Origin of the sequence: Amycolatopsis sp. GM8 (assembly GCF_021653975.1) — a bacterium.
GTDB lineage: Bacteria > Actinomycetota > Actinomycetes > Mycobacteriales > Pseudonocardiaceae > Amycolatopsis_E.
On sequence record NZ_JAJKFK010000006.1, the window covers coordinates 410,839 to 526,181 of the forward strand.

84 protein-coding genes (2 of these 84 only partly in view) are annotated in these 115,343 nt (G+C 69.1%); 48 read left to right on the forward strand and 36 right to left on the reverse strand.

Translation table 11 applies throughout. The annotated features are described in order from the left end of the window. Nucleotides 1–550, forward strand: the final stretch of a protein-coding gene (locus LOZ83_RS28285) for an MFS transporter (protein ID WP_236794744.1). The gene continues 905 nt to the left of window position 1, outside the view; the window shows 550 of its 1,455 coding nt (coding positions 906–1,455); the start codon falls outside the window, past its left edge; it ends in the stop codon at nt 548–550. A gap of 2 nt (nt 551–552) precedes the next feature. On the opposite strand, the gene LOZ83_RS28290 is transcribed toward LOZ83_RS28285, so the two are convergent. After that, nucleotides 553–3,159 carry a CaiB/BaiF CoA-transferase family protein gene (locus LOZ83_RS28290; RefSeq protein WP_236794745.1) on the reverse strand — a complete coding sequence of 869 codons (2,607 nt, stop codon included), beginning with the start codon at nt 3,157–3,159 and terminating at the stop codon, nt 553–555. Between the two features lie 158 nt (nt 3,160–3,317). On the opposite strand from LOZ83_RS28290, the gene LOZ83_RS28295 reads away from it, so the two are divergent. The 4 genes from LOZ83_RS28295 to LOZ83_RS28310 all read left to right on the forward strand — a co-directional run bounded on the left by LOZ83_RS28295 (nt 3,318) and on the right by LOZ83_RS28310 (nt 6,975). Continuing rightward, a complete protein-coding gene (locus tag LOZ83_RS28295) occupies nt 3,318–4,082 on the forward strand; it encodes a GntR family transcriptional regulator (protein WP_236794746.1) in 765 nt (254 codons plus the stop codon). 39 nt (nt 4,083–4,121) lie between these two features. Beyond that, nucleotides 4,122–4,553 (forward strand): Zn-ribbon domain-containing OB-fold protein, encoded by a 432-nt coding sequence (locus LOZ83_RS28300; protein ID WP_236794747.1) that lies wholly within the window; start codon nt 4,122–4,124, stop codon nt 4,551–4,553. Then, nucleotides 4,550–5,677: a thiolase family protein gene (locus LOZ83_RS28305; protein WP_236794748.1), complete on the forward strand. Its 1,128-nt coding sequence runs from the start codon at nt 4,550–4,552 to the stop codon at nt 5,675–5,677. The genes LOZ83_RS28300 and LOZ83_RS28305 overlap by 4 nt, the downstream gene beginning before the upstream one ends. Before the next feature lie 71 nt (nt 5,678–5,748). Continuing rightward, nucleotides 5,749–6,975, forward strand: a complete 1,227-nt coding sequence (locus tag LOZ83_RS28310; protein ID WP_236794749.1) for an amidohydrolase family protein — start codon at nt 5,749–5,751, stop codon at nt 6,973–6,975. 53 nt (nt 6,976–7,028) lie between these two features. On the opposite strand, the gene LOZ83_RS28315 is transcribed toward LOZ83_RS28310, so the two are convergent. The 3 genes from LOZ83_RS28315 to LOZ83_RS28325 are packed head-to-tail and all read right to left on the reverse strand — an operon-like array spanning nt 7,029 to nt 12,036. Then, nucleotides 7,029–8,330 carry an aspartate aminotransferase family protein gene (locus LOZ83_RS28315; RefSeq protein ID WP_236794750.1) on the reverse strand — a complete coding sequence of 434 codons (1,302 nt, stop codon included), beginning with the start codon at nt 8,328–8,330 and terminating at the stop codon, nt 7,029–7,031. Nucleotides 8,331–8,353: 23 nt separating this feature from the next. Next, the gene (locus LOZ83_RS28320) at nt 8,354–10,393 is read right to left on the reverse strand and encodes a hydantoinase/oxoprolinase family protein (protein WP_236794751.1); all 2,040 of its coding nucleotides are present in this window, start codon (nt 10,391–10,393) and stop codon (nt 8,354–8,356) included. Beyond that, a complete protein-coding gene (locus LOZ83_RS28325; RefSeq protein ID WP_236794752.1) occupies nt 10,390–12,036 on the reverse strand; it encodes a hydantoinase B/oxoprolinase family protein in 1,647 nt (548 codons plus the stop codon). Before LOZ83_RS28325 ends, LOZ83_RS28320 begins: the two co-directional genes overlap by 4 nt. Nucleotides 12,037–12,224: 188 nt before the next feature. Here LOZ83_RS28325 and LOZ83_RS28330 point away from each other — a divergent pair, with 188 nt between their 5' ends. The 4 genes from LOZ83_RS28330 (at nt 12,225) to LOZ83_RS28345 (ending at nt 18,379) form a co-directional block, all read left to right on the forward strand. Then, nucleotides 12,225–13,034 (forward strand): 3-keto-5-aminohexanoate cleavage protein, encoded by an 810-nt coding sequence (locus LOZ83_RS28330; RefSeq protein WP_236794753.1) that lies wholly within the window; start codon nt 12,225–12,227, stop codon nt 13,032–13,034. Between the two features lie 526 nt (nt 13,035–13,560). Continuing rightward, nucleotides 13,561–14,736, forward strand: coding sequence for an LLM class flavin-dependent oxidoreductase (locus tag LOZ83_RS28335; protein WP_236794754.1), 1,176 nt, complete (start codon nt 13,561–13,563; stop codon nt 14,734–14,736). Nucleotides 14,737–14,772: 36 nt separating this feature from the next. Further along, nucleotides 14,773–16,980 (forward strand): acyl-CoA dehydrogenase family protein, encoded by a 2,208-nt coding sequence (locus tag LOZ83_RS28340; protein WP_236794755.1) that lies wholly within the window; start codon nt 14,773–14,775, stop codon nt 16,978–16,980. A 16-nt stretch (nt 16,981–16,996) separates the two neighbouring features. Next, nucleotides 16,997–18,379, forward strand: a complete 1,383-nt coding sequence (locus LOZ83_RS28345) for an NAD-dependent succinate-semialdehyde dehydrogenase (protein WP_236794756.1) — start codon at nt 16,997–16,999, stop codon at nt 18,377–18,379. Between the two features lie 115 nt (nt 18,380–18,494). Here LOZ83_RS28345 and LOZ83_RS28350 read toward each other — a convergent pair whose 3' ends face one another. From LOZ83_RS28350 to LOZ83_RS28375, 6 genes are read right to left on the reverse strand one after another with little or no spacing between them, the layout of a single operon-like run. Beyond that, nucleotides 18,495–19,292 carry an SDR family NAD(P)-dependent oxidoreductase gene (locus LOZ83_RS28350; RefSeq protein WP_236794757.1) on the reverse strand — a complete coding sequence of 266 codons (798 nt, stop codon included), beginning with the start codon at nt 19,290–19,292 and terminating at the stop codon, nt 18,495–18,497. 24 nt (nt 19,293–19,316) lie between these two features. Further along, a complete protein-coding gene (locus LOZ83_RS28355; RefSeq protein WP_236794758.1) occupies nt 19,317–20,315 on the reverse strand; it encodes an NADPH:quinone reductase in 999 nt (332 codons plus the stop codon). A 5-nt stretch (nt 20,316–20,320) separates the two neighbouring features. Further along, nucleotides 20,321–21,247, reverse strand: coding sequence for an LLM class F420-dependent oxidoreductase (locus LOZ83_RS28360; RefSeq protein WP_236794759.1), 927 nt, complete (start codon nt 21,245–21,247; stop codon nt 20,321–20,323). Beyond that, nucleotides 21,244–22,194, reverse strand: a complete 951-nt coding sequence (locus LOZ83_RS28365) for an SMP-30/gluconolactonase/LRE family protein (protein WP_236794760.1) — start codon at nt 22,192–22,194, stop codon at nt 21,244–21,246. The genes LOZ83_RS28360 and LOZ83_RS28365 overlap by 4 nt, the downstream gene beginning before the upstream one ends. Beyond that, entirely contained in the window at nt 22,191–23,519 is a 1,329-nt protein-coding gene (locus LOZ83_RS28370; protein WP_236794761.1) for a hypothetical protein, read from the reverse strand. The genes LOZ83_RS28365 and LOZ83_RS28370 overlap by 4 nt, the downstream gene beginning before the upstream one ends. Further along, the gene (locus LOZ83_RS28375) at nt 23,516–24,292 is read right to left on the reverse strand and encodes a hypothetical protein (RefSeq protein WP_236794762.1); all 777 of its coding nucleotides are present in this window, start codon (nt 24,290–24,292) and stop codon (nt 23,516–23,518) included. The genes LOZ83_RS28370 and LOZ83_RS28375 overlap by 4 nt, the downstream gene beginning before the upstream one ends. Nucleotides 24,293–24,476: 184 nt before the next feature. On the opposite strand from LOZ83_RS28375, the gene LOZ83_RS28380 reads away from it, so the two are divergent. Further along, nucleotides 24,477–25,175 (forward strand): GntR family transcriptional regulator, encoded by a 699-nt coding sequence (locus tag LOZ83_RS28380; RefSeq protein ID WP_236794763.1) that lies wholly within the window; start codon nt 24,477–24,479, stop codon nt 25,173–25,175. A 9-nt stretch (nt 25,176–25,184) separates the two neighbouring features. On the opposite strand, the gene LOZ83_RS28385 is transcribed toward LOZ83_RS28380, so the two are convergent. Continuing rightward, entirely contained in the window at nt 25,185–27,503 is a 2,319-nt protein-coding gene (locus tag LOZ83_RS28385) for a CaiB/BaiF CoA-transferase family protein (protein ID WP_236794764.1), read from the reverse strand. 150 nt (nt 27,504–27,653) lie between these two features. Between LOZ83_RS28385 and LOZ83_RS28390 the strand changes: the two genes are divergently transcribed. Continuing rightward, nucleotides 27,654–28,454 carry an SDR family NAD(P)-dependent oxidoreductase gene (locus LOZ83_RS28390; protein ID WP_236794765.1) on the forward strand — a complete coding sequence of 267 codons (801 nt, stop codon included), beginning with the start codon at nt 27,654–27,656 and terminating at the stop codon, nt 28,452–28,454. Here LOZ83_RS28390 and LOZ83_RS28395 read toward each other — a convergent pair whose 3' ends face one another. The 6 genes from LOZ83_RS28395 to LOZ83_RS28420 form a co-directional block, all read right to left on the reverse strand. After that, nucleotides 28,455–29,516 carry an MFS transporter gene (locus LOZ83_RS28395; protein WP_236794766.1) on the reverse strand — a complete coding sequence of 354 codons (1,062 nt, stop codon included), beginning with the start codon at nt 29,514–29,516 and terminating at the stop codon, nt 28,455–28,457. Nucleotides 29,517–29,527: 11 nt separating this feature from the next. Continuing rightward, nucleotides 29,528–31,171, reverse strand: coding sequence for a CdaR family transcriptional regulator (locus LOZ83_RS28400; protein WP_236794767.1), 1,644 nt, complete (start codon nt 31,169–31,171; stop codon nt 29,528–29,530). A gap of 77 nt (nt 31,172–31,248) precedes the next feature. Next, nucleotides 31,249–32,355 carry an o-succinylbenzoate synthase gene (menC, locus tag LOZ83_RS28405; RefSeq protein ID WP_236794768.1) on the reverse strand — a complete coding sequence of 369 codons (1,107 nt, stop codon included), beginning with the start codon at nt 32,353–32,355 and terminating at the stop codon, nt 31,249–31,251. After that, nucleotides 32,352–33,215 carry a GNAT family N-acetyltransferase gene (locus tag LOZ83_RS28410; RefSeq protein ID WP_236794769.1) on the reverse strand — a complete coding sequence of 288 codons (864 nt, stop codon included), beginning with the start codon at nt 33,213–33,215 and terminating at the stop codon, nt 32,352–32,354. The genes menC and LOZ83_RS28410 overlap by 4 nt, the downstream gene beginning before the upstream one ends. Continuing rightward, on the reverse strand, nt 33,212–34,324 hold the full coding sequence (locus LOZ83_RS28415; RefSeq protein WP_374202731.1) for a M20 family metallopeptidase: 1,113 nt from the start codon (nt 34,322–34,324) through the stop codon (nt 33,212–33,214). Before LOZ83_RS28415 ends, LOZ83_RS28410 begins: the two co-directional genes overlap by 4 nt. Nucleotides 34,325–34,335: 11 nt before the next feature. Beyond that, nucleotides 34,336–35,811 carry an amidohydrolase family protein gene (locus LOZ83_RS28420; protein WP_236794771.1) on the reverse strand — a complete coding sequence of 492 codons (1,476 nt, stop codon included), beginning with the start codon at nt 35,809–35,811 and terminating at the stop codon, nt 34,336–34,338. 184 nt (nt 35,812–35,995) lie between these two features. On the opposite strand from LOZ83_RS28420, the gene LOZ83_RS28425 reads away from it, so the two are divergent. Beyond that, the gene (locus LOZ83_RS28425; protein WP_236794772.1) at nt 35,996–37,450 is read left to right on the forward strand and encodes an APC family permease; all 1,455 of its coding nucleotides are present in this window, start codon (nt 35,996–35,998) and stop codon (nt 37,448–37,450) included. A gap of 6 nt (nt 37,451–37,456) precedes the next feature. Here the strand turns inward: LOZ83_RS28425 and LOZ83_RS28430 are convergent, their stop codons facing one another. The 4 genes from LOZ83_RS28430 to LOZ83_RS28445 form a co-directional block, all read right to left on the reverse strand. Beyond that, a complete protein-coding gene (locus LOZ83_RS28430) occupies nt 37,457–38,605 on the reverse strand; it encodes a M20 family metallopeptidase (protein WP_236794773.1) in 1,149 nt (382 codons plus the stop codon). Further along, on the reverse strand, nt 38,602–39,744 hold the full coding sequence (locus LOZ83_RS28435; protein ID WP_236794774.1) for an amidohydrolase family protein: 1,143 nt from the start codon (nt 39,742–39,744) through the stop codon (nt 38,602–38,604). The genes LOZ83_RS28430 and LOZ83_RS28435 overlap by 4 nt, the downstream gene beginning before the upstream one ends. After that, nucleotides 39,734–41,041 (reverse strand): glutamine synthetase family protein, encoded by a 1,308-nt coding sequence (locus LOZ83_RS28440; RefSeq protein ID WP_236794775.1) that lies wholly within the window; start codon nt 41,039–41,041, stop codon nt 39,734–39,736. Before LOZ83_RS28440 ends, LOZ83_RS28435 begins: the two co-directional genes overlap by 11 nt. A gap of 135 nt (nt 41,042–41,176) precedes the next feature. Then, entirely contained in the window at nt 41,177–42,082 is a 906-nt protein-coding gene (locus tag LOZ83_RS28445) for a MurR/RpiR family transcriptional regulator (RefSeq protein ID WP_236794776.1), read from the reverse strand. 249 nt (nt 42,083–42,331) lie between these two features. Here LOZ83_RS28445 and LOZ83_RS28450 point away from each other — a divergent pair, with 249 nt between their 5' ends. From LOZ83_RS28450 to LOZ83_RS28465, 4 genes are read left to right on the forward strand one after another with little or no spacing between them, the layout of a single operon-like run. Next, nucleotides 42,332–43,834 carry a sugar ABC transporter ATP-binding protein gene (locus LOZ83_RS28450; protein ID WP_236794777.1) on the forward strand — a complete coding sequence of 501 codons (1,503 nt, stop codon included), beginning with the start codon at nt 42,332–42,334 and terminating at the stop codon, nt 43,832–43,834. Then, a complete protein-coding gene (locus LOZ83_RS28455; RefSeq protein WP_236794778.1) occupies nt 43,831–44,868 on the forward strand; it encodes an ABC transporter permease in 1,038 nt (345 codons plus the stop codon). The genes LOZ83_RS28450 and LOZ83_RS28455 overlap by 4 nt, the downstream gene beginning before the upstream one ends. After that, nucleotides 44,865–45,986: a substrate-binding domain-containing protein gene (locus tag LOZ83_RS28460; protein ID WP_236794779.1), complete on the forward strand. Its 1,122-nt coding sequence runs from the start codon at nt 44,865–44,867 to the stop codon at nt 45,984–45,986. The genes LOZ83_RS28455 and LOZ83_RS28460 overlap by 4 nt, the downstream gene beginning before the upstream one ends. Nucleotides 45,987–45,997: 11 nt before the next feature. After that, the gene (locus LOZ83_RS28465; RefSeq protein WP_236794780.1) at nt 45,998–47,608 is read left to right on the forward strand and encodes an amidohydrolase family protein; all 1,611 of its coding nucleotides are present in this window, start codon (nt 45,998–46,000) and stop codon (nt 47,606–47,608) included. Here LOZ83_RS28465 and LOZ83_RS28470 read toward each other — a convergent pair. Further along, entirely contained in the window at nt 47,593–48,513 is a 921-nt protein-coding gene (locus LOZ83_RS28470; protein WP_236794781.1) for a LysR family transcriptional regulator, read from the reverse strand. The genes LOZ83_RS28465 and LOZ83_RS28470 overlap by 16 nt on opposite strands. A 66-nt stretch (nt 48,514–48,579) precedes the next feature. Between LOZ83_RS28470 and LOZ83_RS28475 the strand changes: the two genes are divergently transcribed. After that, nucleotides 48,580–49,662, forward strand: coding sequence for a saccharopine dehydrogenase family protein (locus tag LOZ83_RS28475; protein ID WP_236794782.1), 1,083 nt, complete (start codon nt 48,580–48,582; stop codon nt 49,660–49,662). A gap of 1 nt (nt 49,663) precedes the next feature. Beyond that, nucleotides 49,664–51,169 (forward strand): aldehyde dehydrogenase family protein, encoded by a 1,506-nt coding sequence (locus tag LOZ83_RS28480; protein ID WP_236794783.1) that lies wholly within the window; start codon nt 49,664–49,666, stop codon nt 51,167–51,169. Here LOZ83_RS28480 and LOZ83_RS28485 read toward each other — a convergent pair. Together LOZ83_RS28485 and LOZ83_RS28490 are read right to left on the reverse strand one after the other, a co-directional pair. Beyond that, complete coding sequence (locus LOZ83_RS28485) at nt 51,124–51,867, reverse strand: aspartate/glutamate racemase family protein (protein ID WP_236794784.1); 744 nt, start codon at nt 51,865–51,867, stop codon at nt 51,124–51,126. The two genes, LOZ83_RS28480 and LOZ83_RS28485, sit on opposite strands and share 46 nt — an antisense overlap. A 10-nt stretch (nt 51,868–51,877) precedes the next feature. Further along, nucleotides 51,878–52,999, reverse strand: a complete 1,122-nt coding sequence (locus LOZ83_RS28490) for a Glu/Leu/Phe/Val dehydrogenase (RefSeq protein WP_236794785.1) — start codon at nt 52,997–52,999, stop codon at nt 51,878–51,880. Nucleotides 53,000–53,196: 197 nt separating this feature from the next. Here LOZ83_RS28490 and LOZ83_RS28495 point away from each other — a divergent pair, with 197 nt between their 5' ends. From LOZ83_RS28495 to lat, 4 genes are all read left to right on the forward strand, one after another. After that, complete coding sequence (locus LOZ83_RS28495) at nt 53,197–55,383, forward strand: thiamine pyrophosphate-dependent enzyme (protein WP_236794786.1); 2,187 nt, start codon at nt 53,197–53,199, stop codon at nt 55,381–55,383. Next, nucleotides 55,380–56,567 carry an acyl-CoA dehydrogenase family protein gene (locus LOZ83_RS28500; protein ID WP_236794787.1) on the forward strand — a complete coding sequence of 396 codons (1,188 nt, stop codon included), beginning with the start codon at nt 55,380–55,382 and terminating at the stop codon, nt 56,565–56,567. The genes LOZ83_RS28495 and LOZ83_RS28500 overlap by 4 nt, the downstream gene beginning before the upstream one ends. 94 nt (nt 56,568–56,661) lie before the next feature. Beyond that, nucleotides 56,662–57,555, forward strand: coding sequence for a MurR/RpiR family transcriptional regulator (locus tag LOZ83_RS28505; RefSeq protein WP_236794788.1), 894 nt, complete (start codon nt 56,662–56,664; stop codon nt 57,553–57,555). A gap of 40 nt (nt 57,556–57,595) precedes the next feature. Then, nucleotides 57,596–58,978, forward strand: a complete 1,383-nt coding sequence (gene lat, locus LOZ83_RS28510; RefSeq protein WP_236794789.1) for an L-lysine 6-transaminase — start codon at nt 57,596–57,598, stop codon at nt 58,976–58,978. Between the two features lie 178 nt (nt 58,979–59,156). On the opposite strand, the gene LOZ83_RS28515 is transcribed toward lat, so the two are convergent. Beyond that, nucleotides 59,157–60,461, reverse strand: coding sequence for an aspartate aminotransferase family protein (locus LOZ83_RS28515; RefSeq protein WP_236794790.1), 1,305 nt, complete (start codon nt 60,459–60,461; stop codon nt 59,157–59,159). Between the two features lie 32 nt (nt 60,462–60,493). After that, a complete protein-coding gene (locus tag LOZ83_RS28520; protein ID WP_236794791.1) occupies nt 60,494–60,886 on the reverse strand; it encodes a RidA family protein in 393 nt (130 codons plus the stop codon). Between the two features lie 33 nt (nt 60,887–60,919). Between LOZ83_RS28520 and LOZ83_RS28525 the strand changes: the two genes are divergently transcribed. Further along, a complete protein-coding gene (locus tag LOZ83_RS28525; protein WP_236794792.1) occupies nt 60,920–62,311 on the forward strand; it encodes an aspartate aminotransferase family protein in 1,392 nt (463 codons plus the stop codon). Nucleotides 62,312–62,344: 33 nt separating this feature from the next. On the opposite strand, the gene LOZ83_RS28530 is transcribed toward LOZ83_RS28525, so the two are convergent. Together LOZ83_RS28530 and LOZ83_RS28535 are read right to left on the reverse strand one after the other, a co-directional pair. Continuing rightward, nucleotides 62,345–63,268, reverse strand: a complete 924-nt coding sequence (locus LOZ83_RS28530) for a LysR family transcriptional regulator (protein WP_236794793.1) — start codon at nt 63,266–63,268, stop codon at nt 62,345–62,347. Between the two features lie 8 nt (nt 63,269–63,276). Next, entirely contained in the window at nt 63,277–64,323 is a 1,047-nt protein-coding gene (locus LOZ83_RS28535) for an Lrp/AsnC family transcriptional regulator (protein WP_236794794.1), read from the reverse strand. A gap of 83 nt (nt 64,324–64,406) precedes the next feature. Between LOZ83_RS28535 and LOZ83_RS28540 the strand changes: the two genes are divergently transcribed. From LOZ83_RS28540 to LOZ83_RS28575, 8 genes are all read left to right on the forward strand, one after another. Further along, nucleotides 64,407–65,762, forward strand: coding sequence for a CapA family protein (locus tag LOZ83_RS28540; protein ID WP_236794795.1), 1,356 nt, complete (start codon nt 64,407–64,409; stop codon nt 65,760–65,762). 37 nt (nt 65,763–65,799) lie between these two features. Beyond that, complete coding sequence (locus LOZ83_RS28545) at nt 65,800–67,359, forward strand: ABC transporter substrate-binding protein (RefSeq protein WP_236794796.1); 1,560 nt, start codon at nt 65,800–65,802, stop codon at nt 67,357–67,359. Next, nucleotides 67,359–68,312 (forward strand): ABC transporter permease, encoded by a 954-nt coding sequence (locus tag LOZ83_RS28550; protein WP_236794797.1) that lies wholly within the window; start codon nt 67,359–67,361, stop codon nt 68,310–68,312. The genes LOZ83_RS28545 and LOZ83_RS28550 overlap by 1 nt, the downstream gene beginning before the upstream one ends. A 101-nt stretch (nt 68,313–68,413) precedes the next feature. Beyond that, nucleotides 68,414–69,379 (forward strand): ABC transporter permease, encoded by a 966-nt coding sequence (locus tag LOZ83_RS28555; RefSeq protein ID WP_236794798.1) that lies wholly within the window; start codon nt 68,414–68,416, stop codon nt 69,377–69,379. Further along, nucleotides 69,376–70,380, forward strand: coding sequence for an ABC transporter ATP-binding protein (locus LOZ83_RS28560; protein ID WP_236794799.1), 1,005 nt, complete (start codon nt 69,376–69,378; stop codon nt 70,378–70,380). Before LOZ83_RS28555 ends, LOZ83_RS28560 begins: the two co-directional genes overlap by 4 nt. Then, complete coding sequence (locus LOZ83_RS28565) at nt 70,377–71,375, forward strand: ABC transporter ATP-binding protein (protein ID WP_236794800.1); 999 nt, start codon at nt 70,377–70,379, stop codon at nt 71,373–71,375. The genes LOZ83_RS28560 and LOZ83_RS28565 overlap by 4 nt, the downstream gene beginning before the upstream one ends. Nucleotides 71,376–71,405: 30 nt before the next feature. Beyond that, nucleotides 71,406–72,818, forward strand: a complete 1,413-nt coding sequence (locus tag LOZ83_RS28570; protein WP_236794801.1) for a serine hydrolase — start codon at nt 71,406–71,408, stop codon at nt 72,816–72,818. A 27-nt stretch (nt 72,819–72,845) separates the two neighbouring features. Continuing rightward, a complete protein-coding gene (locus LOZ83_RS28575) occupies nt 72,846–74,168 on the forward strand; it encodes an amidohydrolase (RefSeq protein ID WP_236794802.1) in 1,323 nt (440 codons plus the stop codon). 8 nt (nt 74,169–74,176) lie between these two features. Here LOZ83_RS28575 and LOZ83_RS40570 read toward each other — a convergent pair whose 3' ends face one another. Continuing rightward, the gene (locus LOZ83_RS40570; RefSeq protein ID WP_236794803.1) at nt 74,177–75,460 is read right to left on the reverse strand and encodes a phosphodiester glycosidase family protein; all 1,284 of its coding nucleotides are present in this window, start codon (nt 75,458–75,460) and stop codon (nt 74,177–74,179) included. 103 nt (nt 75,461–75,563) lie between these two features. Next, nucleotides 75,564–76,577 (reverse strand): sugar-binding transcriptional regulator, encoded by a 1,014-nt coding sequence (locus tag LOZ83_RS28585; protein WP_236794804.1) that lies wholly within the window; start codon nt 76,575–76,577, stop codon nt 75,564–75,566. Between the two features lie 181 nt (nt 76,578–76,758). Between LOZ83_RS28585 and LOZ83_RS28590 the strand changes: the two genes are divergently transcribed. After that, a complete protein-coding gene (locus LOZ83_RS28590; RefSeq protein ID WP_236794805.1) occupies nt 76,759–77,859 on the forward strand; it encodes an SEFIR domain-containing protein in 1,101 nt (366 codons plus the stop codon). Between the two features lie 14 nt (nt 77,860–77,873). Here the strand turns inward: LOZ83_RS28590 and LOZ83_RS28595 are convergent, their stop codons facing one another. Continuing rightward, nucleotides 77,874–78,419 carry an LmbU family transcriptional regulator gene (locus LOZ83_RS28595; protein WP_236794806.1) on the reverse strand — a complete coding sequence of 182 codons (546 nt, stop codon included), beginning with the start codon at nt 78,417–78,419 and terminating at the stop codon, nt 77,874–77,876. An 836-nt stretch (nt 78,420–79,255) separates the two neighbouring features. Between LOZ83_RS28595 and LOZ83_RS28600 the strand changes: the two genes are divergently transcribed. The 14 genes from LOZ83_RS28600 to LOZ83_RS28665 are packed head-to-tail and all read left to right on the forward strand — an operon-like array spanning nt 79,256 to nt 106,630. Further along, nucleotides 79,256–84,136, forward strand: a complete 4,881-nt coding sequence (locus tag LOZ83_RS28600) for a type I polyketide synthase (RefSeq protein WP_236794807.1) — start codon at nt 79,256–79,258, stop codon at nt 84,134–84,136. Then, nucleotides 84,133–93,192: a type I polyketide synthase gene (locus tag LOZ83_RS28605; RefSeq protein WP_236794808.1), complete on the forward strand. Its 9,060-nt coding sequence runs from the start codon at nt 84,133–84,135 to the stop codon at nt 93,190–93,192. The genes LOZ83_RS28600 and LOZ83_RS28605 overlap by 4 nt, the downstream gene beginning before the upstream one ends. 15 nt (nt 93,193–93,207) lie before the next feature. Continuing rightward, nucleotides 93,208–94,104, forward strand: coding sequence for a 3-hydroxyacyl-CoA dehydrogenase family protein (locus LOZ83_RS28610; protein ID WP_236794809.1), 897 nt, complete (start codon nt 93,208–93,210; stop codon nt 94,102–94,104). Nucleotides 94,105–94,141: 37 nt separating this feature from the next. Continuing rightward, nucleotides 94,142–94,393: an acyl carrier protein gene (locus LOZ83_RS28615; RefSeq protein ID WP_236794810.1), complete on the forward strand. Its 252-nt coding sequence runs from the start codon at nt 94,142–94,144 to the stop codon at nt 94,391–94,393. Beyond that, on the forward strand, nt 94,390–95,532 hold the full coding sequence (locus tag LOZ83_RS40575) for an acyl-CoA dehydrogenase family protein (protein WP_236794811.1): 1,143 nt from the start codon (nt 94,390–94,392) through the stop codon (nt 95,530–95,532). Before LOZ83_RS28615 ends, LOZ83_RS40575 begins: the two co-directional genes overlap by 4 nt. Further along, nucleotides 95,529–96,617 carry an HAD family hydrolase gene (locus tag LOZ83_RS28625; protein ID WP_236794812.1) on the forward strand — a complete coding sequence of 363 codons (1,089 nt, stop codon included), beginning with the start codon at nt 95,529–95,531 and terminating at the stop codon, nt 96,615–96,617. The genes LOZ83_RS40575 and LOZ83_RS28625 overlap by 4 nt, the downstream gene beginning before the upstream one ends. A gap of 2 nt (nt 96,618–96,619) precedes the next feature. Beyond that, on the forward strand, nt 96,620–97,669 hold the full coding sequence (locus tag LOZ83_RS28630) for a thioesterase domain-containing protein (protein WP_236794813.1): 1,050 nt from the start codon (nt 96,620–96,622) through the stop codon (nt 97,667–97,669). Between the two features lie 32 nt (nt 97,670–97,701). Continuing rightward, nucleotides 97,702–99,441, forward strand: a complete 1,740-nt coding sequence (locus LOZ83_RS28635) for a fatty acyl-AMP ligase (protein ID WP_236794814.1) — start codon at nt 97,702–97,704, stop codon at nt 99,439–99,441. A gap of 33 nt (nt 99,442–99,474) precedes the next feature. Further along, nucleotides 99,475–100,302 carry an ABC transporter ATP-binding protein gene (locus LOZ83_RS28640; RefSeq protein WP_236794815.1) on the forward strand — a complete coding sequence of 276 codons (828 nt, stop codon included), beginning with the start codon at nt 99,475–99,477 and terminating at the stop codon, nt 100,300–100,302. Continuing rightward, nucleotides 100,292–101,044: an ABC transporter permease gene (locus LOZ83_RS28645; RefSeq protein ID WP_236794816.1), complete on the forward strand. Its 753-nt coding sequence runs from the start codon at nt 100,292–100,294 to the stop codon at nt 101,042–101,044. The genes LOZ83_RS28640 and LOZ83_RS28645 overlap by 11 nt, the downstream gene beginning before the upstream one ends. Nucleotides 101,045–101,074: 30 nt before the next feature. Then, nucleotides 101,075–103,024 (forward strand): condensation domain-containing protein, encoded by a 1,950-nt coding sequence (locus LOZ83_RS28650; RefSeq protein WP_236794817.1) that lies wholly within the window; start codon nt 101,075–101,077, stop codon nt 103,022–103,024. Then, the gene (sbnA, locus tag LOZ83_RS28655) at nt 102,967–103,932 is read left to right on the forward strand and encodes a 2,3-diaminopropionate biosynthesis protein SbnA (protein ID WP_236794818.1); all 966 of its coding nucleotides are present in this window, start codon (nt 102,967–102,969) and stop codon (nt 103,930–103,932) included. The genes LOZ83_RS28650 and sbnA overlap by 58 nt, the downstream gene beginning before the upstream one ends. A gap of 14 nt (nt 103,933–103,946) precedes the next feature. Continuing rightward, nucleotides 103,947–104,996: a 2,3-diaminopropionate biosynthesis protein SbnB gene (gene sbnB / locus LOZ83_RS28660; protein WP_236794819.1), complete on the forward strand. Its 1,050-nt coding sequence runs from the start codon at nt 103,947–103,949 to the stop codon at nt 104,994–104,996. 2 nt (nt 104,997–104,998) lie between these two features. Further along, nucleotides 104,999–106,630 (forward strand): amino acid adenylation domain-containing protein, encoded by a 1,632-nt coding sequence (locus LOZ83_RS28665; protein WP_236794820.1) that lies wholly within the window; start codon nt 104,999–105,001, stop codon nt 106,628–106,630. Between the two features lie 92 nt (nt 106,631–106,722). Here the strand turns inward: LOZ83_RS28665 and LOZ83_RS28670 are convergent, their stop codons facing one another. Next, nucleotides 106,723–107,961 (reverse strand): ATP-grasp domain-containing protein, encoded by a 1,239-nt coding sequence (locus LOZ83_RS28670; RefSeq protein WP_236794821.1) that lies wholly within the window; start codon nt 107,959–107,961, stop codon nt 106,723–106,725. Between the two features lie 160 nt (nt 107,962–108,121). Here LOZ83_RS28670 and LOZ83_RS28675 point away from each other — a divergent pair, with 160 nt between their 5' ends. Further along, nucleotides 108,122–108,946 carry an alpha/beta fold hydrolase gene (locus LOZ83_RS28675; RefSeq protein ID WP_236794822.1) on the forward strand — a complete coding sequence of 275 codons (825 nt, stop codon included), beginning with the start codon at nt 108,122–108,124 and terminating at the stop codon, nt 108,944–108,946. A 281-nt stretch (nt 108,947–109,227) separates the two neighbouring features. On the opposite strand, the gene LOZ83_RS28680 is transcribed toward LOZ83_RS28675, so the two are convergent. Both LOZ83_RS28680 and LOZ83_RS28685 read right to left on the reverse strand, forming a co-directional pair. Further along, nucleotides 109,228–110,373, reverse strand: coding sequence for an FAD-binding oxidoreductase (locus LOZ83_RS28680; protein ID WP_236794823.1), 1,146 nt, complete (start codon nt 110,371–110,373; stop codon nt 109,228–109,230). A gap of 91 nt (nt 110,374–110,464) precedes the next feature. Continuing rightward, nucleotides 110,465–111,619, reverse strand: coding sequence for a CdaR family transcriptional regulator (locus LOZ83_RS28685; RefSeq protein WP_236794824.1), 1,155 nt, complete (start codon nt 111,617–111,619; stop codon nt 110,465–110,467). A 346-nt stretch (nt 111,620–111,965) separates the two neighbouring features. Here LOZ83_RS28685 and LOZ83_RS28690 point away from each other — a divergent pair, with 346 nt between their 5' ends. Next, a complete protein-coding gene (locus tag LOZ83_RS28690; protein ID WP_236794825.1) occupies nt 111,966–113,252 on the forward strand; it encodes a Glu/Leu/Phe/Val dehydrogenase in 1,287 nt (428 codons plus the stop codon). Nucleotides 113,253–113,274: 22 nt separating this feature from the next. On the opposite strand, the gene LOZ83_RS28695 is transcribed toward LOZ83_RS28690, so the two are convergent. Together LOZ83_RS28695 and LOZ83_RS28700 are read right to left on the reverse strand one after the other, a co-directional pair. Further along, nucleotides 113,275–114,747: a M20/M25/M40 family metallo-hydrolase gene (locus tag LOZ83_RS28695; protein ID WP_236794826.1), complete on the reverse strand. Its 1,473-nt coding sequence runs from the start codon at nt 114,745–114,747 to the stop codon at nt 113,275–113,277. After that, nucleotides 114,744–115,343 carry the 3' end of a dihydroorotase family protein gene (locus LOZ83_RS28700; protein WP_236794827.1) on the reverse strand. The gene runs 786 nt beyond the window's last position, so the window shows 600 of its 1,386 coding nt (coding positions 787–1,386); its start codon lies off the right edge, out of view — the gene reads right to left on this strand; it ends in the stop codon at nt 114,744–114,746. Before LOZ83_RS28700 ends, LOZ83_RS28695 begins: the two co-directional genes overlap by 4 nt.

Below are 115,343 nucleotides of genomic sequence, written 5' to 3' on the forward strand. Positions count from 1 at the left end.
GCAGATGTCCGCACGGTCCGGCTACGGGTTCGGCTACGACGCGCTCGACACCGGGCTGGTTCTCCTGCCCTATTCGATTCTCGGCGCGGTGGGCGGAGTCGCGGGCGGGCTGCTGATAGCTCGTACCCGCCCGCTGCTCATCGCCGGTTTTGGCGCGATCTGCCACGCCACGGCCGCGGCCGTGTTCATCACGACCATTTCCGGTGCGGGCTCCGTCGTCGTCGCGGCCTCGATCTACGGCGTCGGCGGCGGCCTGGTCGGGGTCGGTCTCTTCGGCGCGATCCAGAAATCGGTGCCACGAGAACTGGCCGGCATGGGCACGAGCATGATCGGCATCATCCTCACCATCTCCGGCGCGCTGGGCCCCGCCGTGTATTCCAGCATCCTTCAGGCGAAAAGCGTCGCGGGCCTGCCCGGCGTCCCGGCGCAAAGCCAGTTCTTCATCTGCTTCGCCGTCGCCGGGATCTGCGATCTCGTGGTCGCCGCCGTCTGCCTGACCGCGCGCCCTCGCCCGGTCCTCGCCGCCGTCGACCAGCGGTCGTCCCGCTGAGGTCACAACGCGCCGTCGGCGCGCAGGGCCTCGATCTCGTTCCCGCTCAGGCCGAGGATCTTCCCCAGCACGTATTCGGTGTCCTCGCCGTAGCTCGGTCCGGAACGGTCGAAGCGGCCGCCGATATAGGTTGGTGTGTCGGAGAAACGCACCGGGTGCTCCTTGACCGGCCAGCGGCCGATCTCGCTCTGGTCCAGTTCGACGAGCCAGCCGGCATGCGCCAATTGGGGGTCGGTCTCGTAGCGGTCCTGGGCGGTCTGGCAGACCCCCGCCGGCACACCCCGGGCCTGCAGCGCGCCCATCAGTTCGAACCCGTCGCGGTCCTGGGTGGCGGCCCCGAGCAATTCGTCGAGCGCGTCCTGATGCTCCACCCGGCCCGCGAGAGTGGCGAAGCGCTCCTCGGCGCTCCACTCGGGACGGCCGAGGACCTCGGCCAGCCCCGCCCACTGCTCGTCGGTGAACGCGGCGATCGCGATCCATCGGTCGGTTCCGGCGGTGCGATAGGCGCCGTGCGGCGCGGCCTGCTTGTACGGGGAACGGTTGCCGTAGCGCGACCACCGGCGGCCGTTGACGACGTAGTCGAGGATCGACGTTCCGGTCAGGTACAGACCAGTCTCGCCCTGCGAGGCGTCGATGTGACAGCCCTCGCCGGTGACGTCGCGACGGTAAAGCGCGGCCAGCATGGCCGTCGCCATGTTGTACGCGCCGAACCAGTCGAGATAGGAATACCCGATCCCGGCGGGCGGGAAGGGTTCGGCCAGCCCGGACATGTCGCTCAGCCCGGAGATGGCCTGCGCGCTCGGGCCGTACGTGCGGGCGCGGCCATAGGTGCCGGCCTCGCCGAGACCGCTCTGCTGGACGTAGATGATGCTCGGATTGAGTTCCTTGAGCCGCTCGTACCCCAGGCCCATCCGCTTCATCGTGCCCGGCGAGAAACCCTCGACGATCATGTCGGCGTCGCGGATCAAGTCTTCCAGCAGTGCTTTGCTCCGCGGATGCTTGAGGTTGAGCGACATGCTCAGCTTGCTCGCGTTGATCTCCATGAACGAGCCGCTGCGGTCCGGATTGTCCTCCAGGCCCTCGAACCGCGGCGTCGGCAGTGGACCGGTCGCGGCCTCACGTTCCGTCCGCCCGCCGGGCGGACAGGCACCGAGCGGGCTGAACCGCATCCGGTCGGGGCGGCTGATGTGCTCGACCTTGATCACTTCGGCGCCCATCGCACCGAGGAACCGTCCGGCGCCGGCGCTGGCGAGCATCCAGCTCAGGTCGACGACCCGGATTTCCGGCAGTGCGAACGGTTTCCCGCGCGGGCTCAGCAGCGGCTCGGCATCGGTCCGCGGCGAGGCGAACACGCGTCCGCGGGTGGCCTTGGCGCCACTCCATTCCGCGAGCACCTCGCCGGTGTGTTCTCCGACGAGCGGCGGCCGCGGTCCGCGCCGCCACGGCATCCCTTCGGTGACCCACTTTCCGCCGACGTAGAGGAACGTCTCGTCGAGTTCGGGGTGGTACACCTCGAAGAACGCGCCGCGCTGCAGCCAGTGCGGGTCGCCGGTGTTGTCCTCCGGCCGCCGGATCGGCGTCCACGGCAGGTTGCGATCCTGGGCGGCTCGCCACACGTCGCGATCGAACAGGTAGCTGCCCACCAGCCGGTCCACCTGCCGCGCCAGCTGGTCGCGCGCCTCGGCGGTGTTGCGGTGGTCCGTGGCGTATTTGGGATCCTCGAGATCGCCCTCGCACCCGAATTCCTTCAGCAGCCCCACGGTGCTGTCCCACTCGTCGCCCTGCGAGCGCACATAGGTGCGGTAGGGGAGCAGGTACCGGCCGTCCTTGGTGATCGAGATGGACGGGCTGCGCGCGGACGTGGTCGAGTGCCGGCAGGTCAGCCGGCGGTGGGTCTGGGCGAGGAACACCCAGTCCGGCAGGTCGGTTTCGGTGTTCTGGCTGACGGCCTCGTGCACGCTGGTCGACAGCGCCTGCCCGCGCCCGCTGCCGAGCCGGTGCACGAGCGCGGTCACGATCGACATCGCGGCCATCTCACCGGCGATGTAGTACGACTGCCACATCTGCGGCGCGATCGGTGGTGTCTCGTAGAAACCGGTGGGGTCGGGGTCGTAGCCGCAGTTCATCATGACCCCGCCGAGCGCGAGGTGCACGAGATCGCTGCCCGCGTAGCCCGCCCACGGCCCGGTGTCGCCGAACGGGCTGATGCGCGCGTGGATCAGCCCCGCATTGGTGGCGCGCAAGGTCTCGAAGCCGAGGCCGCGCTCGTCGAGGTAACCGAGCGGCCGGCTGTCGAGCAGCACGTCCGCGGTCGCGGCGAGCGCGGCGAACCGGTCCCGGTCCGCCGCGTCGTCGAGATCGAGGGTGATCGAGCGCTTGCCCAGGTTGTGGTGCCAGAAATAGAGGCTGCGGTCCGGGTGCGGCTCGTCGTGGTAGAAGGGCCCGTACGTGCGGGTGACCTCACCGCCCCGCGGTTCGACGCGGACGACGTCGGCGCCCAATCCCGCGAGCACCTTGCCGCAGTACTCGCCGAGTTCGTCGCCGATCTCGATGACCCGGATGCCGTCGAGGAACCCCTCGAACCCTGGCTCGGCACGCTCGTCGCTCATCCGACCTCTTTCGTCACCACATCACGCTAGTGCAAGATACGGTACCTCATATATCGTATCGGTGGGAGCGGTTCGTGCCGCGGATCTGTAAGGGAGAGATACAATGTGGAGAATTGTCCCAGCTCTCCGATTCTGCACCGGAAAGGTCGCCAGCAACGATGCCGCCTGCCACCTCGTCCGATCCGGCGGCTCCGCTCAGCCCGGCCGCCCGGCCCGACAACCTGACCTCGGTCGTCTTCGCGGCGATTCGCGACAAGATCGTCGACGCGTCGCTCCCGCCCGGCAGCTCGGTCAGCGAAGCGGGTCTCGCGGCACAGTTGCAGGTCAGCAAGACGCCGGTGCGGGAGGCGCTGCTGCAGCTGCGCTACATCGGGCTCGTCGAGCCGACCACCCGCGGGCTGCGCGTGGCACAGCCGTCTGCGGTGGCGATCCGCGACGCGTTCGAGTACCGGGCCGGGATCGAGGCCATCGCGGGCAGTTACGCGGCCATGCGGTCGAAGGCCGCGCAGCACGAACGGATCCTCGAGTTCGCGAACGCGTCGCTGCGGTCGGCGAAGGACGGGCGCTCGGCCGAATTCCTCGCCAGCGACCGGAAATTCCATCTCGCCGTCGCCTCGGCGACGGGCAACCAGGTGCTCTCGCAGGCGGTCGAGAACGCGTGCGTCCTCACGCAGGCGTTGCGGCAGCGGGACATTCATGTTGACCGCGACTTCGTGCCCGACGCGCGTGAACACGTCGGCATCGCGAAAGCCATCAAGGCCGGCGACGCCGACCTGGCGAGCGAGCGCTCGGCGGGCCACATCCAGCGCATCATGGTCCAGCTGCTCGACGCGTTCCCGGACGCCGCGGGAGCCACATCCGGCGACGGCGTCGCGTCCCCGGCACGCAAGAGCACTGGGCGCGGCCGCAAGCGCACGGCCTAGCGGCCCGCGGGCTCTCCGCGTCGATGCGGGGTGTCGCCGATGAGCGCCCCCGCCGATTTCACCCGTCCCTTGCCGCGCCCGACGGCGTTGTCCGAGCCGTTCTGGGCGGGGTGCCGGGAAGGCAAGCTGCTGGTGCAGCAGTGCGCCAATTGTCGTGCGCACGTTTTCATCCCGCGTGAGTTCTGCCCGTTCTGTCATGGCGAAACCCTTGAATGGGTGGTCGGTTCCGGGTGCGGCACCGTCGTGACCTACACCGCTGTGTGGCGTGCGCAGACCCCGGCGTTCGAAGTTCCCTATGTGGTCGCGGTCGTCAGGCTCGCGGAAGGGTACGAAATGCTCACGAACATCGTCGGCGTCCCGCCCGAAGAGGTCCGGATCGGGGCCGCCGTGCGAGTCCATTTCGTGCCGGTGACCACGGAGATCACGCTGCCGTGCTTCCGGTTGGATCCGGACGCGGAGGACGCACAGTGACGGGCCGGGAAGCCGTCATCGCCGGCGCGTTCAACACCCGCCAGGCCCGGCGGCTGGAAGGGGAGACGTCGGCGACCGTGACGCTGGCGGCGATCCGCGGTGCGCTGGCGGACGCCGGGCTGGCCGTGGCCGATATCGACGGCGTGAACATCCTGCCCGGGCTGGATTACGAGCGCGGAGCCCGGTCGTTCGGGTACGCGCTCGGCATCCAGTACTTCTGGGTCGGTCGCGGCGCCCCTGGTCCGGCCGCCGTGTACGAGGCCGCGCTGGCGATCGAGAGCGGCATGGCCGACGTGGTCGTCATCGCCGCGGGGGAGGCCGGGCTGCACACCGACCGGGCCACCGTCGCACCGTGGACCCGGCCGTCCAACGAGTTCATCGAGTGCTGGGGTCTGATGACCCCGGCCGAGTTCGCGTTGTCGGCCAAGGAATACATGGTGCGGTTCAACGTCGACCCGCTCGACGTCGCGCATGTGGCCGCGGTGATCCGGAACAACGGCGCGCGCAACCCGGAAGCGATCTACCACGGCCGTGGACCCTTTACGGCACAGGACATCCTGGACTCCCGGATGGTCGCCGACCCGTACCACCTGCTCGACTGCGCGACCACCGCGGAGGGCGGCTCGGCGCTCGTGCTGACCACGGCCGAGCGGGCGCGCGACCTGCCGGGCACGGCGATCCGCGTCCTCGGCGGGGGATCCGAGAGCTGGGGCCCCGCCTACACCCATCCGCCGACCTACGACCGGGTCGGCATGCTGGGCCGCGCGTCCGGTGACCGGGCGTTCGCGCGTGCCGGGCTCGAACGGTCCGATGTGGACGTGTTCGAGCTGTACGACAATTTTTCCTGGGAGATCATCCGGTACTTCGAGGCGTTGCGGTACTGCCCGGTCGGCGAAGGGGCCGCCTTCGTCGCCGGCGACGCCATCGAGGTCGGCGGCCGGTACCCGATCGTCACCGACGGCGGCACGATGTCGCATTCGCACACCGGGGAGTCGCAGCGCAACCAGCGGGTGGTGCAGGCGGTCCGGCAGTTGCGCGGGTCCAGTGCGGCCAACCAGGTGGCCGGCGCCGAGGTCGCGCTCGTGATGGCGCTCGGAGACATCGTCTTACTCGCCCGAAGTTGATACGCTGTACATGAGATATCGGATATGAGTCCGGCGTTTTCAGTCGGCGTGGTGAAAGGAAGGGACGAACAATGACCGCTACCGAGACCGCTACCGGCCTCCCGATGATCATCAGCGTGGATGACCACATCATCGAGCCGCCCACGCTGTTCCAGCGCTGGTTGCCCGCCAAGTACGCCGACCGTGCCCCGCGCGTCGAGCGCAAGAAGATCAGCCCCGAGTCGAAGCTGTTCACCGGGCTCGTCGAGGACCCGGACGGCATTCCCGGTGACGTGTGGCTGTTCGGCAAGTCGGCCTATGTGCTGCGGCGGCCGATCCTGGTGCTCGACGGTGTCGAGACCACCGCCGACATGCGCGGCAACGAACCCGCGACCTACGACGAGATGCACCCGGCGTGCTACGACCCGAAGGCGCGGGTCGAGGTGATGGCCTCCCAGCACGTCGAGGCATCACTGTCGTTCCCCACCTTCCCGCGGTTCTGCGGCCAGGCGCTGAGCGAGCAGACCACCGACGACCGCGAGTTCGGGCTGGCCTGCGTCGAGGCCTACAACAACTTCATGATCGACGAATGGTGTGGCGACTCGGGCGGCCGGCTCATCCCGCTTCCCGTGGTGCCGTTGTGGGACCCGAAACTGGCCGCGGCGGAGGTCCGGCGCAACGCGGCGCGCGGCGCTCGCGCGGTGGCGTTCAGCGAGATCATCGGGCACCTCGGCTACCCCTCGATCCACCACGGCAACTGGGACCCGTTCTTCCAGGCGTGTGAGGAGACCGGCACGGTCATCTGCATGCACATCGGCTCGTCGTCGAAGATGATGCCGATGCCGCCGGAAGCGCCGGACATCGTCGCGCCGACGCTGCAGTTCACCAACTCCTACGCGTCGATGGCCGACTTCATCTTCTCCGGTGTGCTGGACCGTTTCCCGCGGCTCAAGCTCGCCTATTCGGAGGGCCAGGCCGGCTGGATGCCGTACGCGATCGAGCGGATGGACCACGCGTACCTGCACCACACGTGGGGTCACGGCGAGGAGCCGATGGCCGAGCTGCCCTCGACCTACATTCGCCGCAACATGTTCGGCTGCATCTTCGCCGACCGGCACGCCATCGAGCAGTCCGCCAAGATCGGGGCGGACAACCTGATGTTCGAGGTCGACTTCCCGCACGCGGACGGGCCGTACCCGCACACGCTCGAGCACCTCGCCGGGCAGTTCGAGGGTGTCGACGCCGACACCACGTACCGGATCGTGCGCGGTAACGCGATCCGCCTGTTCGAACTGGATCTGGACCGCGCCAAAGCCTAGGGCAGGCACAGAAAAGCGGCTCGCCTCCACCGGGGGCGAGCCGCTTTTTTCTTTCAGCGCAGGACGTTCGAGAATTCCTCGACGACATCGGTCATGGCGCCGACGAAATCGTCCAAGTCCTTCTGTTCCAAGGGAAGTGGCAGGGCGAGGTAACCGCGGCGGGCGAAGTAGAACCCGCGGGCCATCATCTCCAGGTGCAGCAGCGCCCGCTTGGCGTTGGCGGGCACCACGTCGCGGGCCCTGGCGATCGGCGTGGTCTGGAAATGCAGGCCGATGATCGACCCGATCCCGGTGGCCTGCATCGTGACGTTCCGCTCGGCGAACATCGCGTTGAGCCGTTCGCGCAGCAGGTCCCCGCGCGCGTTGTGGGCGACCGCGACCTCCGGGGTGAACACGTCCCGCAACCCGGCGGCGCCGGCCGCCATGCTGAGAGTGTTGTTGTTGAACGTTCCCGGGTGCCCGAGCGAGCCGGCCGCCGTGGGGTCGAAACGCGCCATGAGCTCACGGCGGCCGCCGAACGCGCCGAAGCTGAACCCACCGCCCACGTACTTGCCGAACGTGGTCAGATCGGGCCGGAGTTCGTACGGGCCCTGCAGCCCGCTGGGCCCGAGCCGGGACGTCATGACCTCGTCGAGGATGAACAGCGCGCCGTACTCGGCCGCGCCTTCCTGCAGTGCCGCCAGGAACTCCCGGGTCGCCGGGATGGCGCCGCCACCGCCGAGCATGGGTTCGACGAGCACGGCGGCGATATCGTCGCCGTGCTCCTCGAACAGCCGGCGCGCCTCGTCCACGTCGTTGTACTCACAGACCACGAACGGATACGGCGCGTTGATCGGTGACGCGCCGCGGAAACTGAGCACGCTGCCGTGATACCCGTTCTCGAACACCATGATCGCCGGCCGCCCCGTGACGACCCGCGCCGTGGCGATGGCCATCAGGTTGGCCTCGGTGCCGGAATTGGTGAAGCGCACCAGCTTGAGCGACGGGAACCGCTCGACGAGTAGCGCGGCCAGTTCGGCGTCGTAGGTGTTCGGGCCGCCGAGCGCGATGCCGTGATCGAGTGCCTCCCGGGCCGCGGCCATGATCACCGGGTGGGAGTGGCCGTACAGCCCGGCCGAGTACTCGCCGAGGAAATCGGTGTAGACGTGCCCGTCGAGGTCCGTCAGGTGCTTCCCCTGTCCCGACGCGAACGCGACCGGGAACGGGCTGTAGTACAGCGAAGTGCGGGTGTTGCCGCCGGGCAGCGTCTCGGCCGCTTCGTGGAAACGCGTTTCGCTGATGGGGTTTCGGGTCGTGTAGCGCTGCTGGCTGTCTTCCAGCGCCGCCGCGAGCGCGTCGTCACGGGTGTCGAGCATGCCGGTTTCTCCTTTGCGGACGCTCAGTCGAGCTCGATGTCGAGCCACCCGTGTGCGGTGACCGTGGCTCGTTCGTTGTCGCGGATGAGCACCGACGTCGTCGGCGAGTCGAAGATCGCGGCGCCCTCGATCTGGGTCCCGGGCGCGAGCGCGTCGAGCCGGTGCACCGGAACCTCCCGCCACTCGCCGAGGTACACCCGGCGCGACGAGACGGCCGCGCTCTCGCCACCGCGGCCGGCCAGCGGCTCGGCGCGCAGTTCGGGGAGCTTGCCCACGACCGTGGTGCGGGCGTTGACGATCACCACTTCCTGGCCGGGCGCGTGGTACGCGTACAGCTCGTCGTGGCGGCGGTGGAAACGCGCGACCATCTGCTCCATCAGATCGGGCGCGGCGAGGTCGACGTCGTCCACGGCCACGGTGATCTCGTAGATCTGCTCGCCGTAACGCATGTCGAGCGCGTGCCGCACCTCGATTTCGCCGGTAAACCCGGTCAGCCGCGCGAGCCCCTCCTCGGCCATCCGCCCGAGCAGCTCGCGCAATCCGTCGGCCGTGGTCGACGACGCTTCGCCGACGTGTGAGCGCACCAGCTCGTAGCGCAGGTCGGTGGCGAGCATGCCCCACGCCGACAGCACCGAGGCGACGTTGGGCACGACCACACGCTTGATTTCGAGCAGCCGCGCGACTTCGGTGACGTGCAGGCCCGCCGCGCCGCCGAAGGACACGAGGGTGAAGCGGCGCGGGTCGAGCCCGCGGCGGACCGAGACGATGCGAATGCCCTCGGCCATCGTGGTGTTCACGACCTTCGAGATGCCTTCCGCCGCCTCGATCGTGCTGGTGCCGAGCTGGTCGCCGATCGCGGCCACGGCGGCCTCCGCGGCGGCGGTGTCGAGCGCCATCCGCCCGCCGAGGAAGTTGCTCGCGTCGAGGAAGCCGAGGACGACGTTCGCGTCGGTGACCGTGGCCTGGGTGCCGCCGCGCCCGTAGCAGGCCGGGCCCGGGGTCGCCCCGGCGCTTTCCGGCCCGACGTGCAGGATGCTGCCCGCGACCCGGGCCAGCGAACCGCCGCCGGCGCCGAGGGTGTGGATGTCGAGCGTGGGCAGGGACACCTTCGCGATGCCGACCTGTTTCTCGCCGGTGAGCTGCGCGGCGCCGCCTTGCAGCAGGGCGATGTCGGTGCTGGTGCCGCCCATGTCGAAGGTGATCAGGTCGGGCTCGCCGAGGAGTTTCGCGGCGTGGGTGGCCGCGGCGATCCCGCCCGCCGGGCCGGAAAGCACCGCGCCGGCCGCGAGCCGGCTGGAGTCGGCGATGGTCGCGACGCCGCCGTGTGAGTGCATGATCATCACTTCGCCCTGGTAGCCGGCGTCGAGCAGTTTCCCGCTCAACCGGGACAGGTACGACGAGAGCACGGGCCCGACATAGGCGTTCACGACCGTGGTCCAGACCCGTTCGTATTCCTTGATCTGGGGCAGGACGTCCGACGACAGCGAGACATAGGTGTCGGGCAGTGCCGCGGCGAGCGCCCGGCCCGTTTCGGCTTCGTGCGCGGCATTGCGATAGGAGTGCAGGTAGCAGACCGCGATGGCCTCGACGCCGAGCGCCGCGGCCGCCTCCACCGCTTCGGTGATCGACTCGGCGGTCAGGGGAGTGGCGACCGTTCCGTCGTAGCGCATGCGTTCCCGCACCGCGATGCGCCGGGAGCGCGGCACGAGCGGCGTGGGTGGCGCCATCCGCACGTTGTACCGGTCGTCCTTCATGCCCTCGCGCATCTCGATGACATCGCGGTGCCCGTCGGTGGTCAGCAGCGCGACGCTGGCGCCTTTGCCTTCCAGCAACGCGTTGGTGGCGACCGTGGTGCCGTGCACGATGCGTTCGGTCTGTGCCAGCAGTTCGGCCCGCTCCACGCCGAGTTCGGCGGCGAGCGCGGTCAGCCCGTGCAGCAGGCCTTCCGACGGGTCGGCCGGGGTGGAGGAGGACTTGGCGATGATCACCCGTCCCGTCTCGTCGACCGCGGCGAGGTCGGTGAAGGTACCGCCGATGTCGATGCCGATGCGATACACGGTCATCCCTCCTGTCCGGTCACGAAGCCGTTCGCACGGTCGGCCGCGCGGGTCTGCGGATCACGGTCGGCCGGTGGTCCGTACCCGCCGCCGCCGGCGGATTCGATGAGGAACACGTCGCCGGGACCGACCGGGATGTCCACCTCTTTGGTCTTCAGCACCCGCTCGGTGTCGCCCGAGAGCAGCCGGTACCGATGTGGTTTCCCGTCCTGGCCGCCGAGCGTGCCGAACGAGGGGTGCCGGATCCCGTCGCCGGCGGTGTTCGCGACCGCGGGCGCGGTCGTTTCCATGCGCAGCCGCAGGACCGAGCCGGCACCGCCGCGATAACGACCGTCGCCGAACGAGTCGGGCCGGAACTCATGGTGTTCGAAGAACAGCGGGAACCGTGCCTCGGCGACCTCGACCGAACCGAACTTCGACGATCCCATCGCCTGTCCCTCACCCGCGGTCTCCCAGCCGTCGCCGGCGGGGGAGGCCCCGCCGCCCGGGCGCGCGTGGAACAGGTGCCAGATGAACGACCGCCCGTTGCGCGGATCGGTGCCCTTGATGGCGATCCGGAACCGGCGGCCCCAGCCCGCGATGACCCGGTCGGGACAGGCCGTGGCGAGCGCCTTGATGACGGACTCGGCGATCTCCTGCGCACAGTGGTTGGTCGCCAGCGTGACCGGCGCGGGCGGCTCGGCCCAGACGACCGTGCCGGGTTTCGCGATGACCTCGACGGCGCGGAACGTGCCCGAGTTCTTCGGCGTGCGTGGCTCGATCAGGAAGGCCAGCGCCATGTACACCGCCGACATCATGTTCGGGTACGAGGAGTTGATGAAGCCGGTGACCTGCGGGTGCGAATCGCTGAGGTCGACGGTCATCGAATCGCCGTGAATGGTGACCTCGGCCCGGATGTACACGTCCTCGGTGCCGTGGCCGTCGTCGTCCAGAACGGCCTCGCCGTGGTATGTACCGTCCTGCCAGCCGGCGATGCAGGCGCGGGTTTCCCGCTCGGCGCTGTCGAGAATCGCGTCGATCGAGTCGAGCACGGTTTCCGCGCCGTACTCGTCGAGCAGCTGGTGCACGCGCCGCTCACCGACCCGCGACGACCCGATCATCGCCCGCAGGTCGCCGAGGAAGTCGTCGGCGTGCCGGACGTTGGTGGCGATCATCCGCATGACGTCCTCGCGCACCTGCCCGGCGTCGTACAGCTTGAGCGGCGTGATCCGCAGGCCCTCCTGCCAGATCTCGGTGGCGCCCGGGTTGTAGGCGCCGTGGGTGGAACCACCGATATCGCTCTGATGCGACCGGTTGATCGACCAGAAGAGCAGCCGGTCACCGGAGAACACCGGGACGAACACGGTGAGGTCCGGCAGGTGGTTGCCGCCGTGGTAGGGGTCGTTGAGCAGGTAGACGTCGCCGGGACGTACCTGCCCCTCGAAGAACTCCGCGACCGCCGTGACCGCCCACGAGATGGAGCCCACATGGATCGGCACGTGCTCGGCCTGGGCGATCAGCCGCGCTTCGCCGTCGGTGATCGCCGTCGAGAAATCGCGGCTGGAGTTGAGGATCTGTGAATAGGCGGTCCGCAGCATCGCCTCGCCCATTTCCTGGACGATCGCCTCGAGGCGGTGGGTGACGACAGAGACCGTGACTGGATCGACCACGTTGAACTTCCTGCTCGGCTCGGACCGTGGGGGGCGCCTCGGCCGGCCTCTGATGAGGCCGCGGAGCCCGGTCATTGACGATGACGGGCGCTTGGCAAGATACGGTACCTCATATATCGTCGAACTCCCAAGCATCGCCGCGACGCGGATGTGTCACAGCGACCCGACTCTCACCGGAAGGCGTGACGATGAGCGTGATCATCACGGTGGCTCCGACCGGCCCCATCGCCTCGAAGGCCGACAACCCGGCACTGCCGACCCAGCCCGCCGAAATCGCGGACCAGGTGGCGGCCGCGTACGAGGCCGGCGCGTCGGTCGCGCACATTCACCTGCGCGACCGCGACGACCTGCCGACCGCGGACCTCGACATCGCCCGCCGGACGGTGGAGCTCATCGGGGAGCGGTGCCCGATCCTGGTCCAGCTGTCCACCGGCGTCGGCCTCACCGTCCCCTTCGAGGAGCGGGAGAAACTGGTCGAGCTGCGGCCGGCCATGGCGACCCTCAACCCGTGCACGATGTCGTTCGGGGCCGGGGAGTTCCGCAACCCGCCCGACGGGGTGCGGCGGCTCGCGGCGCGCATGCGCGAGCTCGGGGTCAAGCCGGAACTGGAGATCTACGACACCGGCCACCTCGAAGCGTGCCTGCGGCTTCAGGCCGAAGGACTGCTGGCGGACCCGCTGCAGTTCAGCATCGTGCTGGGTGTGCGCGGCGGGATGGCGGCGACGGCCGACAACCTGCTGATGATGGTCAACCGGCTGCCCCAGGGCGCGATCTGGCAGGTGATCGCCATCGGCAAGGCGAACCTGGAGCTCACCGCGATGGGACTCGCCCTCGGTGGCAACTGCCGCGCGGGTCTGGAGGACACCCTGTACCTGCGCAAGGGCGAACTGGCCGACGGCAACGTCCCGCTCGTCAGCCGTGCCCGCACGCTGGCACTGGACCTGGACCTCATGGTGGCCGACGTCGCGCAAGCCCGCGCACAGCTGCAGCTGAACTGACCCGCCCGCGCGGCGCGCCAACGCGCCCGCGCAACGGGCCAACACGCGCGCACGAGGCGCCAACACGCCCGCGTGCCGCGCCAACACACCGGCGCCGCGCGCCAACACGCCCGCGCAACGGGCCAACACGCCCGCGCAACGGGCCAACACGCCCGCGCAACGGGCCAACACGCCCGCGCAACGGGCCAACACGCCCGCAAGCCCCGGCCTGCCGGGCGTGTTTGCCTGCTGCGGCGGCGTGTTGGCTTGCTGCGTCGGCGTGTTTGCCTGCTGCGCCCAGGTCGCAGACGTCTGTCCCGAAAAAACTATAGATTCTCTTGCGTGTGCCGCGGCACGGCGGTTAAGCTCCGTTGTGCAGGCGGCACTTTTTCTTGCGGCGACGCGATCCGTCGTCGTACTCGTTGACCTGCGCCCGTAATCCGTCAGGTCGTGATCGGTCTGCCCGCGCGTCGCACGTACCGCGAGGCAGCGATCCGCCGTGCGCCGAAATCCTGATTGTCGTGCGCCTACCTGGAAGAGGAACGCCGTGAAGGTTGGCTGCTATTTCAATTTCCAGAACTACATGGACTGGGATCGTTATCTCGCGCAGAAACCGGGGCCGCCGGAGATTACGGACGCCCAGATCTACGATGAGGACCTGTATCTCGCCGACCTCGTCGAACCGCTCGGTTTCGACTCGTACTGGGCGATCGATCATTACACCTCCCCCTATGCCATGACCGGCGGCGCCCTCAATCATCTGACCTATTTCGCCGGGCGGAGTTCGACACTGGATCTGGGCACCATGGTCACGGTGCTGCCCTGGCACGAGCCCATTCACGTCGCGCACCAGATCAGCATGATCGACAACATCCTCAAGGACCGCCGGCTGACGCTGGGATTCGGCCGGGGAGCCGCGATCCGTGAGTTCGACGCCTTCGGGATCCCGATGGGGGAGTCCCGGATCCGGTACAACGAGGGCCTGGAGGTGATCAAGCGGTCCTTACAGGACGAATGGTTCTCGTTCGACGGCGAGATCTTCAAGGTCCCCAAGACCACCGTGCGCCCGATGTACCGCAACCCGGAGCGGATCCTGGAGCGCATGCGAGTGGCCTGGACCAGTCCGGAGTCCTTGCCGCCCGCGGCACACGGCGGTCTGGGCATGTTGATGACCGGTCAGAAGAGTTTCGTCGAGTACGGCGCCGATGTGCGTAACTTCAACGCGATCCGCGCCGAGCACGGCTGGAAACCCAGCCAGCCCACGGTCATCGTGCGGGTCGCGTGCTTCGAGGACGAGCAGGAGGCGTGGGAGATCATGCGCCGGTACACCCTCGAAGGCCAGCGCAGCAGCCGCGTGCACTACGAGTTCGCCGATATCGAGCGCTTCCGCAACACCAAGGGCTACGAGCAGTACGCCAAGTTGCGCGAGCACGTGCGGACCGAGGAAGAAGCCCTGGAGAGCGCGGCAAAGCCGCAGGCATGGGGCACGCCGGATCAGGTTTTCGACCGTCTACTCGAGATTCAGCGCCTGACCAGCGCCGAGGAGTTCGTGCTGAGTTTCCGGATGACCTCGATGCCGGTGGCCGACGCGGAACGGTCCATGCGGCTCTTCGCCGATCAGGTCCTGCCGCGGCTGCACGCGGCGAACGCCGCCTACAACCCGGAGGTCGGGTTGTCCGGTACCAATCCGCAGGCGATCGGTTCGGGCGTCACCCCCGCCTGATTCCTTCATCACTCCACAAAGGATTCAAGCGAAACCATGACAGCACAAGAGGACGAGAGGACCCTGCGCGCCGAGGTCCGGGCGTTTCTCGCCGAGGAACTCCCGCGGCCGCAGCGGTACGGAACCGGGCTCGTCGGCGGTCCCGGGTACATGGACTTCGCCCCGGAGTTCAGCCGGAAGCTGGCGGCCAAGGGCTGGGTCGGGATGGCGATCCCGCCGGAGTACGGCGGACAGGGACGGGGCAATCTCGACCGGTTCGTCGTCATCGAGGAGTTGCTGGCGGCAGGAGCCCCGCTGCTCGCGCATTGGGTGGCCGACCGCCAGACCGCGCCGATGCTGCTGGCGTTCGGCACCGAGGACCAGCGCCGGCGTTTCCTGCCGGTGATCGCCGCGGGCGAATGCTATATGGCGCTGGGTTTTTCGGAGTCCGAGGCGGGCTCCGACCTCGCGGCCGTCCGATGCCGGGCGACCAAAGTGGACGGTGGCTGGCAGTTGTCGGGCACCAAGATGTGGACCAGCGGCGCGCACACCAACGACTGGATCGCGGTGCTGTGCCGGACCGCCGAGTTGGACGGGGACCGGCATCAGGGCCTGTCCCTGCTGATCGCGGACCTCCACGCGCCGGGGGTCACGATCCGGCCGATCTACTTCCCGGACGGCGGGCACCGCATCAACGAGGTCTTCCTCGACGACGTGTTCGTGCCGGACGATCTCGTGCTCGGCGAACCGGGTTCGGGCTGGGACCTGATGAATTCCGAGCTCTCCCACGAGCGGGCCGGACCCGAGCGGTTCCTTGCGGTGTGGCCGTTGTTCGAGGCCTACCTCTCGCAGAGCCGCAAGAACCTCGCCGGGAACGAATCGCGGATCGGCGGAATCGGCTCCCGGTTCTGGGCGCTGCGGCAGCTGGCCCTCGCGGTCGCTCGCGGAATCGAGCAGGAGCAAGTGAGCCCGTTGAGTGTGTCGATCCTGAAGGACCTCGGCACCACCTTCCAGCAGGAAACCGTCGCGGAACTCCAGGTGATCGTCGAGCAGGACCCGGATCCTGCTTCCGGCGACGTGTTCGACGCCCTCTTGGCGCGCGCCCTGGTGATGGGACCGTCCTGGACGATCACGGGCGGGACCACCGAAGTGCTCCGCTCCGTCGCGGCCCGCGGTTTGCGCTCGGGCAGCGGCCGGGTGGCGCCTGGCCACGGCTCGTTCGAGGAAACGGTCGAACGCCTTTTCAGCGAACTCAGCGGCCCGGAGAATCGGGAGCAGGCCGAACAATCCGGCTGGGCGCCCGAGGCCTGGGATGCGGTTTCCGCCGCCGGGTTCCAATGGGTGGGGGTCTCCGAATCCGCCGGCGGTTCGGGGGGCGAGCTCGCGGACGCCGCTTCGCTCGTCCGCCTCGCGGGCCGGCACGCGGTCGGGCTTCCGTTGGCGGAGACCACGATGCTGGGCGGCTGGCTGCTCGACAAGGCGGGGCTGCGGGTTCCGGCGGGGCCGGTGACCCTCGCGCCGACGAGTTCGACCGACGATCTGGGGATCGGCCCGGGAAACACGGTGACCGGGCGACTCGAACGGGTGCCGTGGGCCGCCCGTGCGGAGCTGGTGATCGGAACGGTGTCCACATCGGACGGTCCCGCCGTGGTCGTGCTGGATCCGCGGACCGCCACGATCCGCCCCGGCGGCAACGTCGCGGGCGAGCCCAGGGAAACGCTGGTGTTCGAGCAAGTCGCGCTGTCTGGTGACCAGATAGTGCTGGTCGATCCGGATGTGCTGGCGGAGCTCGAACTGCGCGGCGGCCTCTCCAGAGCGCTGCTGATCGCGGGTGCGCTGGAGGCGGTCTGCGACCTCACTGTCGCCTATGTGAACCAGCGCGAGCAGTTCGGTCGTGAACTCATCCGGTTCCAGGCCGTGTCACAGCGGCTGGTGCAACTGGCAGCGGAGGCGGAACTGACGTCGCTCGCCGCGGTCGCTGCCGCGAGACGGCTCGGGGAGGTGGGGACGGCCGCGGCCTTCGAGGTCGCCGCGGCCAAGACGACCGCCGCCCGCGCGGCATCGGTGGTCGCCGCGCACGCGCACCAGATTCACGCCGCGATGGGGATGACCCGGGAGTACCCGCTGCACCATTTCACGCGCCGATTGTGGTCCTGGCGGCAGGAATGGGGGACCGGGGAGCACTGGGCACGGCGGGCCGGCGAGATCATGACCGCGACCCCGGTCGATCGGCTCTACCCGTTGATCACCACGGGATCGATATGACGAGAGAGCGTGCTTCGTGAGCGAAATTCGATATCGGGTCCTGAATCCCGCGACGAACGAGCTGGTGCGTGAGTATCCGACGGCCACCGACGCCGAGATCGAGGACGTGCTGGCCAATGCCCAGGCCGCATTTCTGCGTTGGCGCAAGGGAAAGCTGGCCGATCGCTCGGCGTTGCTGGGACGGGTCGCCGAATCGTATCGGGAGCGGATCGACGCGCTCGCCGAGATCATCACCCGGGAGATGGGCAAGCCCACCCGGGAGGCGCGGGGCGAGATCAAGCTTGTCGCCTCGATCTTTCGTTATTACGCCGAGAATGCCGCCGACTTGCTGGCGGACACCCACCTGAGCCCTCGGATGGGCGGATCCGCAGTGGTGCGCAAGGAGCCGATAGGCGCACTTTTGGGGATCATGCCGTGGAACTACCCGTATTATCAGGTCGCTCGTTTCGTCGCGCCGAACCTGATGGCCGGCAACCCGGTGATCATCAAGCACGCGCCCCAATGCCCGGAGTCCGCGTTGGCGATGGCGGACATTCTCCGCGACGCCCGCGCGCCCGAAGGCTTGTACGGCACCGTTTTCGCCACCAACGACCAGGTTGCCGCGATGATCGCCGACCCGCGCGTCGCGGGTGTGTCGGTGACCGGCAGCGAGCGGGCGGGCGCCGCGATCGCGGAGATCGCGGGCCGGAACCTGAAGAAATGCGTGCTCGAACTCGGCGGGTCGGATCCCTTCATCGTGCTCGACGGGGTGGATCTGGATGCCACCGTCAAAGCCGCGGTCGCGGCACGGATGGGTAACGCCGGGCAGGCGTGCAATGCGGCGAAGCGGATTATCGTCGTCGGTGATCAGTACGAGCCGTTCGTCGACCGGTTCACCACCTCGATGAGTTCGCTTCGGCCAGGCGACCCCACCGATCCGGCCGCCGGATTCGGTCCGCTCGCGTCGGAAGCGGCTGCGGAGAGCCTGCTGGACCAGGTGCGGGATGCCGTCGCCAAGGGCGCGAAGGTCCGCACCGGCGGTGACCGGGTGGACCGGCCGGGTTCGTTCGTCGAGGCGACCGTGCTCACCGGCGTCACACCGGAGATGCGTGCCTATACCGAGGAACTGTTCGGGCCGGTCGCGGTGGTCTACCGGGCCGGCGACGTGGATGCCGCGGTCGAGCTGGCGAACAGCTCGCCGTTCGGGCTCGGCGGCGTCGTCTTCGGCGACGAGGCGGAGGCCGAGGAGGTCGCGGACCGGCTCGACACCGGGATGGTGTGGATCAACAGTCCACAAGGGTCGGCCGCGGACCTCCCGTTCGGCGGGACCAAACGTTCCGGCATCGGCCGCGAACTCGGCGCGCTGGGGATCGACGAGTTCGTCAACAAGAAGCTGATCTACAGCCCGAAACCACGCTAGTTCCGGGAGCGCCGCGCCGCGTGAAGGTGATTTGAAAGGGGCGGAGCCGCTTGCGGTGGGCCGTCAGCTCATACCGCTACCCGCACCGCCACGCAAGCGACCTTCAAAACATTTTCTAGCGGGCGGCGCTCGCGACCGCGCCTGGGTAGGTGGCGAGCGCCCCGCCGTCCAACGGCACCAGGGCCGCCGTCATGTACCGGCTCGCGGGCGACGCGAGGAAGGCGACCAGGTCGGCGACATCGGTCACGGTCGCGGGGTCGGCGATCATCCGGTTGTTCCGCCGTGCTGCGTTCTTCACCGGGTCGTTGAAGGTCGCCGCCGTCTCCTCGCTGAAGATCGACCCGAGGACGATGACGTTCGACCGCACCCCGGACTCCGCGTAGTCCATCGCGATCTGGCGGCTGAGGCCTTCCAGCGCCGCTTTGGACGTGGCATAGGCGGGCGAGGACCGGTAGACCCGGTGCGCGCTGATGCTCGACACGCTGACGATCGCACCGCCGCCCGCCGCGACGAGGTGCGGGATGCCGTACTTGGCAAGGTAGAACGGCCCGTAGACATTGACCTTCATGATCCGGTCGAACACTTCGGCGGGTTCCTCGGCCACTGGGCGCTCCCCGGTGCCCCGCAGGATGTCGCTCGCCGCCGCGTTGTTCACGATGATGTCGAGCCGGCCGTACTCCGCGATGGTCGCCTCGACGGCACGGCGCACGGCCTCCTCCGAGGTCAGGTCGGTCGGCACGAACATCGCGCGGCCCCCGTTGCGGCGGGCCTCGCGGGCGATGGACTCACCGGACTCACTGCGGCCCAGCCCGACGACCGCCGCACCGTCCGCGGTGAGGCGCCGGACGAGTTCCGCGCCCATGCTCTTCGTCGCCCCGCTGACGATGGCGACCTTTCCGTCGAACGTCCCCAACGTTTGATCCTTCCGTATGGTCGTTCACGCCACGTCTACGAGGACCTTGCCGATAGCGCCCTGCTCGACGGCTTCGTGCGCGTCGTTGGTGCGGTGCAAAGGAAAGTGGTGCAGGGGAAGGCCGGCCTCAACGCCGACCGGGAGTATTCCGCCGGCCACCGCGGCGGTCACCGCTTCGACGGCCGACGATTTCGCCTTGTCGTTGATGGTGAAGACCGACACGAACTGCCATCGCGCGTTGGCCGCCATCGCGGGCCCGATCTCCACCGGGACGGGCCCCGACACCCGGCCCGAGTACACGGCGACCGTCCCGCCCGGGGCGAGCACCTCCTGGTCGAGCGCGGCATTGGCGTGCGGCGCGACCTCGACGATGATGTCGACACCGTGCGGCGCGACGTCCCGGATCAGGTTGCCGGCGTCTTCCGTCGTGTAGTTGACGACAGTGTGTGCGCCGGCCGCCGACGCCAGCGCCGCCTTGTCGGGCGTGCTGACCGTCGTGATCACGGTCGCACCACTCCAGCGGCCCAGTTGGATCGCCGCGTGGCCGACGGCTCCCGCCCCGCCCGCGACCAGGATCGTCCGGCCCGCGAGCGCGCCGGGACTCAACAGCGCCGGTCCGTTTTCCGCGCAGGTCAGGCAGCGGTGTGCGGTGATCGCCGGGACGCCGAGGCAGGCACCGGCGGCCAAGGAGACGCCGTCCGGGATTTCGACGGCGTTCGCTTCCGGCACCGCCACGAATTCCTGGGCGGTGCCACCGCATCGCTGGCGCGCGGTCTCCCACAACCAGACGCGCTGCCCGATCCGGCCGGGATCAACGCCTTCTCCCACCGCGTCGATCACCCCGCCACCGTCCTGATGCGGCACGACGGCTGCGGTTCCCGAGTACCTCTGCCGGTTCTTCCAGTCCGCGGGATTGACGCCGGAGACACCGACTCGCACCCGGACTTCGCCCGCCCGCGGCTCGGGCGCCGGGAGATCGACCTCGGTGAGGACACCGTCGCGCGTATAGACGATCGCTCGCATGCGCCTCAGATCTTCGCCAATGCGCGGACCTCGTCGAGGACTCGCAGCGTCTCGTCGGCTGTGGGAGGCGGCGCGGCATGGCTCGCCGCGGCCACGCGAAGGTAGTCCTCGGCGGAATCGTCGATATGGATCGGCGTACCCGAGTGGTTGTAGAGGGCGACCACCAGCCGCGACGCGCCCGCGGCTTCGTACGCGTCCTGAATGCGCGGCGTGGCGCCCCGGACGATGGCCGAGATCTCGATTTCCGAGGGATCCCGCCCGATCTTCTCGCACTCCACGGCGATCTGGTCCCGGGTCGTCCCGACCTCCGCGGCGGAGATGTTGGACGCGATCCAGCCGTCGCCCCACTTGGCGACCCGGCGGGCGAGGGCTTCGCCGGGCCTGCCACCGAGGACGACCGGCGGATGTGGCTGCTGCACGGGCCGCGGGTCACATCGCACGCTGGGAAAGCTCACCAGCTCACCCTCGTAGCTCGCGACTCCGTCCCGCCAAAGGCTTTTCATCGCCTCGACGGCTTCCCGCGTGTACCGGAACCGGGTGTCGAAGTCGGTGCCGAAGAGCTCGATCTCCTCTCGTGCCCATCCGGTGCCGACGCCGAAGATGACCCGACCGTGCGAGAAGTTGTCCAGCGTGCTCACGGATTTGGCCAGCAGGAGCGGATGGTGCTCGGGCACGATGCAGACGCCGAGGCCCAGCTTGATCCGGCTCGTCGCCGCGCCGATGTAGCTCAGCAGCACGAAAGGGTCCGCCATCTGGCCGTAGACGTCCGGGACGGCGCCACCGGTCATCCGGTAGGGCGTCCGGAAATCGGTGGGGAGGATGGCGTGCTCGGGGACCCAGAACGAGTCGAAGCCGCTGTCCTCCACAGCTTTCGCGATGGTCACCGGGTCGATCGTGTATCCCGTGACGTAGAACAGGACGCCAATCTTCATACCTCGCCACCTGATCCCGTTGTTGATGTGTCCGCGTGGCAGCCGGGAACCCGCACGCGGACCTTGTCGATTCTCGAATTGCCCGCCATCAGCCGCGCCAGGTCCCGTACCGGTGGGCCCGGCGCCGGGCGCGACCCGTCGTCGTGGAATTTGCGCCGTGCCCACTGCTGGGCGATCTCGCTGGTGCCGTTGCTGAGCAGGAACAGTGTCCGCCCGTCGGCACCGCCGAGGCAGCAGGCCACGGCGCGCCGCCCGGGAATCTTGATGACGTCGGTGACCGCGCCGCCGTCCTCAATGCGCCGGAAAACCCCGTCGCCTGTAGACGATGTCCACACCGCACCCTCGGCGTCCGCGGAAATTCCGTCCGCCGTGAACGGGCTCAGCTCGGCGAAGACCCGGCGGTTGTGCAGCGACCCGTCCGGTCCCCGGTCGAACTTGGTGAGTCTGCGTGCCGGGAGTTCGGCGACGACGTAGCACCCGTCGGGCGTGAGGCACGGGCCGTTCGGGGCGACCATGTCGTCGGCCACCATGCGCGCGGATCCGTCCGGCTCGACCAGGATGACGGCGCCGGTACCGGGTACCGCCGACGCCGTGCGATCGCGCAGCCCGACGGCGCCCACATACGCCCGCCCCCGCGGGTCCACGACCATGTCGTTGACGACGCCGCGCGCGAAGCGGGACAGGTCGGCGTGGACCACCACCTGCCCGGGCGCGTCGAGCCGGAGCACATTGGGGTAGTCCAGGTTCGAGATCAGGAGCCGGCCATCGGGCAGGAAACCGAGCCCCACCGGCAGTTCCGTTCCCGGGAAACGCACGATCTCCTCGGCCGCGCCGTCCTCGGTGACGGCCAGCACCCGCTGGCCGAAGACATCCGAGACCCACAGCCTCCCTTCGTGCCAGCGTGGACCTTCGGCGAAACAGAGTCCATCCAAGACCAGTCGCGTCACGCCGTGCCCACTTTCCCGCCCCGGGCCAGTGGCCGGAACAGGGAGAAGGCGCGTGGATGGATGTTCGCCCCGATCTCGGGCGCGCCCCGCCAGTAGTAGGTGCACGGGGTCCGCAGCTCCTGGACGTAGGTCAGGTCCTCTTTCGCTTCCAGGTACGGAAGCTGGTAGCCGATCGCGTCGAAGAAGCGGCCGCCACGGCTGATCTCCGGGTGTGCGGCGGCCATCGCGACCAGCTCGACGACGTTCCCGCCGATCTCACCGTCGCCCAGTCCGGCCCGGGCGTCCGCCGGGGAGACCGGCTCGGGAAACCGCCGGCCCCACACCGTGTACCAGGCGGAGTAAAGAATTTCGGGCATCCGGCTCCGGTCGTCGACCGGGGCGTAATCCGAGGTACGCGCGACGAATCGGACCCCGGCAAGCGCGGCCTGGCGCGCCCACGGGATGCGGGTCTCGATGACGAGCGGGATGTCGAACCGGCCGCGGTAGGCGGCGGGCTGGGGGAGAAGGCGCGGCAGCGAACGGAGATACTCCTCGGCGGACAACCCGAGTTCGGTGTGGTACCCGAACGTCACGTACAGCGCGGTCAGGCGCTGCCACTCACGATCGAGGTCCAGACCATCGGGCAGGCCGGCGTGCTCCGGCGTCGGACCGAGGGCGGTGCGTGGCGGCGGCGGATCGCTCAGCACGCGCCGGCCTCGCGCCGCCGTCGTCCGGGCGCCGTGGGTCGGTCCGTGGTCGTCCGCGCCGAGGTCGTAGCCGACCAGGAGGCTGCCTTCGACCGGATCGCGGTAGGCGGGGCCGCCGGGCGCCTCGGCGGACCCGTCGAACCGGGCGGAGGCGATCCGCCCGTCCACGCGCGAGTGGGACCGGATCCAGTAGCCGCGCTCGTCGAGCACGTGGCCGGTGCGGACGCGGCTGTCCTGGCTGGCGACGATGTACTGATTGAGGGTGAGCAACACCCGGCCCTCGGCGGCGATCCGTGCCATCAGCTCGGCTTCGGTGGTGTCGCAGTACGGGCAGTCCAGGCCGGCTTCGTAGTCGAACCAGCCGTAGGGATCGTCGACATTGGTCACGACGTTGTCCGCGCCCAGCGCGTAGCTGTGCATGCCGGGAAAGATCTCCGCCAGGTGGTGCCGCGCACGTTGTGTGGCGAGTTCCGCGGGCAGGTAGCCGACGCGGAATCCGTTGTCGCGCAACGATTCGAGCTCGGCCGCCGAGTACGGGCACGGCGAGACCTCGTAGCGCGCACCGATCCGGGCGCCCCGCTCGTCCCAGCTGGCCTGGTGCGCCTCGGTGAGCAGATCCGGGGTCAGGGGTTCGCTCATTGCTCGCCCTGCCGGGTCGTGTTCCACCGGTGCAGGCCGGGGAGCCTGGCCGCGAGGATCCGGGTTTCCCGGTGGGCGCGCAGGATGTGCCCCTGTCCGTGCTGGTCCTGGACGAGGCAGACGTCTCCGGGACCGAAGCGGCGGACGGCGGAGTCACCGCCGACCTCCAGTTCCAGCGCGCCTGAGGTCACGCACACGAGGTTGATGTTCGTGTCGGTGTGCCAGGTACCGGCGTGACCTGGCGAGAACACGAGGAAGGACAGGCCGTTGAGCGCCTGCGTCGCGGGCGCGTCGGCGAACAGGCGGTCGAACCGGCGGAAGTGAGCGATGCCGTCCCGGACGAACATCTCCTCCAGCAGGGGTTCTCGCGGCCCGCCGGTGGGCTCGGTGGCGGGTGGGACGGTGCCGCCGGGGGCCCATGAATCGCTCACACGTATCCCGAGGAGGCGTGTCCCGGGCGGTGTGCTGATGCAGCAGAGCGCGTCCGGGCCGGTTCCGGTGAGGAGCACGTCTCCGGGGTGGAGCCGGGCTCGTGTGTCCGATGCTTCGAGGTCGAGCCCGCCTGCGACGACGAAGATGAGGAAGCGGGAATCGGCGGCGGGACGCGGTAGGTCGGCCGGGCGGGCGAACGGGAGAACCTCGATCGCCGCCTTCGAAAGTTCGCCGGCGCGGCGTGCGTCCTCGTCCGTGGCGGCCGGACCCGCGAACGGGAGGGGTAAGGCCTCCAGACGTATCGTCCCGCGACCGTCCACGACGGTTCGGACTGTTCTCATCATGCCCGCCTTCACACTCGAGGACACCGGAATACGGGCTGATCGCCGGCGCCCGACGGGCCGAGTCTAAACGGTGCAAGGCGACCGGATCAAGAGAATCTGTAGATTTTATCGTGCCCGGCCGGTCCGCTCCACGGCACGCCGGTGTCCTCGCCGCGGCACGTCTTCATGCCATAATCGCCTCGTGTCCCAACCTGAATCGCGTGCCGACCGGGTCGCCGACGAGCTGCGTCGCGCGATCATCGCCCGGGTGTACACCCCTGGTGAGCGCTTGGCGGCGCAGGCGCTCGCGCAGCGTTTCCAGGTGAGCGAGACGCCGCTGCGCGAGGCCTTCGCCCGGCTGGCCGGAGAGGGCTGGGTCACCTACCTCCCGCAGCGCGGGGTTCGCGTCGCCGACCTTTCGATGAGTGAACTCGCCGAGGTGTACGAGCTTCGCGAGCAACTCGAACCACTCGCGGTCCGAAAGGCGACCGAGAAGCGCAGTGACGCCGGTGTGGAGTCGGTCCGGCGCGCTTTCGAGGAAATGACCCGCGCGGCGGCCAGTGAGTCCAGGAAGCCCACCGACGACACGCATTCCGCGTACGAGGTCGCGCACGATCGCTTTCACCGCACCCTCGTGGCCGAATGCGACTCGGCGATCCTGTTGCGCTTCACCACGATTCTCATGGACCAGTCGACCCGCTATCGCAGGCTGTCCCTGCCGGTGCGGAAACGCTCCATCTTGCAGGGCGAGCACCAGCGGATCCGGGACGCCGTGCTCGCCGGTGACCCGGAGGAGGCGGCCAAGGCGTCGCTGGACCACATGCACAACACGAAATTCGCGATCATCGACTGGCTCGCGACGCCGAGCGCGCAGGAACTCGCTCCCGAGAACGACGGCTGACCGGCGGTCCTAGCGGTATGCGGTGAGGGTGCGGTACCGCATAGGGATGCCTTGGCGCACGACGTTGGCGTCGAGGAGCGCCGTGATCTCCTCCTCGCTGAAGCCCGCTTCGCGGAGGACGTCCGTGCTGTGTTCGCCGACTCCGGGTGGCGTGAGGACACGATCGTGCTGTGAGCGCGAAAAACGTGTGTAGCGTCCGGGCACGAAGATGTGCTTGCCATCCGCTGTGTCCATCGGATCGAAAACGTTCAGCGCCTTGTACTCCGGGTCCTCGATCAGTTCCCGCTGGCGCCTCGCCGGCACAGCGGGTATCCCGGCCGCGTCGAGCTTGCTGATGGCCTCGTCGCGGGTGAGGGCAAGGAAGCTCGCCGTCAGTCGAATTCCGAGGTCGTCATTGCTCGCGTGATTCCCGTCGAGGATTCCCGCGCCGATGAGCGCGTCCTCTCTTGTCTGGATGCGGATCCAGCCGTCCTTCGTCTCGTAGAAACAATCGGCCGGGCCGGGGCCACGGAAGTCGCGACCACCGACACCGGCCGGAGTCCTGCCTTCCATCCGGATGATTTCCTCGCACTGGGAATAGGTCGACGTCCCGGCGAGGCTCAGCCACACGCGCTGCCCGCGTCCGCCCCGGAGGCGGTGGAAGAGAGCGAGCAGCGACCCGAGCACGGACAGCGCGGCCGATTCGACGTCGTTGATCCCGACGATCCCCATCACCGGCTCGCTGTCGCCGCCCTGCGCGGTCATCATTCCGCTCAATGCCTGCAGCAGTGGATCGAACGCGGGCTGCGCGGAAAACGCGTGACCCTCGCCGTAGCCGGTGATCGACAGGGAAATGATGTCGGGATTGACCTCGCGCAAATGCTCGTAGTCGATCTTCAACCGGGCGAGCACCCCGGCGCGATAGTTGTCGACCACGACATCCGCCGTCTCGGCGAGCCGCAGGAAGGCCGCGTGACCATCCGGCGACTTCAGATCGATGGCGATACAGCGCTGACCACGGATATAGGGCATGCCGCGGTGGCGGAAGTCGTCGCCCGCGGGAATCTCCACCTTGATCACATCGGCGCCGAGGTCGGCGAGCAGGGTGCCGGTGAACGGGCCGGCGAGGACCGTGCCGAGATCCAGCACGCGGACACCGGCGAGCGGGCCTGAGCCCGAAACGGCGTCGAGGCGCCGGGCAGGCTCCGGACGCGGGGCCCAATGCTCGACGGACTCGGTGTGCTCGCCCAATCTCGGCGCGGGGCGGCGAATGTCGGCCGGGGTCCCGGTCAGGTTCACCGGGCTCGCCGGCATCACGACTCGCCCTCGTTCGGGATCGTCGATCTCGAGGCGCGCGCCGATCGGGCCCAGCAACGGGGAGTCGAACCAGTCGTCGCGTTCGAGCAGCGGGCCGACCGGAACATCGGCTTTTCCCAGTGCGTCAAGCCATTCCGCGCTCGTGCGGGTCGCGAACCGATTGGCGAGGCGCCGGCGGATCCAGGTCCGGTTGACCGGGAGCCGGAAGGTTTCCAGATCGTCGCCGACCCGCTCGTCGGCCAGGATGTCCGTGAGGCCAAGGACTTCGAGCGCCTGCCGCTGGAATTTCGAGGTGAGGGTGGCGAGGAGGATCCAGCGGCCGTCCGCGCATTGATAGCGCGTGTACATCGGGTTCAGTCCGCCCGGCCCGTAATTCGCGGGGACTTCGGGGACCGACGGGTCGATCAGATAGGCATAGGCCACCATCGTCGCGTGCAGCCCGCCCGCCGTGACGAGCTGGCCCTCGCCGGACGTGTGCCGCTCGATGAGGGCCGCTGTCGCCGCCGCGGCGGCCCACGCGCCCTGAAGATAAAGCACCCAGGGAAACGCGTTGTCCACCGGAGTGCCGTCGAATGAGCTTTGCCGGAAGCACATTCCGGACAGTGCCCAGACGAGTCCCGCCGATTCGCCGTCCCCGGCCCAGCGATGATCGCGGAGAAAGGCCGGAAGATGCAGGTGGACCAAACCCGGGTTGCCGGCGCGCGCCCGCTCGGGCGCCCTGATCCGGGCGAACGGCCCTTCCGTCCCGGAGGTCACGAGAACATCCGCGCACCCGATGAACTCTTCGAGACGGGCGCGATCCTCTGCGTCGGCCGGGTCGATCACCACGCTGCGCTTGTTGCGGTTCCACATGGCGAAGCCGGGCCTGCTCCGGTCCGGGTCGCCCGCGGGAGGCTCGATCTTGAGGACGTCCGCGCCGAAGTCGGCCAGGTGCATCGCCGCGATCGGGCCGGCGATGCCGGAAGTCAGGTCGAGGACGCGGATACCGTCGAGTGGCCGGGACTGTCGCGGGTTGCCGGCCGGGTCGCTCATGGGTCGTACCCCTCCCTCGGTTGCCGCTCGTGTGAGGCGACGCTAACAGCGACCGTGGCGAAAGTCTATAGATTTTGTTGCGGGCTGGACCGAGGGCCGATACGCTCCGATCCGGTGCCGCTTCGGGAATGTTTCGGAGGATTGAGCAAAGTGACTCTCGACTATGGGCTCGCGGGCAAGCACGCAGTGGTTGTAGGTGCGGGACTGGGCATCGGACGGGACTGCGCGATGACGCTCGCGTCGGCGGGTGCCGCCGTGATGTGTGTGGACATCGACGAGCAGCGGGCGGCCGAGGTCGCGCGGGCTGTCACCGAGTCCGGCGGGAAGGCCGCGAGTTTCGTCGGCGACGTGACGGTACGGGCCAATGTCGAGGCCTTGCGGGACGAAACCGATTCGGTCTTCGGTGGTGCGGACGTGGTGATCGACATCGTCGGGCTTGCCTTCAATTTCGGCATCCTGGAGATCTCCGACGAGGACTGGGACCGTAACTTCCGGCTCAACCTGGTGCAGAACTTTCTGGTGACGCAGGTGTTCGCGAGGTACCTGCGTGAGCGGGAAATCGCGGGGTCCATTGTGCACATCGGCTCCGCCACGGGATTCCTGCCGCATATCGGAAGCGTGGCTTACAGCGCCGCGAAAGCGGGGCTCAACTCCCTTATCCAGTCCAGCGCGGTCGAGCTCGCGCCCTACTCGATCCGCGTGAACGGCGTGGCTCCCGGTGTGGTCGACACCCCTCGGCGGCGTGCGGAGTTCACGGATGCCAGCGTCACCGCGTCACTGAAGAACGTGCCGATGCGGCGATTCGCGACGACGCAGGAGATCGCCAATACGGCGGTGTTCCTCTCGTCGGGGCTCGCGAGCTACATCAGTGGCCAGATCTATCTCGTCGACGGCGGCGCGATGGCGGTCGGCCCGTTTCCCAGCGCGTTGCCGGAAACACGCGCGGTGTGATCACGCGTTTCCCGTTTGGTAGCGCGGCGATTGGATCGGCACGACGTATTTCCCGCCCGCTTCCTGCCCGATCTCCGGAACCTTCGTCACGGCGATCATGCCGGGCACGCCGAACGGGACCAGGGACTGGGGGAGTGTGTTCGCGATGTTGATGATCGCGAGGTCCTTCCCGGCGTTCTCGCCCGATGGCAGGACTCGGACACACATCGCCAGGTCGGTGGCCAGGAACAGGCCGGAGGCGATACCCAGCAGGCCGGCTGCCGCGAACACGATCGCCACCGACGGCGCGAGCGCCTGGACGACGAGTCCCAGTGTGAAGATCCCGCCTGCGGCCATGATGAACGGCTTCTGCCGGCGGACCGTGTCCGAGATGTAGCCGAACACCACCGCGACCAGCGCGGTGAGGCTGATGGTGATGTTGTAGGTGCTGCTGGCCAGCGCGCAGGTGAGGAGGAACCGGGCCAGCCAGGCCCAGCCGAACGCCGGATACTTGCGCGGATTGAGCCAGAACGTCTGGGCAATCCCCTTCAAGCCGAGTTTCTCCTGGCGGCGCACCGCAGGCCGGTCGCGCAGCAGGGCGATGGCGATCAGGGCCAGCACGACCGAGACCGCGGCGATGACGAACCATTGCGCCGACCCGCCAGCGGGGAGGGTATTGGCCAGCGCGATCCCGCCCAGAGGTCCCACGGTGATCCCGATGCCGACCAGGCCGGAGACGCCACCACGCCGGTGCGCGGGCACCTGGTCCGCGATCGTGGCTTGCGTTGCCGCGTACTGGAAGTTGAACACCGCGGCGACGAGGCACCAGACCACCGCCACCTGCCACACCGAGGTGGCGAAGCCGATGACGACAAGACCCGCCGCGCCTCCCAGGGCACCAGTGAGGATCCACGTCCGCCTGCGACCGAAACGCGCGCGGGTGAGGTCGCTCAGGCGTCCCGCGATCGGATTCGCGACCAGACCGAAGAGAGCGCCGGCGCCGGAGATCAGGCCGAAGGTCGTGGTGGCCTCGGCCGGGGTCGTCGCCATCGCGCTCAGCTGATGGGTGGTCGCGGTCCGCACGCGATGGTTGTCTACTTAGGACTTTCGAGGCGTGGCAGTAAACGCAGCTGCACCATGGCCGCGAAGCGGTCGCTGGGGTCGTCGAGATCGATGCCGCCTACCTCGGCGACCCGGCGCAAGCGGTAGCGGAAGGTGCTCGGGTGCACGTAGGCGGCGGCTGACGCGGCACCGATGTCGCCGAATGAATCGAGCCAGCAGCGCAGCGTGTGGACGAGCTGGGAGTGGTGTTTGGTGTCGTAGGCCAGCAATCGCGCGATCGGCCCGGTCGCGACGTCGCCACGCGCCGCGGAAAGGTCGGCCAGTTCGAGCATCAACGCGTCGGTGTGCGCGTCTTCGGCGGTGATCACCCGCTTCGCGCCATGGTTGGTGCGCAACACACGCAGCGCCCGGTCGGCCCCGTCGCGGGACGCGCGCAGGCCCGAGCCGTCGACGGCCAGCGGGCCGACGCCGATCGCGGCGGTGACCCGGCTGCCGGTGCGTTCCAGGAAGGCCGACGCGACCCGCACCGAGCGTTCGCGGTCATCGCCGTGGTTCCCCGGCATCGGGACGATCCCGTACGCGACATCGCCGACGAGCGCGACCGCCGACCGGGGCTGGACGGCGCTCAGGTGCATGGCCAATGCGTCGGCGACGCGCTGGCGTTCCGCGGCGAGCCGCAGGTCGTCGTCGGGGGCCTCCAGCAACCCCATGGCGAGCACGACGGTGGGCTGCCCCAGCAGGCCGAGGCGCGCGATGGCTTCCGGTGCGCCGGAGCCGCCTTCGAGCGCGGTGCTCACCAGATCGGCCCGTAACCGGCGTTCGACATCCGCCCCCGCGCGCAGCCGGAGCATGTGCAGCGCAACGATCTTCGCGGCGTCCACGAGCGCCGCGGTGCGTTCTTCGCTGAGCTCGTGCCCGACCGCGGCCCAGATCGAGCCGAGCACCTCATCGCCGGCGCGGACCGCGACCGCCACGCGCGGTACGGCGAAGTTCTCGTCGTCGCCGTCCGGGTGGACGTAAACCAGCCCCTGGCCCCGGTAAAGGCGCTCGAAGACACCTTGCTTCCCCAGCCGGCGGGTGAACCGTTCGGGCACCTGGCGGCCGAGAACTGTTTCGACCCGCGACGGATCGGCCTCGTCCTGGCGGCCGGAGAACGCGAGCACGTGCGAGTCGCGGTCCTCGATGGTGACCGGCGCGTCCAGCAGCGCGGCGACCGCGTTGGCGAGCGCGAACAGGTCGCCGGACGGTATCCCGCCGAGCGTCTGCGGCGAGACGTCGCCGACGTCGCCCTCGGCGAGCAGCGTGCGGAGCATGGCCGCCAGCTGCGCCCACGACGCCCCGTTGGCCAGCCCGATCAGCGCGACACCGGTGGAGTTGGCCGCTCGCACCAATTGCGCCGACGCGGAAACCGGCGAGCGCACGACGAGCGCGGCGGCCCCGCGTTCGCCCACGGTGCGCAGCAGCGCGACGATCTCGCCGGGTTCGCGCACGCCGACCCCGAGGACCACCGCGTTGGCCGGGAACTCGGCGTCGTCGTGCGGGTCGTGGATCACCACACCGCCGAGCCGCCGCCGCGTGTCCGGCCCCATGACGACCGGCTCGAGGAGCACGTCCCCGAGGGCTTCGAGGACGCGGCCCAGGCTCGTGTGCGGCTTGCTCGGCACCGGTGTCAGCACTTCCCGAAGGTAGATCCGGCCTCCCTCGAACCAGCTGGTTCGATCCGACCAAATCTACCCCCGGAATTCGCACCGAGCTACGAACCGAGCCACACCTTCGCGGTGGTCACCTCGTCGAGCAGTTCCGGAATCGGCGCCACGCCGAGGCCCGGCCCGGTGGGCACCGGCAGGTGCCCGCCGGACAGGACGAACGGCTCAGTGATGTCGGTCCGGTAGAACCGGTCCGACGCTGACGTGTCCCCGGGGAGCGTGAAGCCCGGCAGCGAGGCCAGCGCGACGTTCGCCGCGCGGCCGAGGCCGGTCTCGATCATCCCGCCGCACCACACCGGGATCGCGTGCGCCGCGCACACGTCGTGCACCCGCCGCGCTTCCAGGTAGCCGCCGACGCGCCCCGGTTTGATGTTCACGATCCCGACCGCGCCGAGCTTGATGGCGTCCGCCGCCGCGCGCGCCGACACGATCGACTCGTCGAGGCAGATCGGCGTCCGGATCCGGCGCGCCAGTTCGGCGTGGCCGAGGACGTCTTCCTCTTCCAGCGGCTGTTCGATCAGCAGCAGGCCGAACGGGTCGAGGCGCGCCAGGTGCGGCGCGTCGCCCAGGGTGTAGGCGGTGTTGGCGTCCACCTGCAGCAGCACGCCGTCGCCGAAACGCTCGCGGACCGCGCGCACCGGCTCGACGTCCCAGCCCGGTTCGATCTTCAGCTTGATCCGCACGTAGCCCTCGTCGAGGTACCCGCCGACGACGTCGAGCAGCTGCGGGATCGTGTCCATGATCCCGACCGAGACGCCGCACGGAACGGTGTCCCGCACCGACCCCAGCTCGGCCGCGAACGAGCGGTCGCTCGCCCGAAGCTCGGCGTCGAGCACCGCCATCTCCAGTGCGCCCTTGGCCATCCGGTGGCCCTTGAACCTGGCCAGCAACGACGTCACCTTTGCCGCTGTCACGTCCTGCGCGGCCAGCAGCGCGGGTATCAGGTAGTGGCGCAGGATGTGCTCGGCGCCGTCGTTGTACTCCGACGAGTACAGCGGGCCGGGCATCGTCACGCACTCGCCCCAGCCCTCGCCCGCGGGCGTGACGGCCCGCAGCAGCAGGAGTTCGCGCTCGGCCTGCGTGCCGAACGAAGTCCGGAACGGGGCGACGAGCGGCATCCGCACCCGCCGCAGTTCCACACCGCTGAGTTTCACTGCTCCTCCTGGGAAATCACGTAGAAACCGGCCCGGTCGAAACCGGTCACCCGGCCCCCGGCGGCCATCAGCCCGCCGAGTGCTTCGCGCAGCGCGGCCCGCCACGCGGCGGCCTTGCCGGGGTCGGTGCCGCGCAGGCTTTCGATGTCCGGCGGGACGGCGACGAGCACCACCGGGGCGGCCGCCGGGCCCGTCGCCGGACCGCCGTCGGCGGCCACCGAGAGCGCCAGCGCGGCTCCTTGCCCGAGCAGGGCCTTCGCGTCGGTCGGGACGGGCTCGCCGGACGCGGCGGTCCGCACCGCCGCACTGGTCAGGTCCCACGACATCAGCAGCCGGTCGGTGTCGTCCGAACCGTTGATGCCGTCCTCGATCCGCCCGTAGAAGTCGCGCTGGTATCCCACGGGGAGCGCACCGAGTTTGCCGAGATTGAAATAGGCGTTGCGGCACACCAGCGGGTCGAACGTCCAGTCGATCGCCGGCACGTCCCGCGCCAAGGTCCAGCCGCGCTGGTGCAGTTTCATGGCGTACCCGATTCCGCGGCCCGCGCCGGCCTCGGCGACGCCGGCGATGTGACTGTGCAGACCGCCTTTTCCGGGGTCGCCGAAAAAGCCGACGCACGCACCGAGGATTTCGCCGCCGGCAAACGCGCCGGCGACGTAGTTCCCGGCCATCGACAGCGCGCGCAGCAGCTCCGTGGTGATCGGCCGGGTGCCCGGCGCCGCCCGCCAGACCGTCCCGAAGAGCCCACTGACCGCGCCCAGTTCGTCGATCTCGGTGATCTCTCGTACTTCGACCCCCGACGCCGCGGCCGCCGCCCGCGCCGCGGCGATCGCCTCGTCGCGGGTCTCCAGATTCGTCACGGAACGATCCCTTCCCGGTTTCCCTTCGTCAGCACGTTTTCCACCAGCGCGGCCAGCAATGCGGTCCGGCGCGGCAGTTCTTCGACGAGGACATGTTCGTGATCCGCGTGGGCGCCGTCGCCGACCGCGCCCAGACCGTCGAGTGTCGGCACGCCCAGGCCGGCGGTGAAATTGCCGTCCGACGCGCCGCCGACGGCCGCCTCGATCAACTCCGGCAACCCCAGTTCCGCGGCCAATTCCCGCGCCAGCCCGAACAAGCCCGCCGAGGAACTGGCTTCCAGCGGCGGACGGTTGATCCCGCCGCCGACCGTCACCCGCGCGTCCGCGAGCACCGGCCGCAACGCGCGGACTGCCCGATCGACGCGGAGCTGTTCTTCTTCGTCCCAGACCCGCACGTCGACCTCGACGACACCCGCCGCGGGCACGGTATTGACCGTGGTGCCGGCGGAAAGCACCGCCGGCACCACGCTGGTCCCGCGGCCGGGATCGGCCAGTGCGGCGAGCGCGAGCACCTGGTGCGCGATGTCGATCCCCGCGTTGATCCCCTTCTCCGGTTCGAGCCCGGCGTGCGCGGCGCGGCCGGTCACCTCGATCCGGTACCGGGAAACGCCTTTGCGCCGCGTCTTGAGCGCGCCACCGTCCCCCGACGCCTCCAGCACGAACGCCGCCGCGCAACCGCGCGCCTCGTCCTCGATCAGCCCTCGCGACGACGGCGAGCCGATCTCCTCGTCACCAGTGACCAAAATGGACACTCCGGTCCGGTCCGGCAGCGAAGCCGCGACGTGCAGCGCCATCACGACGCCGGCCTTCATGTCGAAGCAACCCGGCCCGCGCAGGACGCCGTCCCGCACCGAAAACGGGTGCGTCGCAAGGGAACCCAGCGGCCAGACGGTGTCGTGATGGCCGAGCAGCAGCACCCGCGGCGGGCCGTCGCCGAACCGCCAGCGCAGATGCGTCCGGCCGTCGAGGACGATTCGCTCCGGTGCCACGCCGAGCAACGCCGTGCCGACGCCGGTCAGCACGTCGGCGCTGTGCGCCACCGCGTCGAGGTCGGACGACGGGGATTCGCAGCACACCAGCGTTTCGATGTCGGCGAGCAGAGCGCCCAGGCTGAATCCGGTCATCGCGGCTCACCGCGCAGCGGCCGGCCGGGGAACGCGTCGGTGAGCAGCCCGCCGTCGCGGACCACCGGGGTGCCCGCGACGAACAGGTGCCGGACGCCGACTGCGGGCCGGACCGGATCGAAGTACGTGGCGGCGTCGGTGATGGTGGCCGGGTCGAGGACGACGATGTCCGCATCCGCGCCGACATCGAGCCGGCCCTTTGTCCGCGCGCCCGGCGCGACTTCGTCGAGCACCCGCGCCGGCAGGTAGGAGCAGCGCCGGAACGCCTCCAGCCAGGTCCAAACCCCGGTCTCGCGCACCATCAGCCGCAGCGATTTGGAGAACGTGCCCGCCGTGCGCGGGTGTGTCGCGCCGCCCGGGGGCAGCGGCCATTCGGTCGACTCGATGCCGTTGTCGCGCCAGTAAACCGGCATGGCGTCGCTCGCGACGATCGAGTCCGGGAAGGCGAGCGACCGGTGCAGCATCGCGCGTTCCGCCGGGTTGTCCTCGTCGAGGAATTCGAGGATGCAGGGCGCGCCAGGGTTCTCGGCGCGGACCTGCAGCAGCCGCGCCTCGTCGGCGATCCGTTCGCCGGTCTCCAGCATCAGCACGCTGCTCGGGCCGAGCCCCTTCAGCCTCAGCCGCTCGGGAGACAGGAAGGCCGCGCCGATGCCGGTGCTGCCCGCGCCGTACGGATACGCCTCCACCGTCACCCGCGACCCGTCGGCACGACTCCGCTCCAGCGCGGTGAGCACGCGGTCGATGTGGTGCCCGGACGTGCTGTTGACGTGACAGTGGTGCATCGCGGCCCCGGTCTCGGCCGCGACGATCGCGATCTCCCGCGACCCGTCGACCGGGGTCGCCGGATCCATCTCGACCAGCTCGCGGACGTGCGTGTAGGTGGGCGCTCCGGCCTGCTTGGCGAGCTTCGCCAGCGCCAGGAACTCGGCCGGATCCGTGGCCGGGGCGTACCCGAGCAGCACGCCGACGCCGAGCGCACCCGCCGCCAGCTCACCCTCCACAAGGGACAGCCAGGCGGCCAGTTCGGCCTTCGACGAGGACCGCTGCCAAGCCGGATTGCCCAGCACCGCGAGTCCGGTGTGGATGTTCGCGTCCGGCTCGATCCCGGCGAGCACCTTGGCCCGCGCGGAACCCCACGATGCCGAGAAGCCGTAGTGCAGCGGGCGTCCCGCCGCGGCCGCCTCGGCGTAGGCCCGTTCGATGGGCATCAGCCCGGCTTCCAGATCGAGCGCCGTCGTGACGCCGTCCATCGCCTGCAGCCGCTGGCCCGCGATGGAGTGCACGTGGCTGTGCAGATCGATGAACCCGGGCCCCACGACGCACCCGGTGACATCGATTTCGACCTGGTCATCGGCGGTCGGCAGCCCCGGTCCGACGGCGGCCACCTCGCCGCCGGACACCAGCACGTCCGCCGTGCCGTCGAAACCCGTGGCCGGGTCGATGACGCGACCGCCCCGCAACAGTGTTCGCATGCTGGCGACCCTAGGAGGTTTGCCGGCCGGTTCGTTCGTCCCGCCTGACGAATCCGGGGCGGAAGATCCATGCGAGCACACGAAACGGCGTGAACTAGAAATTCCAGGGATGGCTCTTGACAGCGAACTTGAAATACGTCTTACTTTTCTGAACGCCGGCCCGGAGAACTTCAGGGAGCACGAGATGGTGCAACGAGAGTCGCGGAAGGATCAGCAGCGGGGGCGGAAGGGGCAGCAGCGAGGGCTGCAACGCAACTTGTCCGTATGGGCCGCGCTCGGGCTCTCGGTCGCACTCCTGGGGCCGAGCATGGCCGTCAACATCAACCCGCAGGCGCCCGCGGGCAAGGTGGGCCCCGCGGTCCCGCTCGTGTTCGTGCTGTCGATGGTCGGTGTGCTCCTGGTCGCGCACGCGTTCGCGCGGCTGTCGCAGCACATCGCCAACGCGGGTTCCGTGTACGGCTTCATCGGCGCGACGATCGGACCCCGCAGCGGCTTCGTCGGAGGGTGGCTGCTGCTCGGGACCTACGTGGCGTTCGCGATGTGCACGGCCTCCGGTGCCGCCCTGTTCTTCGGAGATTTCCTGAAGACGGCCCTGAACTTCGATATTCGCTGGGAGTTCGTGATCATCCCGGTGCTCTTGGTCGTGGGCTTCCTCGCGTTGCGACCGGCGAGAGCCGCGACCAAAGTGCTCCTCGTCGTCGAGTTCGTGACGATCGGCCTCATCCTGACCGTCGCCATCGTCGTTTTCGCGAAGGTGATCGGCGGGAGTGGGCCCGCTAGCGGGGCTCACGTCAGTGCGTTGTTCACGCTTCCCGACGGCGTGGGCGGGTCGGCGCTCTTCGCCGCGATGATCTTCGGATTCCTTTCCTTCGCCGGTTTCGAAGCCGCCTCCACCTTGGGCGAAGAGACCCGGAACCCGAAGCGGGACATCCCGGTCGCGATCGTCGGAACGGTGATCGTCGCCGGCATCTTCTTCGCCGTCGTCACCAGCGCGGAGGTCCTGGGATTCGGGACCGGCCCGGACGGAACCGCGGCGTTCACCGCGTCGCCATCGCTGGTCGGGGATCTGGCCAGCCGGTACCTGGGCGGTCCCGTGGGCGACCTGGTGACCCTCGGGGCCGCGTTCAGTGCGTTCGGCTCGTCGATCGCGTGCACCGTCGGCGCGTCGCGGCTCCTGTTCGCCATGGGGCGGGACGGTTTCATCACCGAAAAACTGGGCAGCGCCGACAAGTCGGGTGTGCCACGGGTCGCCGTGGGAAGCATCCTCGCGGTCGTGGTGCTGGCGCTCGTCGCAATGCGGCTTTTCGCCACCTCCGCTGTGGTCGACGTGTTCTTCTGGACCGCGACCATCGGAGCGCTGCTGCTTCTCGTCGCCTATCTGCTGTGCCTGGCGGGCGCTTCGGCTTTCATCGGCCGGAGGAGGTCCGGCTCGATTTCCCGGGCCGAGATCGCGATCCCGATCGCCGGCATCGCCGTCGTGGGCTACGTGCTCTACCGCAATGTGTGGCCGGTGCCGGACCCCCCGTACAACACTTTCCCGTACCTCGTCGCGGCCTGGCTGGCGATCGGAGTCGCGCTGGTGGTGGCGACTCCCGGACTGGCCCAGCGCATCGGCGCGCGGCTGTCCGCCGAACGCTGACCCGCGTCAGGACGTGGCGGCGATCAACGCGTGCATCATGGTCTCCGCCACGCGGCGGACGTCGGCGTCGGTGGGCAGGAACGTCGGCGTGTGCAGGCTCGATCGCGCTTCGGTGCCGATGAACAGCATGGACGACGGCATCGACTCGACGTAGTGCGAGAAGTCGTCCGACCCGGCCGACCGGAAGCGGGTCGTGGTCGCGATGCCGTTGTCCCGCAAGTGATCGGCGATCTTCGTGGTCAGATCCTCGTCGTTGACGAGCACCGGATCACCGCGGTGGATCTCGACGTTCGCCTCGCACCCGTGCGCGTGCGCGATGTCGACCGAGATGTCGTTCAGCCGCTCGAGCACCGTCTCACGCGCGGTGGGGGACAGGGCCCGCACGGTTCCGCGCGCTTCGGCGGTACCTGGAACCGTGTTGGCCGCATGACCGGCCTGCAGCATGGAAACGCCCAGCACGACCGGCTCCATGGGGTCGACGGAGCGCGACGCGATCGACTGCAGCGCCATGACAACGTTGGCGAGGGTGACGACCGGGTCGTGGGTGCGATGTGGGTACGCCGAGTGCCCTGATTTGCCACTCACCACGATGCTGAACTCGTCGGAGGAGGCGTTGACCGGTCCCGGCACGCACGCCACCACACCAGAATCGACGACCGGCTGGACGTGTACGCCGATCATGCTCGGACAGTCCAGCTGCCGCAGGAGTCCCGAGCTGATGATGTCGCGGGCGCCGGACGGGTAGGTCTCCTCGCGCGGCTGGAACACGGCGAGCAGCGGCGGGCCCGACGGCGTCGCGGCGACTGCGCGGAGCACGGCCCACAATGCCGCGCTGTGCACGTCGTGCCCGCACGCGTGCATGACACCCGGGCGCTGGGACGCCCACGGGCTGCCGGTGTCCTCTTCGACCGGCAACGCGTCCAGCTCGGCCCGGATACCGACCGGCGATCCCGGGCCACCGGCCCGGATTAGCGCGCCCGCGTCGGCGACGGGGTGGATCTCGACGTGGTCGGGTAGCAGGCTCGTGATGAGCTTCATCGTCGTGTGCTCGTCGCCCGCCACGCGCGGATCGGCGTGGATCTGGCGCCGCAGCTCCAGCGCACGGGGCAGTTCGACGGCGAGAGCTGCGAACAGCGCCGTCCGGAGACCGCTCATGACGTGAGTCCGTAGACACGTATGGCGTTCTCGCGCCCGATCATGGTCGCGACGCGGATGGCGTCGGCGGATGACCACTCACCCTCGTCGACCCACGCACCCAGGACCTTCGCCATGCCGCGCCGCCACAGCCGTGCGCCCAGCAGGTGCAACTCCGCGGGGCCCCAGGCATCGGACGAGAACAGGGTCTTGGCGAACGGCGCGAGTTCGAGGCTCTCCGCGATCACGGCGTCGGATCGGGCGCCCGTGTAGTTGATCCCCAATCCGACGTCGAAGTACACGTGCGGGAACACCTGGGCGAGATAGCCGGCGTTGCGGTGGAAGGGATAGCAGTGCAACAGCATGATGGGCGTGCCGCTGCTCTCGACCAGCTTCAGCCACCGGGTCAGGAGCAGGGGGTCGCAGCGATCCAGGTCGACGTCGGGGTCGCCATAGCCGACATGCAGCTGCAGCGGCAGCCCCCGGTCCACGCCCTCCCAGAGCAGGAAACGCAGCAGCACCGGCGAGGAGACCCGGACGGGGCCCCCGCGATCGATCTGCGCCAGCCAGGTCTCGGCGGCCTTCGTGACCTCGGCTGGGCCAGGCCGCTCGGGGTCGAACGCGAAGCCGTGCCGGTAGGCGATGATGCTCTTCGTCCCGACCGCGTTGGCCGTGGCGGTGGCGAGCTCGTCGCGGAAGGCCGCGACGAGCTCCCCGGCACCGGGTCTCCGGGCGGCGACCGCTTCGAGGACCGACTCGAGCCGCACGATCTCATGGGTGCTCGATCCCGAGGCCGCGGCCATGCCCGGGACGTCGAGGATCGCGTCCCCGCGGTAACCGGTGTCGAGCAGATAGGCGCCGACCCCACTGGCACCCAACAGAATGCGGTTGACCTCGGTCTCGCCCAGCTCCGCGCGACGAGCGAAGTAGCCGGCCGGGGCGGCGAACGCGGGCAGGCCCAGCAACGGCGCGCAGTGCCGGCGGATCGCGAAGCCCACCTGGGAGTCCAGCTGAGTCATGAACGGGGGGATGGGCCGGTCGGACTCGGTGATGAGCTCCTCGAACGCGGCACGGTCCACAGTGGACGCCAGCGCGCCGTGCACGTGGTGGTCGACGAGCCGCAGGGTGTCGAGCTCGGCCGCGAGCTGTTCAGTAGACATCGCTCAACCGCCGGCACAGCGCGTCGGCGTCGAGCTCGGCGACCTGCGCGAGTTCGGACCGCTTGACCGACAGATAAGTGCGCAGCAGCACCGGATCGAACCATTTGCACGCCGTGGCGTCGGCCTCCAGCGCCGCCAGAGCGTCGGGGAGCGAGGCGGGCAGCGCCGGAAGCGTGGCGAGATCGGACTCCGACAGATCACCGGACCAGACACGGGCCGGCGGCTCCTGCTCGATCCCGCGCAGGCCCGCGAGGATCAGCATGCCGAGCACGAGATGCGGATTGGCGGTGGCGTCCGCGGCCCGGAACTCCAGGTGGAATCCGTCCGCGGCCCGGTCGGGGCGAGAGGCGTCGACCGGGCAGACGCGCACGAACGCCTCGCGATTGCGCTCGCCGAGGAAGATCCCGCCAGTGCTCCAATGATGCGGGCCCAGCCGCAGGTACGACACGGGACTGGGCGCGGAGATCGCGGTGAGGGCCGCGCCGTGGGCCAGGATCCCCGCCGCGAACCGGCCGCCCACCTCGGACAGCAGGCCCGGCCGGGCCGGATCGAACAGCACCGGCTTGCCGGTGGTGACGTCGACGAGGCTGAGGTGGACGTGCACACCGTTGCCGATGCCCTCGGGCTCGACCACGGGCGAGAACGTCACCCGGCGCCCGTGCCGGGTCGCCAGATCGCGCACGGCGGCGCGCAGCAGCACCGCACGGTCGGCGGCCGTCATGCCGCTGGCGGGTGCGACGGTGATCTCGTACTGACCGTCGCCGTACTCGGCGAGCCACGTCTCCGGCGCGAAGCCGTTGGCCTCCAGCGTGTTTACGAGCGCCGACCCGAATGGCTCGGCGTCGCGGAGCGCGGCCAGTGAGAACGGCGGGCGCGAGGGGCTGTCGTGCAAGTGGAACTCGTGCTCGAATGCGGCGACGATCCGCAGCCCCGCCCGGCTCTCCAATTCCGCCAGCGCCGACCGAAGGAACGTGCGCGGACAGCACTCCCAGGCCGACCCGTCGAGGCGCGTCTGGTCGGCGAGATGGATGACCGTGCCGGGAATGCCTTCAGTGGCGGCCAGTTCCAGCCGCGCCGTTTCCGAGGGCAGCAGACGCAGGTCGCCGCTCGCGCCGAATTCGTTGGGCTCGACGAGATGCCCGAAGGCGTCGATGGCGAGGTTGGCCGGGACCCAGCCGACACCGCTGGCCATGACCTTGTCCCGGGCCGAGGCCGGGACGGAGCGTCCGCGCAAGTGGCCCGCGAGATCGCAGGTGGCGACGAAGTGGATCGGCGGGGAGTCGTGGGTGGACGTCATGGCTCAGCAACCCGCGGATTGGTTGTCGCGGGCGAAGAGACCAGATGAGTCCATGGTGTGTTTCTCCCATCGCGAAGTGATGGCAGAAACATACCATTCAACATTGAAGTTCTCAACGCATGTGAAACAAGTAATTCATGGTAGTGAGATGTCGCCGGCCAGCTTGTCGGTCCGGCGGATGCGCTCGGCCGCGGACGCGCCGAGCTTGGCGTGCACACCCGCGACCAGGACCTCGACCAGGGCGGTGGCCGAGACGAGGCTGTCGAACGGGCTGGGTCCCTGCACGCGCGCGGGCAGGACCACGGTGGCGACCTCCGCCACCGGCGAAAGCCAGGGATCGGTGACGAGCAGGATCTGCGCGCCCTTGTCATTGAGCGTGCGGGCCAGATCGACCACGTCGCGCTGGTAGCGCCGGAAGTCGAAGATCACGAACACATCCCGCCGCGACGCGTCGAGCACGAGGGGCCCGTCGCGATGGGGCGAGGGCGCGTGGGTGCGGGTGTCCGGCCGCATGACGCGCAGGTGCAGATCGAGGTATTCGGCCAGCAGATGGGAGAAGCGGCCGCCGATACCGGTGATGCGGTGCTGCTTGGCCGCCAGCAGATCGACCGCGGCGCCGAGTTCGCTGAGGGGGAGCGCGGCGAGCGTATTGGAGATCTCGTGCTCGAACACCTCGATGCTCACCGCCTGCAGGTCACTGCTGGGCGACTCGACGTCGAGCCGGGGCAGCTGGGTGAGCGGTGAGGCCCGGCGCTGCTGGACCTCCTCGCGCAGCAGTTGCTGGAAGTCGCGGTAACCCCCGACCCCGAGGCGCGCGATGAAACGGACCACCGTCGGCGGGCTCGCCCCGGCTCGCTCGGCGAGAGCCGCGGTCGACTCGAGGCCCGCGGTCGGATACTTCGACAGCAACGCGCGCGCCACCCGTTTCTCGGTGGGCGAGACATCGGCCATCGCGGCTCGGATCCGTTCGGCTACGGAGACACTCTCGACGGCGCCGGGCTTGAACTCCGCCGCGGCGGGCTGGCGGTCATCTTCAGGCACTGTGCTGGCTCTTTCAGGAGTGGTGAGGTCGGGCAAGAGTCTAGGCGCACCGCCGAAATGAACGTTCCGACACGGCGGAGACCCCGGAAGTCTGGAACGGCACGAGCCCCGCATGGGGCAAGACGTCCATCCTTCAGAAGTCGCCGGAGCGACGGTTTCAGTTAAGTAAACTTCTGAAATTCTAGTGCCAAACTCGCGCAGACTGCTAGTCTGCGAAACATCCATTTCGTGACGGTGGAAGGTCAGGACGTGACCGACAACGAACAGCCGGACATCGCCCTCGCCGGGGTTTCCAGGACCTACGGGTCGACCCGGGCACTGATCGACGCCGACCTTCCGCTGCACCGCGGGCGGGTCGCCGCGCTGCTCGGCGAGAACGGCGCCGGCAAGTCCACCGCGGCCAAGATCCTGTGCGGGCTCGAGACCCCCGACACCGGCCAGGTGCTGATCGACGGGGCGCCGGTGACCATCGCGGGGCCGCGCGGCGCGCACGCCCTGGGCATCTACCTGATCCCGCAGGAGCTCGCCTTCGTCCCGGACCTGACCGTCGCCGAGAACATCACGCTGGGCTGGGCGCCGCACCGGCACGGCCTCACCAGCCGGCGATCGGTCATCGCGGCGGCGCAGGCCCAGGCCGACCGGTTCGGTTTCGACCTCTCGATGCGGCAGAAGATGCGGGACCTCGCGCTGGCCGACGTGCAGATGGTCGAAATCCTCAAGGCACTGAGGATCGGCGCCCGGGCGATCGTGCTCGACGAGCCGACGTCCTCGCTGACCGAGGACGAGAGCGCGCGGCTGTTCGCGGCCGTCCGGCGGCTCGCGGCGGACGGAACCTCCGTAACGTTCGTTTCACACCGGCTCGACGAGGTGCTCGACGGCAGCGACCAGGTGCACGTCTTCCGCGACGGGCGCATCGTCGAGACCGTCCAGACCGCCGAGACGACCCGCGAGGAACTCCTCGAGTCGATGCTGGGCCGGCCGTTCCAGGTGAGTGTGGGGCAGCGCAAGGCCGGCGCCGACCGCGCGGTCGGGCTCGGGATCCAGGGGTGGCGATCCGGGACGAGCCTGATCGAGGACACGTCGCTCGACTTCCTGGCCGGCGAGGTCACGGTGCTGTACGGCCTCCGCGGCAGCGGCAGCGACCTCCTCGCGGAGGGACTGGCGGGCGCCCGGCCGGCCGAGCACGGCTCGATGAGTGTCGACGGCACGGTCGTCGGCCGGCCACGCGGGCCCAAGCAGGCCCGGCGCTCGGGCATCGCCTATGTCCCGCCGGACCGGCGCCGCCAGGGCCTCATGATGCACCTGTCCGTGGAAGAAAACCTCGTCCTGCACGTGCGCGGGCGGACGTCGGCGGGGATGTGGCGCCGCCCGCGCGCGGAGGCACGGCTGGCGCGCGAGGCGATCGCGGCCTACCGGATCCGGGTGGCCTCCCCGCGTCAGCTGGTGTCCGAGCTCAGCGGTGGCAACCAGCAGAAGGTCCTCCTCGCCGGACGGCTCGGCCTCCAGCCGCGGGTTCTGGTGCTTCAGGAGCCGACGCGAGGCGTCGACATCGGTGCCCGCGACGAGATCCACCGGATCCTGCGTGACTACGCCCAGCAGGGCGCGACCGCCATCGTGTCGACCTCCGACTTCGAGGAGGCGCTGCAGCTCGCCGACCGGATGCTCGTGTTCCGGCACGGGCGCGTGGTGGGCGATCTGCGGGGCGACGCGATGACAACGGCACTCAATCTCGCGAAAGGGAGTTCGACATGAGCGGTGCGGCGGATTCCGGCGGCATCACCGTGGGCAACCTCGGCCGGGCCCTGGCCGAACGAGCCAGGCCCTCGCCGGTGATGGTCGGCGCGGGGACGTTGTGCGTCTTGCTCATCGTCTACTTCGCTGCGAGCACCGACCGGTTCCTGACCGCGGGCAACGCCGGAGTGGTGGCGACCCAGGTCGCCGTCCTCGGTCTCGTCACGCTCGGTCAGATGATCGTGCTGCTGGCCGGCGGTTTCGACATCTCGATCAGCGGGGTCGTGCCGCTGTCGGCCGTGATCTTCGTGTCCCTGGCCAACACGGGCATGTCGACGTTCCTCGTGTGCGTCGTCGTCCTCGTGGCCGGCGCGCTCATCGGCACGGTGAACGGCCTGATCGTCACGAAGCTCAAGGTGAACCCGTTGATCGCAACGCTCGGCACGATGTCGATCTGCCAGGGCTTCGCGTTCGTCGTCACGGACGGCAACACGGTGCCCCTCGAGTCGGCGGGCGCCGGCTTCCTGGCCGACTCGACACCGTTCGGGGTCCCGGTGTTCGTGCTCGTGTTCATCGGCATCGCGGCGGCACTGTTCGTCTATCTCAAGTGGACGATCCCGGGGCGCGCGCTGTACGCGGTCGGCGGTGGCCCCGAAGCCGCCCGCCTGGCCGGCATGCGGGCCGATCTGACGAAGACCAGCGCGTTCGCGATCTCGGCGACGCTGGCCGCGCTCGCGGGCATCGTGCTGTCGAGCCAGCTCCTGGCCGGGTCGCCGTCGATCGGCGCCGACATGACGCTGACCTCGATCACGGCCGCCGTGCTCGGGGGAGCGTCGCTGCACGGCGGGATCGGCGGGGTGCCCGGCACGCTGCTCGGCATCGTCATCATCGGCACCCTGCGCAACGGTCTCGCGCTGCTCGAGGTGTCCGCCTTCTACCAGCTCGTCGCGACGGGGTTCGTGCTGCTGATCGCCGTCTCGATGGCCCAGATGAAGCTCCCCGGCAGGCGGAAGAAATCAGAACGTCCACCACGAGTCGAAAGGACAGCGGTATGAACAGGAACGGACGGCGTTGGGGGGCGCTGACGGCGTCCACGGCGTTGCTGCTGGTGACAGCGGCGTGTGGCGGATCGGGCACCGGAGCCCAGACCGAAGGCGGTGGCGCGAAGAAGGACCTGAAAATCGCCTACGCGAACTACGCCGACAGCTCCCCGCTGTTCGCCCCGATCACCACGGCGGTCAAGAAATCGGCCGCGGCGGCGGGGATCGACGCGAAGCTGTACGACAACAAGGGTGCCGCGGAGACGACGCTGCAGAACGCGCAGCTAATGGTCCAGGACAAGCCCGACGTCGCCATCGAGTACAGCCCCGACAAGGCGATCGGCAAGTCGTTGTTCACCGTGTTCGACCGTGCCGGAGCGAAGTGCATCGCCCTGAACGTCCCCGTCGACGGCTGCCCGTGGCTCAACGTCATCAACAAGAACCTGGGCACGGCGGCCGGGCAGCTCGCCGCCGACTACGCGACCAAGAACGGCTGGAACGGTTCCAACACGACCATCCTGCTGGCCAACTCCGCTCGTGGCGGGGTCGAGGTCAACGACACCGTCCGCTACACCTATCTGACGGTCGCCGACAAGGTCCCCGGTTTCACGAAGATCTCGGCGGACGACTTCAAGGAGAGCACCACCCGCATCGCCGCGAACGCGATCGTCGTGGACGGCGGTAACACCCTGGACAGTTCGTTCGCGGCCGTGCAGGCGGCGCTGCAGAACATCCCGAAGGACCAGAACATCATCTTCTCGTCGGTCAACGACGACACCGCGAGCGGCGGATGGCGGGCGATCGCCGAGGCCGGTCGTGACAAGACCTCGGTGGTCATCGGGGAGGGCGGTAGCGAGACGGCCCTGAAGCAGTTGCGCGACAATCCACAGTGGATCGGTGAGATCGATGCACTGGTGTCCGTGTGGGGTTACTACGCCGTCGCGATGGCGGACGCCGTGGCCGCCGGCGTGAAGCCGCCGGAGCTCACGGAGCTGCCGTTCGTCGCCCTCACAAAGAGCACTATCGGCGACTACTACACCGACGACCTGTCGTCGCCGAAGGCGCTGCCGCAGCCGGTGGAGTCGAACAAGTACCTGTTCGGCCGTGGGATTCTCGAGTCGTACGGCAAGTAGGAGCTGCTGATATGAACGACGTGGTCCTGAAAAACGCCTCGATCGCCGATGGCACGGGCACTTCCGCCTTCCGCGGGCACCTCGCGATCAAGGACGGCCGCATCAGCGAGCTGTCCCTCGACGTCAAGCGGGTCCCGCCGGGCGCCGAGGTCGTCGACGTCGACGGGCTGACGGTCTGTCCTGGCTTCATCGACATGCATCCGCACTCGGACATGACCGTCATCCAGCCCGGTGACCACTCCGCGAAGCTCGCCCAAGGTGTGACCACCGAGCTGGCGGGCCAGGACGGGCTCTCCCTCGCGCCCATGCGGCGCGAGGGGGAGTTCCGGCTCCCGTTGATGGTCGAGTCGATCTACGGCCCGGTCGACGACACCGACAGCTCGTGGGAGACGGTCGGGGAGTACCTCGACGTGATCGACCGGGGTGTGCAGGCCAACCAGGCGTACGTGGTGCCGCTGAGCAACGTGCGGGGCCTCGTCATGGGCTACGACCAGCGGAAGCCCACTCCCGGGGAACTCCAGGCGATGCGGGACCTGGTGCGCACCGGGATGGCCGAAGGCGCCGTGGGCGTGTCGACCGGGCTCACCTATCCGCCCGGTTCGTTCGCCGACAAGGCCGAGCTCATCGCGATCTGCGAGGTCGTGGCGGAACTCGGCGGGTTCCACGACACGCACCAGCGCAGTTATGGCCACCTCGCGTACGAGGCGTACCAGGAGGTCGTCGAGATCTCCGAGGCCAGTGGCTGCGCGCTGCATCTGGCGCACGCCGAGATCGACTTCCCGGAGAACTTCGGCCGTGACCGCGATCTGATCCGGTTGATCGACGACGCCGGGCGGCGCGGGGTCGAGATTTCGTTCGACATCCTTCCCTATGACCAGGCCAACACCATGCTGGCGGCGATGCTGCCCAGCTGGGTGCACGCCGGTGGTCCCGAGGAAACCCTGCGTCTCCTGCGCGATCCGGACGCGAGGCGCAAGATCACGCACGAAATGGAGGTCACCGGTTCCGACGGTGCCTACGGCGTGCCGATGGGCTGGCACCTGTTCGAAATAGGGTCGAGCAAGACCGGGCAGCAGTGGGTCGGGATGCGCGTGGACGACGCGGCGGCGTCGGCCGGGCGGCCCACCGCGGAGTTCTACTTCGACCTGCTGATCGCCGACGAGCTCGACACCATGACCCTGATCCACATGGGCCATGAGCAGCATGTCGCGAACATGATGCAGCACGCGGCGTTCACGGCCGGCTCGGACGGCGCGCTGCGCGGTCAGAAGCCGCACCCTCGTGGCTGGGGCACGTTCCCGCGCTATCTGGGTCACTACGTGCGTGAGCGCGGCATCCTGCGGCTAGAGGAATGCATCGCCCACATGACCTCGGTGCCGGCGCGGGTGCTCAAGCTCAAGGACCGGGGTCTCGTCGCCGAGGGCTACGCCGCCGACCTCGTCGCGTTCGACGCCGGCACTGTCATCGACACCGCCACCTATGACAACCCGCGCACGACACCGATCGGCATCCCGCATGTCCTCGTCAACGGGGTCTTCACCGTGCGCGACGGCGTCACCTCGGAAGTCCGCGCGGGGCACGCGCTCCGGCGCGGCCGGGACACCTATCACCGGGCGGTCTGACCCACCGGCCGGCGCTCCAGTTCGCGGAGGATCGCCTGCACGACCGGACGGTCGCGGGTGGTCGTGCGGCAGATCGTGAGGATGCGGCGGTGCAGCGCGGGGTTGTCGAGGGATCGCACCGTGACGGGCGCCGCGCTGTCCGCCACCGCGAGCCGGGGCAGCAGCGTGACCCCTTGACGACGTGACACGGCTTCCACGAGCAGGAGCAGATCATCGGTCTCCCAGCGCACCCGAGGATCGAAACCGACCGCCCGGCACGCGTAGCGCACAGCGGCGCCGCAGGCCGCGGCCGACGACGGCATCACCCAGTCGGCGTCCTGCAGGTCGGTGAGCCCGAGGCGCTTGCGAGCCAGGAATCCCTTGGGGGTCACCAAAACGAGCGGCTCGGAAAGGATCTCGCGCACGTGCAGGAAGTCCGGAAAGGGGACCGGCACGTGGTCGTAGAGGTCGATCACGGCGAGGTCGTACGTGCCGTCGACGACCTTCTCGATACTCGCCACGGGCTCCTCGGCCGTGACGGACAGCTTGATCTGCGGGTGCGCGGCCCGCAGCCGTTCGGCGGCGGGCAGGACGATCGAGACCGCGGCCGACGCGATCGACGCCATCCGGACGTTGCCCGCCAGGTCGCCGCCCAGCTGGTCCATCGTGGTCCGCGTTTCCTCCAGGAGCGACAGGATCGCGCGGGCTCGCTCAACGAGGGCGTCGCCGGCGCCGGTCAGCGTGACACCCCGCGGGCCCCGGTCCAGCAGGCTCGCCCCCGTCTCGCGCTCCAGGATGCTGATCTGCTGGGACACCGCGGAAGCGGTGATCCCCATGGCACGGGCCGCGCCCGCGAGCGATCCCCGGCGGGCCACCTGGTCCAGCAGCCGGAGCCGGGTGACGTCGGGCAGTGGGCGTGGCGGCATCGGCACTCCAGACGTTAGACCAACTTATGTCAATCATAGCTACGCTATAAGCAGGAGGTTGTACGCGTGGAACGCACCATCAAGCAGGTCGCGGTGTTCGGGCTCGGCAAGGTCGGCGAGCTGGTCGCCGTCATGCTGGGCGAGTCGGGATTCAAGGTCGTCGGTTACGACGCGGCGCCCCGTGACGACCTCGGGTTCGCGGTCAAACCGCTCGACGTGCACGACGGGCAGGGGCTGCGTGCGGCCCTACGCGATGTCGACGCCGTCGTGTGCTGCCTGCCGTTCAACCTCAACATCGAGGTCGCCGAGGCCGCCTCCGACTCGGAAGTGCACTACTTCGACCTGACCGAGGACGTCCCGACGACCAACCGGGTCATCGAGCTCGCCGCCGCCAAGCCGTCTTCGGCCTTCGTGCCCCAGTGCGGTCTCGCGCCCGGCCTGATCGGCATCATCGGCGCCTCGATCGCCAGGACCTTCGACGAGATCCGCTCGATCGAGCTCACGGTCGGCGCATTGCCACAGAACCCGACGGGAATGCTCGGGTACGCGATCAACTGGTCGGCCGAGGGTGTCGTCAACGAGTACCTCAACGACTGCGAGGTCCTTCGCTCCGGCCGCCGCCAGATGGTGCCGGCCATGACCGAGCAGGAGCGCGTGCTGATCGGCGGTGTCGAGCTGGAGGCCGCGCTGACCTCCGGCGGACTCGGCACGATGTGCCAGACCTACGAGGGCTCGGTGCAGCGCCTCGACTACAAGACGCTGCGCTACCCCGGGCATTTCGACCAGATGCGGTTCCTGTTCGACGAGCTCAATCTTCGCGACCGGCGCGAGCTGGTGGGCAAGCTGCTGGTCGACGCGAAGCCCCCGGTCAGCGACGACATCGTCTACATCCATGCCGCCGTCGAGGGCGTCAAGCAGGGCGCCCCGGTGCGCGAGAACTACGTCCGCGGCTACAAGCCGCTCGAAATCTCCGGGCGCGCGTGGCGGGCGATCTCGTGGACCACCGCGGCCTCGGCCGTCAGCGTCGTGGAACTGGTCGCCGGGGGCGTGCTTCCCAGGACCGGCTTCATCCGGCAAGAGGACATCACGCTCGAACAGCTTTTCTCCACCCAGGCAGGACGCCATTTCGTTGAACAGGGACGGATCTGACATGACCGGTATCGCCACCCGCACCCAGGAAATCCTCCGGCGCCTCGGCGCCGGCGACCCCTTCGCCGACGACGGCGACCTGGTGTGCCGGTCGCCGATCGACGGCGGCGAGCTGGGCAGGCTCCGCTCACACACAGCGGAGCAGGCCGCCGACGTCATCGGCAGCGCCCACGCGGCGTTCCAGCAGTGGCGCACCGTGCCGGCGCCCGTGCGGGGGCGATTCGTCCGCGAATTGGGTGAGCTGTTGCGCGAGCACAAGGACGATCTCGGCGCCCTGGTCTCGATCGAGGCGGGCAAGATCGTCTCCGAGGGTCTCGGCGAGGTCCAGGAGATGATCGACATCTGCGATCTGGCGGTCGGGCTGTCGCGCCAGCTGCACGGCCTGACGATCGCCACCGAGCGCCCCGGCCACCGGATGATGGAGCAGTGGCACCCGCTCGGTGTCGTCGGCGTGATCTCGGCGTTCAACTTCCCCGTCGCGGTGTGGTCGTGGAATGCCGCGCTGGCGTTCGTGTGCGGCGACGCCGTGGTGTGGAAGCCCTCGGAGAAGACGATCCTCACGGCGCTCGGCTGCCAGGCGCTGCTGCTGGAGGCCGGCCGGCGCGCCGGGGTGCCGGCCGGCCTTTCCGCCGTCCTGGTCGGTGACCGCGCGATCGGTGAAGTGCTGGTCGACGACCCGCGCGTGCCGCTCGTCTCGGCGACCGGCTCGACCCGGATGGGCAAGCAGGTCGCGCCCCGGGTGGCCGCGCGGCTGGGCCGCACCCTGCTCGAATTGGGCGGCAACAACGCCGCGATCGTCGCCCCGTCGGCCGACCTCGATCTCGCGGTGCGCGGCATCGTGTTCTCCGCGGTCGGCACGGCCGGCCAGCGGTGCACGTCGCTGCGCCGGATCATCGTGCACGAGTCGATCAAGGACGACCTCGTGGCACGACTCAAGGCGGCGTACGAGACGCTGCCGATCGGCTCACCGCTGGAGTCCTCGACCCTCGTCGGGCCGCTGATCGACGAGACGGCGTTCCGCGCGTTCGGCGACGCCATCGCTGCCGCCCGGCGTGACGGTGGCGAACTCGTCCTGGGCGGCGCCCGGGCGGAGGTCGAGGGTGGCGGCTACTACGTCCACCCCGCGATCGTCGACATGCCCAAGCAGACCGAGATCGTCAAGGCCGAGACGTTCGCGCCGCTGCTCTATGTCCTGGCCTACAACGACTTCGACGAGGCGCTGCGCCTGCACAACGAGGTGCTGCAAGGCCTGTCGTCGTCGATCTTCACGCTCGATGTCCGCGAGGCCGAGACGTTCCTGTCGGTCGTGGGTTCGGACTGCGGCATCGCCAACGTCAACATCGGGCCCTCGGGTGCCGAGATCGGCGGCGCCTTCGGCGGCGAGAAGGAGACCGGCGGCGGACGCGAGTCCGGGTCGGACGCCTGGCGCGCGTACATGCGGCGGGCGACCAACACCGTCAACTACTCGACGGAACTGCCGCTCGCGCAAGGGGTCGAGTTCGGCTGAGCCAGCCCCCAGGTGACCACACGATGCGCCAGCGCCTTCGTGGCGTCGACGACGGGCAGCACCCGCGCGGCGCCACGGGCGGCCGGCGGGATCTCGGTGCAGCCTGCTATCACGGCTTCCGCCCCGTCGTCACTCAATACGCGAGCGGCCTTGGCGATGAGTGATTCGGCGACGTCGAAGTCGCGGCCGCTCTTGACCATCGCGATCGCCGTGTCGACGTAGTCGCTCTGCTGGTCGTCGCGCAGGTGCACGAGTTCGATTCCCCGGGCGGCGGCCGCGCGGTCGTACATGCCCGAGGCGTGGGTGCCGCGCGTCGCCAGGACCCCGATTCGCGTGACGGCCGGGTTCGTTTCCCGCGTGCGTGCCACCGCCAGATCGATCATGTCGAGAATGGGCGTACTGCTCGCCGCGCGGAGTTCCGCGAGATAGGCGTGCGCGGTGTTGCAGGGGATGGCGATGACCTGGGCACCGCACGCTTCGAGGGACAGCAATCCCCGGATCAGGCCGGAGACGGGGGAGGGGCCGCCTCGCAGCAGCGCCGTCGTGCGGTCCGGTGTGGTGGGATCGGCCCAGATCGCCAGGCGGACATGGTCCTGGTCCCGCGTCGCGGGGGTCAGCTCGATGACCTTCTGATAGAAATCCGCCGTCGCCAAGGGGCCCATGCCACCCAACACCCCGACCAGGGGTCGCTCGGTCATTTCGCTTTCCTCAGCTCCGGGCGATCTGGCCCCGGGCGGCCATGGCTGCGCGCACCCGTTCCTTCGCCATCTCCTGGGCGGCGTCGTGCGGCGGCAGCCGCCGGGCCAAGCTCTCGCGTACGACTGTGGCCGAGTTGTCGCGCATCTTCTTCGACACCATCGCCATCACGGTCGCGGGGTCGACGGTGAAGGGGGAGTGGCGGGCGTCCATCGAGTGCGCCGCGGCCACGACCCCGCCCGCATTGGCGATGAAATCCGGGACGAGGACGACGCCGCGTTCGAAGAGGACCTGCTTGGCGACCGGAGTAGTCGGGAGGTTGGCGCCCTCGACGATCAGCCGTGCGGTCGTGCGGGTCGCGACGTCCTTGTCGATGACGTCCTCACGCGCGGCCGGGATCAGGATGTCGGTGTCGACGCCGAGGACGACAGACGGATCGGGCTGGCCCCCGTACTCGATGACGCAGTCGTCGCCATGTGTGGCACGCAGCTGGGAGAGCTTCGCGATGTCGAGTCCGTCCGGGTCCACCACGGCCCCCCGCGCGGTCGAGACCGCGGTAACGACCGCGCCCAGCTCGGCGAGCCGCTCGGCACCCGCCTGGCCCACCGCGCCGAAGCCCTGGAGGGCGACGCGCGCGCCACGCAGTTCGAGGCCGATCTCCTGGGCGGCCGCGTCGGTGGCCTCGGCGACCCCGAATCCGGTGACGCCCAGCTGGTCATAGGGGAGACCGCCAAGGCTCGCCGGCAGCCCGACGGCGGCCCCTCGGTCGCCGAGCTCGTCGACGAAGATCGCGGCGTCCTGTTCGCTGAGACCCATGTCGAGCCCGAAGACGTACTCCGACGGGACCTCGTTCGACAGGGCACGCGCGAACGCGCGCAGGAAGGCCTCCTTGTCGGGTGCGCCGGGATCGCCGAGGATGCCGGCCTTCGCGCCGCCGTGGAACAGGTCGCAGGCGGCCCATTTCCACGTCATCGTCCGGGCGAGCCGCGCCACTTCCTGCACATCGAGGGTCGGGCTCATGCGGGTGCCGCCCTTGCCCATGCCGCGCGCGGTGTTGTCGATGACGAGGACTCCCCGCATCCCGCTACGGCGGTCGGAGACGCACACGACCTTCTCGGGTCCCCACTCGTCCATCAGTTCGAAGGTGTCCAGGGCGATCACAGGCTTTCGCTCGACGGGATCTCTTCATCCAGCCTCGGCCACCCGCGAAAGCCGGTCGAGCGCCTGAGGTCGACGGTTTGTCACGGTAGGAAAAGGATCACTGTCGCTGGGGTCGTCGCCCTCGGCCCGGTCGTGCACCAGACTGGACCGGACCAAGGAAAGGCTGAGCCATGGAAGCGATCGACGCTCACTTCGTGCGCCGGGCCGGCGAGTTGTGCAGCGGAGATACCCCCCTCGTCCTGGCGCCCCACCAGGGCAGGGAGCTGCTCGCGTACTTCGACGCGCAGGCGCTGAGCCGCCACACCGACTTCGCCGCCCGCCAGCTGCAGCCTGCCGGCCAGGCCTTCTACACGATCTCCTCCGCCGGTCACGAGTCGAACGCCGCGGTCGCCCTCGCGCTCCGGCCGACCGATCCCGCGCTCCTGCACTACCGCTCCGGTGGTTTCTACGCGGCGCGCGCGAGCCAGGTTCCCGGGGTGTCCGCCGCGGACGACATCCTCCGCGGCGCGATGTCCTCGACGGCCGACGGGATTTCCGGTGGCCGCCACAAGGTGTTCGGCAGCGTCGCGCTGAACGTGATCCCGCAGACGTCGACGATCGCCTCCCACCTGCCGAGAGCCTTCGGCGTGGCGCTGGCCATGGACAAACCCGCCCGGCGCGACTTCGAGTCCGCGTGGCCGGCGGACAGCATTGTCGTGTGCAGCTTCGGCGACGCCTCGGCCAATCACTCGACCGCCTTGGGCGCGCTCAATGCCACCGCGTACTGCGCCCATCGGCGGCTGCCGCTGCCGCTGCTGTTCGTCTGCGAGGACAACGGGATCGGCATCAGCACGCGGTCGCCGGCCGGCTGGGTCGAAAACCTGCTGCGGTCCTTCCCCGGCGTGGACTACTACCACGCTCGCGGGACGGCGCCGATCGAGTTGATGCGCACAGCCGGAGACGCCGCCGCGTACGTCCGCCAGGAGCGGCGACCCGCGATCCTGCACCTGGAGACGGTCCGTTTCATGGGCCACGCCGGGTCGGACGCCGAGATCGCCTATCGCTCGGTTCGGGACATCGAGGGCGAGTACGCGCGCGATCCCTTGCTGGCGACCGCGCAGGCATTGCTGGACGCCCGCGTCCTGACGATTCCGGAGATCATCGAGCGCTACGAGACGGCTCGCGCCACGGTGGCCGCGAGTGCCGACCGGGTGCCAAGGGAGTACCTGCGCGGCGCGGAGGAAGTCGTCGCGCCCATCGTGCACCGGGACCCGGTCGCGGTCGCGCGGCACGCCGCGCGGTCGTCCGAGGTCCGGTCCCGTGGCTTCCGGGACAAGATGCCCGAGGACGGCGGGCCACTGACGCTGGCGCAGTCGATCAATGCCGCCCTCAAGGACGTGATGGCGGCGTATCCGCAGTCGCTCGTCTTCGGCGAGGATGTAGGACGCAAGGGGGGCGTGTACGGCGTCACCCGCGGGCTGCTGAAGGCCTTCGGCCCCGATCGCGTCTTCGACACCGTGCTCGACGAGCAGACCATTCTCGGCACGGCCCTCGGAGCGTCCCTCGCGGGTTTCCTGCCCATCCCGGAGATCCAGTACCTCGCCTACCTGCACAACGCCGAGGACCAGCTCCGCGGTGAGGGCGCCACGCTCCGCTTCTTCTCGGACGGGCAGTACGAAAACGGCATGGTCGTCCGGGTGGCGGGACTCGCTTACCAGCGCGGATTCGGGGGTCACTTCCACAACGACAACTCGCTGGCGGTGCTGCGCGACATCCCCGGTCTGATCGTCGCCGTGCCGAGTCATCCGTCGTCGGCTCCGGGGTTGCTCCGGCAGTGTGCGGGCCTGGCCATGGCGGAGGGCAGGGTGTGCGTCTTCGTCGAGCCGATCGCGCTGTACCACCAGCGAGACCTGCACGACGGCGATGCGGCGTGGACTGCGTCGTACGCGCCACCGATGCAGTGGCCCGCGGACTCGTCGTCCGAGTTGGGGCATGTGAGGACCGTGCGCGACGGCGGCGATCTGCTTATCCTGACGTTCGGGAACGGGGTGCGGATGAGCCTCCTGGCCGCCGAACGCCTTGCCCGGTCGGGAATCGAGACCACGATCGTCGATCTCCAATGGCTCTCGCCGCTGCCGGTCGGCGAAATCGTCCGCATCGCCACACGCCATCCGAAGGTCCTGGTCGTCGACGAGACCCGCAAGAGCGGAGGCGTCGCGGAGTCGGTCGTGGCCACCCTGATCGACGAAGGGTACGAAGGGCGTGTCGGCCGGGTGAACAGCGTGGACAGCTTCGTCCCCTTAGGACCGTCCGCACAGCACGTCCTGCTGTCCGAGAATGACATCGTCCGGGCGGCCACCGAGCTAGGAGAAAAATGAACGCGACCAAGGCCACAGCTCCCCGTCCCCTCGATCTCGCCGGGATCGATGATCTTCTGACCCCCGAGGAGAAGGAGGTCCGCGCCTCCGTCCGCGCGATGTGCCAGGCCGAGATCCAGCCCCATGTCGCCGAATGGTTCGAGTCGGGCGAGATCCCGGATATCCGTGGCCTGGCCAAGGATCTGGGCAAGCTGGGCGTGCTCGGGATGCACCTGGAGGGCTACGGGTGCGCCGGGATGAGCGCCACCAGCTACGGATTGACCTGCGTCGAACTCGAAGCGGTCGACTCGGGCATCCGCTCGCTCGTCTCGGTCCAGGGCTCGCTCGCGATGTTCGCCATCTGGAAGTGGGCCAATGAGGAGACCAAGCAGCGCTGGCTCCCCGGGATGGCCGCCGGCGACCTGATCGGCTGTTTCGGCCTCACCGAGCCCGACCGCGGATCGGACCCCGGCAGCATGCTGACCCGCGCCCGGCGCGACGGTGGTGACTGGGTGCTCGACGGTCGCAAGATGTGGATCACCAACGGTTCGGTCGCCGACGTGGCCGTCGTGTGGGCGCAGACGGACGAGGGCATCCGGGGGTTCGCCGTCCCCACCGACAGCCCCGGATTCTCCGCGCCGATGATCAAGCACAAGCTGTCGCTGCGGGCCTCGGTCACCAGCGAACTGGTGCTCGACGGCGTCCGCGTTCCCGGCGAGTGCGCGTTCCCCGAGGTCCGGGGCCTCCGTGGGCCGCTGAGCTGCCTCAACGAGGCGCGCTACGGGATCGTGTGGGGCGCTCTCGGCGCCGCTCGTTCGTGTCTGGAGGCGGCGCTGTCCTACGCGACGGAGCGGGAGCAGTTCGGGCGGCCGATCGGGGCGTTCCAGCTGACCCAGCAGAAGCTGGCGGACATGAACCTGGAGTACGTCAAGGGCATGCTGCTCGCGCTGCACCTCGGCCGGCGCAAGGACGCCGGCACGCTGCACCCGACGCAGGTGAGCCTCGGCAAGCTCAACAACGTGCGCGAGGCGCTCGAGATCTGCCGGACGGCCCGCACCATCCTCGGCGCGAACGGGATCTCGCTGGAGTATCCCGTCATCCGCCACATGAACAACCTCGAATCCGTCCTCACCTACGAAGGGACGGTCGAGATGCACACCCTCGTCATCGGCGAGGCCATGACCGGCCTGCCGGCGTTCCGGTGACGAGCGGGCGCGAGATGTAATGAAAACTACAGCGGGAGTAGGATCTGCTACGGACACGCCCTAGACCGGGCGACGACTGGGGGGAGGGGGCCAGGTGGCCAGCGCAGACGATCTGCAGCGTCCCAGCGGCCGCGGATCGCGAACCGCTGTGCTGCCGTCGGTCGCGGACCAGGTGCGCGACCAGCTCAGTGAGCTGCGCGGCGCGGAGCTCAAGGTCGCGCGCGTACTACTCGCGGAGTACCCGGGCGCGGGCCTGGAGGCCGCCACGGAGCTCGCGGCCAAGGCGGGTGTGAGCGCTCCGACGGTGCTGCGCTTCGCGGCGCGGATCGGCTACCCCAGCTACCCCTTGCTGCAGCAGGCGATCATCCGCGAGGTGCAGGAGCAGCTGGGATCCCCGCTACGACAGCTCTCGCGCCCGGCCCAGGCCCCGGCAGGCGAAGACGTCGTCGCCGCGGCCAGTGCCGCATTGAGCGCGATCGTCGGCACGACCCTGGACCGGTTGCCGCGCGCCGAGCTGGACCGGGCCGTCGAACTCATCGTCGACCCGAGACTGTCCGTGCACACGATCGGCGGACGGTTCAGCCGCACTATGGCCACCTATCTGGCCACCCACCTGGTGCTGCTCCGGCAGAAGGTCAGCCAGTTCCCCGAAGCCGAGCTCGAACGCAAGGCCGCGCGCGTCGATCTCGGCCGCCGCGATGTCCTTGTGGTGTTCGATTTCCGGCGCTACGACGCCGATATCGTCGAGATCGCGCGAGACGCCAGTGCCCGCGGCGCGCAGGTCATCCTGTTCACCGACACCTGGATGTCACCGGCCGCCGATGTCGCCAAGGTCGTCCTGCCGGCCCAGGTCGAGGTCACCAGCCCCTTCGACTCACTGGTCGCGGCGACCGCGCTCGTCGAGCTGCTCGTGGAGGCCGTGGTGGAACGCCTCGGCAACCGCGTTCCGCAGCGCCTGTCCGACATCGAGTCCGTCGACGAGCCGTGAGCGCGCCCGCCACCCTGTAGTTGAAGTTACGGCTGGACCGATGTGCGGTCAGCTTGTTATGTTTGCATCAGCTTCGAAAGCGGATTCTCGACAGGAGAAGCGAATGCGAACTCTCAATGCTGCCGATATCGCACCCGCGGATGTGCGCGCGACCATCGCGACCCACATGCTCGCCGACGGGTACGACCTCGTTCTCGATCTCGAAGCGTCCCACGGGTCGACCCTCGTCGACGCGCGCGACGGTCGCGAGTATCTCGACCTCTTCACGTTCTTCGCCTCCTCGGCGCTTGGTATGAACCACCCGTCGCTGGTCTCGGCCGAGGCCCGGCGTGAGCTGGCCGCTGCCGCGGTGAACAAGCCGTCGAATTCCGATCTCTACACGGTGCCGATGGCCCGGTTCGTCGAGACTTTTGCCCGTGTGCTCGGTGATCCGGCGTTGCCGCACTTGTTCTTCGTCGACGGCGGCGCGCTCGCGGTGGAGAACGCCCTCAAGGTGGCGTTCGACTGGAAATCGCGGTGGAACGAGGAACACGGCCTCGACCCGGCGCTCGGCGCGAAGGTGCTGCATCTCGAGCACGCGTTCCACGGCCGGAGCGGCTACACGATGACCCTGACCAATACCGACCCGATCAAGGTGGCCCGGTTCCCGAAGTTCGACTGGCCGCGGATCCCGTCGCCGTCGATCAACGGCAATGCCGACGTCGCCGCCGCCGAGCGGGTTTCCCTTGCCGCCGCACGGGAAGCGTTCGAGGCGTCCCCGCACGACATCGCCTGTTTCATCGCCGAGCCGATCCAGGGTGAGGGCGGCGACAACCATTTCCGTCCGGAGTTCCTGCAAGCGATGCAGGCCCTGTGTCACGAATTCGACGCGCTGTTCGTCATGGACGAGGTGCAGACGGGTGTCGGCATGACCGGGACCGCCTGGGCCTACCAGCAAATGGGTATTCAGCCTGACGTCGTGGCCTTCGGCAAGAAGGCGCAGGTGTGCGGTGTCATGGCCGGCGGGCGTGTCGACGAGGTCGCGGACAACGTTTTCCACGTGTCGTCCCGCATCAATTCGACGTGGGGCGGCAACCTGACCGACATGGTTCGCGCGCGGCGCATTCTTGAGGTCATCGAGGCCGAGGGCCTGATCGCACGAGCCGCGACGCTCGGCGAGAACCTGCTACTGGAGCTCCGCGAATTGGCGCGGCGCCATTCCGTGATCACCGAGCCCCGCGGGCGCGGCCTCATGTGCGCCATCACGCTGCCCATCGCCGAACTCCGGGACGAGATCGTCCGCCGGATGCGCGACGACGAGAACACCCTGGTTCTTGCCTGCGGCGCCAGCAGTCTGCGCTTGCGGCCCGCCCTGACCGTCACCGAGGATGAACTACGCCGGGGGATCGCCGCCCTCGACCGTGTGGTGACGTCACTGGTGTAGTTGCGAGTCTTAATCTGGTGAGGTTCTTGGCTGGTGGCGCCACGCCTTGTCCGCATGCAGTTTCGTCAGCCCGCTGCGGCGCGGCCCGCGTCGAGAGCCGCAGATGCCCCGACCCCAAGCGAATGCCCCGCGAACACGATCGCGGGGAACACCACGTGGGGGTGAGTGCACGCCCCGCTCACCAGCCTTGAAAACGGCTCACTGTTTCGTCGGAAACCGCGCCCATCTCGACATCCGTCAGGGCCTGCGCGAGCAGTGCCAATGCTTGGTCGACTTCGGCCGGGGAGATGATGAGCGGCGGCGTCATTTCCAGGATGTCCGCGTCCGGTCCCACCGGGTACAGCACCAAGCCGAGTTCCCAGGCCCGGTAGCAGACTTTCGCCGCGGTGGAGCTTGGCGAGTTGCGCCCGTCGCAGGTTGTGCCCAGTTGCATACCGAGCGACAGCCCGCGACCTCGGATGTCTTCAATGGCGGGATGCTCGCTTTTCAGCTGGGTGAGGCCGGCCCTGAGCTGGGCGCCTCGTGCCGCGGCTTCGGCCGGCAGGTTTTCGTCGATGACCGTCCGGAGAACGGCATGGGCGGCGGCCGCGGTGACGGGGTTGCCCGCGGTACCCAGCATGGTGAACGCCTCGGCGGTATCGAAGACGTGCGCCGGACCCACGACCGCCGACACCGGCAGGCCACCGCCCAGCGATTTCCCGAAGGTCACGACGTCCGGGGTGATGCCATCGTGTTCGAAGGCGTGCAGCGTACCCGTCCTGCCGAGACCTACCTTGACCTCATCGCAAATGAGGAGCACACCGGCTGACGACAGTCGCTTGTGGACATCCGCCAGAAAGCCGGGTGGGGGCACGATGACACCCCCGTCGGACATCAGCGGTTCGCAGATCAACGCGGCGATGTTCTCGCCTTGCTGGTCGAGCAAGGTGTCCAGTTGGTCGAGAGCCGCTCGCGCCGTCTCGGCCGCCGACGGACCGCTCGGGTAGGGCAGCAGCGACAAGTCACTGTCGGGGTGACCGCCCGCATCCACGATGAGCCCGGAGAACTGGCTGGATCCCGCGAGACCTCCGTGGTATGAGCCGTGAAAGGCGATCACCCCGGACCGGCCCGTGCTGTGCCGGATCGTGCGGACGGCGGCCTCGTTGGCATCGGAACCGCTGTGCCCCAGGTAAACGCGGCGCTCACCGGTGCCGGGTGTACAGGCCAGCAACGCCTCGGCGAGCTGCACGGCTTCGACATTGCACGTCGACACCAGGCCGACCCCGGCCATCTGTGACATCGCCCGCGCGACCGCGGCTTGGATCGCCGGATGGCCGTAACCCAGTGACGCGATGGCCCACGAGGCGGACAGATCGAGGAGTCTGCGCCCGCCTTCTTCGACGAGCCAGCAACCCTCGCCGGCGACAACGGTGAGCGGGAAAAAACGCAGCCGTTGCGTAGCCGCCAGCACGGCTTGCTCGCGTTCGTACAGCGGCGACACCATCAACTCCTCAGATCGGCACAATAGCGCGGTTTTCAGGCCCCGAGAGCGAGAATCGCGTTGATTTCCACGAGCTGGCCCGGGAAGGCGAGCGCGGCCACTCCGCAGATCGTGCTGGCCGGCCGGTGTTCTCCGTAGTAAGCGGCGTGCAGTGCGGAAAAGTCGTTGAACCAGACCGGCAGGTCGACGACCACCGTGAAGTCCTGCACGATGTGCTGCCTTCCCGCGCCGTAATGCGCCAAAACGCGGTCGATATTCGCGAAGGTGCGCTCGACCTGATCGGCGAAGCTGCCCTCGACGAAATTCCCGTCGTCGTCCCACGCCAGCTGGCCCGACACGTAAACAGTGTCACCCACTCGGCGACTTTGACAATATCCGTAGGCACTTTCGGCCTCGAAACCGAAAGTGTGTGCACTGGCGTCGGTCATTACTCTCTCCTGAAGTTGTCGCGAGCCTAGACCATGGACTGTTTTGTACGCTACACTATTCCGGTCCAACACGTTAGATGTAACGATAACGTCATCAGTCGTCCGACCCCGGGGTGCCCTATGACCGTTCCTGTCAGCTCGTCACCGGCCACGACCTGGGATCGCGCGCGGCGCGTGATGCCGGGCGGCGCGTCGTCCGGTCATCGCGTCGGCTGGGACCAGGTTTTCGTCAGATCCTCCGGTGCCCATCTGTGGGACGAAACCGGCCGCGAGTATCTCGACTTCCTGTGCGCCTGGGGACCCATCGTCTTGGGGCACTCGGATCGCAGGGTGAACGAAGCGGTACTCGCGGCGACCAATACCTGCGACCTCACCGGGGTGGGTCCGCAACTGGGCGAGGTCCAGCTCGCCGAAACGGTGTGCTCGTTGCTGCCGTCCGCGCAGAAGGTGGCTTTCTGCACGTCCGGGACCGACGCGGCGATGCACGCCGCGCACGTTGCCCGGGCCTTGACCGGCCGGCGGAAGCTGCTCAAGTTCCACGGCTCCTACCACGGCTGGAGCGATCATCTGGCGGTCGGCTGCGCCCGCAACGGCGTCACCGCCGACACCCCGCTCGGCAGCCCGAACGGGGGCGGGCTGCACCCGCAGATGCTCGCGGACATCGTCGTCGTGGAATGGAATGATTTCGCCGGCCTCGAAGCCGCTTTCGCCGAGCATGGTGACAGCTTGGCCGCAGTGTTCGCCGAAGGTTACATTCACAGCTTCGGCTGCGTGCCGGCGGCGCCGGGATTCCTCGAACGGATTCGCGCGCTGTGCGATCGTCAGGGAACCGTCTTCGTCATGGATGAGGTCAAGACGGGATTCCGGTCCGCATTGGGTGGTTATCAATCGATCTGCGGCGTGACGCCCGATTTGACGATCTTCGGGAAATCCATTGCCAATGGTTACTCCCTGGCCGGTATGGCGGGAAGCGACGAGGCAATGCGGTACGTCGGCGCTTACGATACGCAGCACGCAACGGTGGATGGCACCTACAACGCCTCGCCGTACGCGATCGCGGCGGCCAACAAGACGCTGGAGATCATGCGGACCGAGGACGTCGTCAACCGGCTGTACGCGCTCGGGGACCGGCTGCGATCGAAGATCCAAGCCGCGATCGACGACACGGGTGCCCAGGCGGTGGTCACCGGCCTCGGGTCGCAATGGGCCGTGTACTTCACCGACGAGGCGCCGCGGAACTTCCGGCAGGCATTGCGTTCCGACACTCGCAGGTATTCGGCCTACCAATCGACCCTGCTGGCCGGTGGGGTCCTTGAGACTGTGGCCACCGCATCGGATCGACGCCTGTGTGCGGCGACGACGGAGGAGGACATCGATCGCGTCGCGGAGGTGTACCACGCCGCGATGGCCGCGACGGTGTCCTGATGTGGTGGCCCCTGAGTGGCCTTCCGGTAAGGGCTACCGGTCGAGTAGCCGGACGCCGCGGCGATCGCGGGCGAACGTCTCCGCGGACTTCCGCATTGCGGTCTCGAAGACGTCGACGAGTTCGTCCGGTGTGGACGGAGCCGATGCCACCAGTACCTCGCGAGCGGCCGGTGTACCGCTCAGGAGTGCCGCTGACAGGCCGCGTTGTGGCTGGTACGCCATCGCCGGGATCAGGGCGGTGCCCAGCCCGCTGGCGACCAGCCCCTGGATCACCGCGTAGTTGTTGCTGCGGTAGCTCACCATCGGGTCGAACCCGGCCGCGCGGCAGAGCTGGCGCAGCGTCGCGGCGCCCGAGGTGTCTTCCCTGGTCGAAATCCAGGTCGCCTCCAGTAGGCTGGTCAGCTCGACCGGTTCGCACGGTTCGGTGTGGGCCCGGATCAGCAGCAGGTCCTCGACCAGCAGCGGACGGAGCCTGATGGTCCGCGGCCAGCGCGACGCCACGCCCCGGTACCGGTAGAGCAGTGCCACGTCGATCTCGCGACGTTCCAGCATGGGCACCAGGGACGCCGGTTCGTCCTCGTCGAGATGAACGTCCAGCCGCGGGCTCACTCGCCGCAGCCGGGTGAGCCCGGCCGGAAGCAACTGTTCGCTCGCGGTCGGGAAACTGCCGATGCGAAGCCGGCCGAGGCGACCTGTTGTGATCCGCTCGATGTCGTCCGCCAAACCCTGGAGGGCGCCGAGCGCGCCGGCCGAGCGGTTCACGATCTCGACCGCCGCTGGCGTCGGGCGGACGCTGTGAGCGTCCCGTTCGAACAGGGTGACCTTCAGCTGGCGCTCCAGGGCGGACATCTGTTGCGACACCGCGGAACCGGTGTAGCCGAGCTGGCGAGCGGCATCGGCGAACGAGCCGAACCGCAGCACGGTCGTCAAGGTCTGGAGGTGGACCGGGTTCAGCATGAACGCTCCTAGCCGAGGTGCCAAGGATTGATGGTGACGGCGCCCGTGCTGGCGCCGTGGGCATTGAGCAGGCGTCCGTAGAGTTTGTACTGCCGCAGCACGATCCGCCGGTCGAGTATCCGCACGGCGGGGAATCTGGTGAGGATCCGGGTGGCGATCTCGTGGCTGTCTTCGGCCGAATGAAGTCCGACCGAGACCGTGAGATTGGCGGTCCCGGAGACGCCGACGCAGGTGCGGGTTTCCCGCCAGGTGGCCAGTTTGGCGCCGATGGCGTCGACGTCGTGGTCGGGGACGCTGAGGTAGAAGATCGCGCCGGAATGCCAGCCGGCTCGCCCGCGGGCGAGGTCACAGCGGATGGTCATGTAGCCGGCGTTGATGAGCCGGGTGATGCGGCGTTGCACGGTGCGCGGACTGAGATCGAGGTCCCGGGCCAGGGTCGTGACCTCGGCGCGGCCGTCGTGGCTCAGCAGCGTGAAAAGGGTTTTGTCGGTCTGGTCGAAAGGGCGGTGGGACTCGGGTTCGGCATGAGTGTCCACAATGGCCGCCGCGTCGTCCCGGGCGAGGGCTTGCAGGCGCCACTGCAGCGCGGTGGCGAACGCGCTCGTGGCCAGCTGGGTTCGCACGGACCGGATACCCGGGGCGACCGGAAGTTCTTGGAGCAGATAGGTCGACAGGGCCGCGGCGGTGGGAGACCAGATGAGTGCGCGGAGATTGTGCGAGCCGGTGACGTGTTCGAGCGTCATGATGTGGGGCTGTTGCTGCAGCCAGGCAATGGCTTCCTGGGCGCGACCGGGTTCGCAGTCGAGTTCGAGGAACCCCAGGCGAATGATCTCCAGCAGCCGCGGCCCGAGTGCGGCGGTGGTCCAGGCGAGACCGGCGTCCTGCAGGTGCTGCCAGCGGCGCGCCACAGTGGTCGCGCTGACGCCGAGGACGGTGCTCAGCCGGGACCAGCTGGCGCGCGGATTGATCTGGATCGCGTTGATCAGCGCGAGGTCGGCCTCGCTGAGGAGCTGGTCGTCGCTGCTGCCGGTTTCCTGCAACCTGATGCCCTTCATGCTTGAATCGTGCATCTTCGGCCAGAGTAATACACCGACCCAATACTGGCGGGAACAAAATCTCGCCGGCGGAAAGGCCGAATATGGCGTCCCGGAGAATCACCGTCACAGCAACGGGAGACAGCTTCATCACCCGTCGATTGGTGCGCACCGTTCCGTCCACCGTCGAGCTGTCGCGCCTGATCAGTGCCGCGGACGTCAGGTTCACCAACTTCGAAGTGACCGCGCACGACGGGGCGGGTTATCCCGCCGCGGTCAGCGGCGGCACCTGGGCGATGGCGGCACCGGAGGTGATCGGCGATTTGCAGGTGCTCGGATTCAATCTGGTCTCGACCGCGAACAATCACGCCCTGGACTACTCCACGGGCGGGCTGCTCGCGACGGACGACAATTTGTCCCGGGCGGGCCTGGCTCATGCCGGGGCCGGGGCGAACCTGGCTGCCGCTTGTGCACCGGTGTTCGTCGAGACCGAGCGCGGGCGCGTCGGGATGGTCGCGGCGACCAGCACGTTCGACAAGTCGTGGGTCGCCGGCGATCAGCGCCCGGATCTGCAAGGGCGCCCGGGCCTGAACGTGCTGCATCACAAGGTGGCGCACAAGGTGTCTTCGGCGCAGCTGGCCACCTTGCGGCAGATCCTCGAGGACACGAGCATCAATGCCACGTACGACCGTTCGGTCGCAACGGGGTTCGTCGTGCCCGTGGAGGATCCGAACGCAGTTCTGGTCGGTGGCCACCTGTTCGTCGATGACACCGACCCGCGGCCCACCTCGACCGCCGATACCAAGGATGTCGCCCGGATCGTGCGGTCGATCGAACGAGCCCGTGGCGAAGCCGACTACGTGCTGGTGAGTTTGCACAATCACGAAATGCTCGGGTCCGATCTGGAGCGGCCCGCCGAGTTCGCGGAGAAGTTCGCCCGGGACTGCATCGACGCCGGCGCGGACGCGGTGATCGGGCACGGCCCGCACATCCTGCGGGGCATCGAGATCTACCGGGGCAAGCCGATCTTCTACAGCCTCGGCAACTTCATCTTCGAAAGCGATTCCGTGGCCCACCTGCCGGCGGATTTCTTCGCCGCCTACGGTCTGACCCACCACGACGACACGTTCCAGGCGTTGCGCGAGCGAAGCCGGAACTGGACCCGGGGATTCTCGGCCCAGCCCGAGATCTGGTCCTCGGTCGTCGCGAAGTGGACGGTCGAGGACGACGGCGCGATCGAGATCCGGCTGCACCCGATCGACCTCGGCCACACCGAGCCGCACTATCGCCGTGGCGAACCCCGGCTGACCGGCGACACCACCGCAATCGAGAAGCTGCAAGAACTCTCCGCACCGTATGGCACCCGCATCGACATCGAGGCCGGTGTGGGCGTGATCCGCATCGGCCCGCGGGATCAGGCGCCCGCGGGGGAACGTGCCGCGCTGCGCGCGAGCGTGTGAGACGACCAGAAAAACCCCGAGCTGAAAGGAGGACCGAGTGATCAGATGGCAACGATGGGTCGCGACGTCGGCCGCGATCGTGCTGGCCGTGGCGCTGAGTGGGTGCGGGGCGCTGGCCGCGCGCACCCATTCCGATCAGGAACTGCACGTGGCACTGGGAGCCCAGCCGACGACGCTGGACGAGCAGATGACCACCGCCGAACCGACGAAGTACGTCATGCGTAACGTGTTCGAAACCCTCGTCACCACCGACGCGGACAACAAGGTCGTCCCGATGCTGGCCAGCGCGATCACCGAGAGCGCGGACCGCACGAGCTACCGTTTCGACCTGCGCCGCGGCGTCCACTTTCACAACGGCGCCGAGATGACCTCGGCGGACGTCGTGGCATCGATGACCCGGTGGCTGAAACTGAGTCCCGCCGCCAAAAGCGTTCTGGGCAAGGATGCGACCTTCGTCGCCGACGGCCCATACGCCGTCGTGTTGAAGATGAAAGCGCCGGCGGTCGGCGCGCTCGGGGTGATGGCCACCCACAAACAGTTCCCCGCGATCATGCCGGCGGCCATCGCCCAGAACGCCGCACCGACCGGCGTCACCTCGTTCATCGGGACCGGGCCCTACAAGCTCGTGGAGTGGAAGAAGGACGCCTCCATCCACCTGACCAAGTTCGACGGCTACTCGGCGCGTTCCGAAGCTCCCTCTGGTTTCGCGGGGCGGCGGGACGCGCTGATCCGAGACGTCTACTTCGACATCGTCACCGACCCGTCCACCCAACTGGCCGGGTTGCAGACCGGGAAGTACGACATCCTGGCCAGCGCCAGCTACGACACGTACGACTGGCTGAAGAACGGCAAGGATTTCACCGTCACCAGCTACAACGACGGTGATGTCGTCTTCGCCTTCAATATCAAGAACGGCGTCTTCGACACCCCGCAGAAACGGCAGGCGGTCCAACTCGGCGTGAACTCCAGCGACATCATGAACGTCGCGTTCGCCGACAAGGACGTGTACGACCTGAAAGCCGGCTACATGTCGGTCGACCAACCCGACTGGTACACCAACGACGGTGCCGATACCTACAACCAGGGCGACACGGCCCGGGCGGGGAAGATGCTGCGGGAAGCCGGCTATCACGGCGAGCCGGTCACGTTGCTGACGGTGAACGACGACCCGTTCCAGTACAAGTCAGCGGTCGTTCTGCAGCAGCAGCTGAAGGAAATGGGCGTGAACGTCACGCTGCGCACCGGGGATTGGGCCACCTACAGTGCTCTGTCCCTCGACCCGAAGGGCTACGACATCACGACCGCCGGGATCACGACGGTGTCCGACCCCACTCAGCTGTCCTACCTCGGCGACAGCTGGCCGGTCTACGCGCAATCCCCGGTCGTCGCGGATGCCTTCACGAAGATCCAGCGCTCGGCGGACCTCAAGGACGCGCGGGATATCTGGGTGAACACCCAGAAGTACCTGCGTGAGGACTATGTGCCGGTGATCATGGCCGGTGAGTTCAAGGGCGTCTCGGCAGCCAACAAAGACGTCCACGGTTTCACCACCAAGGACGGACCGATCATCTGGAACACCACGCTCGGAGATCACTGATGCCGGCTTATATTCTTCGGCGCTTCGCCGCGCTCATCCCGGTGCTGTTGACCGTGTTCACCGCCGTCTTCCTGGTCGTGCACCTGGCGCCGGGCTCGCCGGCGTCGGTCATCCTCGGCCAGGAAGCGACGCCTCAGCAGATCACTCAATTGAACAGCGACCTCGGGCTCGATCAGCCGCTGTGGCAGCAATACGCGACCTGGATCGGCCATGCCGTCACCGGTGATCTGGGCCAGTCGTATTTCCTGGACGCGCCTGTCCTGTCGACCATCGTGGACCACGTGCCGCCCACCCTGTCGCTGGCCCTGATCGCGGAGATCATCGGTATCGGCGTCGCGATCCCACTGGGGATCATCGCCGCCACCCGCCGTGGATCGCTGCTGGACCGGGTGATCCTGAACGGCTCACTGGTCGGGATCTCGGTGCCGAGTTTCCTGCTCGCGCTGTTCCTGCTGCTGGTCTTCGGGGTGTGGCTGCGGGTGCTCCCGGTCGGCGGCTACGAGCCGTTGTCATCGGGATTCTTCACCTGGTTGTCCTACCTGATTCTTCCCGGTATCGCGCTGGGCGGGATGCAGGCCGCACTGATCACCCGCATGGCCCGGTCCTCGGTCCTCGAAGTCCTGGGCCAGGAATACATCAAGGTCGCCAAGGCCAAAGGCCTGCGCACGCGGGTGGTGGTGCTCAAACACGCGCTGCGCAACGCTTTCCTGCCCGTGCTCACCATCCTCGGGCAAGGGCTGGGTTCCCTGATCACCGGGGCGGTGGTGACCGAGACGATCTTCACCATCCCCGGGATCGGCACGCTCGTGGTCAACTCCGTGCTGCACCGTGACTTTCCCGTCGTGCAGGGCACGGTGCTGTTCACGACCGTGATCTTCGTGCTGGTGAACCTGATCGTCGACCTCCTCTACGGCGTGTTCGACCCCCGCGTGAAATTGCCGAGCAAACGATGAGGCAACAGATGCAGAACAATCAACAGCCCCCACCCACTCCAGCCGCGGCCACCCCGGCAGCGGAAACATCGATTTCGCGTGGCATCGATCGTGGCCGCACATTGAAGCGGGAAAGCCGCCGCCGCAACCTCCGCCGGCTCGTCTCGAACCGGTTGTTCGTGGTGGGTGCGGTGGCGGTGGTTTTCCTGGTCGCGGCAGCGATCCTGATCCCGTGGTTCTCGCCGTACGGGCAGTTCGACATGGTGCCGGCCGACAAGCTCCGGGGCCCCAGCGCGTCGCATTGGCTGGGGACCGACGACTACGGACGTGACCTCGCGACCCGGCTCGCCTACGGAGTGCGGACTTCGCTGGGGATCGGCGTCGCGGTCGCGGTGAGCACCACCGTCCTCGGTGCGGTGATCGGCCTCGCGTCGGCGTGGTTCCGGCGCCTCGACGGGGTGCTGATGCGGATCATGGACGGGCTGATGGCGTTTCCGAGCATCCTGCTGGCCATCTGCATGATGGCCGCGTTCGGGGCCAAGATCAGCAACGTGATCATCGCGCTCACGATCGTTTTCACGCCGCAGGTGGCCCGGATCGTCCGCTCCAGCGCGCTGAGTGTGAAGGAAGAGGTCTACGTGCTGGCGATGGTCGCGCAGGGAGCGTCCAGCGCGCGGATCATTTTCGGGCACCTGCTGCCCAACATCATCTCCCCGATCGTGGTCCAGGCCAGCTTCGTCTTCGCCGACGCGATCATCAGCGAAGCCTCACTAAGCTTCCTCGGGGCCGGTGTGCCACCGCCAGGAGCGAGCCTGGGCAGCATCCTGCACGACGGGAAGATCCTCATCTTCAGCGCCTGGTGGATCGTCGTCTTCGCCGGCATCGCGATCGTGGTCTCCGTCTTCGGGCTCAACTTCCTCGGCGACGGCCTGCGCGATTACTTCGATCCCAAGGGCGGGAAAGTCCGTGTGGTGTCCGGGATCGTGCGCGGGCAGGTCCGCAGGCTCACCGGCAGGCTCGGGGAACGTAAGCCGATACCGGCAGCACAGGAAGCCGTGGCGGCGAGTGGGGGAGGGAGCAACGCATGACGCGAAACGTACTCGAGGTCAAGGAACTGAGCACCTGGTTCGGGACCGAGGACGGGCAGATCGCCGCCGTGGACCGGGTGTCCTTCGTCCTGAAGCAGGGCGAAGTGCTGTCCATCGTCGGCGAATCCGGGTGCGGGAAATCCGTGACCGCGCAGTCGATCATGCGGTTGTACGAGGAGAACGGGTCGGTCGCCTACGACGGGTCGATCCTCTACGACGGGGCCGATCTGCTGGACCACAGCCCGGCGCGGATGGCGAAGCTGCGGGGCAACGACATCTCGATGATCTTCCAGGACCCGATGAGCGCGCTCAATCCGGTCTTCACCATCGGGACGCAGCTCACCGAAACGATCCGGGCGCACCGGAACGTCAGCCGGGGCGAAGCGCGCCGGCGGGCGATCGAGGTGCTCAATGCCGTCGGCTATCCCGACCCGGAAACGGGGTTGCGCCGGTACCCGCACGAACTCTCCGGCGGGATGCGCCAGCGGGTCGTCATCGCGATCGCCATCGCGTGTGAACCTAAGATCCTCATCGCCGACGAGCCCACGACGGCGCTGGACGTGACGATCCAGGCGCAGATCGTCGAGCTCATCGCGACGCTGGCGAAGGATCGCGGCATGGCGGTCGTGTTCATCTCGCACGATCTCGGCCTCCTCGCCGAAGTCAGTCACCGGGTCGCTGTCATGTATCTCGGACAGATCGTGGAGCTGGGCACCGTCGCGGAGCTGTTCTCGCAGCCGGCCCATCCCTATACGCGTGGCCTGATGGCCTCGGCGCTCACCTTGACCGGCCCGCTCACGCACCGGTTGACCACGATCGCCGGGACGGTCCCCGCGATCACCGACCGCCCCACGGGCTGTGTCTTCCAGGACCGGTGCGCCTACACGACAACACAGTGCCGCAGCCAGGAACCCTCGACCACCGAGCTGACCGGTGACCATCAGGTGCGGTGCTGGAACCACGACCAGCTGCCGGCGGTACTGGAAGGAGAACCAGCATGAGCACGGCCGTCAATACGGTGCCGCCGGACACCGCTCCGGTGCTCGAGGTGAAGAGCCTGAGCAAGCATTACCGCGTCTCCACCAATGGCGGACTCCTCGGCGCCAAGCGGACCCTCAAAGCCGCCGAGGACGTGTCGTTCGCGGTGCCACGGGGCAGGACCTTGGGGATCGTCGGCGAATCGGGCAGCGGCAAGTCGACGACCGGCCAGGCGCTGCTGCGGCTGACCGAACCGACGTCGGGCACGGTCACGTTCGACGGCCAGGACGTGCTGGCCATGAAGGGGGCCCAGCTCAAGGACTTCCGGCGCCGCGCGCAGATGGTGTTCCAGGATCCCTATTCCTCGCTCAATCCGCGCAAGCGTGTCGGGGAGACCTTGGCCGAACCGCTGGCCGTGCACCGTATCGGTGACCGGGCCGGCCGTGAAGACAAAGTCATGGCCATCCTGGAGAAAATGGGGCTCCGTCCCGATTTCGCCTACCGGTACCCCCACGAACTCTCCGGCGGGCAGCGCCAGCGCGTCGGGCTGGGCCGTGCCCTGATCAGCGAACCGGAGCTCGTCGTGTGTGACGAGGCAGTGTCCGCATTGGACGTCTCGGTGCAGGCCCAGATCCTCAACCTCCTGAGCGATCTGCAGGCCGAACTGAACCTGGCCTATGTGTTCATCACCCACGACATCAGTGTCGTCCGGCACATTTCGAACGACCTGATGGTGATGTACCTCGGCCGGGTCGTCGAGACGGGACCGACCCAGCACGTCATCGCCAACCCGGCCCACCCGTACACGAAGGCCCTGATTTCCGCCGTCCCCACCGGAAACACCACCACGGCGCGAGAGCGGACCGTCCTGCGCGGCGATGTTCCCTCCGCGATGAATGGCGAGACCGGGTGCCCGTTCGCGCCGCGATGCCCGATCGCCCAGGACATCTGCCGCGAGCAGGCCCCGCAGTTGCGCCCGCTCGACGACGGTAGCGCCGCCGCTTGCCATTTCGCCTGACCGAGCCCTCCCGGAGGACACAGCACGACCATGACAGAACCCACGAATCCCACGACTCACGAGACCATGACCCGCGCCCTGGCCGATTGGGTGACCACGAACCGGCTGCCCGGGCTGGCGGTGCAGGTCTCACACGGCGACCAGGTTGTCTTCGAGTACCTGCACGGACGTCGCGGCGACACCGGGCAGAACGATGCGGACACCCTGTTCGGCGTTGCGTCGGTGTCCAAGTCCCTGACCGCGACCGCGGTCATGCTTTTGCACCAACGCGGGCAGCTGAACATCGAGGACCCGATCGCCAAGTGGCTACCGCAGTTGCAGTTCGCGGGAGATGCCCACAACCGCATTACCATCGAGCACCTGCTCCGGCACACCTCCGGCCTGCCAGGTCTGTCCATGGTGGACGGTGCACGGACCCGCAGCATCCTCGCCGACCCCGATCGTGATCGTTTCCTGGCCGCAGTTCCGGTCAGCCGGCAGTACGAACACGTCCGCACTGTCGATGATCTGATCGCCGCACTTTCCGCCGCGAACCTCAGCTTTCTCGCTGAGCCCGGCGCGGTGTTCAACTACTCCAACGAGGGCTACGCCCTGCTGCAGGGCGTCATCGAAGCCGCCGCGGGCCAGGACTACCGCGGCTACGTCAAAGCCAACATCCTTGGCCCGCTTGGCATTGACCGCACAGCGTTCACCTATGACGAGCTGTCCGCGTTCGACAAGGTCGCGGACCTCTACGTGCCCTTCAAGGACACGGCCGACGCGTTCTCACTCTCGCCCGCCTGGTGGGATGTCGGCGACATCTACACCAACGGCTCCTGGAAAGTCACCCCCGGCGGCCTGTCCACGTTCGCGCGGATGCTCACCCGGGTTGCCCGCAACGAGTCCACAGAGGGTGCCGCGCTCACGCCGGACACGCTGCGCGCAATGACCGGGCAACCGACGAAGTTGCCGGACGGGTCGAGCTATGGGCTGGGCATGGAGATCGGGACGATCGCGGGGCGGGCCTGGTTCGGCCACACCGGGAGCGTCAAGGGCGTTTCCAGCGCCTACCGGTGCATTCCCGAGGAAGATCTCGCCGTCACAGTGCTCATCAATGCCTCCGGAGCCGACCCGGTCGGTCCCGCGGAACTCCTCACCCGTCTGTGGCTCGGCAGTCCCGAGGACGATTCCCTTGCCAGCACACCACAATCCGGTGCCGTGGATCTCGGCCAATACGTCGGCGAATACGCCTCCAGTGAGACGAACACCCTCACCGTGGCCCGGACCGATCAGGGGCTGACGGCCGTCACCAGGACCGGCGCCGGCCCGCTCGTGCCCGCCGGGCAAGACCTTTTCAAGGGGGCGAACAGCACCATGTACGCCTTCCTCAGAGACGACGACGGCACTATCACCGGCGTCTTCGCGGTCATGCGGGTCCTGCGGCGCGTCACGAACGCCCGCTGACGAACACATTCGACGAACGGAACCAGGGTGACCACGACCCCCATCGAAACCCCGCACTACGACGTTTCCCCCGCCCTTCACGATCAGCTCGTCGCCTGGCGCCGCGACTTCCACACCTACGCCGAACCCGGCTGGACCGAGTTCCGCACCACCGCCCGGATCATCACCGAACTGCGCGCCGCCGGCCTCGAGGTGATCTTCGGCCCCGACGTGTGCCAGGACGACGAGCGCATGGGCGTCCCCGGCCCCGCCGCGCTGGCCCGCGAACGCGAACGGGCCGTCGCCCAGGGTGGTGATCCCGGGCTCATCGCCGCGATGGGCGAAGGTTTCACCGGCGCCATCGCTCTCCTCGACACCGGCCGCCCCGGCCCGACCATCGCCTACCGCGTCGACATCGACTCCAACGACCTCATCGAGTCCACCTCGCGGGAGCACCGCCCGGCGCGCGAAGGCTTCGCGTCGGTCAATCCCGGCGCCATGCACGGATGCGGCCACGACGGGCATGCCGCCATCGGGCTGGGGCTGGCGCGTGCGCTTGTGGAGAACAAGGACGCGCTCAGCGGCCGCATCAAGATCATCTTCCAGCCCGCCGAGGAGGGTGTGCGGGGCGCGCACTCCATCGTCGCGGCGGGACACCTCGACGACGTCGACGTCTTCGTCGCCACGCACGTCGGTGCCGGTGTGCCGCATGCCGAAGTGGCCTGCGGTGGCCACGGTTATCTGGCCACGACCAAGTTCGACATCCGTTTCACCGGCGTCGGCGCACACGCCGGCAGCGGCCCCGAACTCGGCCGCAATGCCTTGCTCGCCGCGGCCGCGGCGGCCACCAATCTCCACGCGATCCCACGCCACAGTGGCGGTGACTCCCGCGTCAATGTCGGCACCCTGACAGCCGGTGAGGGGCGCAATGTGATTGCCCGGGAAGCCTTCCTGCGCGCCGAGACACGCGGGCGGACGTCCGAAGTGAACGACGAGATGTTCGCCAGGGCCCGATCCGTGATCGAGGGCGCGGCCCGGATGCACGACGTCGACCACAGTCTCACGATCGTCGGCGCCTCCGGTGACTGCGATCCCAGCGAGGACCTGCTCCCTTTCCTGCACGAGCAGTTCGCCAAGATCCCCGCCGTACAACGGATCCAGACACACCACCGGTCAGGTGGCTCCGACGATGCCACGGCGATGATGCGGCGCGTCAAGGAACGCGGCGGCCTGGCCAGTTACGTCTTCCTCGGGATGAACCTCCCGTCGGGTCACCACACGCCGACCTTCGACATCGAGGAGGACACCCTCGACACCGGCGTCGCACTCCTGGCCAATGTCGCCTTGAATGCCACGAGCATCGGCCGCTGAGGCGCGATTCAGCGCAGGTACCAGCCGAACCAGTCGCGGCTGGCGGGGTGCAAGTAGTGCTCCGGCGGGACCTGCTCGGCGGGGAAGAGCGAGAAACCCTTGGGCGGGCCGGTGGGGGAGTCGTGGAAGTAGGTGCCGCTGACCCAGGCCGGGTTGATGTCGAGTTCCATGCCGCGCACCACGCCGGCGCCCTTGAGGATGTTTCCCAGCGTGCACACCGAAAGCGCGGGCCCACCGACATAGACCTCGGCGCCGTCGGCGGTGACGCCGAACGCGGAGCGGTGGATGTAGGCGGCCTGGCCGATGGTGCTGCCCCACTCCTTGGTGCCGCCGGTGGCGCAGGTGGGGTTGACCTGGCCGTTGTCGACGAGCATGACCAGGTTCTGGCGGACGCTGGCGACCTCGGGGCCCATCCGGATTTCGTGGTTCCACGAGCCGACGGTGGCGGTGCCGTCGGTCCGGATGACGAGGCTGGCCGCACCGTCCACAAGGGGCACCGCGGTGCGGCCTTCGCTGAAGTAGCCGCCGTTGCTGGCTCCGTTGAGCCGGAATCCGGCGTTGAACGCGGCGGCGACGCTGTGCTCGAGCGCGGGCGTGATCGAGGTCGCCGCCCGCCACTTGCCGCCGGGGTCCTCGAAACCGGGCTGGAGTTGCCCGCGCACGAAGGTCGGATCGATCCACATCACCCCGGCGACGAACGAGGTGTGCTGCGGGTCCGGCCGGAGCGACGCGACCCGGACCGCCGCTTGCCCGTGGTCGGTCACAACGGTCTGCCACTGGCCTTCTCCCGGCAGCAGCGCGGTGCCGGCGAGTGACGTGATGGGCGCGGGTGCGGCGAGTCCGTGCGCGGCTTTCCCATCCGGCACCGGCGATGTCGGCACCGCGCCCGGCGCCACCGGGATGCCCCCGGCGGGCGCACCGCCGACGGGCGGCTGGTTGTGGTCGTACTGCTGCTTTTCCAGCCACGTCACGAGATCGCCCAGGCCGTGGTCGCGTCCCCATTCCGCCAGCCGCGCGGCGGTGCTGTCCGTGCCCGGCGCGGTGAGCGCGCCGGTGATCGACCAGCCGACCACGATGAGGAACACGAGCAGCGCGGCCAGCAGCGAGCGGCGCAGCCAGCGCACCCAGGGGCGCCGGCGTTTCCGCTTCGGCAGCTTGATGGGCTGGGTGTCGGCGGCGCTGCCCTCCAGGACGTCCGGAGACGTCGTCGCGAGCGAGCCCGAGAACAGCCCCTCATCGCCACCGCCCTCGGCGGGCCGCCCGCTCTCTCGAGCACGAATTTGTTTTGTCACCGAACCGCACAGGAGGTAGCCGCCAGAACAATGCCCCAAAGTAAGGACACCTCGCTGAGAGGAGGCTGAGCGCGCGGAACAGAAAGGGCGAACCGGGCGTCCGTTACTTGCCTGCGAGAAGTTCGCGTGCCAGCGCCGGATGGGTCACGAGGCCGTCGAGATAGCCGGCTTCGATCGCGACTCGCACGGCGTCTGCTTTCGCTGCCCCGTAAGCGATGCCGATCACCTCCGGCACATCGTGCAGCTGTTGTGGCCGGATGGTGATCATGCGGTCGGTGAGTCCGGACGTGACGGGCCGGCCATCGCGGTCGAGCAGGACACCCGCGATTTCGGCCATCGCGCCGTCGTTGCGCAGTTGTTCGCGTTCTGTCCGGCTCAACGCGTCATGCACCGTCGACAGCTCCCACGATCCGACGCCGACCACCGCGACCGTGACCTGAGGTACCAGGCCCATCGCTCGCGCGACATCCGGCTGCCGCCGCAACGTCCGGGCCGTCGTCGCGTCCGGAAGGATCATCGGGGCGTAGAAGTACGCCGCCGGCCCGGCCGCGATCTTCGCGACGGTCCGGACGAGTTCGATCGTGCTGTCCTCCTGGACGTCGGGCCGGCGCAGCGAACTCATCAGCGCACCCGAGAGCTGCACGACCGAGCAGGCCGGCAGGCCTTTCAGCGCGAAACTCATCGCGCGCACGCAGCGGGACCAGGCCAGTCCCAGCACGTCGTCCTGCTTCAGGATCTCACCGAGGAGCTCCGCGCAGCCCGCACCGAGTAGTTGCCGCTGCGCCTGCACGTCGGACTCGTCGACATCCAGCACCAGCGAATGCGTCAGCCCGTAGGCCTCTTGGACGCGGTCGAACAGCTCCACGTCGACATGACCGGCCTGCCTGATCTCGATGCGGACCATCCCGCTCGTCCGCGCCTCGTCAAGCAGCCGCGCGACCTTGAACCGGCTGAGGCGCATCTCCTCGCCGATCTCGCTTTTGGACTTCCCGTCCAGGAAAAACCGCCGTGCCACCGCGGCCGCGAAATCCCGGGCGGACTTCTCGTGCTCCGGCGAATCTCGCGCGCGCGAGACGAAGACCCGCGGTGGCCTCGTGGCCTCGCCAGGCTCCGGCAACAAGACTCGTCCCCCCGTTTCGGCCTGTGATCGCCGCATCAAGAATGTCTCATGAAAGCCGCGGGGGCGCAGGGGGATCCCGAAGTTGTCCTGGATTTGTCCAGTCACCGCCGGACACCTGGGGCGGCGGACGGATTGCTATCGTTTTCCACCGGTACGCCAGCCGCGAAGAGGAACACCGGTGACAGGTCCGAACGTCTTCATCTCGTACACTCACGACAGTGCGCGGCACCGCGATGACGTGCGCGAATTCGCCGGTTTCCTCGTTTCGCGCGGAATCGCGGTGGAGCTTGATCAATGGGCGGGGGTGGCGCGCCAGGACTGGTATCCGTGGGCGTGGCGCGGCATGTCCGGCGCCGATTACATCCTGGTGATCGCCTCGGCGGGCTATCGCGAGATGGGCGACGGCGCGGGCCCGAACGACCAGAACCACGGCGGCCGGGTCGAGGCGGCGCTGCTGCGGGACTTCCTGCAACGCGACCGTGCACAGTGGACCGGGAAGATCCTGCCCGTAGTGTTGCCCGGCCATACTGTCGGGGAGATCCCGGACTTCCTCCAGCCCTCCGCCGCCGACTATTACCCGGTCACGTCGTTCACCACGAGCGGGGCGGAAGGGCTGCTGCGCGCGATCACCGGCCAGGCCGCGCACATCCGGCCACCGCTCGGACCGCGCGTCAGCCTCCCACCCCGGTCCGGCCCGGGGGCGGGAATACCGGCACCGCAACCGGAATCCGAGCGGCCGCGCTGGGTGGCGCTGCCGGAGGTACCGCCCGTCGGGTGGCTCACGGACCTGTTCCCGCAGCGCCGGCCCCAAGCACCGGTCCTGGAACTTCATCTCGTCCCCGCGGCGCCCGAGGTCCGCTACGGCGTGACGGAACTGGAGGCGGTGACCGGGGAACTGGCCGACGTCGGCCGGGCCCAGCAGATCTTCCCGGTGACCGCGGGCCTCAGGATGGGCCATTCCGACAGGTTCGCCTGGGCTTGGACGATCGAGGAGCGGTCCCGGGAGACGGGACTCGCCGTCGGCCGCGACGGCCAGCGGACCTGCTGGTTACCGCTCCACCCGGCGGCGATCGGCTGGATCTTCGACCGGGACGAAATCGCCGGCGCGCTCGCCGGGCGCCTTTCCGCCCTTCTCGACATCGGGCTTCCGTCTCGCTGCCGAATGGCCACCGCGACCGGGTCCGTAGCCAACCGGAGACCGCGATCTCGACGGCCGACCTCCGCCAGGCGGTTCGTCCGGTCGCCGAGGAACTCGCCGCGCGTCTCGCCGTGGCGCTGAGGTAACGCGGGCGTTCAGGCGCTCCGGCCGACGTCGCCGAGTACCTGCTGGGCGACATGGTCCAGACTTGCCGTGATCCACTGCTCCAGGCTCCTGCCGGACTGCTCCGCGGCGGATTGCCAGCGTTCGATGCGCTCCTGCGCCACGCTCAGCTGCGGAATGGCCGCGGGTTGCGGCGCCGCCGCCCCGGGCTTTTTCCGGTGGGCGCGCAGATTTTCCCGCAGCTTGTTCCTGGACCAGCGTTGCTTTTCGGACTCATCGAGCCAATGGTCCTGCTCGGCGGTGCCGAGTGAAGCCACTTCGGCGTGATGCTGGAAGCTCAGGGTTCCGCGTCGCCGGTCGGGCGCGAAGCGCCGGCAGACCCACGCGTAATTGCGCAGGGTCTGGTAGTCGAGTCCGATGGCGTTGATGGCAAAGCGATAGCGGTCGACATAGGCCTTCTCGCCGTATATCATCCAGTCACCAAGGCACCACGAAGAAGAATCCGCGATCCTCGCCAGTTTCTGGCCGGCTTCCTCCCAGTTCTCGTATTCCAGCCGATCGGGGAGTTGCAATCCCACCCCGGTCAGTAAGATTTTTCCCCCGGTGGACAACGGCTGTTCCGGAGCAATAGGGGTGCTTCCGCCGCGTAGCGTGGGGTCCGGGGCCCCAGTTAGCTTCGTCCGTGCCATTATTCACCTTACTTTCTTCTTTGATTCATCATCGGATGACGCGAGTCGCGGAGCGTCGTCGTCGATGCGGATGCAAGGAATTCGTGGTGTCACAAATCGGTTAAGTGGCACCGTCTTATCGTTGGTCAACTGACAGTCGCGTGTCAACTACCGAGTGGTCGACCTCGGCTTGTCAGCCGAACGAAGAAAATGTCAGAAGAGGTAAACGGGCCTGCCCGAAAAGGCAGCGGTGTTCGGCGGTGCACCACCGGTGTTAGGCCGTTGGAAGTAGAGACCGTACGGCAAGCTGTACGGCTGCGCCTCAGGTGTCTCGCTCCTCGTGAGATGCTCACGGACAACGGATCACCTGACCGGCGTAGTCGATCGGCGCCGAAGCCGAGCAGCAGGACGATGCCCCCTTTAACGGTTGGTGAAGTTCCAACAGATTCGGTGTGCGAGCGCGACGTCCGCCGTCGATGTGTGTCACGTCGTTCGTGATGAGAGTGTCGATGGTCCGCCCGGGCAATTCGTGATTGTCCAATGATCCGCGCGGTTTTCACGAAAAAATCGGCGGGGTCCCGCGCTGTCCCGCCGGCGAGACAGTGGCCCGTTCGCCGCGGTGCCGGGGGACCTGATGTTGACACGTCTCGCTTCGTTGTACGAAACTTCTGCTCGGTCCTGTTGAATCTCCTTTTCGGATGGATTCCCGGTAATTCTTTCTTCCGCTCGGGGAAATGGTGGAATTGATGAACGCGGACGAAATCGAGCACTGGCTGGCCGGCCGGCTGGCTGATTTACTCGGCCGCTCACCTGAGCGGATCGACCCGACTTCGACCTTTGCCCGGTTCGGTCTGGCCTCGGTGGAACTCGTCGGCTTGCTGGGCGCGCTCGAGGACTGGCTGGGAAAACCGGTGGACCAGACCGCCGCCTACGAGTGGCCCACCCCGCGGCAGCTCGCTATCGCGCTGGCCGGCGGGAACGCCGAGCGGCGCGACGAAGTAACGGCGCCAGATGACGCAGACCGCCTCGACGAGCAAGATCCGGTGGTCATCGTCGGCCTCGCCTGCCGGTTCCCCGCTGGCGCCGACACACCCGACCTCTTCTGGCGGAACCTGGCGCGCGGGGTGGACGCCGTCGGCGAACCGCCGCGTGACCGGTGGGGCGACGACATCAAGGACGCGGGCCCCGTTCCCCGGCGTGGCGCCTTCTTGCCGGACATCGCCGGCTGGGACGCGGAATTCTTCGAGGTTTCGCCCCAGGAAGCGCTTCGCACCGACCCGCAGCAACGACTGCTGATGGAGCTGGCGTGGGAGGCGCTGGAGGACGCCGGGATCCCGGCCGCCCGGTGCGCCGGCACCCGGACGTCGTTCGTCGCCGGGCTGATGGACACCGGCCAGTATCCGCGGCTCCAGCTCGACCACCACGGGGACGCGGCGCTGACCGACCCGCATTTCGGTCTCGGCAGCTCGTCCAGTGCGGCGGCGGGACGGATCGCGCACCTGCTCGATCTGCGCGGCCCCGCCTACACCGTCGATACCGCGTGCTCCTCGTCGCTGGTCGCGGTGCACCTGGCCGCCCAGTGCCTGCGTCGCGGCGAGGCTGACCTGGCGCTGGCGGCGGGGGTCTCACTGATGACGCATCCCGACTTCCACGTCCAGGCCTGCGCGATGTCGATGCTGTCCCCCGATGGCCGGTGCAAGACGTTCGACGAGAGCGCGGACGGGTTCGCGGTCGGCGAAGGCGGCGGTGTGGTGGTGCTCGAGCGGATGTCCGCGGCCCGGCGCAACGGTCATCGGATCCACGCCGTGCTGCGCGGGTCGGCCGTCAACCAGGACGGTCACAGCAACGGTTTGACGGCGCCGAACCGGGCCGCGCAGGTCGCGGTGATCCGCGACGCACTGTCGGACGCGGGGGTGGCGCCTGCCCAGATCGGCTACGTCGAGGCACATGGTTCCGGGACGCGGCTGGGTGACGCCATCGAACTCGCCGCGCTGCACGAGGTGTTCGACGGGGACGCGCGCGAATGGCCGCTGCCGGTGGGCGCTGTCAAGACCAATGTCGGGCACACGCTGGCGGCGGCCGGGATGGCTGGCCTCATCAAGACCGTGCAGGCGCTCCGGAATGGCAAAATACCACCGAGTCTGCATCTCGACCGGCCCGTCGACGGCGTGTCGGGCACCGTCCGGGCCATCTCCGCGCCCATCCCGTTCCCGGCCGGGGCCTCGGGGCGGCTCGCCGGCGTCAGCTCGTTCGGCTGGTCCGGGACGAACGCGCACGTCGTGCTCGAAGAGCCACCCGCGCCGGTGCCGAACCCGGCCGCCCGGCACGGCGGTCACCTGCTCGTCCTCTCCGCTCGCACCGCTGACGCGCTCTCGGAGCAGGCGGCCCGTCTGGCCGGGCGCCTGCGGGAGGAGCCCGCGCCGGATCTCGCCGACGTGGCACACACTCTCCAAAATGGACGGACGCAGTTCGGCGTGCGGCGTGCGGTGGTGTGCGGCGATCTGCCCGACGCCGTGCGGATGCTCACCGGGCCGGTGGACGCGCACAGCACCGAGCGGCAGGGACGACCTGAGGTCGCGTTCCTCCTGCCAGGCGTGGGCGATCACTACGCCGGCCTCGGGCAGCGGCTCTACCGCGACGAGCCGGAGTTCGCGGCGGTCGTCGACCAGTGTCTCCGCCACTTCCGAGAACGGTCCGATGTGGACCTTCAGCCGATGTTCTCCGCTCCGGCGAGTGCTGGCCACGAGAGTCCGGACCTGGCGTCCTGGCTCGGGCGAAACGGTTCCGGGCAGCCGTCGCCGGACGACGCGCCTCCTCCCGAGGAGACCCACGCCCTGATCTTCACCGTCGAGGTCGCCTTGGCCCGTTTCCTGGAGGGCTGGGGGATCCGGCCCGGCGCGCTGCTCGGCTACAGCCTCGGCGAATACGCCGCCGCGCACCTGGCCGGCGTGTTCCACCTCGAAGACGCCGCGTACCTGGTGGCAGAGCGGGCGCGCCTGGTGGGACGCTCTCCGCGCGGCGCGATGCTTGCGGTGGCCGTGCCGGAGTCACAGACCGCTGAGCTGCTCGGCTCGGTACGAGGCCCGGTCAGCATCGCCGCGGCGAACGGCCCGTCGATGACGGTGCTCGCCGGCAGCCCGGAAGGGGTCGAAGAAGCACGACGGCACCTGACGGCGCAAGGGCTGGCCTGTGCGCGGCTGCGCACGACGCACGCGTTCCATTCGGCACTGCTGGAGCCGGTGCGGGACGAGCTGTACGAGCTGGTCGCCTCCGTCGAGCGCCGCCCGAACGCGATCCCGATGGTCTCGAACCTCACGGGGACTTGGCTGACGCCCGGCCAGGCGGTGGATCCGGGCTACTGGGCCGATCACCTGTGCCGGCCGGTGCGGTTCGCCGATGGGGCCGGGCTGCTGGCCGGCCGTGACGTGCTCGTCGAGATCGGCCCGGGCAGCACGCTTGGATCCCTGGTCCGCCAGAACACCGCTGTGCGCCCGGAAACGACCGTCCTCTCGACCCTGCCCGCCGCTTTGAACACGGGCACGGACGAGCGCGAATCCGTCCTGCACGCGATCGGCGCGTTGTGGGAATCCGGAGTCGAAGTGGACTGGCCGACCGTCGCGGGTGAGCCGCGCCCGCCCATCTCGCTGCCCACTTATCCCTTTCAGCGCACCAAGTACTGGCCCGAAGGGCGGCGCACCGAAGAAGCCGACACGTACGAGCCCGGGTCCGCGTGGTGCTACGTCCCGAGCTGGCAACGCGATGCTCCTGCGCGGCTCGGTGTGCGTGCGCTGCCGGACGTGGTCGTGGTGTTCGCGGATCCCCTCGGTGCGGGGGCGAGGCTCGCCGAGCTCGTCCGCAAGGCAGGGGGGACCGCCTTCGAGGTCCTGCCCGGGCAGCGGTTCGAGGCGAACGGCGACACGGTGACCATCGACCCTCGCGATGCCACCCACTACCGGGCCGTCGCCGACCTGCTGCCCACCGAACCCGGACGACACGGTGCGGTCGTGCACTGCTGGAGTTTGCTCGACCCGCCGGCGAATGACATCTCTGGCCGTCTGCGGGGGGCCGTCGACAACGGGTTCGGCAGCCTGCTGCTGCTGGTGCAGGCACTCGGCGAGCAGGCGGGGAAGGACGTCCGCCTGCTCACGGTGTCCGCGGGCGGCACGGACGTGACCGGGGACGACGCGACCGCCCCGCAGCGTTCGGTGGTGCACGGCCTGGGCCGGATCGTCCCGGCCGAATACCTTTCGCCGCGGTGGAGCGGCGTCGACCTCGAAGCCGCGACCCTCGCCGAGCGTGGTGGCGACACCTTGTTCGCCGAGCTCGCCGCGGAACCCGCGGAAGGAGTCGGAGAGCTCACCGCGTGGCGGGGTGGCCGCCGATGGCACCGGACGTGGCGGCCTGCCACGATCGAGCAGGACACCGGTGAGGTGTGGCGCGCGGACGGCGTGTACCTGATCACCGGTGGCACCCGGGGGCTGGGTATGGCCGCCGCCCGGCACCTGGCCGAGCACGGTGTCCGGCGCCTCGCGCTTGTCGCCAGGACGACCTTGCCAGAACGTCCACAGTGGACCGATCTCGCCGGTCGCGACAATCGCGTCAGCCGGACCGTCCGCGACATCCTGGCGCTGGAGGCCACCGGTGCGGAAGTGCTCGTGCTGGCGGCGGACGCGGCCGTCCCCGACCAGCTGGCCGCGGCACTGCGCGCGGCGCGAGCACATTTCGGGGCCCTGCATGGGGTTCTGCACTGCGCCGGCGTTCCCGGCGAAGGTGTCGTCCAGCGCAAGACCCGCGAACAGGCCGAGGCTGTGCTCGCCCCCAAGGCGTTCGGTCTGGCACCCCTGCTCGACGTGGTGGGCCCGGACGCGCCCGAGGACGAACGGCTGGAGTTGCTGGTTCTCTATTCGTCGTCGGTGACCGTGCTGGGCGGACCGGGCGAGAGCGATTACTGCGCGGCGAACACGGTTTTGGATGCCTTCGCCGCGGCCGCCGACTCCGAGCACACGCGAGTCCTGTCCGTCGCCTGGGGGCCGTGGCGCCACGACGACTGGCAGTCCGCGGCACCCGGGCTCGCGAAGCTGACCGGGGATTACCGCGCGCGGTACGGGTTCAGCGACGAGGACGGCTGCGCGGTGCTGGACCGGGCCCTGGCTTCGAAGGAGCCGAACCTGCTGGTGCTGGGGCAGTCCCTGGCCGGAGCGGCCGAGTTCTGGGCGAAGCTGGGCGACTTCGAGTCGCTCGCGGCACCGGCGCCGGGCGAGACACAGCGCTTCGCCCGCCCGTCCCTACGCACCGTCTGGGTCGCTCCGCGCACCGAGCTCGAACGACGGGTCGCGACCGTGTGGGAGCGCTTCCTCGGCATCGACGGTATCGGTGCCGACGACCCGTTCTTCGATCTGGGCGGCAATTCCCTCGTCGGCACCGCGATGGTGCGGGCGCTGGGGGAGGAGCTGGACCTGGATATCGCGCCGGCAGTGCTTTTCACCCACCCGACCGTGGCGGCCTTCGCGCTTTGGGCGGCCGGCGACACCGCCGTCGCGCCCGAGTCCGGCCGGGGACGCGGCGAGCGACGGCGGGCGCTCCGCACACAGATCGCAGGCGAACGGAAGCGAGGACGGACGAAGTGACCCCGGAGAACACCGTCGAGGGCGCAGGCCCCGAGATCGCGATCGTCGGCATGTCCGGCAGTTTTCCCGGCGCGCGCGACGTCGGAGGCTTGTGGGCCAACCTGCTCGCGGGGACGGAGGGAATCTCGCGGTTCACCGAGGACGAGCTGCGCGCGGCGGGGGTGTCCGAAGAGCTGCTCGCCGATCCCGCCTATGTGCGGGCCGGTGCCGTGCTCGACGACATCGACCAGTTCGACGCCGAGTTCTTCGGCATGCCGCCCGCCGAGGCGCGCATTCTCGACCCGCAGCACCGGCTTTTCCTGGAGCACACCTGGCGGGCGCTCGAGGACGCGGGCCGCGATCCGGCCCGCTTTCCCGGTCCGATCGGTGTTTTCGGCGGCACCGCGTGGAGTGCCTACCTCACCAACAACCTGCTGACGCGCCCGGAATTGGTCGAGACCATGGGCGAGCTGGCGCTCGGGCTCGCCAACGAGAAGGACTCGCTGACCACCCGCGTCTCGCACACCCTCGGCCTGTCCGGGCCGTCGTACGCGGTGCAGAGCTTCTGCTCCACGTCACTGGTGGCGGTCGCCGCCGCCGCGACGAGCCTGGCCGGGGCCGAATGCGATCTCGCCCTCGCCGGTGGGGTTTCGGTCGCCGTGCCGCATCGCGTCGGCTACCTGTACCAGGACGGGGGAATGACGTCTCCCGACGGTTCGTGCCGTGCCTTCGACGCGGCGGCCCAAGGCACGCCGGTGGGCAGCGGAGTCGGGGTCGTCGCGTTGCGGCGGCTGGAGGACGCCCTCGCCGACGGGGACCGGGTGTACGCGGTCATCCGCGGCTGGGCGGTCAACAACGATGCCGGGCACAAGGTCGGGTTCACCGCGCCCGGCGTGCGCGGGCAGACCGACGTCGTCCTGGAGGCGCTGGGCAGCGCGGGCCTCGGCCCGGCCGACATCGACTACGTCGAGGCGCACGGCACCGGGACGGCGCTGGGCGACGCCGCGGAATTGGCCGCATTGCAGGAGGTGTTCCGGGGACAGCACTGCCTGCTCGGCTCGGTCAAGACGAGCGTGGGGCACCTGGACCGCGCGGCCGGGGTCACCGGGCTGATCAAGACGGCGCTCGCGCTGCACCACGAGACGTTGCCCGCCACGCTCAACTTCGCCACCCCCAGCGAGCAGCTTCGCTACGGGGACGCGGACCTCGAAGTGGTGGGGGAACAGCGGAATTGGCCGCGGTCCGGGCGTCACCGGCACGCCGGAGTAAGCGCTTTCGGCATCGGCGGCACGAACGCCCACGTCGTGCTCGGCGAAGCCCCCGCCGCCGCGGCCCGGCCCACCGGTACGCGGCGCCACGAGGTGCTCGTGTGGTCGGGCCGGTCCGCCGCGGCGGCGGACGACACGACCACGCGGCTCGGCACGCACCTGGCGGACGCGGACGCCGGCAAGTTCGCCGACACCGCCTACACGCTGCAGACCGGGCGCCGGGTGTTCGAGCACCGCCGCGTGCTCGTGGCGCCGGACGCCGGGAACGCGGTGGCGGCCCTCCGCGGCGGAGAAGGTGTGCTGGCAGCCGAACAATCGCGGCACGACCGGCCGGTGGGCTGGCTCATCGCCGGGGTGGGCGAGCAGCACCGCGGGATGGTCGCGCAGCTTTACCGCACCGAGCCGTACTTCCGCTCCGTACTCGACGAGTGCCGTGAGGGGTTGCGCGAGCACCTCGGCACGGATCCGGTCACGCCGCTCGTCGAACCGGCCGACACCCCGGCCGAGAACGGTCTGGCACGGCTGCTCGGGCGGGCCGGCGCGGGCACCACCACGCCGGAGTTCGCGACACAGCACAGCCAGCCCGCCGTCTTCGCCGTCGAGTACGCGCTCGGCAGGCAGCTGATGGCGTGGGGGATCCGGCCGGCGGTGATGGCCGGGTACAGCCTCGGCGAGTACGTCGCGGCGACGCTCGCCGGAGTGCTTTCCCTGCCCGACGCCCTGGCCCTGGTCGCCCACCGGGCGAAGCTGATCGCCGGGCTGCCCGGTGGGGTCATGGCCGCGGTCCCGCTGGCGGCGGGTGAGGTGCGCGAGCGGATCCGGGCACTGGGCCTGGGCGGGCTCGACATCGGCGCGATCAACGGTCCCGGGCTGACCGTGGTGACCGGCGAGCCGGGGGACTTCGCGGTGCTGCGCGAGGCGTTGGACGCCGCCGAGGTGCCGGTTCGGCCGCTGGACACCACGCACGCCTTCCACTCGCGGATGCTCGCGCCCATCAAGGCAGAGCTCGCCTCGTGGATCGGCGCCCACATCAGGCTCGCCCCGCCGGAGATCCCGTATGTGTCCAATGTGACCGGTGAGCTGATCACCGCGGAGCAGGCCGTCGATCCGGGGTACTGGGCCGAGCACATGTGCTCGCCCGTCGACTTCTCCGCCGCGATCGGGACCATTCTGTCCAATGAGGACATTGCGCTGCTGGAGCTGGGACCCGGCCAGTCGCTCGGGTCGATGGTGCGCACCCATCCGGCGTGCGACCGGGCGCGGTGGCCGTCGATCGTGCCCACGCTCCCCGGCGCGGACGGCAGGCCCGACGACCTCACCGTCGCCGAGGCGCTCGGCAGGCTGTGGCTGGCCGGCGTGCCGGTCGACTGGGAGGAATACCAGGCAGGGCGCGGGCTTTCGCGGTCCGGCGCCCCCGGGTACGGCTTCCAGCGCAAGCGGTACTGGGTGGATCCGCCGGCTCAGGCCAAACCTGTCGCGGTTCCCGCGCCCGTTCCGGAAGCACCCGCGGGGCCGCGGCTTCTGCGGCAGCAGTGGCGGGTCGCGCCGGGAACCGGGACCGCGCGGGACGCGGTCGTCGTGCTGCTGGCCGACGTGGGCGGCGTCGCGGAGCGGGTCCGCGGCGAGCGGGTCGTCACGGTACGGCGTGCCGATTCCTTCTCGGTACGGGGAACCGAGTTCACCCTCGACCCGGGTGACCCGGACGGGTACCAGGCGCTGCTTTCCCAGCTGACCGTAAGTCACCCCGGACGAGAGCTCGCCTTCTGTCTACTGTGGACACTCGATGAGCCCGGCGCCGGTGGTGTGCTGGAGGTCGGCCGGCTCGTGGCGGCCCTCGACGCGTCTGGTCTCGACCAGACGCGCGTGTTGGTGGCGACCCGTGGTGCCGGCGCCGTGCGCGTCAGTGACGAGACCGTGCCGGAACAGGCCGCGATCACCCCGGCGTGTCTGGTGGCGCGCCAGGAACAGAGCGGGCTGGACATCCGCACGATCGACCTGGACCCGCTCTCCACCGACCCGGCGCAGGACGCCTCCGCGGTGTCGCGGGAAATCGGGCTCGCCGAGACGGCCGCCGCCGTCGCGTACCGGGACGGAAAGCGCTTTCTCCCCGATTACGTTTCCGCGGAAGCCGGCGGGCCCGCGCTCACCCGGGTGCGGCGCGGCGGGACCTACCTGATCACGGGCGGCCTCGGTGACGTCGGCCTGCTGGTCGCCGGCCACCTGGCCGATGCCGGTGCGCGGCGGGTGGTGCTGACCAGCAGGCGCGGCGTGGACGCGTCACCGGAGCGGGCCGAGGCGGTGCGGAAGCTGCGCGAGTCCGGAGTGGACGTGAGCGCGCCGCCCGTCGACGTCACGGACCTGGCCGCCATGCGCGCGCTGGTCGATGGGCTCGTCGCCGACGGGGGCACGCTCGACGGTGTCGTGCACGCCGCGGGCGAGACAGACCTGTCCGCACTTCAGCCGTTGCGTGAGCTGACACCGGAGCTGCTCGGGCGGCAGTTCGCCGCGAAGGTCGACGGTGCCCGGGTGCTGGAGGAGGTGCTCGCCGGGCTGCCGCTGGAACGGCGTCCGGAGTTCTGCCTGGTGTTCTCGTCGACTTCGGCGGTGCTCGGCGGGGTCGGGTTCGCCCCGTACGCGGCGGCCAACGCGGCGCTGGGGGCGCTGGCCCGGCAGCACGCCGAGGCCGGCGATCCGACGCGGTGGATCGCCGCGGCGTGGGACACGTGGGAGCCGACGGTAGCCCGGCTCGCCGGTGGTTTCGGCGCTTCGATGGCGCAGTACTCGATGACCGCCGCCGAGTCACTGGCCGCCTTCGACCGGGTCCTCGCGTGCCCCGAGTCGTTCGTGCTCGTCCTGGTCGGCGACGTCGAAACCCGTTCTGCCGCAAGCACGACGCCGAGCGTGCCGCGGGTGACGGGTGGTGACCGGCCCGATCTGCCGCAGCCGTACCTGCCGCCGCGGACCGCCACGGAGCGCACCCTGGCCGGGCTGTGGAGCGAGCTGCTCGGCATCGAGCGGATCGGGGTCGCCGACAACTTCTTCGATCTCGGCGGCAGTTCCCTGCTCGGCCTGCAGCTGGTCGGTTCGCTCAAGAAGAAGTTCGACCGGGCCGTCTCGCCGGTGACGTTGTTCGAAGCACCGACGGTCCGCGCACTGGCCGAATACCTGGACGATGCGACACCCGTGCGGGCGCAGGCCCCGGTCCGGGCCGTGTCGTCGCCCACCGCCGAGGACACCGACGGGCGCATCGCGATCGTCGGCATGGCGGGACGCTTCCCGGGCGCCGGTGACGTCGCCGGCCTCTGGCGCAACCTGCTCGAAGCACGCGAGACCATCAGCTTCTTCACCGAGGACGAGCTGGTCGCTTCCGGCGTGTCACGCGATCTCGCGCGGCACCCGGACTACGTGCCCGCGCGGCCGGTACTGGACGAGGTGCGCGGGTTCGACGCCGGGTTCTTCGGCTTCAGCCCGCGGGCGGCCACGATGACCGACCCCCAGCAGCGCCTGTTCCTGGAGGTCTGCTGGGAGGCGATGGAGCACGCCGGGTACGCGACCCCGCAGGGCCGTGGCCGGGTCGGCGTCTACGGCGGCTGCAACCTCAGCACCTACCTGCTGTCGCGGTACCAGCACCTGCGGGACGAGGAGCAGGCCGGCGACCACGAGGTGGTGATGGGCAACGACAAGGACGCGCTCACCACCACCGTGTCCTACCTGTTCGACCTCGGTGGCCCGAGTGTCGCGGTCCAGACCTTCTGCTCCACGTCGCTGGTCGCCGTGCACCTGGCCGTGCGCAGCCTGCGCGCGGGGGAGTGCGAGATGGCGCTGGCCGGCGGCGTGTCGGTGCGGGTGCCGGACCGGGTCGGGCACCTGTACGAGCCCGGCGGGATGGGCTCGCCGGACGGGCACGTCCGCGCCTTCGACGCCGACGCCCACGGCAGCATGTTCGGCGACGGCGCGGCCGTCGTGATGCTCAAGCCGCTGGCCGCCGCACTGCGCGACGGCGACACCGTGTGGGCCGTCGTCCGCGGTTCGGCGATGAACAACGACGGCGCGCTCAAGGTCAGCTACACCGCGCCCAGCGTGGCCGGGCAGGCCAGGGTGATCGAGGACGCGATGGCCGACGCGGGCGTCTCCGCCGGAGACGTCGGTTTCGTCGAAGCGCACGGGACGGGGACCGAACTCGGTGACCCCATCGAGGTCGCCGCCCTCACTCGCGCCTTCGGCGGCGGGCTGGCCCCGGGCTCGTGCGTGCTGGGTTCGGCCAAGACGAACGTCGGGCACCTCGACCGCGCCGCCGGGGTCACCGGGCTGATCAAGGCGGCGCTCACCGTGCGCACCGGGCTGATCCCGCCGACGCTGCACTTCCGCGAGCCGAACCCGAAGATCGACTTCGCGGACGGGCCGTTCGCGGTGAGCCCGGAACTGGTCGAGTGGCCCTCGGGGCGGCCCCGTATCGCGGGCGTCAGCTCGCTCGGCATGGGCGGCACCAACGTGCACGTCGTCGTCGAGGCGCCACCGCGGGCCGCGGTCGTCACGACGGACCCGGCCGAGTCACGCCGGATGCACATGGTGCCGGTCTCGGCCGCCAGCGACGCCGCGGTGGACGAGACGCTCGGGCGGCTGCGTGCGGCCCTCGAAGAACCGGACGCGCCGCGGGTGGCCGATGTCGCCTACACGCTGCAAGTGGGTCGGAAGACTTTCCCGCACCGCCGCGCCGTGGTGTCCTCCGGGACCGGCGAGCTGACCGCGAGTCTCGCGGGGCGGCCGGGCGCGCCGGCGCCGTTGCGGCGGACCGACCCGATGGCGGGCCGCCGAGTCGCGTTCGTGTTCGCCGGAGCGGGCGAACACCACCTGGGCATGGTCACCGAGCTGTATCGGCGCGAACCCGTTTTCCGCGCCGCGTTTGATGAATGTGCCACGGAATTACCCGGTGTCGACCTCGTCGGACTCCTCGCCGGTGCGCGGCACCCAGGTGGGGCGGATCCGCGTGCCGACGAGCTGCGTCGCCCCGAGGTCGCTGAGCCCGCGGCGTTCGCCACCGAGTACGCCCTCGCCCGCACGATGCAGGCGTGGGGCGTGCAACCGGAGATCATGCTCGGCTACAGCCTCGGCGAGTACGTCGCCGCGTGCCTCGCGGACGTCTTTTCCTTGCGCGACGCGATGAAGTTGATCGCCCACCGGGCGGCGCTGGTCGCGGGACAACCGGGAGCCGCGCTTGCGGTGCCGCTGCCGGTCGAGGAGCTGGAAGAGCGGTTCGGTGATCTGGAAGGGCAAGTGCTCGACCTGGCTGTCCACAGTGGACCGAGGACGGTCGTGGTCTCCGGTGCTGAGGAGGCAGTCGCCGCGCTGGCCGATCGGCTGACTGGTGCGCAGGTCGCTTGCCGGCGGCTGGAGACGAGCCACGCGTTCCACTCCAGGTCGCTCACCGGTCCCGCCGCCGAGCTGCCGGCCTGGATCCGCGACAACATCACGCTGTCGCCGCCGTCGATACCGTTCATCTCGAACGTCACCGGGCAGCCCGCCGACGCCGCCCTCGTGTGCGACCCCGGTTACTGGGCCCGGCAGCTGCGCGAAACCGTGCGGTTCGCCGACGGGGTGAACCGGCTGCTGGCCGATCCCGAGCTCGCCGTGCTGGAGGTCGGCCCCGGACAGTCGCTGGGCGCGCTGGTCCGCGGCCACGACTGCCCGCGTGAGCGGTGGCCGCTGATCGTGGCCACGCTCCCCGCCGCCAACGACCGCAGGGCCGACGACGAGGTGCTGACCGACGCGCTCGCCCGGTTCTGGCTGTGCGGGGTGGATCTCGACTGGTCCGCTTACCACGCAGGCGGCTCCGGCCGCGTGCCGCTGCCCACCTATCCGTTCCAGCGCCAGGAATACTGGCTGCCCGAACCGGAACCGGTAGTGCGGGAACGACCGGAGCCGGGGGAGCCGGACGGGCTGTTCGAGACGATCACCGCGACGCCGCGCCTGCCCGAGGAAGAGTGGCTGCACGTCCCGGTGTGGCGCGGGAAGCCGGCCGCCGCGCGGACCCGCGACGCGGCGGGGCTGTGGCTCGTCTTCCGCCGCGACGAGGCCGAGGACGAAGCGCTGGCCAAGGCGCTCGCCGACGCCGGAGCGGACATCGTCACCGTGCGGCCGGGCGACGAGTTCGGCGGCGATCCCGGCGGTGGCTTCACGGTGCGGCCCGGGGTGCGCGAGGACACCGCCGCCCTGCTGGCGCGGCTGCGGGACGAACACCGCCTCCCGCAGCGGGTCCTGCACCTGTGGACGCTCACCGGCGCCCCGGGCGAGCACGAGGAGGGCCGCACGGTCGACCTGGGCCTGCGCACCCTCGTCGCCTTTGCCCGCGCCGCAAGGGAAAACGGGCTCGCCGGCTGGTCGCTCGACATCGTGACCTCCGCGACCCAGCAGGTCCTCGGCACGGAGCGGATCCGGCCGGAATGGGCCACGCTCGCCGGGCCACTGAGGGTGATCCCGCTGGAGTACCCGGACGTGCGCACCCGGCTGATCGACCTGGAGGTACCGGAGATCATGGGCGGGGCGGCGGCGGTGGTGGCCGAGCTGCTGACCTCGCCGGACGAGCAGGTGGTCGCGGTGCGCGGCGGACAGCGCTGGGTTCCCGGCTACGAGCGCGTTCCCGCGCCGCCGGCCGGCGGCCACCCGTTGCGAGAGGAGGGCGTGTACCTCATCACCGGTGGCCTCGGCGGCATCGGGCTCGCCATGGCCGAGCGCCTCGCCCGTGATTGCCGGGCGCGACTGGTGTTGCTGGGCCGCAGCGGATTGCCACCGCGGGACGAGTGGCCTGCCGTCCTCGCTGGGCACTCCCCGCAGTCGCGTGACCGGGTCGCGGCGGTCCTGGCGCTGGAGGAGCTGGGCGCCGAGGTCGAGATCGTCGCCGGCGACGTCAGCCGCGACGAGGACGTCCAGCGTGCCGTGGACGTGGCGTTCAGCCGCTTCGGCGCGCTGCACGGAGTGCTCCACGCCGCGGGAGTCCCGGCCATCGGGCTGATGCAGTTCAAGGACCCCACCGAACTGGATCCCGTGCTGGCGCCCAAGATCGCGGGCACCCAGGCGCTGGCCCGCGCGTTGCGGCTCGGCCACCCGGGCGAGGTCCCACTGGACTTCCTGGTGCTGTTCTCCTCGATCACGTCGATCACCGGCGGCGGCCCCGGGCAGGTCGATTACTGCGCGGCCAACGCTTTCCTCGACTCCTACGCCCGTCAGCTGTCGGCGCCGGGCCGCCCGGTGGTCGCGGTCGGCTGGGGCGAGTGGACGTGGAACGCGTGGGAACGCGGTCTCGAAGGCTACGACGAGGCGTTGCGGGACTTCTTCCGCGCCAACAGGGCGAAGTTCGGCATCACCTTCGACGAGGGCTGGCGCTCATTGCTGCGAGTACTCGCCACCGGCCTCCCGCACGCCGTCGTGTCCACACAGGACTTCACGAAAATCGCCGAGCTGAGCCGGAATTTCACCGTCGACACCGTCAGCGAGCCGATCGCGAAGCCGGCTGCCCACGCCGAAGCGGAGCCGGTGCACCTGCACCCACGGCCGTCGCTGAGCACCCCGTTCGAGCCGCCCTCGGCAGGCACCGAGGAAGCGATCGCAGGTGTCTGGTCGCGGTTGCTGAAGATCGAGCGGATCGGTGCCCGCGACGACTTCTTCGAACTGGGCGGGCATTCCCTGCTGGCCACCCAGCTCGTGGCCCGGCTCGCCCGGGAGCTCTCGGTCACCGTGCCGGTCACGACGCTGCTGGAGCGGCCGACCGTCCGGCAGCTGGCCGAGGCACTGACCGCCGATTCGCACACCTGAGAAAGGGAGGACCTGATGACCGTGGTTGGCGTCGCCGGTGCCGGCGTGATGGGGACGGGCGTGGCCCGCAACCTGGCGCAGACCGGACACCGCGTCGTGCTCGTGGACACCGAGCAGACGGCACTGGACCGGGCGCTGGAAACGATCGAACGGGAGTGCCGCCTGAGCGGGCTCATGGGCGGGCCCAAAGTGGACGCCGCGACCGTCCTCGCGGCGATCGAGCCGTCGGTGTCGGCCGAACCGCTGGCCGGGGCCGGGATCGTCATCGAGAACATCACCGAGAACTGGGACCGCAAGCGCGCGCTGTACGCGGAGCTCGACCGCATCTGTCCACAAGAGACGGTCTTCGTCGTCAACACCTCCGCCATCCCGATCACCACCGTGGCCGGCGCGACGAGCCGGCCGGAGCGGGTGATCGGGGTGCACTTCATGAACCCGGTCCCGATGAAGACCGCCGTCGAGCTGATCCCCGGCGTGCACACCTCGCCGGAAACCATCCTCCGCACCCGGAAACTGTTGCAGGACATGGGAAAGAAGCCCCTAGAGGTCAAGGACTCGTGCGGGTTCGTGTCCAACCGGGTACTCATGCTCACCGTGAACGAGGCGGCGTTCCTCGTACACGAAGGCGTCGCGACGGCGGAGACCGTCGACGACGTGTTCCGCAGCTGCTTCGGGCATCCCATGGGGCCGCTCGAAACGGCCGACCTCATCGGCGTCGACACGATCCTCTACAGCGTCGAGGTGCTCTACGAGCACTACGCCGACAGCAAGTACCGCCCTTGCCCGCTGCTGCGGCAGATGACCGACGCCGGCCTGCACGGGCGCAAGAGCGGGCGGGGCTTCTACACCTACGAACAGCCGATCACCAGTACCGCGGGCGAGCACGTGACGAGCGGCGCCGCGTCCGCGTGAAGCGGGCGCCGTCCGCTTCCGAGGAAAGGAGACTGTCATGTCCGACACGACGGCGGGGAAGATCCGTGATTTCATCACCGGTCGTTTCCCCACGGTCCGGTTCACCGACGAGGAGGACATCTTCTCGCTCGGGTTCGTCAACTCCCTCTTCGCGATGGAGCTGGTGATGCACATCGAGAAGACGTTCGGGGCGACCATCCCGAACGACGAGTTGCAGATCGACAACTTCCGTTCGGTCACCTCGATGACCGGGCTGGTCGGCCGCCTGAGCCCGGCCGGGGTCTCGTGACACTCGCGCAGGCGCGCACCGGTCAGGTCGCCGACCGGGACAGCGCGCGCCGGTTCGTCGACGAGTACGTGCTGCCGCGGGCGACGGAGTTCGACCGGGCGGGCCGCGTCCCCGAGGACGTGCTCGCGGAGCTGTCCCGCGCCGGGTTGTGGGCGCCGTTCCTGCCGGCCGGACTCGGTGGGTCCGATGTGGACATGCTGACGCTCGGCCGGATCCACGAGGAGATCGGCCGCGGTTGTTCCTCGGTGCGCAGCCTGCTCACCGTGCACACGATGGTGACGTGGGCGGTCCGGCGCTGGGGCACCGAAACCCAGCGCGCGTACTGGCTGCCCCGGTTCGCGAGCGGCGCGGCGCTCGGGGCGTTCTGCCTCACCGAGCCCGGTGCGGGCAGCGACACCGCGCGCATCACCACGACGGCGCGGCGCGCCGGTGACGGCTGGACGCTCGACGGTGTGAAGAAGTGGATCACCTGCGGTCAGCGGGCCGACGTGTTCCTGGTGTTCGCCAAGACCGGGCAGGGCATCGCGGCGTTCCTGGTGCCCTCGGACGCCTCCGGGGTCGAGGTGCGGCCGATCACCGACGTCCTCGGCACCCGGGCGAGCATGCTCGCCGAGGTCGTGCTGACCGGGGTGGAAACGGGGCCGGACGCGCTCGTCGGCCCGGACGGGTTCGCCTCGGGCATGGTAATGAGCGGGACGCTGGACCTCGGCCGGTTCAGCGTGGCCGCCGGGTCCGTCGGCATCGTCAGGGCGTGCCTGGACGCGTGCGTGGGCTACACCTCGCAGCGGTCCGTCGAAGGCCGGCCGCTGCGCGATTTCCAGCTGATCAAGGCCAAGATCACCAACATGGTGACCGATCTGCAGGCCGGGCGGCTGCTCTACGAGCGGGCGGGGCGGCTGAAGGACGAGGGCGATGCCGCGACGATCATGGCGACCTGGGTCGCCAAGTACTTCGCGTCCACCGCGGCCGCGCGCCATGCCGGCGAAGCGGTGCAGATCCACGGTGCCAACGGTTTCGGCCCGGGCCATCCGGTCGAGCGGTTGTTCCGCGACTCCAAGGTGATGGAGATCATCGAGGGCAGCTCCGAGGTCCAGCAGGTCACCATCGCCACCCAGGCATACGGGGAAGGTGTGGCATGACAGGAATCTTCGCCCCCGGTGGCGCCGCCACCGGCAGCCGGCCCAAGCGCGGGCAGATCAAATGTGTGGTGTGGGATCTGGACAACACGTTGTGGGACGGCACGCTCCTTGAAGATGGGAACGTCCGGCTGCGCGACGACGTGGTCGCCGAGATCCGGCGGCTGGACCGGCTCGGCGTCCTGCATTCGGTCGCCAGCAAGAACGACGAGGACGCCGCGCTGGCGAAGTTGCGGGAGTTCGGCGTCGAAGAGCTGTTCCTGCACCCGCAGATCAGCTGGAACGCCAAGTCCGACTCGTTGCGGCGGGTGGCCGAGGCGATCAACATCGGCATTGACGCGCTCGCGTTCGTCGACGACCAGGAGTTCGAGCGGGCCGAGGTCGCCGCCGTGCTCCCGGAGGTCACCTGCGTCGACGCGGCCGATCTGCCGGAAGCGTTGCGCGAGGCGCGGTTCCAGCCCCGCTTCGTGACCGACGAGTCGGCCCGGCGGCGGGACATGTACCGCAGCCAGATCGTCCGGGACGAACGCGAACGCGATTTCGTGGGTACCAGCGAAGATTTCCTGGCGACCCTGGACATGACGCTCGTGATCGCGCCCGCGGCCGAGGCCGATCTGCAGCGGGCGGAAGAGCTGACGGTCCGTACGAACCAGCTCAACTCGACCGGTGTCACCTACTCCTACGAGGAACTGGACGCGCTGCGCGGGTCGCCGGATCACTTGCTGCTGGTCGCGTCACTGACGGACAAGTTCGGCAGCTACGGGAAAATCGGCGTCTGCCTCGTCGAAAAGGGTGACCAGCACTGGTACCTGAGGCTGCTGCTGATGTCGTGCCGGGTGATGTCGCGCGGGGTCGGCACGATCCTGCTCGGCCACGTGATGAATCTGGCCGCACAGGCCGGTAAACCGCTGCGGGCGGACTTCGTCGAGACCGGGCGCAACCGGATGATGCAGATCACCTACGCGTTCGCCGGTTTCACCGAGGTCGGCCGGGACGGGGCGAACGTGGTGCTTCAGTCCACAGTGGAGCATGTTCAAGAGCCGCCGTCGTACGTCCGGGTCATCCTCGAGCCCACCGGCGAGGTGTGACGGTGGCGCCCGCGGCGGGCCGGTGGCTGCCTTTCGGGACCCGTCCGGACGCGCGCCTGCGACTGTTCTGCTTGCCGCACGCCGGTGCGGGCGCCTCGACCTACCGGAAGTGGGCCGAGGGACTGCCGGAGTGGCTGGACGTGTGCCCGGTCCAGCCACCGGGCCGCGAGACGCGGGTGCTCGAGCGGCCGTTCGACCGGGCCGGCCGGCTGGCCGCCGCACTGGCGGAGCAGCTGGAGGGCGAGCTGGGCATGCCCTACGCGATCTTTGGGCACAGCGTCGGCGCGCTGGTCGCCTTCGAGCTGGCGCACCGGCTGCCGGAGACGGCCTGCCCGCCCCCGGTGCACCTGTTCGTGTCGGGGCGGCGGGCTCCGCAGCTGCCCGACCGGCATGCACCGCTGCGTGATCTGTCGCTCGACGAACTGGCGGATCGCCTGCGGGAACTCGGCGGCACCAGCGAGGAGGTGCTGCGCGACCGTCGCCTGCTGGAGTTCATCACACCGTTGCTGCGCGCGGACTTCGCGGTGAACGAAACCTACGACTACGTCGCCCGGCCGCCGTTGGCCGTCCCGATCACCGTGTTCGGGGCGACCCGCGATCCGAGGGCCGATCGCGCCGGTCTCGCGGCCTGGCAGGTCCAGACCAATTGTGAGTTCCATCTCGATCTGCTCGACGGCGGCCATTTCGCGGTACTCGAACAGGCGCCACTCGTGCACGAGCGAGTCGTCGCGACCTTGCGCGACGCACTGAGGACAGCTGGAGAAGGTGACGTTGTGACGGCGACCGGAAAAACCAACGCCGGCGAGTTCGACCGCTATTCGAAGATCCTGCGCAGGCACCTGCCGTACGCGGGCGACGCACCGCTACCGGAAACCGGCGTGCTGGCCGAGCTCGGCCTGGACTCGCTCGGCACGGTGCGGCTGCTGGCCGACCTGGAGGGCGAGTTCGACGTCGAGCTCCCCGACGACGCCCTGACCGAGGAGACCTTCAAGACCGTCGGCTCGCTGTGGCGGGCACTGCGCTCGGGTCCACCGGCCCCGGCGGGCACCTGAGCCGCCGGACCCGAGAGAACGAGGAGCAAAGCATGGGGAAGAACTTCGTCGACCACCTCAGGGAGAAACTGCTCGAATTCGGTGACACCCGGACGTACACGTTCCTGCGGGAGGCCCACGACGACGGCCGCACGTTCCGCGTGCTGGACGAACGTGCCCGCGAGATAGCGGAGATGGTGTCCCGCCGGACGGCTCCGGGCGACCGGGCGCTGTTGCTGTACCCCAGCGGGCCGGAGTTCCTGGAGGCTTTCCTGGGCTGCCTTTACGCCGGGGTACTCGCGGTGCCCGCGCCGGTCGCCCAGTACCGGCACAGCCTGGACCGGCTGACCGGGATCCTCACCGACGCCGGGGTGGAACTGATTCTCACCACCGCCGAGGACCGCGCCGCTGTCCTGGCGCAGATCGCGGAACACGTCCCGGCCGATCGTCCGATCGACTGCGCGGCCACGGACTCGGCGGGCATCGGCGACGCCGCGGCGTGGCGGCAGCCGGAGATCGCCGCGGACTCGGTCGCGTACCTGCAGTACACCTCGGGCTCCACCAGCGAGCCGAAAGGCGTCATGGTCACGCACGCGAACCTGCTGCACAACTGTGCGGTGATCGCGGAGATCTGGCAGCTGGACGCCGGGGCGACGATGGCGGGGTGGGTGCCGCACTTCCACGACATGGGTATGGTCGGGATGCTGCTCGCCCCGCTCTACGCCGGCGCGAACTGCGTGCACTGCGCGCCGCTGAGCTTCGTCAAGCGGCCCGTTCGCTGGCTGGAGATGCTCAGCAGGTTCCGCGCCACGGCCACGGCCGCCCCCGACTTCGCCTACGAGTTGTGCGTCCGGCAGGTGACCGCCGAGCAGGTGTCCACTTTGGATCTGTCGTCGCTGCGGGTCGTGGTCGACGGCGCGGAACCGGTCCGCCCTGCCACGCTCGACACGTTCGCGGAGAAGTTCGCGCCCGCGGGGTTCCGGCGTGAGATCGCGGCGGCGGGTTACGGACTCGCCGAGGCGACGCTCGTGGTGGCCTCCGCCGCACCGGAGGACGGTGCCAGCGTCCGGCACGTCCAGCTGGACGCGTTGTCCCGCAACGAGGTCCGGCTCGCCCCGGCAAACGATGGCTGGCCGCTGGTCGGGCACGGCGGGGCCCGGGGCTGTGAGATCCGGATCGTCGATCCGGCGACCACGGCCGAGGTCGGAGAGGGCCGGGTGGGCGAGATCTGGGTCGGCGGCCCGAGTGTGGCCGGCGGCTACTGGAACCAGCCGGAGGTGAGCGAGGAAACCTTCCGGGCACACACGTCCTCGGGCGCCGGGCCCTTCCTGCGCACCGGTGACCTGGGCTTCCTGCTGGAGGGCGAACTGTTCGTCACCGGACGGCACAAGGACCTCATCGTCATGCAGGGGCGCAACATCTACCCGCAGGACGTGGAACAGGCCGTCCGCCAGGTCGACTCCGCGGTGCTGTCCCGGCAGGGCGCGGCGTTCTCGGTGCGCTCCGACCGTGAGCATCTGGTGCTGGTCCAGGAAATCCGGGCCCGGCAGGTCGGCGCGGGTGGCCTGGCGGACCTCGCGGAACGGATCCAGCAGGCGGTCGTGCGCCGGTTCGACGTGTCGTTCCCGAGCATCCTGCTGGTCGACCGGCCCGTGCCGCGGACCACCAGCGGCAAGGTGCAACGGCGGGCCACCCGCGAACGGTTCCTGGCGGGCGAACTGTCCACAGTGCACGCCGTGCTCCACCCGGCCGTCGAGTCGGCGCTGCGCGAACCCGGCGGGGTGCTCCGGTGACCGCGCGTGTGCCCGTCCCAGCAGGAGGCCGGCGTGCTGGCGGCATCTGAACTGGTCTACTCCTACGGCCCGGTGCGGGCTTTGCGCGGGTTCAGCCTGCACGTCGCGGCGGGCGAGATCGTCGGACTGGTGGGGCACAACGGCGCCGGCAAGTCGACGTTCGCCGGCATCGTGTCCGGCTTGCTGCGCCCGGAATCCGGCGAGGTGCTGATCGCCGGCCGCGAGCCCGGCCAGGCCCGTGACGTGCTCGGCGTCGCTCCGCAACACCTGGCGTTGTACCCGACGGTGACGGTGGCCGAAACGCTGTCCTTGTTCGGCGGCCTCGCCGGACTGCGCCGGCGTGCGTTGCGGGAGGCCATCGACGAGGTGGTCGCGGACCTGCGGTTGTCCGATTTCCTCACCAGGCGGACGGGCACGCTGTCGGGCGGCCAGCAACGCCGGGCGCAGGCCGCGGCCGCGATGCTGCACCGGCCCTCGCTCCTGCTGCTCGACGAGCCGACGGCCGGGGTGGACCCCGAGACGCGGGAGGCACTCCTGGCGGCGGTCCGGGCGCGAGCGGCCCAGGGTGCGGCAGTGGTCTATACCACGCATTACCTGCCCGAGCTGACCGAGCTCGGCGCCACCGTCGCGGTCGCCCGCGAGGGCACGGTGATCGCTCGCGGCAGCGCGAACGAGTTGCTGCGTGACCTGCCGGGAGAGGTGTGCGTCGTGCTGGACGACGAGGAGATCCGGGTGTCGACACACGATCCGGCCACGACACTCGCGTCCCTGCTGAGCGGCGTGGATCGGCCGGTGCGCGCGGTGGAGTTGCGGCAGCCGTCGCTGGACGACCTGTACCGGGAGGTGGCCCATGTCGGCTGACCCCGCGTACCGGGTCGCGGTCCTGTTGCGGCACAACCTGTTGCTGCGGCTGCGGGACCCCGGGCACCTGATCAGCTACCTGGTCATGCCGATGGTGCTGATGCTGGCGTTCCAACCCGTGTTCGGCGCCGCGAACACCGGCGGCCCGGCGCAGGTCGTGGTCGGCATGACGGTGATGTTCTCCGTGCTGTCGCTGACCGTGGTCGGCAACTCGCTGGTCACCGAACGGGTCTGGCGGACCTGGGACCGCCTGCGCGCGACACCCGTGTCAGTCGTCGAGTTGTTGCTGGGCAAGACAATGCCGGTGTTCGCGCTGCTCGTCCTGCAGCAGGCGCTGCTGCTGGTGTTCGGCACGTCCGTGGTGGGCATGACGGTCGACGGCCCGGTCGTCCTGCTCGGTTTCGCCGTGGTCGTCTGGTCGCTCACCCTCCTCGCGGTCGGGTCGGCGCTGGCGATGGTCGTGCGCAGCACCGCCGAGCTGAACGCGATCTCCGACGTCGGCGCGCTCCTGCTCAGCGCGCTCGGCGGGGCGCTCGCCCCGGTGTCGCTGTTGCCGGGCTGGGTGCAGGCGATCGCGCCTATCTCACCCGGTTACTGGGCCGTGACGATGCTCAAGGATGCGGTCGCCGGCGAGGCCGGCGGCGTGCTGCGGGCCTCGGTCGTGCTGGCCTGCATCGCCATCGCGGCGGGCGTGTTCGCCTGCGTCCGCGCCAGTCGCGGGCTGAGCCTCATGCGTGGCTAGGTCCTTTACCCGGAAGAAACGGAGGTAAACGTGGACGGCCAGGAGACCACCGAACTGGGCTGGGGCCAGCGGTACCTGTGGCTGCGCCACAGCACGATGCCGCCGGACTCGCGCCGCGAGTACAACATCGAACTGCGGTACGAGCCGCCCGCGGGCACGACGTGCGAGCGCGTCGCCGCCGCGGTCGACATGCTCGTCGCGCGGCACGAGACGCTGCGCACCACGTTCCATCTGGGTTCCGGCGACGGGCCGCTGCGCGTCGTGCACCCGCCCCGGCCGCTGCCGGTCGAGCATCACGACACGTCCACCGGCCCGCCCGCGCCGGCGATCGCCGCGCTGACCGGGGCGGAGTTCGACCTGACGCGCGAGTGGCCGATCCGGGCCATCGTGGTCAGCACCCGATCGGTGCCGGTACTGCTGCTGATGGTCGTGCACCACATCGCGCTGGACGACTGGTCGATCAAGATGCTGCACCAGGAGCTGGAAGCCCTGCTCCGTAAGGACACCGTGGCGCTTCCCGAGCTCCGCCACCGGCCCGCGGACATGGTGCGGTACGAGAATTCTTCGCCGGGGAAGGAAACGCACAGCCGGGCACTGTCCCATTGGGATCGTGAGCTGTCCCTTGTGGACCGCCCGATGTTCCGGTCCCGCCGGGAACCCGGCGCCGGTGAGCCGGAGGCCTTCGGTGCCTCGCTGTCCTCACCCGCCGTGGTCGCGGCCGTGCGGACACTGGCGGCGCGGTATCGAGTGTGGCCCAACGTGGTCTATACCGCCGCGTTCTCCGCGCTGCTGTCGGGCTTCGCCGGGACGAACGGCGCGTATTTCCGCACCTATGCCGCGAACCGGGACACCCCTGAGCAGGCCGAGACCATGGCCTGCCTCGCGCAGCCGGTGCTGGTGAACGTCCGGCACGACAGGGACGCGCCGTTCGCGGACATCGTGGCCGGCACCGCGGCGGGCATGACCGCCGCCGGTGAGAACGGGTACTTCGCCTACGACGAGGCGCTGGAACTCGTCGCCCGGCACAGCCGGACGCAGGGAATTCCGCTCGACAGCGGGATTTTCTACAACTACCTCAGCCGTGCCCCGGCGGACTGCGGCGTGCGCCGGACCACGCTGAACTGGAACGCGCCTCGGCGGGACTGGGCCCGGCAGGGCGACGACATCTACTTCCGCGTCTACGAGTACCGCGACGCAACGGTTCTGGTCCTGAGCGCGCGAACGGTCGTCATGTCCGCCCAAGACGTGGAACGGTTCCTGCGCGCCTGCGAGTCGCTCGTCGTCGATCAGGCCGACAGCGACGCCGAACTGCGTGTTCCGGAAGTGGCCGAGCGAGCCGGGCTCCGGGTGTTGCCGAGCCCCGACGTCGCCCGGCAGACGACATCGTGCCTCAACGACCATCCCGGGGTCGACGTCGCAGCCGTTTTCCCGGCCGGGACCGCGGACGAGTTCGAGGCCTATCTCGTCGCCGCCGATCCGTCGCTGACCCCGGCACGGCTGCGGACCTGGCTGCTCGGCCGGATGTACGACGACCCGGGTGTGCGCTGCCCGCGGCGGTTCACTCTGTGCGCGGGCCCGCCGGACGATCCCGCCGTCGAGTGGTCGTGGCAGTCGCAGGCGGTCCTCGACAGCGGCACCGGCGAGGAGGCGTCCGGGCTCACCGCCGTCACCGACCCCGAACGCGCACTGGCCGCGGCCGTGTGCGCCACCAACCCGGTGGACAGCGTGAATCTCGCCAGTGACTACACCGGCGCGGGTGGCCGGGTGCTCAACATCCCGCTCCTGCGCGAAGAACTGCACGCCGCCGGGTGGACCGGCGCCGATTTCACCGATCTCGTGAGCGCCCGCCCCCTGCTGGACATCGCCGCCCGGCTGAACACCGCACTCGGAACAGGATCCCCGCCCGGTCAGGAGAGCTCCCCATGCCCGTCATCACCAAGCCCCACGAGTTCCTCGAGTCCGACGTCTACATCGACCTGAACGACCTGCTGGGGCGCGGCCTCTACCTCAAATGCGACGGTTTCAACTTCGGCGGTTCGGTGAAGCTGCGCACGGCGGCGAGCATGGTGGCGGCCGCCGGACGGGACGGCCTGATCGGCGCGGACTCCATCCTGGTGGAGTCGTCCTCCGGCAACCTCGGCATCGCGCTGAGCGTGGTCGCCGCGAGCATCGGGCGGCGCTTCACCTGCGTCATCGACCCCCGCTGCAACCGCCAGACCGCCGACCTCATGCGGGCGCTCGGCGCGGAGGTGGTGACCGTGACCGAGCCGAGCGCGGAAGGCGGATTCCTGCGTGCCCGCCAGGATCACGTCCGGCGGCTGTGCGAGGAGGACGGCCGGTACCTGTGGCTGAACCAGTACCTCAACCACGCCAACTGGTCCGCGCACTACGAGACCACCGCGCCGGAGATCGCCAAACAGTTCCCGCACCTGGACGTGCTCTTCGTCGGAGTCGGCACCGGGGGCACGGTCATGGGCTGCTCGCGCTACTTCCGCGACAACGGCGCCGACACCCGGATCGTGGCGGTGGACGCCGTCGGCTCGGTGACGTTCGGCCTGCCGGCCGGGCCCCGGCTGATCCCGGGGCTGGGTGCGGGCGTCCGGCCCCCGATGGTCGACACAAGCCTGATCGACGACGTGGTGCACGTCGCCGAGATCGACACCATCCGGGCGTGCCGCCGCCTTTCGGCGCAAGGCTTCCTGCTCGGCGGATCCAGCGGCACGGTGCTGAGCGGCGCGCTGTCCTGGCTCGACCGCAACGACCCCGGCCGGGAGCTCTCGGCGGTCGCCATCGCGCCCGATCTCGGCGAACGCTACGTGGACACGATCTACAACGACTCGTGGGTGGCCGAGCACTTCGGTGCGCAACACCTGCGCTCCATCGCCTGAGGAGGGTGTTTCTGATGAGTCCCGGTATCCCGTCCTTCGCCGTCGTCTCCGGACGTTCCGTGCAGCGCGCGCTGCACGGCCGCGAGCCCGCGGTGATCGACCTGATCGAGTCGGCCTACCGGCTGCACGGCGCGGGCAGCACGGTCAACCCGCCGTCCTACTTCCTGCGTTTCCCGGACCAGCCGAACTCGCGGATCATCGCGCTGCCCGCCTCGGTGGCGGGCAATGTGGACACGGCGGGTCTGAAGTGGATCGCGAGCTTCCCCGACAACGTCGCGAACGGGCTGCCGCGCGCGTCCGCGGTGCTGCTGCTGAACGACCGCCGCACCGGATATCCGTACGCCTGCTTGGAAAGCTCGGTCATCAGCGCGAGCCGGACAGCGGCGTCGGCGGCGCTGGCCGCGCTCCGCCTGGGGGCGGGGCGCGCCGAGCGCGGGCGGGTCGGCTTCATCGGCACCGGCCTGATTTCCCGCTATATCCACACTTACCTCGACGCGGCGGGCTGGCCGTTCACCCGCATCGGCGTGCACGACCTCGCGGCGGGGCGGACGCGTGGGTTCACTGAGTACCTCCGCGGCCGCACAGACATTCCGGTGAAAGCCTTCGGCAGCGCGGAGGAGCTGATCCGGGAGTCGGACGTGGTCGTGTTCGCGACGACCGCCGGGAAACCCCACGTGTCCGATCCCGGCTGGTTCTCCCACCACCCGCTGGTGCTGCACATTTCGCTGCGGGACGTCTCCGAGGAGATCGTGCTGGACTCGGTGAACGTCGTCGACGACGTCGAGCACTGCCTGAAGGCCAACACGTCGGTCCACCTGACTGAACAACGCGTCGGCCACCGGGACTTCGTGCACGCCACCCTCCACGACGTGCTCACCGGCGGGTACGAGGTCCCAGCGGACAGGACGGTGCTGTTCTCGCCGTTCGGGCTCGGCGTGCTCGACCTGGCGCTCGGCGCGTTCGTGTACCGGGAATGCCTGCGGGCGGGGGAACTCGTCGCGATCGACGGGTTCTTCAGCGAGCTGGAAACCCACGGCAGCACCGAACCCGCGACGGTGGGCTGATCGTGGACGACGCACGAAGCCTGGTCCCGCCGCTGCGGCCGTTGCCGATCAGCACCGCCGAAGCGCGGGCGGCCGCCCGCCTTCGGCTGCACCGCGAGCACGAGATCGACGTGTCGATCACCGTCAGCGGCACCGTCGGCAGGTTCGCCCGGGAAGCGCCCGATCGCCTCGCGATCACCGGCCCGGGCCGGTCGATCACCTACGCCGAATTGGCGGAGCGGGTGGCCGCGACACGCGAGTTCCTGGACGGGCACGGTTGCGGCCAAGGTGCCGTGGTCGCGGTCAGCGGCCCGCGCAGCGCCGAGTCGATCATCATCCTGCTCGCCCTGGAAAGCGCCGGGGCCGTGTACCTCCCGGTCGACCGGGCCTGGCCGCGGGCGCGACTGACCACCGTCCTGCGTCGTGCCGGAGTGACCCACCTTCTGCACCACCACCCGGCCGATGCGGCGGGCACCCTCACCGTCGCCGCCGCGGAGACCGGCATCCCGGTACTGGTCCAGTCCACCTCGAGCCCGGCGGGTCCGTCGCGCGAGCGCTGCGAGGACAGCGGGGAGCCGCGCTACGTCTTCTACACCTCGGGCACCACCGGGACGCCGAAGGGTGCGCTCATCGAGCACCGGGGGATGATCAACCACCTCTGGGCGAAGATCATCGATATCGGCCTCGGCCCGGACGACGTCGTCGCGTTCACCGCACCGCTCACCTTCGACATCGCCATCTGGCAGATGCTCACGCCGTTGCTGCTCGGCGGGTGCGTCGCCGTGCTCGGGGAGCAGGACACGTCGTTCCCCAGGGTGCTCGTGAACCGGCTGCGCGAGCTGGAAGTGTCCACTTTGGAACTGGTCCCGACGATGCTCGCGTGGCTCGCGGACGGGCCCGCCGCGTCGGGCGGATTGCCGCGGCTGCGCCATATCCTGTCCACGGGGGAGGAGCTGAGCCGTCAGTTGGCAGCCCGGCTGCTGGACGCGGTGCCCGGGGTGCGCGTGCTCAACGCCTACGGTTTCACGGAAACGTCCGACGACGTCACACACCACGTCGTGGGCGACGCCGACCTCGCCGGTGGGCGCCTGCCGGTCGGGTCCGTGGTCATCAACACCTCGCTCTACGTCCTCGTCGACGAAGCCGGGCACTGGCGCGCCGCGCGGCCCGGCGAGCCGGGGGAGTTGTTCGTGGGCGGGCTCGCGCCCGGATGTGGCTACCTGAACGACGAACCCGCGACCGGGAAATCCTTTTTCCTCGACGTGCTCGACCCGGACTCGCCGACCGGCCGGCTGTATCGCAGCGGGGACGGCGTCGTGGCGGAGGGGAGCGTGCTGCGGTACCTGGGACGGCTGGACCGCCAGGTCAAGGTCGCCGGGGTCCGGATGGAACTGGGGGAGATCGAGGCGGAGCTGCGGCGGCACCCGGCGGTTGCCGACTGCGCCGTGATCGCGACCGGCGATTCCGACTCCGATCGCCGGGAGGTCGCCGCGTACTACGTGCCCGCCGGGTCGGAGATCGCGGTCGACCAGCTCCGCGACTTCTTGGCCGGCGCCCTTCCCCCGGCGATGGTGCCGCGCCGGTGGCACGCGCTCACCACCTTGCCGGTCAGTGCCAATGGCAAGACCGATTACCGGGCGCTGGCCGGCGATTGACGCGGGGTCCACCGCGTGATCGGGCGCATCACGAGTGCGCCCGGTCATCGGGTGGCCGGGCGCACCACGAACTGCGTCCGGCCACCCACCTCCTATCCGGTTGTGCTGTAGGTGATTGAAAGCGCTTTCAGCGCCGCCTTGACGGCGGTCTGCACCGCCTCGTGATCCGCGGCATCGCCGACGATCGTCCCGACGAAGCCGCCGGTCCCGGACCGCCAGTCCACCGGCGAGCCCACCGGCAGCGACGGTTCGTACCGCCGGACGCCGGGGATCGCGGCCAGGTTGTCTTCCCCCGCGATCGCCGAGATCCGGCGGGCTTCCTGGGGCGGGTGGACGAAGTAGCGGTAGGAGACCTGGGTCGGGACCGCCGGCAGGTCCGGCAGCGGCAGGCCCAGCTCGGCGCGGAGGGCGGCCGCGACGATGTCATAGCCCGCGGCCCGGCGCAGCATCCCGGCCACCCAGCCGCCGAGGCGGGCGTTCACCTCGAGTACGCGCGGACCCGACTCGGTCAGTTTCAGTTCGACGTGGGTGATCCCCGTGGTGATGCCCAGTGCGCGAATGGCCGCCGTCGCGAGCTCCCCCGCCTGATCGGTGAGTTCCGGTCCGGCCGGGCTGGGGACGAACAGTGAGGTCTCGCGAAACGGTGGCGTGACGGGAAAACGGCCGGTGGTGCAGACGTGCCGGATGGTTTCCCCATCCACAATGGATTCGACGGAGAGGTAGTCACCCCATTCGGGACCGAGCCGGGTGGGGTCGCCTTCGAGGAGTTCCTCAGCCATGAAACCCAGGGGACCGGTCCGTCCGATGGCCATTGTGGACGCCCAGTGTTCCGCCTCGGCGAGCGAGTCCGCGCGCACGGTGTCGATGCTTCCCATGCCCTGGCGGGGTTTGAGCACGGCGGGCAGCCCGGTTTCCCGGAGCGCGGCAGGCACGTCGGCGACGCTGTCGATCGGCGCCGCGCGGACCACGTCCACCCCGGTCTCGGCGAGCGCGCGGCGCTGCAGGATCTTGTCCCGGCAGGTTCGCGCCGCCGCCACCGACAGGTACCGCAGGCCGGCCGCTTCGGCGACCTCCGCGGTCGCGAGCACCTGCCGCTCGCTGAACGTGGTGATGTGCTTGACACCGTGCTCGTGCAGGACGCGTGCGGCGTCCTCAGTGGACAGGCCGGTGATGTCGCATTCCGCGCCCCGCAGCTGGCTCCGGGCGAGTTCGCTGTTGGGGATGAAGACCGGTTCGCAGATCCGGCGGCAGGCTGCCATGATCTCGACGGTGGAAGCGGAACCCACGTCGTACACGAAACCGAACCTGGGCAGATCGCGCCGTGCTGGCATCTCGATCCTTTCCTGAGCAATGGATATCCGGCGACGGAACATGGTCCAGGAGAATGATGTTCGTTCCGCGGTTCTTTGTCGATACAATCGCGCGAGCGGGATCGAATTGCCGGGGTTTTTTGTCCCGCCGGCGGGACACTGTGAGCAGGAGGAATGCGAAATGGCCGAGGAATTCGTGTCCGCGTCCGACGGGTGTCGATTGTGGACTTCGAAGGCCGGGTCCGGTGCGCCGGTCGTGTTCTTGCACGGCGGGCCGGGATGGTGGGACATTTTCGCCGACCTGGCCGACGCGCTCGCGCCGGTGGCGGTCGTGTGCCGGTGGGACCAGCGCGGGTGTGGCCGTTCCGAGCGACGGGGCCCGTACACGCTCGACCGCACACTGGCCGATCTGGATGAGCTTCGCGCGCATTTCGGTTTCTCGGAGATGGCGCTGGTCGGCCATTCCTGGGGGGCGGATCTAGCCTTGCGTTACGCGATGGCCTTTCCGGCGCGGGTCACGCATCTCGTGCTGATGTGCACCGCAGGGCCCGGTTCCGCCCGCTATCGTCGCCGGCTGCGGGGAGTACTGGCGCCACATCAGGAGCGAATCTCGGAACTGGTGCGTTCCGCGCCTTCGGCGGAACGAAACCGTGCATTATTGCGCCTGCGGATCTCGTTCGGCTTCGCCAACCAGCGGACGGCGTTGCACATGGCCGACCAATTGACGCAACCTTACTCGTACAACGACGATTACGAGGCGGCCCTCACCGCGGATACTGAGGCAATATCGGAACACGCCCTGGCTGAGGCCTACCGTGCGCTGGACATCCCGACCCTCCTCCTGCACGGCGCCGAGGACCTCCACCCCCCAGAGGTAACCGACGGCCTCCTGGCAGCCCTACCCAAAGCCCACCGAACAGTGATCGACGGCGCTGCGCACTACCCATGGCTGGAACAACCCGAACCAACAGCCACCACCCTGCGAGAATTCCTCTGCGGAATCTGATGATCGCGAGCGCGCGGAGCCATGCGGTTCGTGTCGTTCCTGATGACGGTGCTCGTAGGCAGGGCCTTCCTGTTCGGATGGAGGTGGACGACCATTTCATCGCGTCCCCGCCGCGCTGCGCAGCCGGCGCCGTGGTCTGGTCGGATGCGGACTCCGCGGCGATCACGGTGCGGAGGATGCATCCCGCGTTCCTGGTATACGCGTAGGAACGCGTCACACCGACACCGCGCCCGCAGGCCTAACTCACGAAGCGAACCGCCGGTGATCTGGGCTTACCGGTCCTATGTTGAGGGTGTTTTCTGATGGGAAACCGGGTCGGCGAAGCGATCGGCTGACAATTCCGACACGTTGAGTGGGGGGACTTCGTTTGCAACGAGCGCGGCAACGGTCTCGCCCGCTGCGAAGCCGTGCATGAATCCGTGACCGCTGAAGCCGGTGGCATAGAAGAAGCCGTCATGGCCGCCGATGAGAGCACGTCGGTCGGGTGTTACTTCGTAACATCCGACCCAGCCCTTGGCAATGCCGACGTCCACAAGGCGAGGCCAACGGCGTTCGAGTCGTTCGCCGAGCGGTTCGAGCAACGCCCAGGTCACGGTGGTGTCGGTGCGACCGGCTTCGGCCGGGTCGGAGATCCCGAGCAGCACGCCGGTGCCTTCGCGGCGAAAGTAGAGGTCCAGCGCGGGGTCGAGGATGTTGGGGAGAGCGGTCAGGTCGAAGTTGTCGATGGGTTCTGTCAGGAACTGGTGTTGCCGGTATGCGCTCACCGGGAGGTTTATTCCGAATCCTCGTCCGATCTCCGGTGAACCATGGCCCGCGCAGCTGACGACTGCTTGTGCCTGAATGGTTTCGCCCCCGGCGAGCTGGACATCGAAGCCGTGATCGGCATTGCCTGTGACCTGTTCGGCGGGACTGCGCTGCCGTAGTGTCGCGCCGGCTTTGCGGGCTGCGGTGAGGATGTCGTTGGTGACATCGGCGGGTGAGCCGAATCCGTCGTCGGGGGTGTAGATCGCGAGTAGGACGTCATCGGAGTTGATTCCCGGTGCCAGTTCGTCCAGCTTCTGCCGGTCGAGCTCAATCGCATTGATTCCGATCTCGTTCTGCATTGGTCGACGACGCGCAAGTTCTTCGGCTGTCTCCTCGTCGGCCGCGAGGGTCAGGTAGCCACAGCGCTGGTAGCCGAGGTCCAGATCGTGTTCGCGCTCGAAGGAACGCCAGAGTTCGCGCGAGCGCAGGGTCATCTGCATCTCGAGTGCGGTCGCAAACTGAGTGCGCACACCTCCGGAGGCAAGACCGGTCGCGCCTGAGGCGACGGTGTCTGCCTCGCAGATCGTGACCCGGAATCCTCGACGGCTCAGGAAGTACGCGGTCGCGCACCCCACGATCCCAGCTCCGATGACTACGACGTCCACGGGTTCTTCGGAGGCCAACCTCAATCCCTTCGCCGCGCACTACGGTGTCCAATACAGCGTCTACTATAGTGGAAGTGGGTGCCGCTGGCCAGCGGGTTCGGCGAAGGTGTCAAGATGTCCGGTCTGCTGCTGGGAGAACGTAGGGCGCCAACTCCAGCGCGAGGTGAAGGGTGAGTCGACCGGCGCCGGCATCGAGGTCGACGCTTGTTGCGTGCTCGATTGCTTTGAGGCGGTGGTACACCGTGTGACGGTGCAGATGCAGCCGAGTTGCCGTTCGTGCGACGCTGGCTGCCTCTTCGAGGTAGATGCGAGCTGTTTCGACCAGCGGCTCCGGCCCTGTGGACAGGAACCCGGCGACGGCCGGCGGGATCAGTGTTCGTGCAAGGTCGGTGTCCCTGGCAATCCCGAGGAGTGCCAACGGGCCCAGCTCGTCCCACACCGTTACGTGTGATCCGCTGTGGCGGGCGACGCGCAGTGCGACCAGTGCGCCCGACCGTGCTTTGTCGAGGTCGTCAAGGCTCGGAACGACCGGACCAATTCCTACGAACGTCGCCTGGTCGAGTTCCGGCATACGCCGCGAAAGCCCCAGTGCGCTGAGGACCTCCGGCAGCGGCATCGAGCGCAACGGTTGACCGCCATAGCGCACGATCGCTGCACAGAGTCCCCCTGACTCGCGTGCCCAGAGCATTCCGCTGCGGCTGGGGCGGCTCGAGAGCTGAGTGACCAAATCGGGACGGTCGATCAACGCGACGACCACTGGTTCGTCCAGGCGAAGTCCGGAGGCTCCGGCGAGCTCGTCTGCGGCGGGCCTCGCCGACCGCGGGCCACCCTCGACGACGTCTCTGTAAAGCGCGTCTCGGTGTGCTTGTCGCCGCTCCGCCAAGCTCAGCAACGCACCTGCCGCCTCGGCAAATGGCGCGGCCTCCGGCCATTTGCTTTCGTGGATCGTGCCGTCGGCATCAAGGAGCCAGAAGAAGCCGAGCAGGCGGCCGAGGTGGCGCACTGGAATGCAGACCCGGGAAACGATTCCGCGCGGATCGTCGGCCGGGGTTCGCAGAGGACTCTCGGCGTCGCCGATGCCGTGGGAGTAGAACCAGTCCCGCACGTCCTGAGTCGAGCCGCGTTCAAGAATTGACCGCTGGCGCACCACGTCTACATCGCGCTGGTCCGAGAATCCGAGAAGGCGGAAACCGGGGTCTTCGAGAATGCACGGTCCACCCATGACCGCAGCCAGGTCCTCGACAAGGTCGTCCAAGGCGCCCATTGGACAAGTGTCTCACAAATCGAACGTCGCAATCGGCTCAATGTCCATCGTGGACGGCCGTGCTCAGCTCGTACGTTTGCGACGTGCTCACGCAAAAGGTCGTCGACCGGTTCGTCGCAGATAAGTCACCTCGGAAGCCAGACGACTGACGACGTCAACTGGCAGCAGATCATTCGGTGGCGCCCTGGACTTCGGGCACGACCGACAAGGCCGGCGCGCCCGCCAACCTATTGCGCTGGCTCAGGCCGCGGTCTCTCAAAGAGAGGTCGTCCCGTCGACCGACCACCGCTACCCCCACCTGGCTTGACAACTGACGTCGACCGCTTCGACTGATGAGGACTGACCGATGACTCTCACACCAGCGCCCTCGGCGATCGGGACCGGCGCGGCGGCCAATCCGCTGCATGACGCACGCACCCAGTTGGCCGATGCCGTTGCGCTGCTCGGCTACAGCGACGGGATGTACTCCATGTTGGCTACTCCGCGGCGGGAATTGACGGTGTCGGTTCCGCTCCGGCGCGACGACGGCTTGGTCGAACTGCTGATCGGACACCGGGTTCAGCACAACATGTCTCGTGGTCCCACGAAGGGCGGTCTGCGCTTCAGCCCTGACGTCACGCTCGACGAGGTCCGGGCGCTCGCAATGTGGATGTCGTGGAAGTGCGCACTCGTGGACATCCCCTATGGCGGGGCAAAGGGCGGAGTGCGCTTCGATCCGCGGTCGTACTCCCGCGGCGAGATCCAGCGTGTCACTCGTCGCTATACCAGCGAGATCATGCCGATTCTTGGGCCGGCGACCGATATCCCGGCGCCTGACATCGGCACGGATGACCAGGTGATGGCCTGGATGATGGACACTTACTCGGTCAACAGCGGCCACACGGCGCTCGGCGTGGTCACGGGTAAGCCGCTGGCGCTGGGCGGGTCGAAAGGCCGTGCGATCGCCACGTCCGCAGGCGTCGTCCACGTTGCGCTGGCCGCGCTCGACCACCTCGATCTGAAACGCGAGCGGACGACCGCCGCGGTTCAGGGGTTCGGGAAGGTGGGTCGTGACGCCGCCGTATTGCTGAGCCGCGCTGGTGTCCGGGTGGTGGCCGTGAGCGATCGGGATGGAGCGGTTCACAACTCGGCCGGCCTCGACATCGAGGCACTCGCTCGCCATGCCGAAGCTTCCGGCGCCGTGGCCGGGTTTGCCGGTGCAGATGACTACGAGCACCGCGACGACTTGTTGTTCGAAGAAGTCGACCTGCTTGTGCCCGCGGCGGTCGAGGGGGTGCTCAACAAGGAGAACGCCCACCGGGTTCGGGCGCGGCTCGTGGTCGAGGGCGCGAATGGCCCCACGACGCCGGAGGCCGACGAGCTCCTCGAGAACACCGGCTGTCTGGTCGTTCCTGACATCTTGGCCAACGCCGGAGGCGTAGTGGTCTCCTACTTCGAGTGGGTGCAGGCCAATCAGGCCTATTGGTGGAGCGAGCGCGAAGTCGAAGCCCGGCTGCGCGAGCGTATGCAGTCCGCCTGGGAGCAGGTCGTCGAGACCGCGCGAACACGTCGCATCTCGATGCGTCGCGCTGCGACTCTGATGGCGGTCGAGGCCGTCGCGTCGGCTCACGTCGCGCGTGGACTGTACCCGTGACAAGCACTCTGTGGACCGGCGGCTATTGCTTGACCTGGTTGGCGAGGAGCGTGGCCAGCGCCGAGGTGAGTCGCACCGCCGCGTTGAGATCGATGTTCTCGTCCGGCCCGTGCGGGTTCGACGCCGGGGTGACGATTCCGAGCGGGATGACCGTCGCCTCGGGGAAACGCCGGGCCAGGATCCCGAGCGGCGGCACCGTGGCTCCGCCACCGCATTCAGCCGCGGGGCCGCCATATCCGGCAGCAGCGGCCTCGTCCAGCAAGGACCGCAGACCATCGGGAACCGTGGCCGACCATCCGTCCTCGGCGCCGTGCACGTCCACACGCACGGCAGCACCGCTCGGTGGATCGGCTTCCAGCACGGTGCGCAACGTCTCGGCCGCTTTGGCGGCACGAATGGTAGGTGGCAAGCGGATCGACAAGCGGACCGTTGTCGACTCTCTGAGGACGCTGCCGGCCGCGTCGGTCGGAGGCATCCCGTCGACTCCGACATAGGCCACGCTGGGCGACCATGACTGGGCGATGAGCTGGTCTGCCGGACCCGTTGCCTGGGGCCGGACCCCGGGCAGGAGCGGTAGTCCCGCTGAGATGCCGCCGGCCCGCCGCACTTGCCGCAGCAGCGCATCTCGGTGACCGGCGGGCACTTCGGCGTGGAGTTCCGGGAGGAGGCAGATTCCCGTTTCCGAGCTCTCGATCCGATCCAGGAGCGAACGCATCAGCCGGAACGAGGAGGGCGCGACGCCTCCGGCCATTCCCGAATGCATGCCCTGCCGGGCTACGGCGACCGAAAGGTCGGCCACGATGATGCCGCGCATCGACGAGCTGTGCCACAGGGTCTCTGCGTCGGGCACGAAGGTGTCGAGGCAGACGATGAGCTCGGGGTGGCCCAGCAACTCACCATGGGCGTCGAGGTGGGCGGGAAGGTCGACACTGCTGGACTCTTCGGAGGTCTCCATGAGCAGGACGACTCGGGGGTGAGCGCGGCCTTTGGCGCGCAGTGCCTCGAGGGCGGAGACGACTGCCACGGGCACGTACTTGTCGTCGCCAGTGCCTCGGCCGTACAAAGTGGACTCGCGTAAAACCGGCCGGAACGGATCTGCTGCGGACCAGCCACCACCTGCCGGCTGGACGTCGAGATGGCCGTATACGAGCACCGGCGGGTCTTGAGTGTCGGCGCCATTGCCGGGAGCGTAAGCGGGGATCTCCGCGATCAGCAGTGGCGTTCGTCCGTCCAGTCGCAGGACTTGCGCCGTTACGCCGGGCAGGTCAGCCCGCTCGATGAGCCACGACGCGACCTGCTCGACCGTAGCCACCAACGCGCCATGGGCGGCCCAGGCGGAATCGAATGCGGGGGAGACGCTCGGCACGGCTACGAACTCGGACAACGTGGCATGGTGCTCCCGCCACCAGGCGGCGTGGACATGGTCGACGAGTGACGACCTGGACTCGGCGTCCGGAGCAGGCTCCGGCGGCGGATCGGCGATGGTCTTGGTCACCACACCGGCTCCTTCCGTTCGACGGGCATTCCACCGCCCTGCGTCGTCGCTTCGGTCGCCTCACTATCGCGCACCATCGCAACACCCCGGCGCAGCACGTCGGTGATAGCCCCGCGAAGACTCATTTCTCCGTACGGACTCTGCGCGGTCGCCGGCCCAGGAGGCTGGGTGCGGAGCGTCGTCGTTCCGCCCGGGTCGACCACCACAAGGTCTGCGTCACAGCCGGGTTCGATCCGGCCCTTGGTGACGAGACCGAAGGTGTCAGCCGGGCCGCGAGAGGCAAGCCGGACGATGTCCGAAGGAGTGAGCCAGCCCTCGCCTATTGCACCATCAAGGAGAAGCGGCACGAGCGAATCGAGCCCGGGAAGGCCGTTGCCCGCTTGGGCGAAGTCAGCCAGCGGCTTTTCTTCCGCGACGTAGCCGCAGTGATCGCTGGCAAGGACGTCGATGCCCGAATGTGGGTCGGCGGCCAATCGGCGCATGGCCTCGACACTTGACGTCGAACGCAACGGTGGCGTGACCCGGCCGAGCGACCCGAGCGGTGCACCGGAATCGAGCGTCATGTAGTGGGCGCACGATTCTCCCCGGACGCTCGT

What these genes read in the sequence shown, in the direction of transcription:
- LOZ83_RS28295 (WP_236794746.1), top strand. Translation starts at nt 3,318, where the DNA reads ATGCCGCCTGCCACCTCGTCCGATCCGGCGGCTCCGCTCAGCCCGGCC.
- LOZ83_RS28610 (WP_236794809.1), top strand. Translation starts at nt 93,208, where the DNA reads ATGACCGTGGTTGGCGTCGCCGGTGCCGGCGTGATGGGGACGGGCGTG.
- LOZ83_RS28355 (WP_236794758.1), bottom strand. Translation starts at nt 20,315, where the DNA reads ATGCGAGCGATCGTCTATACGCGCGACGGTGTCCTCACCGAGGTCGAT.
- LOZ83_RS28490 (WP_236794785.1), bottom strand. Translation starts at nt 52,999, where the DNA reads ATGGACGAGTGGGGACCCGAGAAGGTCGTGTGCGTCTCCGACCGCCGT.
- LOZ83_RS28300 (WP_236794747.1), top strand. Translation starts at nt 4,122, where the DNA reads ATGAGCGCCCCCGCCGATTTCACCCGTCCCTTGCCGCGCCCGACGGCG.
- sbnB (WP_236794819.1), top strand. Translation starts at nt 103,947, where the DNA reads ATGAGTCCCGGTATCCCGTCCTTCGCCGTCGTCTCCGGACGTTCCGTG.
- LOZ83_RS28430 (WP_236794773.1), bottom strand. Translation starts at nt 38,605, where the DNA reads ATGAGCGGTCTCCGGACGGCGCTGTTCGCAGCTCTCGCCGTCGAACTG.
- LOZ83_RS28635 (WP_236794814.1), top strand. Translation starts at nt 97,702, where the DNA reads ATGGGGAAGAACTTCGTCGACCACCTCAGGGAGAAACTGCTCGAATTC.
- LOZ83_RS28340 (WP_236794755.1), top strand. Translation starts at nt 14,773, where the DNA reads ATGACAGCACAAGAGGACGAGAGGACCCTGCGCGCCGAGGTCCGGGCG.
- LOZ83_RS28540 (WP_236794795.1), top strand. Translation starts at nt 64,407, where the DNA reads ATGGCGTCCCGGAGAATCACCGTCACAGCAACGGGAGACAGCTTCATC.
- LOZ83_RS28385 (WP_236794764.1), bottom strand. Translation starts at nt 27,503, where the DNA reads ATGAGCGACCCGGCCGGCAACCCGCGACAGTCCCGGCCACTCGACGGT.
- LOZ83_RS28480 (WP_236794783.1), top strand. Translation starts at nt 49,664, where the DNA reads ATGACCGGTATCGCCACCCGCACCCAGGAAATCCTCCGGCGCCTCGGC.
- LOZ83_RS28530 (WP_236794793.1), bottom strand. Translation starts at nt 63,268, where the DNA reads ATGCTGAACCCGGTCCACCTCCAGACCTTGACGACCGTGCTGCGGTTC.
- LOZ83_RS28685 (WP_236794824.1), bottom strand. Translation starts at nt 111,619, where the DNA reads ATGGGCGCCTTGGACGACCTTGTCGAGGACCTGGCTGCGGTCATGGGT.
- sbnA (WP_236794818.1), top strand. Translation starts at nt 102,967, where the DNA reads ATGCCCGTCATCACCAAGCCCCACGAGTTCCTCGAGTCCGACGTCTAC.
- LOZ83_RS28500 (WP_236794787.1), top strand. Translation starts at nt 55,380, where the DNA reads ATGAACGCGACCAAGGCCACAGCTCCCCGTCCCCTCGATCTCGCCGGG.
- LOZ83_RS28310 (WP_236794749.1), top strand. Translation starts at nt 5,749, where the DNA reads ATGACCGCTACCGAGACCGCTACCGGCCTCCCGATGATCATCAGCGTG.
- LOZ83_RS28550 (WP_236794797.1), top strand. Translation starts at nt 67,359, where the DNA reads ATGCCGGCTTATATTCTTCGGCGCTTCGCCGCGCTCATCCCGGTGCTG.
- lat (WP_236794789.1), top strand. Translation starts at nt 57,596, where the DNA reads ATGTGCGGTCAGCTTGTTATGTTTGCATCAGCTTCGAAAGCGGATTCT.
- LOZ83_RS28455 (WP_236794778.1), top strand. Translation starts at nt 43,831, where the DNA reads ATGAGCGGTGCGGCGGATTCCGGCGGCATCACCGTGGGCAACCTCGGC.
- LOZ83_RS28320 (WP_236794751.1), bottom strand. Translation starts at nt 10,393, where the DNA reads ATGACCGTGTATCGCATCGGCATCGACATCGGCGGTACCTTCACCGAC.
- LOZ83_RS28315 (WP_236794750.1), bottom strand. Translation starts at nt 8,330, where the DNA reads ATGCTCGACACCCGTGACGACGCGCTCGCGGCGGCGCTGGAAGACAGC.
- LOZ83_RS28420 (WP_236794771.1), bottom strand. Translation starts at nt 35,811, where the DNA reads ATGCGAACACTGTTGCGGGGCGGTCGCGTCATCGACCCGGCCACGGGT.
- LOZ83_RS28560 (WP_236794799.1), top strand. Translation starts at nt 69,376, where the DNA reads ATGACGCGAAACGTACTCGAGGTCAAGGAACTGAGCACCTGGTTCGGG.
- LOZ83_RS28460 (WP_236794779.1), top strand. Translation starts at nt 44,865, where the DNA reads ATGAACAGGAACGGACGGCGTTGGGGGGCGCTGACGGCGTCCACGGCG.
- LOZ83_RS28495 (WP_236794786.1), top strand. Translation starts at nt 53,197, where the DNA reads ATGGAAGCGATCGACGCTCACTTCGTGCGCCGGGCCGGCGAGTTGTGC.
- LOZ83_RS28565 (WP_236794800.1), top strand. Translation starts at nt 70,377, where the DNA reads ATGAGCACGGCCGTCAATACGGTGCCGCCGGACACCGCTCCGGTGCTC.
- LOZ83_RS28645 (WP_236794816.1), top strand. Translation starts at nt 100,292, where the DNA reads ATGTCGGCTGACCCCGCGTACCGGGTCGCGGTCCTGTTGCGGCACAAC.
- LOZ83_RS28435 (WP_236794774.1), bottom strand. Translation starts at nt 39,744, where the DNA reads ATGTCTACTGAACAGCTCGCGGCCGAGCTCGACACCCTGCGGCTCGTC.
- LOZ83_RS28535 (WP_236794794.1), bottom strand. Translation starts at nt 64,323, where the DNA reads ATGAAGGGCATCAGGTTGCAGGAAACCGGCAGCAGCGACGACCAGCTC.
- LOZ83_RS28675 (WP_236794822.1), top strand. Translation starts at nt 108,122, where the DNA reads ATGGCCGAGGAATTCGTGTCCGCGTCCGACGGGTGTCGATTGTGGACT.
- LOZ83_RS28670 (WP_236794821.1), bottom strand. Translation starts at nt 107,961, where the DNA reads ATGCCAGCACGGCGCGATCTGCCCAGGTTCGGTTTCGTGTACGACGTG.
- LOZ83_RS28525 (WP_236794792.1), top strand. Translation starts at nt 60,920, where the DNA reads ATGGACTGTTTTGTACGCTACACTATTCCGGTCCAACACGTTAGATGT.
- LOZ83_RS28515 (WP_236794790.1), bottom strand. Translation starts at nt 60,461, where the DNA reads ATGGTGTCGCCGCTGTACGAACGCGAGCAAGCCGTGCTGGCGGCTACG.
- LOZ83_RS28615 (WP_236794810.1), top strand. Translation starts at nt 94,142, where the DNA reads ATGTCCGACACGACGGCGGGGAAGATCCGTGATTTCATCACCGGTCGT.
- LOZ83_RS28370 (WP_236794761.1), bottom strand. Translation starts at nt 23,519, where the DNA reads ATGAGCGAACCCCTGACCCCGGATCTGCTCACCGAGGCGCACCAGGCC.
- LOZ83_RS28600 (WP_236794807.1), top strand. Translation starts at nt 79,256, where the DNA reads ATGAACGCGGACGAAATCGAGCACTGGCTGGCCGGCCGGCTGGCTGAT.
- LOZ83_RS28465 (WP_236794780.1), top strand. Translation starts at nt 45,998, where the DNA reads ATGAACGACGTGGTCCTGAAAAACGCCTCGATCGCCGATGGCACGGGC.
- LOZ83_RS28290 (WP_236794745.1), bottom strand. Translation starts at nt 3,159, where the DNA reads ATGAGCGACGAGCGTGCCGAGCCAGGGTTCGAGGGGTTCCTCGACGGC.
- LOZ83_RS28360 (WP_236794759.1), bottom strand. Translation starts at nt 21,247, where the DNA reads ATGAAGATTGGCGTCCTGTTCTACGTCACGGGATACACGATCGACCCG.
- LOZ83_RS28520 (WP_236794791.1), bottom strand. Translation starts at nt 60,886, where the DNA reads ATGACCGACGCCAGTGCACACACTTTCGGTTTCGAGGCCGAAAGTGCC.
- LOZ83_RS28570 (WP_236794801.1), top strand. Translation starts at nt 71,406, where the DNA reads ATGACAGAACCCACGAATCCCACGACTCACGAGACCATGACCCGCGCC.
- LOZ83_RS28330 (WP_236794753.1), top strand. Translation starts at nt 12,225, where the DNA reads ATGAGCGTGATCATCACGGTGGCTCCGACCGGCCCCATCGCCTCGAAG.
- LOZ83_RS28470 (WP_236794781.1), bottom strand. Translation starts at nt 48,513, where the DNA reads ATGCCGCCACGCCCACTGCCCGACGTCACCCGGCTCCGGCTGCTGGAC.
- LOZ83_RS28625 (WP_236794812.1), top strand. Translation starts at nt 95,529, where the DNA reads ATGACAGGAATCTTCGCCCCCGGTGGCGCCGCCACCGGCAGCCGGCCC.
- LOZ83_RS28375 (WP_236794762.1), bottom strand. Translation starts at nt 24,292, where the DNA reads ATGAGAACAGTCCGAACCGTCGTGGACGGTCGCGGGACGATACGTCTG.
- LOZ83_RS28690 (WP_236794825.1), top strand. Translation starts at nt 111,966, where the DNA reads ATGACTCTCACACCAGCGCCCTCGGCGATCGGGACCGGCGCGGCGGCC.
- LOZ83_RS28425 (WP_236794772.1), top strand. Translation starts at nt 35,996, where the DNA reads ATGGTGCAACGAGAGTCGCGGAAGGATCAGCAGCGGGGGCGGAAGGGG.
- LOZ83_RS28440 (WP_236794775.1), bottom strand. Translation starts at nt 41,041, where the DNA reads ATGACGTCCACCCACGACTCCCCGCCGATCCACTTCGTCGCCACCTGC.
- LOZ83_RS28485 (WP_236794784.1), bottom strand. Translation starts at nt 51,867, where the DNA reads ATGACCGAGCGACCCCTGGTCGGGGTGTTGGGTGGCATGGGCCCCTTG.